This is a genomic window from Vibrio sp. 947, from assembly GCF_033339115.1.
Classification (GTDB): Bacteria; Pseudomonadota; Gammaproteobacteria; order Enterobacterales; family Vibrionaceae; genus Vibrio; species Vibrio alginolyticus.
The window spans coordinates 456,341-571,683 of the sequence record NZ_JAWOTX010000001.1 but is presented as its reverse complement, the minus strand read 5'-3'; the positions used below and the strand labels follow the sequence as shown (position 1 = coordinate 571,683).

The 115,343-nt window shown below is 45.1% G+C and carries 107 protein-coding genes (2 of these 107 running past the window's edge); 54 read left to right on the top strand and 53 right to left on the bottom strand.

Annotated features, from left to right (window positions below):
- Both R7Q39_RS02510 and R7Q39_RS02505 read right to left on the bottom strand, forming a co-directional pair.
- Positions 1–282 carry the beginning of a lytic polysaccharide monooxygenase gene (locus R7Q39_RS02510; protein ID WP_047102501.1) on the bottom strand. Its footprint begins 897 nt before the window's first position, so the window shows 282 of its 1,179 coding nt (coding positions 1–282); its start codon is at positions 280–282; its stop codon lies beyond the left edge, outside the window.
- 214 nt (positions 283–496) lie between these two features.
- Complete coding sequence (locus R7Q39_RS02505; RefSeq protein WP_005482841.1) at positions 497–937, bottom strand: Lrp/AsnC family transcriptional regulator; 441 nt, start codon at positions 935–937, stop codon at positions 497–499.
- Between the two features lie 114 nt (positions 938–1,051).
- Here R7Q39_RS02505 and R7Q39_RS02500 point away from each other — a divergent pair, with 114 nt between their 5' ends.
- Together R7Q39_RS02500 and R7Q39_RS02495 are read left to right on the top strand one after the other, a co-directional pair.
- Complete coding sequence (locus R7Q39_RS02500) at positions 1,052–1,636, top strand: LysE family translocator (protein WP_318075732.1); 585 nt, start codon at positions 1,052–1,054, stop codon at positions 1,634–1,636.
- Between the two features lie 179 nt (positions 1,637–1,815).
- A complete protein-coding gene (locus tag R7Q39_RS02495) occupies positions 1,816–2,589 on the top strand; it encodes a siderophore-interacting protein (RefSeq protein ID WP_033907208.1) in 774 nt (257 codons plus the stop codon).
- A 99-nt stretch (positions 2,590–2,688) separates the two neighbouring features.
- Here R7Q39_RS02495 and R7Q39_RS02490 read toward each other — a convergent pair whose 3' ends face one another.
- Together R7Q39_RS02490 and R7Q39_RS02485 are read right to left on the bottom strand one after the other, a co-directional pair.
- Entirely contained in the window at positions 2,689–3,561 is an 873-nt protein-coding gene (locus R7Q39_RS02490) for a LysR family transcriptional regulator (protein ID WP_017633836.1), read from the bottom strand.
- A gap of 80 nt (positions 3,562–3,641) precedes the next feature.
- Positions 3,642–4,448, bottom strand: coding sequence for an arylamine N-acetyltransferase family protein (locus R7Q39_RS02485; protein WP_054576499.1), 807 nt, complete (start codon positions 4,446–4,448; stop codon positions 3,642–3,644).
- A gap of 293 nt (positions 4,449–4,741) precedes the next feature.
- On the opposite strand from R7Q39_RS02485, the gene R7Q39_RS02480 reads away from it, so the two are divergent.
- The 5 genes from R7Q39_RS02480 to R7Q39_RS02460 all read left to right on the top strand — a co-directional run bounded on the left by R7Q39_RS02480 (position 4,742) and on the right by R7Q39_RS02460 (position 9,209).
- Positions 4,742–5,890 (top strand): S-(hydroxymethyl)glutathione dehydrogenase/class III alcohol dehydrogenase, encoded by a 1,149-nt coding sequence (locus tag R7Q39_RS02480; protein ID WP_017633834.1) that lies wholly within the window; start codon positions 4,742–4,744, stop codon positions 5,888–5,890.
- 62 nt (positions 5,891–5,952) lie between these two features.
- Entirely contained in the window at positions 5,953–6,792 is an 840-nt protein-coding gene (fghA, locus tag R7Q39_RS02475; RefSeq protein WP_005374382.1) for an S-formylglutathione hydrolase, read from the top strand.
- Between the two features lie 444 nt (positions 6,793–7,236).
- Entirely contained in the window at positions 7,237–7,692 is a 456-nt protein-coding gene (locus R7Q39_RS02470; RefSeq protein ID WP_318075740.1) for an oxidoreductase, read from the top strand.
- Between the two features lie 5 nt (positions 7,693–7,697).
- On the top strand, positions 7,698–8,795 hold the full coding sequence (locus R7Q39_RS02465) for a GGDEF domain-containing protein (protein WP_005383270.1): 1,098 nt from the start codon (positions 7,698–7,700) through the stop codon (positions 8,793–8,795).
- 24 nt (positions 8,796–8,819) lie between these two features.
- Complete coding sequence (locus R7Q39_RS02460) at positions 8,820–9,209, top strand: hypothetical protein (protein WP_318075731.1); 390 nt, start codon at positions 8,820–8,822, stop codon at positions 9,207–9,209.
- Positions 9,210–9,316: 107 nt separating this feature from the next.
- Here R7Q39_RS02460 and R7Q39_RS02455 read toward each other — a convergent pair whose 3' ends face one another.
- Complete coding sequence (locus R7Q39_RS02455) at positions 9,317–10,120, bottom strand: HAD family hydrolase (RefSeq protein ID WP_318075730.1); 804 nt, start codon at positions 10,118–10,120, stop codon at positions 9,317–9,319.
- A 95-nt stretch (positions 10,121–10,215) separates the two neighbouring features.
- Entirely contained in the window at positions 10,216–11,103 is an 888-nt protein-coding gene (locus R7Q39_RS02450; protein ID WP_025553238.1) for a LysR family transcriptional regulator, read from the bottom strand.
- A 126-nt stretch (positions 11,104–11,229) separates the two neighbouring features.
- Between R7Q39_RS02450 and R7Q39_RS02445 the strand changes: the two genes are divergently transcribed.
- The 3 genes from R7Q39_RS02445 (at position 11,230) to R7Q39_RS02435 (ending at position 14,507) form a co-directional block, all read left to right on the top strand.
- Complete coding sequence (locus R7Q39_RS02445; protein WP_025545336.1) at positions 11,230–12,096, top strand: MBL fold metallo-hydrolase; 867 nt, start codon at positions 11,230–11,232, stop codon at positions 12,094–12,096.
- A complete protein-coding gene (locus tag R7Q39_RS02440; RefSeq protein ID WP_229602079.1) occupies positions 12,090–12,710 on the top strand; it encodes a DsbA family protein in 621 nt (206 codons plus the stop codon). Before R7Q39_RS02445 ends, R7Q39_RS02440 begins: the two co-directional genes overlap by 7 nt.
- Positions 12,711–12,827: 117 nt before the next feature.
- Positions 12,828–14,507, top strand: a complete 1,680-nt coding sequence (locus R7Q39_RS02435; protein ID WP_025628835.1) for an RluA family pseudouridine synthase — start codon at positions 12,828–12,830, stop codon at positions 14,505–14,507.
- Positions 14,508–14,604: 97 nt separating this feature from the next.
- On the opposite strand, the gene R7Q39_RS02430 is transcribed toward R7Q39_RS02435, so the two are convergent.
- Positions 14,605–15,945, bottom strand: coding sequence for an MATE family efflux transporter (locus R7Q39_RS02430; protein ID WP_258487762.1), 1,341 nt, complete (start codon positions 15,943–15,945; stop codon positions 14,605–14,607).
- 507 nt (positions 15,946–16,452) lie between these two features.
- Between R7Q39_RS02430 and R7Q39_RS02425 the strand changes: the two genes are divergently transcribed.
- The gene (locus R7Q39_RS02425) at positions 16,453–17,601 is read left to right on the top strand and encodes a GGDEF domain-containing protein (RefSeq protein WP_025768745.1); all 1,149 of its coding nucleotides are present in this window, start codon (positions 16,453–16,455) and stop codon (positions 17,599–17,601) included.
- Positions 17,602–17,604: 3 nt separating this feature from the next.
- Here the strand turns inward: R7Q39_RS02425 and R7Q39_RS02420 are convergent, their stop codons facing one another.
- Both R7Q39_RS02420 and R7Q39_RS02415 read right to left on the bottom strand, forming a co-directional pair.
- Positions 17,605–17,886 (bottom strand): hypothetical protein, encoded by a 282-nt coding sequence (locus tag R7Q39_RS02420; RefSeq protein ID WP_005374405.1) that lies wholly within the window; start codon positions 17,884–17,886, stop codon positions 17,605–17,607.
- 132 nt (positions 17,887–18,018) lie between these two features.
- On the bottom strand, positions 18,019–18,303 hold the full coding sequence (locus tag R7Q39_RS02415; protein ID WP_005383244.1) for a pyrimidine/purine nucleoside phosphorylase: 285 nt from the start codon (positions 18,301–18,303) through the stop codon (positions 18,019–18,021).
- 328 nt (positions 18,304–18,631) lie between these two features.
- Between R7Q39_RS02415 and R7Q39_RS02410 the strand changes: the two genes are divergently transcribed.
- Both R7Q39_RS02410 and R7Q39_RS02405 read left to right on the top strand, forming a co-directional pair.
- Positions 18,632–19,135 carry a DUF2850 domain-containing protein gene (locus R7Q39_RS02410; protein WP_213886365.1) on the top strand — a complete coding sequence of 168 codons (504 nt, stop codon included), beginning with the start codon at positions 18,632–18,634 and terminating at the stop codon, positions 19,133–19,135.
- A gap of 369 nt (positions 19,136–19,504) precedes the next feature.
- A complete protein-coding gene (locus R7Q39_RS02405) occupies positions 19,505–22,051 on the top strand; it encodes a glycosyl hydrolase family 18 protein (RefSeq protein WP_318075729.1) in 2,547 nt (848 codons plus the stop codon).
- 168 nt (positions 22,052–22,219) lie between these two features.
- Here R7Q39_RS02405 and R7Q39_RS02400 read toward each other — a convergent pair whose 3' ends face one another.
- The gene (locus R7Q39_RS02400; protein ID WP_017633823.1) at positions 22,220–23,077 is read right to left on the bottom strand and encodes an alpha/beta hydrolase; all 858 of its coding nucleotides are present in this window, start codon (positions 23,075–23,077) and stop codon (positions 22,220–22,222) included.
- A gap of 128 nt (positions 23,078–23,205) precedes the next feature.
- Entirely contained in the window at positions 23,206–23,796 is a 591-nt protein-coding gene (locus R7Q39_RS02395) for a TetR/AcrR family transcriptional regulator (protein ID WP_047102492.1), read from the bottom strand.
- 250 nt (positions 23,797–24,046) lie between these two features.
- On the opposite strand from R7Q39_RS02395, the gene R7Q39_RS02390 reads away from it, so the two are divergent.
- Positions 24,047–25,072: an acyltransferase gene (locus tag R7Q39_RS02390; RefSeq protein ID WP_053303987.1), complete on the top strand. Its 1,026-nt coding sequence runs from the start codon at positions 24,047–24,049 to the stop codon at positions 25,070–25,072.
- Positions 25,073–25,492: 420 nt separating this feature from the next.
- A complete protein-coding gene (nhaD, locus tag R7Q39_RS02385) occupies positions 25,493–26,923 on the top strand; it encodes a sodium:proton antiporter NhaD (protein ID WP_053303986.1) in 1,431 nt (476 codons plus the stop codon).
- 37 nt (positions 26,924–26,960) lie between these two features.
- Here the strand turns inward: nhaD and R7Q39_RS02380 are convergent, their stop codons facing one another.
- On the bottom strand, positions 26,961–27,356 hold the full coding sequence (locus tag R7Q39_RS02380) for a GFA family protein (RefSeq protein WP_017821038.1): 396 nt from the start codon (positions 27,354–27,356) through the stop codon (positions 26,961–26,963).
- A 201-nt stretch (positions 27,357–27,557) separates the two neighbouring features.
- Between R7Q39_RS02380 and R7Q39_RS02375 the strand changes: the two genes are divergently transcribed.
- Positions 27,558–28,166 carry a YitT family protein gene (locus tag R7Q39_RS02375; protein ID WP_005374427.1) on the top strand — a complete coding sequence of 203 codons (609 nt, stop codon included), beginning with the start codon at positions 27,558–27,560 and terminating at the stop codon, positions 28,164–28,166.
- Between the two features lie 72 nt (positions 28,167–28,238).
- Here R7Q39_RS02375 and R7Q39_RS02370 read toward each other — a convergent pair whose 3' ends face one another.
- The 3 genes from R7Q39_RS02370 to R7Q39_RS02360 all read right to left on the bottom strand — a co-directional run bounded on the left by R7Q39_RS02370 (position 28,239) and on the right by R7Q39_RS02360 (position 31,004).
- On the bottom strand, positions 28,239–29,057 hold the full coding sequence (locus tag R7Q39_RS02370; RefSeq protein ID WP_064369533.1) for a hypothetical protein: 819 nt from the start codon (positions 29,055–29,057) through the stop codon (positions 28,239–28,241).
- Positions 29,058–29,157: 100 nt separating this feature from the next.
- Positions 29,158–29,640 carry a methylated-DNA--[protein]-cysteine S-methyltransferase gene (locus R7Q39_RS02365; protein WP_005374431.1) on the bottom strand — a complete coding sequence of 161 codons (483 nt, stop codon included), beginning with the start codon at positions 29,638–29,640 and terminating at the stop codon, positions 29,158–29,160.
- Complete coding sequence (locus R7Q39_RS02360; RefSeq protein WP_318075728.1) at positions 29,637–31,004, bottom strand: AlkA N-terminal domain-containing protein; 1,368 nt, start codon at positions 31,002–31,004, stop codon at positions 29,637–29,639. The genes R7Q39_RS02365 and R7Q39_RS02360 overlap by 4 nt, the downstream gene beginning before the upstream one ends.
- Before the next feature lie 194 nt (positions 31,005–31,198).
- Between R7Q39_RS02360 and R7Q39_RS02355 the strand changes: the two genes are divergently transcribed.
- The 3 genes from R7Q39_RS02355 (at position 31,199) to R7Q39_RS02345 (ending at position 32,877) form a co-directional block, all read left to right on the top strand.
- Positions 31,199–31,402, top strand: a complete 204-nt coding sequence (locus R7Q39_RS02355) for a hypothetical protein (RefSeq protein WP_017633816.1) — start codon at positions 31,199–31,201, stop codon at positions 31,400–31,402.
- A 326-nt stretch (positions 31,403–31,728) separates the two neighbouring features.
- Positions 31,729–32,172: a DoxX family protein gene (locus R7Q39_RS02350; RefSeq protein WP_318075727.1), complete on the top strand. Its 444-nt coding sequence runs from the start codon at positions 31,729–31,731 to the stop codon at positions 32,170–32,172.
- Between the two features lie 9 nt (positions 32,173–32,181).
- On the top strand, positions 32,182–32,877 hold the full coding sequence (locus R7Q39_RS02345; protein ID WP_017821043.1) for a pirin family protein: 696 nt from the start codon (positions 32,182–32,184) through the stop codon (positions 32,875–32,877).
- Between the two features lie 81 nt (positions 32,878–32,958).
- Here R7Q39_RS02345 and R7Q39_RS02340 read toward each other — a convergent pair whose 3' ends face one another.
- Positions 32,959–33,852, bottom strand: coding sequence for a LysR family transcriptional regulator (locus R7Q39_RS02340; RefSeq protein WP_005374436.1), 894 nt, complete (start codon positions 33,850–33,852; stop codon positions 32,959–32,961).
- A gap of 149 nt (positions 33,853–34,001) precedes the next feature.
- On the opposite strand from R7Q39_RS02340, the gene R7Q39_RS02335 reads away from it, so the two are divergent.
- Complete coding sequence (locus R7Q39_RS02335; RefSeq protein WP_005374439.1) at positions 34,002–34,355, top strand: DUF413 domain-containing protein; 354 nt, start codon at positions 34,002–34,004, stop codon at positions 34,353–34,355.
- Positions 34,356–34,506: 151 nt separating this feature from the next.
- On the opposite strand, the gene R7Q39_RS02330 is transcribed toward R7Q39_RS02335, so the two are convergent.
- Entirely contained in the window at positions 34,507–34,758 is a 252-nt protein-coding gene (locus R7Q39_RS02330) for a DUF3081 domain-containing protein (protein ID WP_005374440.1), read from the bottom strand.
- Between the two features lie 374 nt (positions 34,759–35,132).
- On the opposite strand from R7Q39_RS02330, the gene nagB reads away from it, so the two are divergent.
- The gene (gene nagB / locus R7Q39_RS02325; protein WP_005374441.1) at positions 35,133–35,933 is read left to right on the top strand and encodes a glucosamine-6-phosphate deaminase; all 801 of its coding nucleotides are present in this window, start codon (positions 35,133–35,135) and stop codon (positions 35,931–35,933) included.
- A 90-nt stretch (positions 35,934–36,023) separates the two neighbouring features.
- Here the strand turns inward: nagB and R7Q39_RS02320 are convergent, their stop codons facing one another.
- Both R7Q39_RS02320 and gltS (R7Q39_RS02315) read right to left on the bottom strand, forming a co-directional pair.
- Entirely contained in the window at positions 36,024–36,890 is an 867-nt protein-coding gene (locus tag R7Q39_RS02320; RefSeq protein WP_318075726.1) for a glycerol kinase, read from the bottom strand.
- A 154-nt stretch (positions 36,891–37,044) separates the two neighbouring features.
- On the bottom strand, positions 37,045–38,271 hold the full coding sequence (gene gltS / locus R7Q39_RS02315; RefSeq protein WP_005374443.1) for a sodium/glutamate symporter: 1,227 nt from the start codon (positions 38,269–38,271) through the stop codon (positions 37,045–37,047).
- A 413-nt stretch (positions 38,272–38,684) separates the two neighbouring features.
- Here gltS (R7Q39_RS02315) and R7Q39_RS02310 point away from each other — a divergent pair, with 413 nt between their 5' ends.
- From R7Q39_RS02310 to R7Q39_RS02300, 3 genes are read left to right on the top strand one after another with little or no spacing between them, the layout of a single operon-like run.
- The gene (locus tag R7Q39_RS02310; RefSeq protein ID WP_005383223.1) at positions 38,685–39,056 is read left to right on the top strand and encodes a GntR family transcriptional regulator; all 372 of its coding nucleotides are present in this window, start codon (positions 38,685–38,687) and stop codon (positions 39,054–39,056) included.
- Positions 39,053–39,910 (top strand): ABC transporter ATP-binding protein, encoded by an 858-nt coding sequence (locus R7Q39_RS02305; protein ID WP_318075725.1) that lies wholly within the window; start codon positions 39,053–39,055, stop codon positions 39,908–39,910. The genes R7Q39_RS02310 and R7Q39_RS02305 overlap by 4 nt, the downstream gene beginning before the upstream one ends.
- Positions 39,910–40,740: a hypothetical protein gene (locus R7Q39_RS02300; protein WP_318075724.1), complete on the top strand. Its 831-nt coding sequence runs from the start codon at positions 39,910–39,912 to the stop codon at positions 40,738–40,740. Before R7Q39_RS02305 ends, R7Q39_RS02300 begins: the two co-directional genes overlap by 1 nt.
- 101 nt (positions 40,741–40,841) lie before the next feature.
- Here the strand turns inward: R7Q39_RS02300 and gltS (R7Q39_RS02295) are convergent, their stop codons facing one another.
- Positions 40,842–42,077, bottom strand: a complete 1,236-nt coding sequence (gltS, locus tag R7Q39_RS02295) for a sodium/glutamate symporter (protein WP_005374448.1) — start codon at positions 42,075–42,077, stop codon at positions 40,842–40,844.
- Between the two features lie 862 nt (positions 42,078–42,939).
- Between gltS (R7Q39_RS02295) and R7Q39_RS02290 the strand changes: the two genes are divergently transcribed.
- From R7Q39_RS02290 to R7Q39_RS02275, 4 genes are all read left to right on the top strand, one after another.
- The gene (locus R7Q39_RS02290) at positions 42,940–43,734 is read left to right on the top strand and encodes a DUF4344 domain-containing metallopeptidase (protein ID WP_318075723.1); all 795 of its coding nucleotides are present in this window, start codon (positions 42,940–42,942) and stop codon (positions 43,732–43,734) included.
- A 24-nt stretch (positions 43,735–43,758) separates the two neighbouring features.
- The gene (locus R7Q39_RS02285; RefSeq protein WP_031780806.1) at positions 43,759–44,145 is read left to right on the top strand and encodes a thiol-disulfide oxidoreductase DCC family protein; all 387 of its coding nucleotides are present in this window, start codon (positions 43,759–43,761) and stop codon (positions 44,143–44,145) included.
- A 175-nt stretch (positions 44,146–44,320) separates the two neighbouring features.
- Positions 44,321–45,982, top strand: a complete 1,662-nt coding sequence (locus tag R7Q39_RS02280; RefSeq protein WP_318075722.1) for a methyl-accepting chemotaxis protein — start codon at positions 44,321–44,323, stop codon at positions 45,980–45,982.
- A 121-nt stretch (positions 45,983–46,103) separates the two neighbouring features.
- Complete coding sequence (locus R7Q39_RS02275; protein ID WP_262645762.1) at positions 46,104–46,598, top strand: peptidylprolyl isomerase; 495 nt, start codon at positions 46,104–46,106, stop codon at positions 46,596–46,598.
- A 139-nt stretch (positions 46,599–46,737) separates the two neighbouring features.
- On the opposite strand, the gene R7Q39_RS02270 is transcribed toward R7Q39_RS02275, so the two are convergent.
- The 7 genes from R7Q39_RS02270 to R7Q39_RS02240 are packed head-to-tail and all read right to left on the bottom strand — an operon-like array spanning position 46,738 to position 53,370.
- On the bottom strand, positions 46,738–47,529 hold the full coding sequence (locus tag R7Q39_RS02270; protein ID WP_262645763.1) for a LytR/AlgR family response regulator transcription factor: 792 nt from the start codon (positions 47,527–47,529) through the stop codon (positions 46,738–46,740).
- 15 nt (positions 47,530–47,544) lie between these two features.
- Positions 47,545–48,567, bottom strand: coding sequence for a sensor histidine kinase (locus R7Q39_RS02265; RefSeq protein ID WP_262645764.1), 1,023 nt, complete (start codon positions 48,565–48,567; stop codon positions 47,545–47,547).
- Complete coding sequence (locus R7Q39_RS02260) at positions 48,568–49,914, bottom strand: hypothetical protein (protein WP_262645765.1); 1,347 nt, start codon at positions 49,912–49,914, stop codon at positions 48,568–48,570.
- A gap of 45 nt (positions 49,915–49,959) precedes the next feature.
- The gene (locus tag R7Q39_RS02255) at positions 49,960–50,745 is read right to left on the bottom strand and encodes an outer membrane lipoprotein-sorting protein (protein WP_318075721.1); all 786 of its coding nucleotides are present in this window, start codon (positions 50,743–50,745) and stop codon (positions 49,960–49,962) included.
- Positions 50,738–52,006 carry an ABC transporter permease gene (locus tag R7Q39_RS02250; protein WP_054575277.1) on the bottom strand — a complete coding sequence of 423 codons (1,269 nt, stop codon included), beginning with the start codon at positions 52,004–52,006 and terminating at the stop codon, positions 50,738–50,740. The genes R7Q39_RS02255 and R7Q39_RS02250 overlap by 8 nt, the downstream gene beginning before the upstream one ends.
- Positions 51,994–52,692: an ABC transporter ATP-binding protein gene (locus tag R7Q39_RS02245; RefSeq protein ID WP_318075720.1), complete on the bottom strand. Its 699-nt coding sequence runs from the start codon at positions 52,690–52,692 to the stop codon at positions 51,994–51,996. Before R7Q39_RS02245 ends, R7Q39_RS02250 begins: the two co-directional genes overlap by 13 nt.
- Positions 52,693–52,701: 9 nt before the next feature.
- Positions 52,702–53,370, bottom strand: coding sequence for a hypothetical protein (locus R7Q39_RS02240; RefSeq protein ID WP_115386885.1), 669 nt, complete (start codon positions 53,368–53,370; stop codon positions 52,702–52,704).
- A gap of 393 nt (positions 53,371–53,763) precedes the next feature.
- On the opposite strand from R7Q39_RS02240, the gene rodA reads away from it, so the two are divergent.
- Positions 53,764–54,846, top strand: coding sequence for a rod shape-determining protein RodA (rodA, locus tag R7Q39_RS02235; protein ID WP_318075719.1), 1,083 nt, complete (start codon positions 53,764–53,766; stop codon positions 54,844–54,846).
- Positions 54,847–54,918: 72 nt separating this feature from the next.
- On the opposite strand, the gene R7Q39_RS02230 is transcribed toward rodA, so the two are convergent.
- The 3 genes from R7Q39_RS02230 to R7Q39_RS02220 form a co-directional block, all read right to left on the bottom strand.
- A complete protein-coding gene (locus tag R7Q39_RS02230; RefSeq protein WP_005374482.1) occupies positions 54,919–55,635 on the bottom strand; it encodes a YebC/PmpR family DNA-binding transcriptional regulator in 717 nt (238 codons plus the stop codon).
- Between the two features lie 135 nt (positions 55,636–55,770).
- Entirely contained in the window at positions 55,771–55,980 is a 210-nt protein-coding gene (locus R7Q39_RS02225) for a DUF3283 family protein (RefSeq protein ID WP_005374484.1), read from the bottom strand.
- A 100-nt stretch (positions 55,981–56,080) separates the two neighbouring features.
- Positions 56,081–57,979 carry an ATP-binding protein gene (locus R7Q39_RS02220; RefSeq protein ID WP_053303972.1) on the bottom strand — a complete coding sequence of 633 codons (1,899 nt, stop codon included), beginning with the start codon at positions 57,977–57,979 and terminating at the stop codon, positions 56,081–56,083.
- Between the two features lie 68 nt (positions 57,980–58,047).
- Between R7Q39_RS02220 and R7Q39_RS02215 the strand changes: the two genes are divergently transcribed.
- Positions 58,048–58,803, top strand: a complete 756-nt coding sequence (locus R7Q39_RS02215; protein WP_005383196.1) for a substrate-binding periplasmic protein — start codon at positions 58,048–58,050, stop codon at positions 58,801–58,803.
- Positions 58,804–58,871: 68 nt separating this feature from the next.
- Here the strand turns inward: R7Q39_RS02215 and ribA are convergent, their stop codons facing one another.
- Both ribA and R7Q39_RS02205 read right to left on the bottom strand, forming a co-directional pair.
- A complete protein-coding gene (gene ribA, locus R7Q39_RS02210; RefSeq protein WP_256901206.1) occupies positions 58,872–59,933 on the bottom strand; it encodes a GTP cyclohydrolase II in 1,062 nt (353 codons plus the stop codon).
- Positions 59,934–60,171: 238 nt separating this feature from the next.
- Positions 60,172–60,369, bottom strand: a complete 198-nt coding sequence (locus tag R7Q39_RS02205; protein WP_005374493.1) for a PA3496 family putative envelope integrity protein — start codon at positions 60,367–60,369, stop codon at positions 60,172–60,174.
- Between the two features lie 361 nt (positions 60,370–60,730).
- Here R7Q39_RS02205 and R7Q39_RS02200 point away from each other — a divergent pair, with 361 nt between their 5' ends.
- The 3 genes from R7Q39_RS02200 to R7Q39_RS02190 are packed head-to-tail and all read left to right on the top strand — an operon-like array spanning position 60,731 to position 62,981.
- Positions 60,731–61,579, top strand: coding sequence for an ABC transporter ATP-binding protein (locus tag R7Q39_RS02200; RefSeq protein WP_054729748.1), 849 nt, complete (start codon positions 60,731–60,733; stop codon positions 61,577–61,579).
- 2 nt (positions 61,580–61,581) lie between these two features.
- Positions 61,582–62,514: an ATP-binding cassette domain-containing protein gene (locus R7Q39_RS02195; RefSeq protein ID WP_256901205.1), complete on the top strand. Its 933-nt coding sequence runs from the start codon at positions 61,582–61,584 to the stop codon at positions 62,512–62,514.
- Entirely contained in the window at positions 62,514–62,981 is a 468-nt protein-coding gene (locus R7Q39_RS02190; protein ID WP_256901204.1) for a transcriptional regulator, read from the top strand. Before R7Q39_RS02195 ends, R7Q39_RS02190 begins: the two co-directional genes overlap by 1 nt.
- A 289-nt stretch (positions 62,982–63,270) precedes the next feature.
- On the opposite strand, the gene R7Q39_RS02185 is transcribed toward R7Q39_RS02190, so the two are convergent.
- Positions 63,271–65,241: a replication initiator protein RctB domain-containing protein gene (locus R7Q39_RS02185; RefSeq protein ID WP_017635223.1), complete on the bottom strand. Its 1,971-nt coding sequence runs from the start codon at positions 65,239–65,241 to the stop codon at positions 63,271–63,273.
- 1,238 nt (positions 65,242–66,479) lie between these two features.
- On the opposite strand from R7Q39_RS02185, the gene R7Q39_RS02180 reads away from it, so the two are divergent.
- From R7Q39_RS02180 to R7Q39_RS02165, 4 genes are all read left to right on the top strand, one after another.
- Positions 66,480–67,697: an AAA family ATPase gene (locus R7Q39_RS02180; RefSeq protein ID WP_005374503.1), complete on the top strand. Its 1,218-nt coding sequence runs from the start codon at positions 66,480–66,482 to the stop codon at positions 67,695–67,697.
- 7 nt (positions 67,698–67,704) lie between these two features.
- Positions 67,705–68,679: a ParB/RepB/Spo0J family partition protein gene (locus tag R7Q39_RS02175; protein WP_158159432.1), complete on the top strand. Its 975-nt coding sequence runs from the start codon at positions 67,705–67,707 to the stop codon at positions 68,677–68,679.
- Positions 68,680–68,784: 105 nt separating this feature from the next.
- The gene (locus tag R7Q39_RS02170) at positions 68,785–70,812 is read left to right on the top strand and encodes a tRNA(Met) cytidine acetyltransferase TmcA (protein ID WP_167415795.1); all 2,028 of its coding nucleotides are present in this window, start codon (positions 68,785–68,787) and stop codon (positions 70,810–70,812) included.
- Positions 70,813–71,030: 218 nt separating this feature from the next.
- Positions 71,031–72,710, top strand: coding sequence for a FapA family protein (locus R7Q39_RS02165; RefSeq protein ID WP_318075718.1), 1,680 nt, complete (start codon positions 71,031–71,033; stop codon positions 72,708–72,710).
- A gap of 55 nt (positions 72,711–72,765) precedes the next feature.
- On the opposite strand, the gene catC is transcribed toward R7Q39_RS02165, so the two are convergent.
- Entirely contained in the window at positions 72,766–73,425 is a 660-nt protein-coding gene (catC, locus tag R7Q39_RS02160) for a type C chloramphenicol O-acetyltransferase (protein ID WP_054575282.1), read from the bottom strand.
- Between the two features lie 88 nt (positions 73,426–73,513).
- On the opposite strand from catC, the gene R7Q39_RS02155 reads away from it, so the two are divergent.
- Together R7Q39_RS02155 and R7Q39_RS02150 are read left to right on the top strand one after the other, a co-directional pair.
- Positions 73,514–74,425 (top strand): LysR family transcriptional regulator, encoded by a 912-nt coding sequence (locus R7Q39_RS02155; protein ID WP_017635661.1) that lies wholly within the window; start codon positions 73,514–73,516, stop codon positions 74,423–74,425.
- A gap of 37 nt (positions 74,426–74,462) precedes the next feature.
- Positions 74,463–75,128: a peptidase E gene (locus R7Q39_RS02150; protein WP_318075717.1), complete on the top strand. Its 666-nt coding sequence runs from the start codon at positions 74,463–74,465 to the stop codon at positions 75,126–75,128.
- 89 nt (positions 75,129–75,217) lie between these two features.
- Here R7Q39_RS02150 and R7Q39_RS02145 read toward each other — a convergent pair whose 3' ends face one another.
- The 3 genes from R7Q39_RS02145 to murQ all read right to left on the bottom strand — a co-directional run bounded on the left by R7Q39_RS02145 (position 75,218) and on the right by murQ (position 78,807).
- Positions 75,218–76,273, bottom strand: a complete 1,056-nt coding sequence (locus tag R7Q39_RS02145; protein WP_015313726.1) for a porin — start codon at positions 76,271–76,273, stop codon at positions 75,218–75,220.
- A gap of 148 nt (positions 76,274–76,421) precedes the next feature.
- Positions 76,422–77,876, bottom strand: coding sequence for a PTS N-acetylmuramic acid transporter subunit IIBC (murP, locus tag R7Q39_RS02140; protein WP_318075716.1), 1,455 nt, complete (start codon positions 77,874–77,876; stop codon positions 76,422–76,424).
- A gap of 28 nt (positions 77,877–77,904) precedes the next feature.
- On the bottom strand, positions 77,905–78,807 hold the full coding sequence (gene murQ, locus R7Q39_RS02135) for an N-acetylmuramic acid 6-phosphate etherase (RefSeq protein WP_154204098.1): 903 nt from the start codon (positions 78,805–78,807) through the stop codon (positions 77,905–77,907).
- A 242-nt stretch (positions 78,808–79,049) separates the two neighbouring features.
- Here murQ and R7Q39_RS02130 point away from each other — a divergent pair, with 242 nt between their 5' ends.
- Positions 79,050–79,901 (top strand): MurR/RpiR family transcriptional regulator, encoded by an 852-nt coding sequence (locus tag R7Q39_RS02130; RefSeq protein ID WP_033907250.1) that lies wholly within the window; start codon positions 79,050–79,052, stop codon positions 79,899–79,901.
- A 19-nt stretch (positions 79,902–79,920) separates the two neighbouring features.
- Here R7Q39_RS02130 and mpaA read toward each other — a convergent pair whose 3' ends face one another.
- Positions 79,921–80,631, bottom strand: coding sequence for a murein tripeptide amidase MpaA (gene mpaA, locus R7Q39_RS02125; RefSeq protein ID WP_318075715.1), 711 nt, complete (start codon positions 80,629–80,631; stop codon positions 79,921–79,923).
- Between the two features lie 141 nt (positions 80,632–80,772).
- On the opposite strand from mpaA, the gene R7Q39_RS02120 reads away from it, so the two are divergent.
- Positions 80,773–82,398: an ABC transporter substrate-binding protein gene (locus tag R7Q39_RS02120; protein ID WP_318075714.1), complete on the top strand. Its 1,626-nt coding sequence runs from the start codon at positions 80,773–80,775 to the stop codon at positions 82,396–82,398.
- 63 nt (positions 82,399–82,461) lie between these two features.
- Here the strand turns inward: R7Q39_RS02120 and R7Q39_RS02115 are convergent, their stop codons facing one another.
- A complete protein-coding gene (locus R7Q39_RS02115; protein WP_186585568.1) occupies positions 82,462–83,046 on the bottom strand; it encodes a flavodoxin family protein in 585 nt (194 codons plus the stop codon).
- A gap of 231 nt (positions 83,047–83,277) precedes the next feature.
- On the opposite strand from R7Q39_RS02115, the gene R7Q39_RS02110 reads away from it, so the two are divergent.
- Positions 83,278–83,616, top strand: a complete 339-nt coding sequence (locus tag R7Q39_RS02110; RefSeq protein ID WP_025500824.1) for a hypothetical protein — start codon at positions 83,278–83,280, stop codon at positions 83,614–83,616.
- 300 nt (positions 83,617–83,916) lie between these two features.
- Here R7Q39_RS02110 and R7Q39_RS02105 read toward each other — a convergent pair whose 3' ends face one another.
- The 7 genes from R7Q39_RS02105 to R7Q39_RS02075 all read right to left on the bottom strand — a co-directional run bounded on the left by R7Q39_RS02105 (position 83,917) and on the right by R7Q39_RS02075 (position 94,506).
- Positions 83,917–84,510, bottom strand: a complete 594-nt coding sequence (locus R7Q39_RS02105; protein WP_017820061.1) for a mechanosensitive ion channel family protein — start codon at positions 84,508–84,510, stop codon at positions 83,917–83,919.
- 493 nt (positions 84,511–85,003) lie between these two features.
- Positions 85,004–87,118 (bottom strand): type I secretion system permease/ATPase, encoded by a 2,115-nt coding sequence (locus R7Q39_RS02100; RefSeq protein WP_005374556.1) that lies wholly within the window; start codon positions 87,116–87,118, stop codon positions 85,004–85,006.
- Positions 87,119–87,133: 15 nt separating this feature from the next.
- Positions 87,134–89,047, bottom strand: coding sequence for an EAL domain-containing protein (locus R7Q39_RS02095; protein WP_005374560.1), 1,914 nt, complete (start codon positions 89,045–89,047; stop codon positions 87,134–87,136).
- A 5-nt stretch (positions 89,048–89,052) separates the two neighbouring features.
- Positions 89,053–89,736 carry a transglutaminase-like cysteine peptidase gene (locus R7Q39_RS02090; RefSeq protein WP_005374561.1) on the bottom strand — a complete coding sequence of 228 codons (684 nt, stop codon included), beginning with the start codon at positions 89,734–89,736 and terminating at the stop codon, positions 89,053–89,055.
- Between the two features lie 114 nt (positions 89,737–89,850).
- Positions 89,851–91,242, bottom strand: a complete 1,392-nt coding sequence (locus R7Q39_RS02085) for an HlyD family type I secretion periplasmic adaptor subunit (protein WP_005374562.1) — start codon at positions 91,240–91,242, stop codon at positions 89,851–89,853.
- Positions 91,243–91,415: 173 nt separating this feature from the next.
- The gene (locus tag R7Q39_RS02080; RefSeq protein WP_318075713.1) at positions 91,416–92,639 is read right to left on the bottom strand and encodes a sigma-54-dependent transcriptional regulator; all 1,224 of its coding nucleotides are present in this window, start codon (positions 92,637–92,639) and stop codon (positions 91,416–91,418) included.
- Complete coding sequence (locus R7Q39_RS02075; RefSeq protein WP_318075712.1) at positions 92,632–94,506, bottom strand: ATP-binding protein; 1,875 nt, start codon at positions 94,504–94,506, stop codon at positions 92,632–92,634. The genes R7Q39_RS02080 and R7Q39_RS02075 overlap by 8 nt, the downstream gene beginning before the upstream one ends.
- 115 nt (positions 94,507–94,621) lie before the next feature.
- On the opposite strand from R7Q39_RS02075, the gene pdxH reads away from it, so the two are divergent.
- The gene (gene pdxH / locus R7Q39_RS02070) at positions 94,622–95,257 is read left to right on the top strand and encodes a pyridoxamine 5'-phosphate oxidase (RefSeq protein WP_318075711.1); all 636 of its coding nucleotides are present in this window, start codon (positions 94,622–94,624) and stop codon (positions 95,255–95,257) included.
- A 73-nt stretch (positions 95,258–95,330) separates the two neighbouring features.
- Here the strand turns inward: pdxH and R7Q39_RS02065 are convergent, their stop codons facing one another.
- Complete coding sequence (locus R7Q39_RS02065; protein WP_017820063.1) at positions 95,331–96,050, bottom strand: PAS domain-containing protein; 720 nt, start codon at positions 96,048–96,050, stop codon at positions 95,331–95,333.
- Positions 96,051–97,022: 972 nt separating this feature from the next.
- Between R7Q39_RS02065 and R7Q39_RS02060 the strand changes: the two genes are divergently transcribed.
- The 4 genes from R7Q39_RS02060 to putP all read left to right on the top strand — a co-directional run bounded on the left by R7Q39_RS02060 (position 97,023) and on the right by putP (position 103,722).
- On the top strand, positions 97,023–97,835 hold the full coding sequence (locus tag R7Q39_RS02060) for an AraC family transcriptional regulator (protein ID WP_171342408.1): 813 nt from the start codon (positions 97,023–97,025) through the stop codon (positions 97,833–97,835).
- A gap of 406 nt (positions 97,836–98,241) precedes the next feature.
- A complete protein-coding gene (putA, locus tag R7Q39_RS02055; RefSeq protein WP_138939518.1) occupies positions 98,242–101,373 on the top strand; it encodes a bifunctional proline dehydrogenase/L-glutamate gamma-semialdehyde dehydrogenase PutA in 3,132 nt (1,043 codons plus the stop codon).
- Between the two features lie 11 nt (positions 101,374–101,384).
- Positions 101,385–102,092, top strand: a complete 708-nt coding sequence (locus tag R7Q39_RS02050) for a 1-pyrroline-5-carboxylate dehydrogenase (protein ID WP_005383557.1) — start codon at positions 101,385–101,387, stop codon at positions 102,090–102,092.
- A gap of 136 nt (positions 102,093–102,228) precedes the next feature.
- The gene (gene putP, locus R7Q39_RS02045; RefSeq protein WP_005374582.1) at positions 102,229–103,722 is read left to right on the top strand and encodes a sodium/proline symporter PutP; all 1,494 of its coding nucleotides are present in this window, start codon (positions 102,229–102,231) and stop codon (positions 103,720–103,722) included.
- A 124-nt stretch (positions 103,723–103,846) separates the two neighbouring features.
- Here putP and R7Q39_RS02040 read toward each other — a convergent pair whose 3' ends face one another.
- Positions 103,847–104,380, bottom strand: coding sequence for a GNAT family N-acetyltransferase (locus tag R7Q39_RS02040; RefSeq protein WP_042522265.1), 534 nt, complete (start codon positions 104,378–104,380; stop codon positions 103,847–103,849).
- A 148-nt stretch (positions 104,381–104,528) separates the two neighbouring features.
- On the opposite strand from R7Q39_RS02040, the gene R7Q39_RS02035 reads away from it, so the two are divergent.
- Positions 104,529–104,768 (top strand): RNA recognition motif domain-containing protein, encoded by a 240-nt coding sequence (locus R7Q39_RS02035; RefSeq protein WP_005374587.1) that lies wholly within the window; start codon positions 104,529–104,531, stop codon positions 104,766–104,768.
- Positions 104,769–104,859: 91 nt separating this feature from the next.
- On the opposite strand, the gene R7Q39_RS02030 is transcribed toward R7Q39_RS02035, so the two are convergent.
- Together R7Q39_RS02030 and R7Q39_RS02025 are read right to left on the bottom strand one after the other, a co-directional pair.
- Positions 104,860–105,294, bottom strand: a complete 435-nt coding sequence (locus R7Q39_RS02030) for a hypothetical protein (RefSeq protein WP_017820067.1) — start codon at positions 105,292–105,294, stop codon at positions 104,860–104,862.
- 18 nt (positions 105,295–105,312) lie between these two features.
- Positions 105,313–105,846, bottom strand: a complete 534-nt coding sequence (locus tag R7Q39_RS02025; protein ID WP_318075710.1) for a GNAT family N-acetyltransferase — start codon at positions 105,844–105,846, stop codon at positions 105,313–105,315.
- Positions 105,847–106,204: 358 nt separating this feature from the next.
- Here R7Q39_RS02025 and R7Q39_RS02020 point away from each other — a divergent pair, with 358 nt between their 5' ends.
- Together R7Q39_RS02020 and R7Q39_RS02015 are read left to right on the top strand one after the other, a co-directional pair.
- On the top strand, positions 106,205–106,453 hold the full coding sequence (locus tag R7Q39_RS02020) for a hypothetical protein (RefSeq protein ID WP_005374593.1): 249 nt from the start codon (positions 106,205–106,207) through the stop codon (positions 106,451–106,453).
- Positions 106,454–106,745: 292 nt separating this feature from the next.
- Positions 106,746–107,222, top strand: a complete 477-nt coding sequence (locus R7Q39_RS02015; RefSeq protein WP_005374595.1) for an Lrp/AsnC family transcriptional regulator — start codon at positions 106,746–106,748, stop codon at positions 107,220–107,222.
- Between the two features lie 103 nt (positions 107,223–107,325).
- On the opposite strand, the gene R7Q39_RS02010 is transcribed toward R7Q39_RS02015, so the two are convergent.
- The gene (locus R7Q39_RS02010) at positions 107,326–108,033 is read right to left on the bottom strand and encodes a DUF445 domain-containing protein (protein ID WP_005374596.1); all 708 of its coding nucleotides are present in this window, start codon (positions 108,031–108,033) and stop codon (positions 107,326–107,328) included.
- A gap of 591 nt (positions 108,034–108,624) precedes the next feature.
- Positions 108,625–110,475 carry an ABC transporter ATP-binding protein gene (locus R7Q39_RS02005; protein WP_054578587.1) on the bottom strand — a complete coding sequence of 617 codons (1,851 nt, stop codon included), beginning with the start codon at positions 110,473–110,475 and terminating at the stop codon, positions 108,625–108,627.
- Between the two features lie 404 nt (positions 110,476–110,879).
- On the opposite strand from R7Q39_RS02005, the gene R7Q39_RS02000 reads away from it, so the two are divergent.
- Together R7Q39_RS02000 and R7Q39_RS01995 are read left to right on the top strand one after the other, a co-directional pair.
- The gene (locus tag R7Q39_RS02000) at positions 110,880–111,881 is read left to right on the top strand and encodes an arginine deiminase-related protein (protein ID WP_047102453.1); all 1,002 of its coding nucleotides are present in this window, start codon (positions 110,880–110,882) and stop codon (positions 111,879–111,881) included.
- A 265-nt stretch (positions 111,882–112,146) separates the two neighbouring features.
- Positions 112,147–113,385 carry a DEAD/DEAH box helicase gene (locus R7Q39_RS01995; protein ID WP_065275552.1) on the top strand — a complete coding sequence of 413 codons (1,239 nt, stop codon included), beginning with the start codon at positions 112,147–112,149 and terminating at the stop codon, positions 113,383–113,385.
- A gap of 65 nt (positions 113,386–113,450) precedes the next feature.
- On the opposite strand, the gene R7Q39_RS01990 is transcribed toward R7Q39_RS01995, so the two are convergent.
- Positions 113,451–114,143 (bottom strand): MOSC domain-containing protein, encoded by a 693-nt coding sequence (locus R7Q39_RS01990; protein ID WP_053307998.1) that lies wholly within the window; start codon positions 114,141–114,143, stop codon positions 113,451–113,453.
- 111 nt (positions 114,144–114,254) lie between these two features.
- Between R7Q39_RS01990 and R7Q39_RS01985 the strand changes: the two genes are divergently transcribed.
- Positions 114,255–115,070 carry an AraC family transcriptional regulator gene (locus R7Q39_RS01985; protein WP_258487796.1) on the top strand — a complete coding sequence of 272 codons (816 nt, stop codon included), beginning with the start codon at positions 114,255–114,257 and terminating at the stop codon, positions 115,068–115,070.
- Positions 115,071–115,158: 88 nt separating this feature from the next.
- Positions 115,159–115,343, top strand: partial view of a zinc-dependent alcohol dehydrogenase family protein gene (locus R7Q39_RS01980; RefSeq protein ID WP_318075709.1) — the start only. Its footprint extends 808 nt past the window's final position; 185 of the gene's 993 nt are visible here — the first part of the coding sequence; it begins with the start codon at positions 115,159–115,161; its stop codon lies off the right edge, out of view.

Sequence of the window (115,343 nt, the reverse complement as noted above, 5' to 3'; positions counted from 1 at the left end):
CTCACCGTCGCGAACCACGGCTTTCACATGCTCCATATCTCGGTAATTTGGTACGTTTGCTGCAATTTCGCTACGCTGCACAAACGGATACGCGCCAGATTCATCAAAAGCCGCTTTACACGCTTGGTTAGGGATCTCGTTGGTCCAAAAGCCACCGTCTAAATAACACGTATTTTGACGAGCACTTGGAAACTCTACCCAGCCGTGGGCGTTGACGTTAAATGAGCTCAATGCGGCAACAGCGCTTAAGCTCAAAAGAGGAAGTGTTACATGTGATTTCATCGTTCATCCTTAATTTTGCTGACTCGCCGCTCTGAAACACAAGCGGTTTAAGCAAAACTAGCAGGATGGGATTATTTAGAAGGTGAGAATAAATATGGAAATTGTAAGAGTGCCATCTGCTTTCCAGCATTTGTTGTGAACCATTCTCATACTCGACTGACTCTTTCGAGTCACTTCAAATTCATGTGCCACAAAAACTGTCACCCTCGTTTGGCTATCGCTCGTCTTTTGGTGTGTCCATCACCACCATCGTTGTGATCGACTTGACGTGTTCGCACTCACCCAACACATCAGCGTGAAACGCTTTATAAGCGGCGAGATCTTGCGTTTCCACACGCAGCAAGTACTCGTTCGCACCAGTGATGTTGTGACATTCCACCACCTCGTTTACAAAACGCACATGCTCTTCGAAACCCAACTGCGCCTGCTTAGAGTGCGAGGCCAAACCAATCGACACATAAGCGACAAAACCCACGCCAAGTTGCTGATTATCCAGTACCGCTCGGTAGCCTTTGATCACGCCTTTACGCTCTAAATCTTGCACTCGGCGTAAGGTTGCAGACGGAGATAAACCAACGCGTTCCGACAGCTCCACATTGGAGATTCTTCCGTCTCGTTTGAGCACTTGCAATATTCTTTCGTCAAATCTATCCATGATGATGTTTCATTGCTTATTTAGTTTCTAATCATCAAATAAAAGCACAATATTGACCTCAGTTCTACTTATAGTTGTTCTCAACTTATCGAGAACTGATTCAAGGAACAATCTATGGAATATCATCAACTGGGCGCTTTGGCGTTGTTCGCTTTTGTCTCCACTTTTACGCCGGGTCCCAATAACATTATGTTGATGACCTCAGGGGCAAATGTCGGCTTTAAACACACTATCCCACACATGTTGGGCATTACCTTCGGCTTTGGTGCCATGCTAATTTTGGTGGGTATTGGCTTGATGAGCCTGTTCCATGCCTACCCGCTAACCCACTCGATTTTAAAAGTATTGAGCTTGAGTTATTTGCTGTACTTGACGTACAAAATCGCCACCAGCGACAAAACAGAAGCAAAACACGATTTTCGCCCGATGTCTTTTTTAGGGGCTGTTGCATTCCAATGGGTGAACCCAAAAGGTTGGTCGATGGCGTTGACGGCCATTACGGTATACACCAGTGGCGGTTCTTGGCTCGAACTGACTTTTATCGCCGGTATCTTCTGTTTAGCTAACTTGCCATCGGTGACATTTTGGACGGCGGCAGGTATGCAATTGCAGCGTTGGTTGACCACCGATAAACGCGTTAAGGGGTTCAACTACAGTATGGCTGCGCTGTTGCTTTTGTCTACGATTCCAATGATATAAGTCCATTTATGGTTAAAAAACGACTCACTTTACGTGGTTAGAGAAAGGATAGAGGTAATATTTTTCTTGAGGCTTTGGCGTTAATTCACAGTGTAAATTTGTTTAAAGACGCTACCCTCTTGTTAGGGAACTTGATAATCTTTAAATGAGAAAGAGAATAATTATCGAGTAAAGTAACAATGAAAAAGAAGCCTCAACCTAAAACGCTTGTTGTCACAGACACAGAAACCATCACTCCAAACATGCAGCGCATTACCTTGCAAGGTGAGGCGCTGAGCCACTTTCCTCGTGACTGCGAAGGCAGTTACATCAAATTACTGTTTAACGATATGGGCGGCGCGGATCTGAGCATCCTGTCAGAAGACGACCGACCAATCATGCGCACCTACACTATTCGACGCTTTCATCCAGAAACCAGTTCAATCGAAGTGGATTTCGTCCGACACGTAACGCAAGATCTGCAATGCGGATTTGCAGCGCGTTGGGCAATGGCCGCGCAAAAAGGCGACACGATCAGCATTGTTGGGCCAGGTAGCATCTCCAACTTAAATACTGAGGCGGATTGGTTCTTCATGGCTGCCGATATGACAGCACTTCCAGCACTTTCTGCGAAAATTCGTACGCTGCCAGAAGAGGCCAAAGGCTACGCTGTGATCAGCGTGATGTCTCCAGCCGACATTCAACCCCTAAACACGCCAGCCGATATGGAGTTGATTTGGCTAACCGAACAGCAAACCTTGGCTGATAGCGTTCGCGAACTCGAGTGGTTAGATGGTAACGCTTCGGTATGGTGTGCGTGTGAGTTCGATTCAATGCGTGCGCTGCGCCAATATTTCCGCAACGAAAAAGAAGTCGATCGCGAGAATATCTACATCAGCAGCTATTGGAAGCAAGGCGTGTCTGAAGATGGGCACAAAGTGATTAAACGTGAAGACGCGGAATCCAACCAATAGTGATTCATGTCTTTTCGATTCCAGCTCTCATCCTAATAAAAACGCCCGGCATCACCGGGCGTTTTAGCAACTTCAGTTGTATTAAAGTTCATGAAAACTCTAATCCGCTAGTTCCTGCGCTAAAAAGTCGATCAACAACCTCACTTTGGGCGATAAATTTCGGCTTTGTGGATACAGTGCCCAAATGCCTTCACGGTCGTCTCGGTAATCGGTCAGCACCTCGACTAGCTCACCGTTATCTAGAGCTTCTTGAACGTAATAGTCCGGCAACTGCACTAAACCCAAACCACGTTTGGCGGCGCCCATTAGCGCAAAACCACTATTGCATTTAATTCTCCCCGATACGCGCAAAGACTTATCGCGTTTATTTTCCTTAAAATGCCAATAATCGACCGAACCAACTAGGCACTGATGTCGAGCCAGTTCGGATAATGTGTGAGGCTCGCCAAATCGCTCCAAATACATAGGGCTAGCACACACGTAATTTTGACGCGACGAAAGACGCTTTGCGATCATGCTGGAATCTTGCAGGCGGCCAAGACGAATCGCCACGTCTACCCCTTGCTCTATCAAATCCAGTTTTTGATTGGTCAGAACTAAATCGAGATCCACACGCGGGTACTTCTCCAAAAACTGATGCAAGAGCGGTGCGAGGTTCATTTCCCCATAGGTCACAGGCGCTGTCACACGCAGCAAACCTCGCGGTTCGGTTTGCATTTGCGTTACAGCAAGCTCAGCTAGTTCTAGCCCTTCGACCAAGTGTTTGCACTGCTGATAATAAAGCTGTCCAGCTTCAGACAGAGAAACTTTTCGCGTCGTGCGATGCAGTAACTTAACCGCAAGACGCTCTTCAAGTGCCGATACGCGGCGACTGATTTGTGCCACTGACGTTTTCAGTTTAGCCGCGGCAGCTGTAAAGCTGTTAGTTTCCGCTACGGCAACAAACTCGCTGACTCCTTCCCAATTCGCCATGCTGTATTCCTGTCGACCTCTTCTAGACAAATAGTGATTACATTGTTCTCGTCGCGCTACGCTTTGAAAACTGGAAAACTTTACGCGTCAGGTAACGGACGAAGATCGTCGTATTGCGCATCAAGCTCAATGCCAAAATATTCTTTCAACGCATCCAGGTAGGTTTGACCTGGCTCTAGCTCTATTTCTGTTAGCGCTTCATGATTGGTGCATCTGAGTGTGTAGTTAAGCAGCGTCACCAACCCACTTTCTGTCGCTCTAGCAGCGACTCTTGCGCTAGTAAAACGTGAATTAGGCGAAGTCGAGGTAAAGAAGTTGCTACATGCAATGTCACCAGCAAACACAAACTCTAGGTCAAAGCTGTATAGATTGTTCCACGTGTCCGTTCCATCGGTTGAAAGCACTTGGAGGAAATAACCAAACTGAGCATCTTTGACAAAACGGAAGGTTTGTAAATCCGTCTGAATCACTTGGTCAAGGATAAATGGCAATGGCGCTCGAGGGGTATTGGAGCCAAAACCCACATCGACAATCCATGTTTGTTCCTCTAACGTCACTAACGTGATTTGATGACTACGACCTGTTGGTGTACCAGACACATGTACACGCCCTAGCAAACTTCGCGCTTCAAACCCAAGAGTGTTGAGCACATCAAGCATTAAACCATTTAATTCAAAGCAGTAACCACCGCGAGAGTGGTACACGGTTTTTTGAATAATATCTTCAATCTCAACAGAGACGCCTCGCTGCAATGCGATGTCAAAATTCTCAAACGGCAGGCAACGATGCTGCGCCACGTGAATTCTGTGCAATGACTCCAAATCGGCGGGCAATTCACTAGGCAAGCCTAGCTTGGTTAAATAGGCACTCAGATCCGTCTTATTCATAATCACTCTTACTTAGCTGATGGTTTGACAGTTTTCTACTTTAGCCCCTCTATCTAACTTCAGGTCAATCACCTTTTCCATTTCCCTTCCGCTTTAAGGAGGCATCGCACTCTTTTTACACGCTCACCTTATCATTATTACGCATATGTAAAAATCATTTTCAAAATGGACGGATTATCATTTTTACTGAAACACCTAAAATGAGCACCAACAAAACGACGAAGCGCGGTAAGCAAACCTTAACTACGCTTATTACGTCACTCCATATACTGAAAATATAAAGGAAACATCCAATGTCGCTTGAAATCAAACCTGGTCAAACTCACATAAAATCAAAAGCAATGGTCGCTTGGGCTGCAGGTGAGCCGCTTAAAATGGAAGAAGTTGATGTACAACTTCCAAAAGCCGGCGAAGTGCTAGTACGCATCGTAGCAACTGGTGTTTGTCACACTGACGCATTCACACTATCAGGTGACGATCCAGAAGGTATCTTCCCTTCAATCCTTGGTCACGAAGGTGGCGGTATCGTTGAAATGGTTGGCGAAGGCGTAACAAGCGTTGAAGTTGGCGACCACGTTATCCCACTTTACACTGCTGAATGTGGTGAGTGTAAGTTCTGTAAATCTGGCAAAACGAACCTATGTCAGGCCGTTCGTGAAACGCAAGGTAAAGGCCTAATGCCAGATGGCACAAGCCGATTCTCTATCAACGGCGAAACTATCTTCCACTACATGGGTTGTTCTACTTTCTCTGAGTACACGGTTCTTCCAGAAATCTCACTAGCGAAAGTAAACAAAGAAGCACCACTTGAAGAAGTTTGTCTTCTAGGTTGTGGCGTAACCACTGGTATGGGTGCGGTATTAAACACAGCTAAAGTTGAAAAAGGCGACACAGTGGCAATCTTTGGTCTCGGCGGTATCGGTCTTTCTGCAATCATCGGTGCTCGCATGGCTGGTGCCAGCCGCATCATCGGTGTAGACATCAACGAAAGCAAATTCGACCTAGCGAAACAACTTGGTGCAACTGACGTAATCAACCCACAAAAATTCGACAAGCCAATTCAAGAAGTGATTGTTGAAATGACAGACGGTGGTGTTGACTACTCATTCGAATGTATCGGTAACGTAAACGTGATGCGCCAAGCACTTGAGTGCTGTCACAAAGGTTGGGGTGAGTCAGTCATCATTGGTGTTGCTGGTGCAGGTCAAGAGATCTCAACTCGTCCATTCCAACTGGTAACTGGTCGTGTATGGCGTGGCAGCGCTTTCGGTGGCGTTAAAGGTCGCTCTGAGCTTCCAGAAATCGTAAACCGTTACATGGCTGGTGAATTCGGCTTACAGGAGTTCATTACCCACACAATGGGATTAGCAGACGTCAACAAAGCGTTTGATCTGATGCATGAAGGTAAGAGCATCCGAACAGTTATCCATATGGATCAATAATGCTGCCTCAGGCTCTCCTTTTGGGGAGCCTGAATTCCTTCTGCTAATTAGAGAGTTTATTCATGACCATTGAAAATGTAAGCCAAGCCAAAGTGTTTGGCGGTTGGCACAAGCAATATACACACGAATCCAATGCCCTAAACTGCACCATGCGCTTCGCGATATTCTTGCCACCTAACGCCACGAAATCAAATCCCGTACCCGCGCTATACTGGCTCTCTGGTTTAACGTGTACCGATGAGAACTTTATGCAGAAAGCGGGCGCATTTCGTATGGCGGCCGAGCTTGGCATTGCGATCATTGCACCAGACACAAGTCCGAGAGGCGAAGGTATCGCTGACGACGAAAGCTATGACCTAGGAAAAGGAGCTGGCTTTTACCTTAATGCGACGCAAGCACCTTGGTCACTGCATTACTGTATGTACGACTATGTGACTGAGGAGTTGCCTGCGATCATCGAAAGTAACTTCCCAGTCTCTGACGTGAAGTCAATTTCCGGTCACAGTATGGGCGGCCACGGAGCGCTCACCATTGGTCTGAAAAATTCAGAACAGTACCGTTCTATTTCAGCGTTCAGTCCAATCAGTAACCCAATGCAATGCCCTTGGGGACAAAAAGCCTTTACTGCTTACTTAGGCAAGGAGCTTGAAAGCTGGAAGCAATACGATGCAAGTGAACTTCTAAAACAACAACAATCACCATTACCAATTTTGGTTGATCAAGGTGATGCTGATGGCTTCTTAAATGAGCAGCTTAGACCGGAAGCGCTGATTGCTGCGGCAAAAATACACGATTCAAACCTAACCTTGAGAATGCAACCAGGCTATGACCATAGCTATTACTTCATCTCAAGCTTTATTGAAGAGCACCTCAACTTCCATGCAAAATATTTGTTTGCATAGTTAATTTAAGTAAGCTCATGAAATAAAAAATAAAGTCACCAAAACTAGGTGACTTTATTTTCTTTACGTACTAACAAATACATATCTGAATATCGATGATTTAAATATGTAAAATAATGTAACTTAAGAACAAATTCGACGTCCATTTCTCGCCTTATTAAATTCTCATTTCCGACACAGTATCTTTATTAAAAATGAAACAAAGTTGCACTAAAAACCAGTTAAATACCGCGAAATCATTACGAAACTCTACCATCATCCCAATACTCTGAGCTTTTAATTAAGAAGCAACTTAATAACCTTGACGTGACGTAAACCGACAGTTATTTTTGAAACATAACGTATTATAAAATCTCATCCGGTTGGCTCTATAATTATAAATAAATTACCGCTAGCACCTTTGTCCTAGCTAAGAAAAAAGAATAAAACTCAAAAGGGCATATGATGAAAAAGATAGTCGCGCTAGGTCTGTTTTTTGTTGCGCCATTCTTGTCTGCAAATACGATCGTATTTAGTAGTAGCCAGCAGCCTAGTGTCATACTGGAACTGGAAGAGATCCAAGCTTTACCTACCACTAGCTACACGATGACATTGCCTTGGCTTTCTGCTTCGTCAGAGTTTTTAGGCGTTAAACTCAGCACGCTTCTTACACACGTCTACGGAAAGGTACCAGAGCAGGTTGATATCAGCAGCTTAAACGACTATCACTCGACATTGTCCCGACAAGATATTCTTCGATATCAACCAATACTGGCTTATCAACAAGATCAGAATTACATAAAAGTCAGGAATAAAGGCCCTTTCTGGGTGATATATCCACTCAATCTCTATCCAGAGCTAAACTACAATAAATATCATGCGCAAATGGTATGGCAAGTAAATGAAATAAAAGAAAAATAATAAGAATGAAGTTATCAGAACCCTATTCTAAGAAACAAAGAATATTGCAATATTCTACCACCAGCAAAATGCTGCTGGTGGTGTTTGCCGTTTCTTTGCTTCTCGCGAATGTCGTGCTTTTACAGCAAACACGTTCACTCTCACAAAATTTTAATAACGAACAAAAACAAGCGACTTGGTTTTTATTCCAACTCTCCAAAGAACTATCAGAACTTGTCGGCGAGGCCAGACGGTTAGATGAAAACGTATTGAATATTGATGGTGCAGAGCTTCAATACGAGTTAGCGTGGAGCCGCTTTGACTTATTGACCAGTAGCACGAAAGCCAATAAGTTCTTTTCTCGGAACAACATGCACCTTTACTTCATTAACCTTTTTGAAGAGTTCAAAGAGCTAGAAAAACAACTAGTAGAAGCTAGAACAGGTGATAGCCAAGCTGCTGCTGCATTTTATCGTTCAACTCAAACACTATATTTAGGCTTAATAGACTTCGTTAATCAAAACTTCCGTCTAAGCAGTAAAGCTTATGAAGCACAAAAAGGTCAAACCCAGCGCTTAATGCAAGCACAATATATGTTGTTTGCGACGTTCGTTTTGTCGATTATCTCTCTAACTTATTTCTTTTATCGTGAATCCCATTTCCATAGAAAATTGGCGCTAAGCGACCCTTTGACGAACCTAGGGAACCGCAATGCACTATTCATAACCCTAAACAAATTTACTCAAGAAAAAAGGCCCTTTTCTCTCTGGATTCTAGATTTAAATGGTTTTAAAGAAGTCAACGACACACACGGACACCAAGTTGGCGACACTGTACTGCGGGAAATCGCTAGGCGGCTTAATTCTATGGCACTCAATGATTTTACTGTTTATCGCATGGGAGGAGATGAGTTCGCGGTTATCCTTGAAGGTGAACATCTCAATGAAGAGAACGTACGTGAGCAGATAAATACCGTCTTTGATGCACAAATATTAAACTCCGATAAAGTCTCAACACTTTCAACAAGCATGGGCTTAGCGCAATACCCTAAAGACAGTGACAATGTTGACTTTCTTATCAGCATAGCGGATAAGCGCATGTACAAAATGAAATTTCAACGTTAAACGGTATATATGATGAGAAAGTTCATGCAAGTACTGTTTCTACTGGCAGTCATTGCGGCAGGTGTGTTGGCTTGGGTATTTATCCCATCGCACGAAACCATCGGGCAAAAAACGCTTGAGCAGGCACTCAACGACGACTACAGCCTCGTTGGACATCGAATCTACTCAACCGATCCGGATGCTGGTAACCGATTCGGGTACTTCGTATTGGCAACGGGCCAGAGCATTGAAGAGCAAGAGCCGTTTTTGGTCACTTCGGATCAGTTTATTCGCATGGAACAAACGGGTGATAACACCTTGTCTGTGACCGTCAATGGCCGTATCTACCAATACCACAACGACTTGTGGGTACCAAAATCGGATGGAAAGTTGCAGCACTTTTTAGTCAGCGCAACTGCCAACTACGTGCGCTAAAAAACGGGAACACTACTACCCCTCCCACCACACACAAAAAAAACAAAGCCCCGCATGCACTGCGGGGCTTTTTACGTTAAGAAGAAAGTAACATCGAAAGGAGGGCGTTACTTCGCTAACACTTTCTCTTTAATCACTTTGAGTACCCCAGCCTCTTGGTTGCTTGGCGCAGAATAACGAGCGATTTTCTTAATCTCTTCATGCGCGTTGGCAACCGCGTACGAATGCTCACTGACTTGCAGCATTTCGAGGTCGTTGAGGTAATCACCAAACGTCATGGTTTCTGCCGGAGTAAAATTCATCGTCTCTTGAAGGTGCTTAATGGCCGCGCCTTTAGACGCCTCGGCATTCATCACATCCAGCCAAATTTTTGCGCTCACTACAACTTTATGCGTTGCGCCAAACTTCGCGTTCATGGTCGGGAACAGGAGCTCTTCCGAACCGTCAAAGTGACAAATCGCTACCTTGATGAACTCATCTTCGACCTCAAGCAAATCCGCCACCGTTTCACAGCGATGGTAGTACTTTTGAAACTCTTCCAGTGATTGCTGATCATGCGTTTCGATGTACGCCGAGCGCTTGCCACACAATACGATGTTCGCTCCGTCAATTTCACGAGCCGCTTTCACAATCTCCGCCACTTCCGCTTTAGGAATTGTGCAACTGTAGAGCTCTTTGTCTTGGTACATCACCAAGGTGCCATTTTCGGCCACACACAACACTCGATCTTTGATTGGCGCGAACGTGTCTCGCAGACTGTAATACTGACGACCAGACGCAGCGGAGAACAAAATGCCTTGCTCTTCCAGTTGCAAAAACAGGTCGAAAAACTCTGGATCCAAACGACCGTATTGGTCAAGCAAAGTGCCATCCATATCGGAAGCAATAAATTTGATGCGAACTTGTGACATTAACTAAAACTCTAAATGACGCTGCGAAAAATATATCCATGTAAGGTACAGGATCTTGTATGAATCTCAAGTCGGGATGACGACGCCTTTCGCAATTACCAAGGGTGCAGTTTAAAGTAATCTTCACTGTGATCGATGAAGGCTCTCACCGCAGGAGACAAGTGTTTGCGCGATGAATACAGCGCGTAAATGTTGAGATCATTTGGCTTCCAATCCGGCAACACCGACTCAAGCTGACCCGATTGCAGATAGATATTGCTCAAATAGGTTGGCAACATCGAAATACCCATGCCTTGCAAAGCGCCATGCAATAACGCCGTGGCCTCATTGCTGGTTAGGCGACACTCAATTCCCACCGATTCGAACTGGTCGCCCTGAGACAAATGCCACACGTGACGCTCAAAGTTTTTGTACCCCAAACAGTCGTGTGAAGATAAATCTCGGGGATGCGTGATCGCGTGGTGAGTTTGCAAGTATTGCGGCGATGCCACCAACACCGATTCACACACCGCAATCGGCTTACCAATCAAAGAAGGATCGGGATCTGACGCAATTCGGATTGCCAGATCGATACGTTGCTCGGTTAGATCACTCACTGAATCTTGCAGATCTATGTCGATATGCACTTTGGGGTGCTTTTGCATAAAACTGTTTACTGCTGGGATCAACTGTGAGAATCCAAATGAAGTGCTAGACGCGAGACGGATTTTTCCGGACAGTTCACCATCAACGGCAATATTCGACGTCAACGTATCGGCCTGTTTTAACCAGCGCTCAATCTGAGGCAAGCTGCGTTCCCCTGCGGTGGTGAGCGACACCTTGCGCGTGGTGCGGTGCAACAAACGAGTTTGCAGCCAGTTCTCCATCGCCTCTACATAACGAGTCACCATTGGCCGAGACATGTCTAACCGCTCTGCGGTCGCGGTAAAACTGCCAGAATACACCACATCCACAAATACTTTTGCTGCCGTTACTCTGTCCATACATTTGCTCGAAATAAGAAATAGTGATGCACATTATTGTGTATTTTTCCGAGCGTATCAATTTCCTAATATAGCTCCCGTTCCCAAGCCATCGTCGCTTGGCCCCAAATTCTTTAGGAGCTTATTATGAAAAAATTCACTTTGATTGCTGCATCCGTTTTAATGGCAAGCCCTGTCCTAGCGGCAAACCACTCTCCCCTTACCCTTGAGGTTTACAACGCCGACGGTAACAGCTTCCACGTTAACTCAACCTTGGTATACGGTGAGACTGACGCCATGGTCATCGACACTGGCTTCACCAAAGCTGACGCGATGCGCATTGCCGCTAAAGTGTTGGACTCAGGCAAAACGCTTAAAACCATTTTTATCAGCCAAGCGGACCCAGACTACTACTTTGGCGCAGAGGCCTTACACCAACAGTTCCCTGATGCGCAGATCATCGCAACGCCTGCGGTTCAAAAAATTATTAAAGAGAAATTGGCTGGAAAGCTGGCGTACTGGGGACCAAAGCTGGGCGCAAACGCACCGGTAAAACCAGTGATCCCTGTCGCGTACGATAAAGCATCATTAGAGCTAGAAGGTCATAAGATTGAAATTCGTGGTAACCATGGCACATCAGCACACCGCCCTTACCTATGGATTCCAGATAACAAAGCGATTCTAGGTAACGTAGCCGTGTACTCAAACGTACATTTGTGGATGGCCGATGCCGCTGACCAAACCGCTATCAATGCTTGGGAGCAACAGCTTAGCGAGATGCTTGCGCTTAAACCTCAAGTGGTCATCCCTGGTCACATGAAAGCAGGCACAAAGCTGAACGCAGACACCATTCACTACTCGCAACAATATTTGCAGGATTTTCAGCAAGCGAAAAAACACAGCAATAACAGCGTTCAACTCATTGACACCATGTCAGCGAAATACCCAGAAGCTCAATTGCCAATCGCGCTAGAAATCGGTGCGAAAGTGCATACTGGTGAAATGTCATGGTAACCGTGCATTACTTCTTCGATCCCATGTGTGGTTGGTGCTACGGGGCATCACCACTCATCGAAGCCTTGATGGACACCTCTCAATTTAAGGTAGAGCTTCATCCCGGCGGTATGATTGAGAAACGCGCGATTGAATCTGAATTTCGTCAGCACATCATCAACAGTGACGCTCGTATCACAACCGAAACCGGAGCAACGTTTGGTGAAGCATATCTGCAACGCGTGAAAAGCGAAGATGCGTTTGTTCTTGATTCTTATCTACCAACACAAGCGATCTTGAGTGCGGAGAAAATGGGGCTGAATCCATGGCACATGCTAAAGGCCATCCAATCCGCGCATTATCAGCTCGGGTTAAAAGTGAATGAAGCATCGACGCTCAAAGCCATTGCAGAATCGCTAGGTTTAGCCAGCGATACGTGGGAGCAAAACATGACGTTAAGCGAAGCCGAGCTAAACAAGAGAATTCGCTCTAGCCGACAGTTGATGCGCCAGTTACACGTTGGTGGTTATCCAACCCTGATTGCAGAAGTAAATGGCGAGTACTTGACCTTGCCGCACTCGACCTACTACGACAAACCGGCACAGTGGAAGCTTGCATTACAAAAACTGCAATAAGCTCTTCCCCACTCGCTCTTGTTCTTAATCCAAGAGCGAGTGCCAACACCGACATGGCAATCCTGACTCAAACAGGTACAATCCTCGCTCGATTTTTTACTCGCGCGGATACCCACCATGCACTCGCCTGAACATTGTTTTACTCGTTTTACTGCTGATACTTCTGACTATGAATTACCAACGCAGTTTACGTTTCCGTTCTACTACACGCCGCATCCTCTTTGCGTTATGGCCGCAAAGCAATTGCAGCAGCACTTATTAGCGCAAACCGACTTCGAACACGATTTTGGTTTGGTTAATGAAGAAACGGGGCGAGGCAAAATGTTTGGCGTATTGCTGGTAGAAAGCCCTCAAGGCGAGCTCGGCTTTTTAAGTGCGTTTTCTGGCAAAATTGCCGACCAAAACTTGATTCCAGGATTTGTCCCTCCTGTGTACGACATGCTGACCGATGAAGGCTTCTTCCGCGCAGAGACAGATGCCATCAACGCCGCCAATGCGGAGTACAAAACCTGTGCCGCGAATCCGGAATTGGCGGAGCTTAAAGCGCAAATCCAAGCCGACCGAGCCGCTTATCAGCAAGAAGAGCAAACACAGCGCCAAGTGATGATTGACGGCCGCGCCGCACGCAAGCGACAGCGCCAACAGGGCGAGCAAACGCTCAATGCCGATGATCTCAAAATCTTGTTGAATGAGTTGGGTAAGCAAAGTGTCGCCGAGAAAAACGTTCTCAAATACTTAAAGCAAGCGTGGGATGAAAAGCTTGCAATCAAAGAAGCGCGATTGGCCGAGTTAGAGCAGCAACTTGCTCACCTGAAAGAGCAGCGCAAGACACTCTCCAACGCTTTACAGCACAAACTGCATAAACAATACCGCTTCCTAAACAGCCATGGCGAAGCACGCGACTTGGTGGACATTTTTACGGACACCACAAACCCAATACCACCAGCAGGTGCAGGGGAATGTGCTGCGCCAAAACTGCTCCAATACGCGTTTAAACACGAATTCAAACCGCTGGCGTTGGCAGAATTTTGGTGGGGTGTTTCGCCAAAGTCTGAAGTTCGCCAACACAAAAAATTCTACCCATCGTGCAACAGCAAATGTCAGCCGATTTTGGGCCATATGATGCAAGGGCTGGATGTCGAACCTAACCCATTGGCGGAGAATTGGGCAGAAGACAAAGAGCTAGAGATAATCTACCAAGACGACGCTATGGTCGTCGTCAACAAGCCCTCGGGCTTACTTTCAGTGCCGGGTAAAACCATCAAAGACTCTGCTTATACTCGCCTACAAGCGATGTTCCCTGATGTGGAAGGGCCGTTTGTGATTCATCGCCTCGACATGGCGACCTCTGGCATTTTGGTGTTTGCCTTAACCAAGCGCGCGAACAAAAGTCTGCAAAAACAGTTTATGGCTCGCGGCGTACAAAAACGTTATATGGCACTGCTCGAAGGCGTATTAAACGAGCCTGAAGGGGAAATTTCACTGCCAATGCGTGGTGACCCCGACGACCGCCCACGTCAACTGGTGTGTTTTGAACACGGGAAACATGCAGAAACCTACTGGCAACTGATTGAAGTCAAAGATGGACGCAGCAAGGTATACATGTATCCGAAAACAGGGAGAACTCACCAACTACGTGTACACAGTGCTCATCACATGGGGTTAAACATGCCGATGGTTGGTGATGGTTTATACGGCGAAAAAGCGAATCGCTTGCACCTGCATGCTGAGATGCTAGAGCTGGATCATCCATACAGCAAAGAGCGCATGGTGTTCAAAGCTGAGTGCGAATTCTAACGTCTTCCCGATTTTAAATAACAAAAAGGCACTGACTAACAGTGCCTTTTTTGTTTTCTAACAACAGAATAAGCGTGATGCGCAATACCGAAAACCGTTAGCTCACCTTAAACTTGGTCCACACCTGAGAGCGCCAACGTCTTGCCATGATGATACCACGTACCCATTCATCGAGTGCGATTGCCATCCAAGCCCCTAAAACGCCATAACCCAAGTGGATGCCAAAGATGTAAGAGAAAAGCACGCCTAATCCCCACATACTCAAAATCCCCATTTGCACTGGGAACTTGATGTCACCCGCGCCTTTGAGCCCCGCGATAAAAATCAGGTTAAACACACGTCCAGCTTCGAGCAAAATTGAGCCCATGACTAACGAACTTGCCAATGCGAGTATTTCCGGTTGATCGGTAAACACGCTTAGAATCTCTTCTCTAAACAGGTAAATCAGTGTGGTTGCCGCCGTTGATGCCACAAACCCCACTAAGAAGTAGATTTGTACGCGTTTTAAAATGCTACTCACCCAACCTTTACCGATGTAGTAACCGGTCTGAATTTGCGCTGCCTGACCAATTGCCAGCGCGAAAGCAAACGAGAAACGGGCAATGTTTTGCGCATAAGTGAAAGCCGCTAACGATGCCGTCCCCATTTGCACCACAAAATACACAATGCAGATTTGCGCCACGTTGTAAGACAGCACTTCACCCGCGTTCATGCCGCCGATTTTTAAGATCTTTTTGTAAATCTCTACGGGCACTTGTTTCATGGTCGACATTGGTAGTTCAATGCTACTGCGAGCGAGAATAAACCATAACATTAACGTACCGATGACTTGGCTGACGACGGTTGCTATTGCTACACCTTGCACACCATACACAGGTAAACCGAATGGCTGGTAAAGCGCAATATAGTTACCAATGATGTTGAACACACCCGAGATCAAATTCACCACCATTGGGGAACGTGAATAACCATGACTACGCAGAATAGTTGTAAAAACAACGCCAATCGTAACGTTAAACGTCATCGCACCGCTTATCAGCAGATATTCATGAGCGTACTGCTCGACTTGCGCTTCCAAGCCGTAATACGGGAGTAGATATATCGCACCAAGCACGGCAATCACACTCAATAGCACACCGACGAGCACAGACAACGCAATACTCGCTACACCAACGCTCACTGACTCTTGCTCGCGCCCAGCGCCATTGTATTGGGCAATCAAAATCCCCGTACCGCTACTGACAAAGGTCGAAACGATGATTAAAAAGAAGGTAATCTGCGTGATCACACCAACAGCGGATACGGCTTTGTCTGAGTAGCCACTCAGCATGAACACGTCACTGGTTCCTAAAGCCGTCCGTAGCAAAATTTCGACAAGAATTGGCCAAGCTAATGCCACGATGGACATTCGTTGGTTGATGTTTTGGCTTTTAGGCATGCTTGTAACCTTTCCTACAACTAAAAACTGCCTCACAATTTTTGTGAAGCAGTTTAAAAATAGTGACTCGAACGAAGCTCGATATGAGGTTGTGATTTAGCGCGGATTCTAGTCGCATATTGGTCATAACGACAACAATATTTCGCCCTATTTCGGAAAAATATTTCTAATGCCTTTTCGAAACGACATATGCCTTAACGATAAGTAGAGCAGAGATTGGTGAACAATACTCTCAATCAACGATCACCGAACAGAATCAGGATAATCAATAGTAATATGTCTCACTAGATACATTACTTTGAGTTATCAATCCAACCATATAGAGCCATGAAGAAGCGTCATGAAAACCTGCATGCGCCACCATTCCTCTTTGAACACTCGCACCAAATCACACTGATGGCTTTGCACTAAAAATGACTGATATCACATTTGGAAACTTTGTTGTTCTATTTATCGCGAAAATACCGCCTAGAATAAGCGTACACGTTAATTAAGCAAGGATACGTAATGTCGACATTGGCTGGGGCGCGCTTAGAAGAAATGGCGGACATCCGCTCAACAAGAAAAAAGAAGATTGTCTTTTTATGCTCCAGTATCGCCGCTGCCTGTTTAACTTATGGTTCCATTGCTCAATCACTTGAGAATAACTGGGGTTTAAGCTTTTTCCATGCTTTGTGTGCCTTGGCATGCTTAGCAATCAGTTATGTAATAAAAGTCCAGCGGCACCATCAATACGCCGACTTATGGCTAAGTGCTGTCTTAATGTTCGAAGGGTTATTGTTACTTCTGTATAACGACGCTCCGTCAGGCAAGATGCTATGGCTATATCCTATTGTCGCCACTCTGGTATTAATTAATGAGTTTAAGGTCGGTCTGCTGTTCAGTGGCACCTACATTTTACTGATCTTTTTTGGGGTCGCTTTTTTAGATCGACTGCCAACAGCCACAGAAATCATAGAGCGGAGATTGATGCTGACCCTGATAGCGACCGCGTTTGTGTGTCACACGTTCTCGTATTACTACACGAAAGTCCTCAATTACATTCAAACACTGTATCGTGAGGGGATTGAGGAGTTAGCATATTTTGACCAGCTCACTGGGCTTGCCAATCGCTGGAGCTTTGAAACTTGGGCGCGCGCAAAGCTCGATGAAATCAAGCACTCATCTGATGACAGCATCACCGCATTGGTTTTTCTCGATATCGATAACTTCAAGCACATCAACGACACCTACGGGCACGATATTGGTGACCAAGTACTTCAAGCCTTCGCAACTCGATTAAAAAATAACATTCGCAACAAAGACAGAAAAACAGATAAACACGACTACTCCATCGCTCGATTTGCGGGCGACGAGTTTGTAATCATGCTTTACGATGTAAAAAGTAAAGATGACCTAGACAGCATCCTAAAACGGATCGTAAATCTGTTTCCGACAGGTTACCGAAGCTACGATATGATTAACGAGTTAACGATGAGTGTAGGTGCTGCTATCTATAAGCAAGATGCAAAGGATTTGTCTGAATTGACTCGATGTGCAGATAAAGCAATGTACGCAGCTAAACATACTGGTAAAAACCAGTACGCCTTTTATGAGCACTGCAATACGGAAGAACAGTCAACATCTGATGCACCAGCTGTACCAGAAGCTTGCTAATGACTAAGCGAACACATGCATCACCCAAAGCCCCACAACGAGGAATACGATTAACCACACTACTTGCAACGTTCTGTTCGGCTTGTCTTGCTGACGAGTGGGGTGATCTTTAAACGCACGGCCCTTCATTTTGCCCATTAAGCTCTTTCCTAGAGCACGTCGATAAAATTCACGTCTCTTGTGAGCGGCATTGGCAACTTCGGTAAAGCGCTGTCTTTGCTCATTGGTGAGATCTTTGTCCTCGTAACGAGGAGGGAGATCAGAATGCTTGCGTTGTACTGCCATCACTTCCTCCCTGGTCGATGGGTACATTTTTATTAAGTATATACCCAAATAACCAAAAAGATGCGTTATAAGTGAAGCACATAGACGAAAAAACCACCCGAAGGTGGTTTTATGACGAGCAACAAATGAACGCTAGAAGTACTCACATAAATACGCAGTCGCTTCTTTCACTTGAAGCTCAAATGAAGAATTACCTTCCACTTCAAAAAACTCACCACTTTGATAAGTCGTCCAATCGCTCTCGCCAACACGCTTGACCACAAGCGCACCTTTTACAACCGTCATACGCTCTGGTGCTTGAGTACCAAACGTGTACTCACCAGGAAGCATCACACCAACGCTAACATCCTGATCTTTCTGGTTAAAGCCTAGTGATTTTACACTACCAGCAAAATAGCTATTTTCCTTAATATTCATTATTGGTTTCCTTATCAAAAGTCCGCTCTTTTTTACCTTGTTTCTTTCCGTTACTCAAGCTTTGAAAGCCATTAAACTCAACGTAATAACGCACATCCTTTGCTACTGAGCGAGAACCTCTTTTCGCGAGGATTAATCAGGCGACCTAAACCGAGCAAGAAAAACTGCAAAGTAATGAATGTGAGCAAACAACAAAACCATCAATAAGATGTGTATCTGAATGTAAAAGTGGACATTAGATCATAGTTTCGTCGTCTCAATGGCGGGATTGTTTGTTTTTAAAAAGGAAGGTTTCCACCATGTTAAAAAAGTGGAGAAAATTAGATCTATGACGGACTCGACTCGCCGAAGGCGAAAAGCACGACAAGAACCAAAACTTTCATTTTTGGCTCGCCACCAATCCAAAATCCTCAAGAGTACATTTGTCTGCTTCGGGATGGGTCTGTTGACGTTTTTTGGCTATCAAATCCACCTCTCCTATCAAGAGCACATTGATCCGGAAAAGGTGTACGGCGAATGGATTGAGATTGGCGCGCCACCCTACCAAACAGAACGTCTCGTTTTCACTGAAGATGGGGTATACCGAAACCATCGACTTATTACGACGGAATTTGAATTCGATGGCAAGGTCATCACGTTGAATACCGGATTAGGAAAGACCGCGTATCAGATCTCGGGCTCTCATCTTTCACCTCAAATACGCCGTATTGAGCCTCTTATTCCAGATCAGCGATTCATTCGTAAAGGATTTGAGCATACCGTTCAGGGCTCAGAAACCGGCGCAGCCTCTAAACGTCGCGCCGCGTTGAGTGAGCACTTCAGCCGTGACTAATACGTCTTCACGGCTATTTTTCCTTTCAATTCTCTTTCTATATCAATGAAACAAAACCTTAATAAACAACAAAATAAGGCCTTCATCGCATTTAACTAACTCGTTACTGAGTAAACAATAATTTTAGTTTCTGCTGAGATTTTATAAATTATTGACTCAGTCTGACACTTTCTGTGTAACAGAGTGCGAGTTTTAGTTAAGTTCTCTCAAGTGCCTCGAAAACCGTCTTAATTTTTTTTGACGAAAAAAAACTCTCTGAAATGCTGAGTGTGATGCTTTTGCACGTGGAGTAAATCCAATCATCTTATCTGGTGCAAGAGCAGCCTATGTTCTAGGTAGAACATGAATCCAAGGATTGAGAGAGAAGTTATGATTCGATTTAACCTATGTGCAGCTGGAGTTGCTTTAGCGCTATCAGGCGCTGCAGTTGCGGCTCCAACCGCACCAAGTATCGATATGTACGGTTCCAACAACCTTCAGTTTTCTAAAATTGAACTCGCGATGGAAACCACGTCAGGCTACTACGACATGGTGAAATACCATGAGCAAGCGAAGATTACTGTTAAATTTAACCAGTGGAGTGGCACACCTGGTGACACTTACAACGTCTATTTTGATGGTGTAAAAGTAGCAAGCGGCCCTATCACTGGTAGCCAAACGACAGCTTCGTTTGAATACGGCCAAGGTGGCTTATACCAAATGGAAATCGAAGCATGTGATGCGACAGGTTGTGCGAAAAGCGCACCAGCTGAAATCACAATTGCAGATACCGATGGTTCTCACCTGAAGCCACTAACGATGAATGTTGATCCAAACAACAAAACCTACAATACCGATCCAAGCGTCGTGATGGGTACGTATTTTGTTGAATGGGGCATCTATGGCCGTGACTACACAGTCGATAATATGCCGGTCGACAACTTGACTCACATCCTTTACGGTTTTATCCCAATTTGTGGCCCAAATGAGTCTGTGAAGTCTGTTGGCGGCAACAGTTTCAACGCGCTACAAACTGCTTGTACAGGTGTGCCTGATTATGAAGTCGTTATCCATGACCCTTGGGCTGCTTATCAGAAGAGCTTCCCACAAGCTGGTCATGAATATAGCACGCCTATCAAGGGTAACTACGCAATGCTAATGGCATTGAAACAACGTAACCCTGATCTAAAAATCATCCCATCGATCGGTGGTTGGACACTGTCTGACCCATTCTTCGATTTCGTGGACAAGAAAAACCGTGACACATTCGTCGCATCAGTTAAGAAGTTCCTGAAAACTTGGAAATTCTACGACGGTGTTGATATCGACTGGGAATTCCCTGGCGGCGGCGGTGCAGCAGCCGATAAGGGCGACCCTGTAAACGATGGCCCAGCATACATCGCACTGATGCGTGAACTACGCGTAATGCTTGATGAATTAGAAGCTGAGACAGGCCGTACTTACGAGCTAACGTCCGCTATCGGTGTCGGTTACGACAAGATTGAAGACGTAGACTACGCAGATGCAGTTCAGTACATGGATTACATCTTCGCAATGACTTACGACTTCTACGGCGGTTGGAATAACGTTCCTGGTCACCAGACTGCGCTTTACTGTGGTTCATTCATGCGTCCTGGTCAGTGTGACGGTAGTGGCGTTGATGAGAACGGCGAACCGTACAAAGGTCCTGCTTACACAGCAGATAACGGCATTCAACTTCTTCTTGCTCAAGGCGTTCCTGCGAACAAGCTAGTACTTGGTACAGCAATGTACGGTCGTGGCTGGGAAGGCGTAACTCCAGATACGCTAACCGATCCAAACGACCCAATGACAGGTACTGCTACAGGTAAACTGAAGGGCAGCACAGCGCAAGGTGTTTGGGAAGATGGCGTAATTGACTACAAAGGCATTAAGTCATTCATGCTAGGTGCAAACAACACTGGTATTAACGGCTTCGAGTACGGCTACGATGCACAAGCAGAAGCACCATGGGTATGGAACCGTACTACGGGCGAGTTGATCACATTTGATGACCACCGTTCAGTGCTAGCAAAAGGTAGCTACGCGAAGTCTCTTGGTCTTGCTGGTCTATTCTCTTGGGAAATTGACGCGGATAACGGTGACATTCTAAACGCGATGCACGAAGGTATGGCTGGTGGTGTGGTTCCTCAACCAAACCGTAAGCCAACCGCAGCCGCTGGCGCAGATCAATCGGTAACAGGTCCTGCAAATGTGGTTCTAGATGGCAGCCTGTCAAACGACTCTGACGGCACCATCGCAAGCTACGCTTGGGAACAAGTATCTGGCACAGCAGTGGTACTAACAGGTGCAAACTCAGCGAAAGCAAGCTTTGATGCAGCAGAAGTTACTGTTGAAGAGCAATTAACTTTCAAGCTGACGGTGTCTGATAACGAAGGTGCAACGGCATCTGACCTCGTTGTAGTAACAGTGAAACCAGCAGGTGTTGTTGACCCAGTGAACAACGCACCAGTAGCGCAAGTTGTTGCTCCAGCAACAGCAAACGCTGGTGACGTTGTGGTTGTAGATGCATCTGCGTCTAGCGATGCAGACAACGATACCCTGACATTCAACTGGACTCTACCTCAAGGTCTGAATGCAACGGTTGAAGGCTCTAAAGTCACGTTCACTGCTGCGGAATACCCGCAAGACACAAGCTTAAGCTTCACTGTAAGTGTGAGCGACGGTAAAGCGTCTTCATCGGCAAGCGCGACAGTGGTTGTTGCACAGCACACAACCGATCCGAACCCTGGTAATTGTGACAACGCATGGGATGCGAGCGCAGTGTACACAGGTGGTAACCAAGTGACTCACGCAGGTAAAACGTGGGAAGCGAAATGGTGGACTCAGGGTGACGATCCTAGCCAATCTGGCGAATGGGGCGTTTGGAAAGAAGTTGGCGTAGCTAACTGTAACTAATTTCAGCCTTGCAGACGTTCTGCTAAATAAACAAAGGACAGCTTCGGCTGTCCTTTTTGGATTTAACCTCTTAACGAGGAGAGCAACACCAGAGACGAAAAAATCTGAGGTGTTACTTTCAAATCGAATTAGCGCAAAACGGAGCGAGTCAATCAGTAAAAGTAAGGGTTACCAAGCACTATCGAGCAAACGGTCAAAACTACTGAAGACTTGCTCACACTTCATCACTCGACCATGCCCCTGACCTTGTGTTGTCACTAACTCAACGTTTTTAATCTCTTCAGCCGCTTTTGCCGAGACACTGTATTTGGTGAACTTGTCTTGCTCATCATGAATAATAATGGTGTGAGACGGACGCTCAGACAAACGCTTCATCGGATCAATGGACTGTAACGGATAACCAAATTGGTCTTCAACTTCTGAAACCACAGCATTAAAAAGCTTCATCGAGTAACCGGAACGTGCAATGCTACCGAATAAGTTCTCTACGTAATTTAATACCGGAGCAATAAGCAGCAAAGGCTTGTTTTCTAACTTACTGTGCCTACACTCAAGAGCAGAAGCGGTGCCCATGCTGTGCCCAACTAGACCAACAATATCCTCGACCGTATCCAACACATCTTCTAATCCTCTGACAAACCCCGGAATGTGCCCATACTGCCCCTCACTCTCACCATGTGCCGGATGATCGTACGCCAAAGCAGTAAACCCTTTCGACGCAATATGTTCCATCAGTGGATAAAACTGACTTGCCGTTCCAGACCAACCATGAGTTAGCACCCAAATAGGTCCAGAGCCCAAAGTATAGGTTTTGATGATGCCTGCATGCCCTTTAATTTCACCTTTGATAAGCCCTTGAGGTTCAATATTTTTAGGTTGCGTACGAGCAGGTGTCAGAAGAAGCTTACGTGCGGTCTTCTTTGCATGCGACGGGGCCAGTGTATGGTGTAACCGAGTACTAATGTTCACCAAACTGCGCTTAATACTGAAACGTTGCGATGTATTAAAGTAAATTTTTTCACTCATAATCATGTCCTTAACTATCAGCTTTGCACAAAATCGAACGGTCGTGCTTTTTATACTGATAAGAAAGAGCGAACTCAGCCGCTCTTTGTGATTTTATGTCTACGAATCTGGGAAGCGAATAACCGATATTAGCCTTTCCAGCGAGAAAATAAGTTGTCGATCCCTTGCCAAAACAGACGCAAGCTTTCTTGCTCACCTTTAATTGAGTAAAAAACATGCGCACTCAAATAGAGACCGTACAAATCAAACGTTGCTTGGCGTGTATCTAAGTCTGCTGCAAATTCTTGCTTCTCTTTGCCTTTCGTTATTTGGATTTCCAAATAGCTCAGCCAAGTGTCTATGGATTTACGCAGTCCGGCCTGAAGCGGGCAATCTTTATCTGCCGTATCATTCCAAGCGTCAAGAAACATACAACTTCCTTGGAATGCGTGATTCCAAGTCATCCAAGAGTCGAGCAACCCTCGAATTTTACGCTCGATATTGCCATCCCCGAGTTCTCGAGCAGGCTCAATAACCCGATCAGCGAACACTTTATTGGCGTGATCAAGCACCGATAGCTGTAAATTCAACTTCGAATTAAAGTGGGCAAACAGACCACTTTTCGACATACCGCATTGCTTGGCTAACTCTCCAATCGTAAGACTTTCTAATCCGTCTTCGCTGGCGATCTCAAAAGCCCGCTGCAGAATAAACTCTTTTGTCACTTTTCCTTTTTGCATAGTCTTATTTTTAGCACGATCGTTCTTTTTTGCAATCTCGAGTTAACTGGTCTAACCATTATTCAGTGCTATTTTCGACTCACGAATCAGGTATTGATTGCGTTAATAGGTTAATAATTAAGAAGTTTGAAGTAAGTCTTAATTTTCAAAACAGCTTCAATGTAAGCGCAAGTCTGTTGACTTTTTCACGTATTACTTCAGTAACAACCTGCTATTTTCACCTAAGTTTTTTATTTAGGTAAACAATGTAATGGCAAAGAAACAAAAAATAGCCAGCTTAGAGTTTGCACGTATCATTGCGATGCTTGCGATTGTGGGTTTGCATTGCCAGATGGCACTGACGTACTGGCAGTGGGATGGGATACCATGGGTTGGCTATATGCTCAACCAACTGGCTCGTTTTGCTGTTCCGTTGTTCTTTCTCATCTCGGGTTATCTAATCCAGCCGAAGTTGAGTCACTCACCTATTGATACTCTTAAGAACTACGCCAAACCGTTAATGAAGGTTTGGCTCATTTGGAGCATGATCAGTTTACTGATGCCATTCCAATGGCAGACGGTCGCTGAGGCTGGGTATCTCGCCGAAAGGCAAGGTTATTGGGGGTACTTAATGTCAACCCCGATCAATTCACTCATCGAAGGCGGACTCGTTCATCTGTGGTTTATTCCGGCTCTGGTCATTGCCGTAGCGTTAATTGCCTTTCTCGTGCATATCAATATGGCGCAACTGATACTGCCAACCGCAGTATTGCTATACATATACGGGGTCTTTGCTGGCAGTTACGCGACCATTACCGACCTGCCAGCGCCTTTCTTTACTCGTAACGGGCCTTTTTTCAGCACGTTGCTAGTTGCTCTAGGTTATTTCGCACGAGAAGCGCAGTGGCGGTGGTCGAGAAACAATACGGTTCGATGCATTATTCTTGGCATGGCACTGCATTTTGGTGAAGCTTACTGGCTGATGCAACATGACATTGCTTTCAACTCGCACGACTTCCTATTCGGTACCGTTATCTGGACTGTAGGTGTCTTTATGTGGCTTTTGGCTCACCCTCATTTTGGCGACATGCCTTGGGTCTTCAAACTATCTCCTAGCGTGTTAGGAATATATGTTAGCCATCTGCTTATCATAATTGTCATGATGAATGTCGCTGGATTTATCGGGCTGCAACACCTCGCGAAAGATGTGTTTATTTATCCTGCAACGATTGTTGCAACCATACTGCTTGTGAAAGCAATTGACACTTCACCGTTGAAAAAATGGCTCCTACGCTAAATGCATTCAGCTCTAGATATAGCTAGCTTTAACTCAAAAGGGTTAGAGCTAGCCAGTTTAAAATGAGATTTCTCTCTCACTGACCAATTTTTGACTTTCTAATCCTTCAGAATTTGCTTTCACTCACAAAAAACATTGTTCATTTCCTTTAAATTGGCTCGACTATTACAACATTGCTCATTAAACGGAGGCTGTATGTGGGCAGGTCAAGGACTCGTTCCTTTTTTAGAGATTAGTCACTGGTTAACTTACGGTTTATATGCCGCTGCGGTTTTATTCGGCGCAGCAAGCATTGCGTCACTCAGAAAATAGTGGCGCACACTATCATTTCCTAACTCCTACTGTTAATTCGAGCTCTCTCACAACTAACTCATTCATTTGTGGCTAATATTTCTCCAACCAGACAAAGGAGAAATGTCTATGCCAATCTATCCAATTGTGGCTTTCTGCTGTTTGTTGTTCTCTAGCGCCACCTTTGCTGCATCAACCAATGAACTGAACCTCGTTAATTCTGGTGTCGGTTACGCGGCTCTGATTATCTTTTCGATCGCTTACATACTGGTTATGTTGGAAGAGTATCTGAAAATGAGAAAATCCAAGCCAGTGCTGCTCGCTGCAGGGTTAATTTGGATTCTGATTGGCTACACCTTTGCTCAGCACAACCAGCCTGAAATCGCCAAATCCGCACTAGAACATAACTTGTTGGAATATGCCGAGTTGCTGCTGTTTTTGCTCGTGGCGATGACCTACATCAACGCAATGGAAGAACGCAAACTCTTCGATGCCTTACAGGCGTGGATGGTTGGTAAAGGTTTTGGATTCAAAAAGTTGTTCTGGCTGACGGGGTTTCTCGCTTTTGTCATTTCACCGATTGCCGATAACTTAACTACGGCCCTTTTGATGTGCGCTGTAGTGATGAAAGTCTCTGGTGATAATCCTAAGTTCGTCAATCTTGCTTGTATCAACATTGTTATCGCAGCCAATGCTGGCGGTGCATTCAGCCCATTTGGTGATATTACAACCCTGATGGTGTGGCAGGCCGGTCATGTCAGCTTTGCTGAGTTCACTCCGTTGTTTGTACCGTCATTGGTGAACTACTTGGTTCCCGCATTTTTGATGTCACTGTTTGTTCCAAACACAAAACCGAATACGATTCACCAACACGTTGAGCTAAAACGCGGGGCAAGGCGTATTGTCGCGTTGTTCATTTTGACGATTGCCACCGCAGTCTCTTTCCATGCTGTGCTGCACTTCCCACCCGTTATGGGCATGATGATGGGCTTGGCGTACTTACAGTTTTTCGGATATTTTTTGCGCCAAACTCTCAAACACTCACTCGCAAAAAAAGCAGCTATGGCAATTGCCAATGGCGATGATCAGGCATTGAAGCGCTTAGGCTCAGTGGTTCCGTTTGATGTGTTTCATCGTGTGTCTCGAGCTGAATGGGACACCTTGTTGTTCTTCTACGGTGTTGTAATGTGTGTTGGCGGTTTAAGTTTACTTGGCTACCTCGAACTGGTTTCAAACGTCATGTACACGCAATGGAACCCAGTCTGGGCAAACGTAATGGTTGGTGTCCTATCTGCAATCGTCGATAACATTCCGGTTATGTTTGCTGTACTGACCATGGAACCAAGCATGTCAATGGGCAACTGGCTACTGGTCACATTAACCGCAGGTGTCGGTGGCAGTTTGCTTTCCATTGGCTCCGCGGCAGGCGTCGCTTTAATGGGAGCCGCGCGTGGACAATACACCTTCTTTGGCCACCTAAAGTGGGCTCCCGTCATCGCCTTGGGTTATGCCGCCAGTATTGCGGTACACTTGTGGATGAATAGCGGTTTATTTACTTAAAAGCACCGACAATCAGGTGCTTAACTTGCAATACAACCTAGCGGTCGGATGGATGGTTAACGCCATCCATCACCTCAATCGCTCCCAACTCATATGGGTTGACACCCTCTAAGCAGCCGACATTATAGCCATACTCACTCGGGTCAGAACGACGCTGATGGTGCGTATAAATACCGCACTCGCCACAGAAAAAGTGCTTCGCAGTGTGTGTATTAAATTGATACTGCTTCAAGACGTCTTCGCCTTGCACAATACGAATACCGTTCAAAGGTACAGATGCGACAATCGCGCCACGACGTCGACACATAGAACAGTCACACCGTCTCGGTTTCTCAATACCATTGGGTAACGCCAGTTCCAACTCAACTTTTCCACAGTGACAACTCAGTCGATGTAATGTGTTGATTTGGGTGTTGCCAACTTTCTTAATCATAACTTTTCCTTGTTGTTTTTCTATCTGTGTACATTATGTTAAACAGGTTAATATCATCATAATCTCGTCCAAAAACTCGACATCCATCACTTTTCGCGACATTTTATTGGCCGATTTGTTAGTTGCTATTTTGGCGACTGTCTATCGCGTCCGTGAGACGTGTTGTCTCCGGCGCGGTCTTTAAACCAAGGAAATTAATTTATGGACAAAGATCATAGCCTAAGAGAGAACCTCTTGGCTCTGACGCTCGGCAGTGCGTTAGTGTCACTTGGGGTGATATTTTTTAGCAAAGTAGGATTGCTCACTGGCGGTACGGCTGGCTTGGCGATCTTCCTAACCAAAGTGAGTGACTTCAGTTTTGGTCAGATATTTTTCGCTCTTAACCTCCCTTTTTATATTTTATCTGTGATGCGCATGGGTTGGCGCTTCACTATCAATACCTTTATTGCGGTTTCGATTGTCTCTTTTGCGGTCGATCATCTGCATCATGTGATTGAGATTTCACGAATCGAACCTTTCTATGCGGCACTTTTGGGTGGTGGGCTGATTGGAATCGGTATGTTGGTAATTTTCCGTCACAAAATGAGTTTGGGTGGCTTTAACATTCTAGCGTTGTACCTTCAGGAACGTTTTGGAGTTCGAGCGGGTAAAGTTCAAATGGCGTTAGATTGTGCCATCGTGGTGATGTCACTGTTCATTGTAGATGTGCACCTTATCGCTCTATCTGTTCTAGGTGCCATCGCAACGAACTTGATTTTGGCGATGAACCATAAACCAGGACGATACCAAGCAAAAGCGCAAGCAGCATAATCATCGCTGCATAGTCAACAACCCTAAAGCCCCCAGCCAGTCGCTCGGGGCTTTTTTCATTCAACGCTAAGATCACGTCAACGAGCTCGTTTTGCAGTGCTGCTGCATCTCTTCATCCAATTTAGCTTTATATTTCTGGCTAAGATGGAAGTGTACTTGCATCAACAAGTCATGTGCGTGGAACAGCTCAAACGCGTCGCTACCATTTTGCTGACAAATAGCCTCACAGCGCTCAGCATGCACTTTGGCTTCTTGCGGTTTATCCGCTTTAAGCAAGCTCATCGCTAAGCGATACTCTGCGCGCTCTTCTTGCATCCACCCCCCTGCCACTTTCCAATAGTCTAGCGCGAGTGTCGCTGCTTCTAACATCTTCGATTTTTCCATGCACGTGCGCTCAGCCAGCGCTTCGTACTGACATGCTAAGTTGTTCGCAGTGATCGCGATAGCGCGCGCTAATGGCCCTTCTGCATCGTTCGGCGTCATTCCTAACGCTGCCTTCACCAACCATTGACTCGCCAGTTCAAGCTGAACAAGTGCAGAAAGTTCATTCGAAATCAAAGCGTAAACTCGGCGTTGTTCTTGCTCTTCCAATAATTCCATATTGTCAGTGCCATCTACGAAATAGCGCGCAACGGCAATACTGCGTTGAAATGCCAAACTCTCGGCAACCTTGCGTTCATCAAAGTGCTCTAAACAAGTAAGAAACTGTTCTGGGCACTGGAGATGCCCAATAGCGGTATGCAGCATCAATGCGAATATTCGCTCGATTTGGGTAACGTCTTCCACCTCGCTCAGAGCCGTTTCTAGCTTAGCATAAACTTGTTCGGGATTTTCCTCGTGATGCTGCCAACACTCACTCATGAAGGCATCAAAATCCGTTTTGAAAGGCATGTCCTTATTGTCCTTCTTCTATTCGTATAACGATTATGAAACTCTACACTATCGTTACCCCTGTGTAGCACGCTTAATCCCAATACGAGAATCGCCTCACTTAAAGCGGTGTACCTTGCTCCAGCGCGAGCAAACGTTGCTTGCGCTCCACTCCACCTGCATACCCAGTCAGTTTTCCGCTTTTGCCAATAACGCGATGACAAGGTACCACGATAGAAATCGGATTCTTCCCGTTTGCTAACCCAACAGCACGCACAGCTTTAGGGTTACCTATCGCATTCGCGAGATCTTGATAGCTCCACGTTTCCCCATATGGAATGGTCGTTAGTGCCTGCCAAACTTGATTTTGAAAATCAGTGCCTGTCGCTGCAAGGGGCAAGTCGAATTCGTTGCGCAGACCAGCAAAGTATTCATCCAGTTGGGTGACAGCTTGGCGCAAGACCGGATGCTGCTCGTCTCGCACCCCCAGCTCACTCGGCTTAGTGGTGCATGTTTCAAACCAAATGCCAAGTAAGCCCTCAGCGTTCGATTGGATAGTCACCGTTCCCAGTGGACTCGGCATTTCGGTATAAAATGTTTTCATGATTGATTCCATAAGTGAAACGTCGCGTAGCTTCCCCAAGGGGCCGCAGTGTGCGTATTCAGTGATGGGTAACGCTGCATCGCCTTTTTCACCACTAAGTCTTTATCTAGAAAGCAATCGGGTTGAGATTGCCCTCGCAGTTGAGCATAACTGACGGTCCAAGGTCCAATGCCTTTCAAAGCTAGCCACTGCTGGGGGGCAGCTTCTGAGTTGTCCTGCATAAACTGGGCGAAGCGCACTAGCGTCTCTATACGGCTTTGCGGCATGCGCAAAAAGCTCACGTCGGCGTTCGCAATATCACTGGGAGTCGGGAAAAAACGTTTTTCTGACTCTCCACTAAGTGTGGCCACCAATAAGTTAAGTTGACCAATCGCAGCTTTAACCGACACCTGCTGGCCTAAAATCGCTCTAACCCCTGCTTCCCATGCATTCCATACACCAGGAATACGAATACCTTTACTCGACACGAGCCCAGGCGCGACATACTCCAAATGCTGCTCAACAGTACAAATATCAGCGTCAAGATCGAACATACGACGAATGTCAGACACCAAGTTTTGCAGCTTCGTTACGTCTTCAATTTCAAACGCCAGTTCTAAGTATCCTTCACCTTTTGTCGCTTTAAACCAGGCTTTGCTGTTATCCAAAAAAACGTTGCGCTGATAACTCTCATCACTCACTAGCTCAACCCCCTCAACCGCTCGCAAACGATAGAAGTCCAACATGTGCGACCAATTCAACTCACCTCGATAAGGTAAGGCAATTCGATTGCAACCCGCACCATCAAACTCTTTACGGCGTACTTGAGAAGGCGTTAGTTTGAGAAACTTTTGAAAAGCATCGTTAAAGCGGCGCGTACTGTTAAAACCTGATGCAAACCCCACGTCGGTGACCGACATAGAGCTGGAGTGAAGCAACTGTTTGGCGAACATTAGTTGCTGATATTGCGCATACTGCTTGGGTGACATACCTAGATACTGCTCAAACAACATACGTAAGTAACGGTCAGAAATCCCAACACGCTCAGCCAACTCAGACACCGAATGGTGATGCAACTCCCCTCTATCAATTAACGAAATCGCTCGTTGAAAGGTCGTCTCGACACCTTTCCATGCCCAAGATCCAGGCGCGCTGTCAGGTCGACAGCGTAAACACGGACGGTACCCTGCTTGAAGGGCTTGCGTCTTATCAGCGAAATACTCAACATTTTCTTCTTTAGGCAAATTTGCCGGGCAAATCGGACGACAAAAGATTCCCGTTGTTTTTACCGCCACATAAAATCGCCCATCAAAACGACTGTCTCGCGCGACTCGCGCCTTGTGACACTGCTCGAAGGTCAGTGAGGTATAGGGGTGAATAAACATAGTGCTTTCCTTGCTCATGCCTTTTGTCATTTATTGTTCATAGGCATCGTTCAATATAGTGTTATTGTAGCTTGCTTAAGCGCCCACAATTAGCCACTTTCGGAACTCAATATTGAGATTTATTGGCATTAGCGCTTTTGTACACTAAAGTTAGATCCAGAACATCACAACAACGTCGGCTAAAGGGAATTGGCATGGACTTACATACTTGCGTAATTGTATTAAGAAACCAAAAGGTTATTACCAGTAAATCCGTAGATCATTCTATTGGAATTATCGAAAGAGACTCAGATAACGAGATCTCAGAAATTCAGATTAATGCGACGGATGGACGTAATATTCGAACTTATCACTACAACAATGTAGAGGAGTCATTAGAGAGCTTAATGAACCTCTGACGGTTTTCTTTAACACACCTTTCTCCCTTGTTAAAAGCGAAAGCAATAGAGCACAGTACATGTGCTCTTTTTTTTGTTTAACAGCAAAAATGTTTATCGAAAATAATGACAGACCTTGATTTAAAACAGACAATAATCGGCAAATAAACACCCGAATATAAAAATCAAGACATTGATTTAAATAAATAAAAACCAATCATTCAATTTTTTAGAACGAGTTTATCAAAATCCTCCCGTTATTTTTATGCTCGCCTCTACCTAAACTGTTCTCAACAGCACGGGAGCACACGCTTCCCACTCATTGAAAAGAGTCAGAGGACAGAATCATGAAAGCACTATTACAGAAAATTACCACATCAAACGCAGGTTACAGCGCACAATCACTTCGCGTTCCAATCGGCATTATCTTTATGGCGCACGGCGCACAAAAACTATTTGGCTGGTTTGGTGGCTACGGCCTAGAAGGCACAGGTCAGTGGATGGCATCTATCGGTTTAGGTCCTGGCGTACTCATGGCGTTACTTGCGGGCAGCGCAGAGTTCTTTGGCGGCTTGTTCATTTTACTTGGTCTGCTAACTCGACCAGCAGCGGTTGCTTTGGCGTTCACGATGGTGGTAGCGATATTCTCTGTCCACTTTGAGAATGGCCTGTTCATGGCAAACAACGGTTACGAGTTTGGCTTGGCATTACTGGCAGCGAGCGTTTCTCTGGCGTTCTCTGGCGCAGGTAAAGCAGCGTTAGATAACTTTTTAAACAAAAAGCTCTCTTAAGGAGGCCTTATGATTACGGTAAGACATGCAGCAGACCGAGGTCGAGCAAACTTTGGCTGGCTTGATAGCAAACATACGTTTTCTTTTGGTAGCTACTACGATCCTCAACATATGGGCTTTTCTGAGCTGAGAGTCATTAATGACGATGTAGTCAAGCCTGGCGCGGGTTTTGATACACATGGCCACCGTGATATGGAGATCATCAGCTATGTGTTGGAAGGTGTTATCGCACACAAAGACAGTGAAGGTAACGTCAAAACACTACCTGCAGGTGAATTCCAACTCATGTCGGCAGGGAAAGGGATTTACCACAGTGAGTACAATGCATCGAACCAAGATACGCTGCGGTTTCTACAGATTTGGATTCAACCGAACACATTTGGAACCAAACCAGGTTATCAGCAAAAAGATTTTGGTCGCAATCCTGGGTTAACGACTATCGCAACTCCAACTGGAGAAAACGGCACGCTACTTATTAAGCAAGATGCGACTTTGCATCAGTTAATTCTTGAACCAAGTAGCGAACTAAACTTTGAGATTGAGTCGGGCCGAAATCTATTCATCCATCAAGTGACTGGGAGCCTTAGTGTCGACAATACCACTTTGACGGCTGGCGACGGCGCGAAGGTTGAACACCAGAGTAAGGTTGTTTTGCGCAATACATCAAACGAAAGCACAACAGCCCTGTTGTTTGACTTACCATAACTATCGATTCATCGAGATAAAAACAAAGCCGCCTTGATTTCTCAAGGCGGCTTTTTCGTTTTTCTGACTTTTCATTCAACGCTATTCGTCGGAAGTGCCAGAACCAATTTGCTGAAAACTGTAAGCGGTCAGTGGATCGATCTCTTTGACAATTTCTTCCACTTGCTTAATCGCGTCTACAGACGAGCTAGCTTTACGATAGCTCAAATAGATAGGGCGACACCAATCTTCTACTCCAGACACCTTGTGAAGCTGCCCATTAGCGATAAATGGCTCCACGAGAGAGATTGGTAAGTACGCGGCTCCACCCTTCTCTAAAATAAAGTCCAATGCGATACGCGCTGTTGAAGTGCGTAAATATGGAGCCGGAATCTTAGGGTGACGCTCAGAATGCTCTGAGGAGAAACGCGTCCCCCAGTCAACGTACACATATTTGTTTTCGAAAACGGTGTCTAAAGAATCTTTCTCAGTTGATACCAGAACGAGAACAACATCTGCCACTTTTTTACAGTTAAGCTCATCAGCTTTGATCTGATCGAACGCAAATGCCATATCTAACGTGCGCTCTAGCAAGCTACGACTGAGCATCTCACGTCCCATCACTTCTGCCATGAAGCCATAACCACCAAACGAATCTGTGACGACACTTAAACAATTCTGTAAATAAGCGTCCCAAATGTTTGGCGTGCCACCTAACGTTAGTTGCAGCGCTTTGCCATCTTCAAGCGATAATTCTAGCTTCGCTTGTTGCAATGTAGTGACCATTACCTCGGCATAGCTGATTAAGCGCTCACCTGCAGAGGTCAACTTTATGTTATTTCGATCACGAATAAACAATTGCGTATCGAAGTAACTTTCCAATTGTTTGATACGTGCGCTCACAGCGGCTTGGGTAATATAAAGGTTCTCAGCAGCACGTCCGAAGTGACGAACTCTTGCCAGCTCTAAAAATGTTCGAAAGACTTTTACATCCATAAACCATCTCCTGGTTAATATAAAACCAGATTAACAACTAATTAAAATCATGACGACAAAAAAGTTTTGTTTTTCTTTTGTTAGATTTAAGCCTAATTTTCGCCGTAAGTTCACTACATTCATCAATAACGGTTACAGAGGCTGTTGACATGTCTGACACTGAATTCCGTCATGGCAAAAAACGTTTTTACGATAACGTAAAATTCCCACGCGGCTTTGCAAAGTCTGGCGATTTTACTCTTTCAGAAGAAGAAATCCTAACAATTTATGGGGATACAATGCTTGGCTTAGAGTCAGGCGAATTAACACCTGAAAACAGCGAAGAGAAACACTTCATCAAGGTGTTAGAAAACCCGGGCAAAGCAAAAACAAAACTTGAGCGTACATGGCTAAAGTACACCCAACTTGCTCGTGGTCGCAAGCGCTTCCATACGCTAAATGGTCGTAACAAGCCTGACGCCACAGAAGAATACATTGAAGAGAGTTTGGTTGAAGACGATTAATAACCAATAACCTACCTAGTTCTCGCCTTTTTCTAGCAGTAGGCGAAAGCTCGTTTGACTTTACTGAGCGAGCAAGACAAGCTCATTTCTTCTCCTAAAGCCCAAGGGGGCATTCTCCCAAGGGCTTTTTTAATATTTGGGTGATGACCGTTTACTTGGCGAGCGTCGCAATCTTTTTCAGAAAGCTCTCTTTCAAATGCTCTTGGTCATATTCCAAGTGATAGGTGTTGTGGAAGCCAATTTTTAGCTCAACACCATTTCCTCTCAAGAAAACGTTGTACCCATCGTAGTCAGAAAACGCTTCTACACCTTCATACATTTTACCAAATTCGGTTGGTGTACCGTTGTTCATCACACATTCGTAAGCCTGTAGTACTTTGCTCGGATCTAACTCATTTTTCATACCGAATTCCTCACTGGTTTACACATTTCAATTATGGTTAAAGAATGAGCGCCATGCCATATCTAACCCATAATATTTGAAGTTCGTGTGCGATTTCGCACTCTGTAGGTTGTTAAAAAACAAGGTTAAGTGCGAAGGCAGAACTTAATTTAGATCATAAATTTTATCTATTGATTCGTCAGTTTCATAATGCAATTTCTTTGTAAAAAATCGTCTTATAAAAGCATTTAGATATAAAAATCGTCGACAAAACCAACATTGGTTAAAGAAAAAGCAAAATTTTGACCTAAAACAATAGCAGTTCGCCACCACTTATTTTATAATGCGAATTAATATTTCAGTACATCGTCAATTCCAATAACTAGGGGCACAAAATGAGACTTATCCCGTTAACTCGAGCAGCACAAGTAGGTAAGTGGGCAGCTGCGCATATCGCTAAGCGTATCAACGACTTTAAACCTACCGCTGAGCGTCCATTCGTTCTGGGTCTACCAACTGGTGGCACTCCTCTAGCAACCTACAAAGCCCTAATCGAGCTTTACCAAGCCGGCGAAGTCAGCTTCAAAAACGTCGTGACTTTTAACATGGATGAGTACATTGGCATCCCTGCGGATCACCCAGAATCTTACCGCTCGTTCATGTACAACAACTTCTTTAATCACATTGATATTCAAGAAGAAAATATCAACCTACTGAACGGTAACACAGACGATCACGACGCAGAATGTAAGCGTTACGAAGACAAAATTAAGTCTTACGGCAAGATCAACCTGTTCATGGGCGGCGTGGGTAACGACGGTCACATCGCGTTCAACGAGCCAGCGTCATCTCTTTCTTCTCGTACTCGCATCAAGACCCTCACTGAAGACACTCGCATTGCGAACTCTCGCTTCTTTGACGGCGATATCAACCAAGTGCCTAAATACGCGCTGACTATCGGTGTTGGTACGCTTCTAGACTCAGAAGAAGTGATGATCTTGGTCACTGGCCATAACAAAGCTCAGGCACTTGAAGCAGCCGTGGAAGGTTGTGTAAACCACCTATGGACAGTTTCTGCTCTTCAACTTCACCCTAAAGCGGTGATCGTATGCGACGAACCAGCTCAACAAGAACTGAAAGTGAAGACAGTGAAGTACTTCTCTGAGCTAGAAGCAGAAAACATCAAAGGCTTTTAACCCATAGGATGGCAGCCTAGAAACACACTAAAAATACAAAACCCGTGTTGAACACGGGTTTTTTCTTATCTGAACAGCGGGCTTAAGTCGTCAATAAGCTTTAATACCAAACTGACGAAGACGCTTAGGAAGCACTTCATCCAACTTGTCTAGTTCACTCGGTTCGACTTCGATAAGATTGAAATGATGCTGCTCATAAACAGTACGAATGGTCTCACGGTCGGCCTGAGCCATCTCCCCATCGTCACTTCCCCAAAATTGCAAATAGACTTTGCCACCTGGCAAGTAAAAATCGCTAGTGACATCTTGGTCAATCGGCAACTGACGCTCATAAGCGTGCACAACACCAGCCAAGTACAGCCAGTTGTCGATGAGCAACTCCCCCTTAGAGCGCACGTAATGCCCATCTAATGTTCGGTGCTTGGCTTCAAATTTTTGGCGAAAGCTTGAGTACGATTTATCCGTAGAATGTGACTCCGCGTCTTGCCCTAAAAACTCAATGACAGACTGCTTAAGACGCTTGTTACGCAGCACCACATCGTGCCATACGACAAAGGTATTTTGTGTTTCTTTATCGGTTCTTTGCTGCCCACCAGCGCGCACACCAGCTTCTGTGACACTCCATCCCTCTTCGGATTTGGTCAACCAACCCAGTTCACTCAAAAGCTGGTTCATGCGCTTCGCATTCAATTTCAGCTTTTCACCCAGTTGTGTCGCGCTCAATGTTTTCCCTGAGCTGGGAGTCATCTCAATATGTAAGTTGGTCGGCCAGACGATGAACTGGCCAAATTTAGGGTGATCCACATACTCACCGCCAAACTTTGCCCCTTCTTCGGTCAAAATCCACTTTTCATCTTGGCGAACGATGTAGCCTGCACGTTTGAGATCGGCAAACAGCAGCTTAGCTTCTACCTTGCGCATTTTCGCTAATGCCGACGTCGATATTTTTTCAGACATGTGGGTACCTCATGCTGCTGCAAAATTGAACACTATGTCGTCATAGTAACGCATTGATTTCACGGCTTGAAGTCAGGCAAACAAGATTTCGTGTTACAAATAGCAAAGCCAGCGTATAGGTGCTGGCTTTGTTATTTCGGTAAAAAAGCGAATGTTATCGAATAAAAGCGATGCATCCTTGCAAAATCACTAAATTCACAATGTCGATGAAGAATGCACCGACAATTGGAACCACCATAAATGCTTGTGGTGATGGACCATATCGACTCACGATGGAGCCCATATTCATGACCGCAGTCGGTGTAGCACCTAACCCAAAACCGCAGTGTCCGCTAGCGATCACCGCCGCATCGTAGTTGCCTCCCATCATGCGGAATGTTACGTAGTAAGTGAACATCGCCAACACTGCCGACTGAATAGCAAGAATAATAAGGAATGGGATCGCAAGATCGAAAATATTCCACAATTTCAAACTCATCAAGGCCATGGCAAGAAATAGAGATAGTGCAACCGTGCCAAGAATATCAACGGTTTCTAAATCAACCTTGCGCGCCTTCGTCACTTCCATGATATTAGTGATAACAACACCAATAAACAGCGCATACACAAAATCGGGAATCATTAACCACTTGATGTCAAAACTGCTTACCCAACTCTCCAGATACTTCGCGCCTGTCACGCAAAGTAGAATGATGGATAAGCTTTCAACGACTCTTTTCGCTGTGACGCGATCTTCCTCATGTTCGTTGTACGTCACCAGTTCAGGGAAACTCTGATGACTTTGATTGGTGCGTCCGTATTCCGATTCCAAGTTGTGTTTGTTTAGTAGCTTTTGTGCAACAGGGCTGCCAATAATCCCGCCCATCACCAAGCCAAATGTAGCAGAAGCCATTGCCACCTCTAGAACATTATGCAAACCATACATTTCTTGAAAAGTTTGCGACCACGCAGCTCCAGTTCCATGTCCGCCAGAAAGCGTAATGGATCCGGCGATCAACCCCATGAGTGGATCTAACCCCAACGCTGTTGCTAAGGACACGCCGACCGCATTTTGGATAAGAATGTAGACCGATGCCACAACTAGGAAGATGAAAACCTTCGCACCGCCTTTAATCAGTTGGGTGTAATTTGCCGCTAAGCCAACGGTTGCAAAAAACATCAGCATAAAGACGTTTTGCAGTGGTAAATCAAAGGAGACATCCACACCATTTAAGTGCATCGTCGTGATTACGCAAGCGACCACTAGACCACCAACAATTGGCTCTGGAATATTAAATTTTTTTAAGGTTGGTAACTTGGTATTGATGAACTGCCCTAAAAACAACACGCAAATTGCGACGAGGAACGACTCCTGTGGGCCGATAGATATTACCTGATTCATGAGACCTCTTTACTCTACTCTTTCTCATTCATTGAGCACGAGCTCAACGTGAGATAGGTGCCTAAGCCAGTCAGATTGCCTCTCGAAACTTTTGTTTTCTAGGCCTCTTTGACCATCAATTCTCATCAAGTAAGAAATAGGCAGACCTAAAATTATGCTAATTATCATTCAGTGAGAATATTCATTTAGAACAGGCGATAAGTGTATTGATGGGACGAGAAAAACAACACTTCTCAACTTATGAGAAGCAATTAATTTCCATATAAAACAAAACCTCAAAACAACGACCACATAGGTGGATATTTAGAGCGAATGAGACAGGCGGATACACTAGGTTTTAAATTATTACTTTCTCTCTAATGCACTAGGTGTTATACATATATATAACACCATCTCAACCAAGAGATTCACTCATGACTAATTGGCATGATCGCCAACCGATATTTCGACAGTTGGCAGACCAGATCACGCAGCAAATACTGCAAGGTGTCTGGCAAGAAGGCGATGCTCTGCCCTCCGTCCGTAGCATCTCTGCAGATATGAAAATTAACCACCTCACCGTTATGAAAGGCTATCAATTGCTTGTTGATGACGGGCTAGTGGAGAAAAAACGCGGTCAAGGTATGTTTGTCGCTTCAGGAGCAAAGCTCAAATTACTCGCAGACGAGAAGGCACGTTTTCTTCAGCAACAAATTCCGCAGATAGCCGACACAATACAGCGTCTGGATATGTCACTCGACGAATTCATTCTACAACTAAAACCACACTTGAAAGGTGACCAATGAGCGCATTAGTCAGTGTAAACAACGTCTCCAAGCAATATCAGCAACAAGGAGAAGCACTGCATGAAGTGAGTTTCGACCTACATGCAGGACAAGTACTTGGCTTACTCGGCCATAATGGCGCAGGTAAATCAACGCTTATTAATGCCCTACTCGGTGCACATGAATATCAGGGCACTATTCGTATCAACGGATTTGAACCCATTATGCAACGCGACAAGATAATGCAGAGCTTATCCTACATCTCGGATGTCAACGTTCTGCCAGATTGGATGACCGTTGCTCAACTGCTTAACTATACCGAGGGCGTGCACCCAGGGTTCAATCGCGCCCAAGCAGATACGCTACTTCGTCAAACGGACATAAAACCTCGTGCGCGCATCAAATCTTTATCCAAAGGGATGAAGGTGCAATTGCACCTCGCGATTGTAATCGCGACTAACACCCAAATCCTCATATTGGATGAACCGACACTCGGGTTAGATCTCGTTTATCGTGATACGTTTTATCGTCACTTGTTGGAATGGTTTCACGACGGCGAACGCGTGTTGATCATCGCCAGTCATGAAGTATCAGAGATTGAGCACTTGCTGACAGATGTTCTGATTCTCAAGCATGGTCGCCCCGTTCTACAAACCTCGATGGACAGTATTAGTGAAGACTACTTCATCCTTGAGGCCAGCGACGAATACCGCACACAAATTGAAGCGATGAACCCACTCTCGTCACAAAAAGGCCTCGGTTCAACGAAATGGTTACTCAAAGCCCAGTATGCCCAACAAGCAGAAACAATGGGCTCCATCCATGGGGTGAAGTTAGCGGATCTATTTTTAGCATTGCAGAAGGAGGCAGCGTAATGCGTTCAGTTGTCGCGATGTTGCAAAAAGAGTGGTTAGAAAACCCTCTTGTTTTACGTATTCCACTGTTTGTGTTGGCGTGTGGAGTTATTCTCTTTGTGAGTTTAATGAGTAACGACACTCTACAACACAATATGTTTTTCCAAATGAGCTTTGGTGGCGATGTCAGTGACATTCACAAAGAGCTTGGTGATGACGTCAATATGTTGATTTCCGGAGGAGCAGGGCTGCTGTCTATCTTGTTAGCCGTTCAGTACTTCCCAAAAACGCTACGCAAAGAACGGGCGGAAGGCAGCATTATGTTTTGGCGCAGTATGCCTGTCAGTGACATAAAAACCCATTTAGTGAAGCTAGGATTTGGCTTATTGGTGATTCCGCTCGTCTGCTCGGTGCTCGTACTCGCTGCAAATTTAATGTTGTGGTTGCTGAACATCTCTACTGATCACCAATTGGCTTTATTGTACCGCCAAGCCTCGTTAGGTTACGTGCTGCTGCATTGGGGAGAGTTTTTAATCAGAATGTTGTTCTCCGGTATTCTGCTGTTACCGCTGGCATTAACTGCGATGGCTATTTCACAAAAAGTGAACTCACCACTGGTCATTTTGTTTATCGCCATTTATGCGCTGCGTTGGATGCCTATCGCACTTTTTGGTTTCTACGGGCTAGATCAGTTTTTCTCCGAAGTGCTTTACCTTCCGCTGCACGCCATTATTACACCAAACCCATTCAATGCCATTCCTCAAGCGGGTTGGTTAAACGTTGGCATTTACGCCTTCATTGGTATTCTTGGTTGGACAGCTAGCCTCAAGTTCAGCCGAACTATCCAATAATGCTTCGTTCAATAAACGACCAAACCAAGTCATAAAAAAAACGGTCACAACTGGTGTTGTGACCGTTTTTATTTCGCCTCTAGGAGCTCATCCACTTAACTTTAACCAAGGAATGAAATGTAGCCTTGCAAGATAATTAAGTTGACGATGTCGATAAAGAAAGCGCCCACAATTGGCACCACCATAAATGCTTGTGGCGACGGGCCAAATCGGTTAACGATTGACCCCATGTTCATTACGGCTGTTGGGGTTGCACCCAAGCCAAAACCGCAGTGCCCCCCTGCAATAACCGCAGCATCGTAGTTGCTTCCCATCACTTTGAACGTAACATAGTACGTAAAGATTGCTAAGACGACAGACTGCACAGCTAAAATAACCAAGAATGGAATCGCTAGATCAAAGATATTCCATAACTTCAAGCTCATCAGAGCCATCGCTAAGAACAGAGATAGCGATACCGTACCTAACATATCGACCGTTTCGGCATCTAACTTACGAATCTTGGTCACTTCCAAGAAATTCGTAATGATCACACCAATAAATAGCGCATATACGAAGTCTGGAATCATCAGCCATGAGATTTCATACGTGCTTACCCATTGCTCGACATACTTGGCCCCAGTAACACAGATCAGTAGGAAGAAGAGTTTCTCCACCACTTTTTTCGCCGTTACTTTATCTTCTTCGTATTCATTGTAAGTCACCAACTCCGGGAACTTCTCGTGAGTTTTGGCATCTCGACCACCACGACCATACTCAGACTCTATGCTGTTCTTTTCCACCAGACGCTGCGCTACAGGGCTACCAATGATACCGCCGATGATCAAACCAAAAGTCGCTGATGCCATTGCAATTTCTAAGACGTTATCCAATCCATACACGTCTTGAAAGGTTTGTGACCACGCAGCACCTGTACCATGACCACCTGACAGAGTAATCGAGCCAGCAATTAACCCCATCAAAGGATCTAAACCGAGCGCCGCCGCAAGTGAAACGCCAACGCCGTTTTGTATGATGATGTAAAACGATGCGACAGCTAAGAAGATAAAAACCTTCGCACCTCCTTTCATCAACTGAGTGTAATTTGCGGCCAAACCAACTGTCGCAAAAAACATTAACATAAACGTATTTTGTAATGGCAAGTCGAACTCTAAGTCGATGCCGTTGAAATGAAGAGCAGTAATCATGCAGGCCACAATAAGACCACCTACAATCGGCTCAGGTATGTTGAATTTCTTTAAAATCGGTAGCTTAGCATTAATAAAATGCCCCAGGAAAAGCACACTGATTGCGACCAAGAAGGACTCCAGTGCACCTACAGATATTAAATGATTCATATCGCCTCTTATTATTGTTCTCTTCATTCTCCCTAATGAATGAGTGTTAGTTTAACCTTCGTTCAATAGCAAATTTTCTCGCTTTATTGTTTCGAAAATACTCAAAAAGTTGGTGTAGATGCGCCTTAGGCTAGTTTAAGGGGCGCTCCTTAAGCGATGTGTCAGTTTTTACGCTGTTAGCAAGCCCTTAAATGTGAAAGGAGCTGATACAGCTCCTTCAAATGGCCCCTCGCAATACCTGTGCGTTATCGCTTGGGGTGTCGTGTTGTGAGTAAATTCTGGGTGACACTTTCTGAACCACTTCGGGCTCCCTTACTTAAACAGAATGTGTCAATTACTATCAAACAAAGTTCCTTCCCGTTGTAACCGCTAAACGCCGAGAGCGCGTTCAAAACAATTGGGTTTGCCTGTTCCTGTCGTAGCTTTTCAACTCTGGCTCATGGTGTATAAACGAGCCGAATCCAAGGAAACTCTCAGGCTGCAACAAACGTTTTCGTTACAACGGAGCAGGATTATAACATATCGCTGATAATTTTCTTCAATTCAGTGACATTCACCAACCCCATGGTTAAACCTTGCAATGATTAACTGCCTATTATCATTTTCACAGATAAAGATCGAAGCACAGTTACTCAGTAAGCTTCTTAGAAAACGATGCATAGCGAATAACTTCACCGCCGTTCTTATCCAAGAGGTCTTGATAAACGCCCTAGAGAACCAAGCCGCCGAAATATGCGATGTTCTCATGATTGCTTTTCGAGACCGACGTCCCGACTTTGGCTAATGAGTACAACCCCAACTATGCATCAGACAAAAACATGTATAATTTTTTATACAAGTTATTCAATAACAAGAGTCCCACATGAACATTCATTCGCTTTGCCCTGCGCTATTACTCAGCATAGCCTCATCAGCTACAGCATCTGAAAACATTCGTATTCAATATTCTCCCGTAGATACAACTCATGAAAAAATAGCCCAACAATCTATTCAAAGCAGCGATGTAAACACCATCTTTGCTGAGCTATCTCAGGCCTACTTTCCATTTGATAAAGCTCTCACGCTGGTTTACGGCGGAGAAGATGGTCCAATGTATGATCCTGATACACACACAATATACGTTCCTTACACTTTTTATTTGGAGTCGCTCAATTACTTCTCCAATAATCAGTATGAAGAACGCTTCGGAAAATCCCCAAAAACAGGGGCGCTAGATACGTTATTGCACACTTTACTTCATGAAGCTGGGCATGCTTACATCGAAGATCAAAGCATCCCTGTTCTCGGAAAAGAAGAAGATGCGGTCGATAATTTTGCCACCATTTTAATGATTGACTTCCTAGAAGATGGCGCAGATATGGCCATTAGCGCCGCCGACATGTTCGCATTCGAATCCGACGACAGACCGGACTACTACGATTTTGGCGAGTACATTGACGAACACAGCTTTGATTTGCAGCGTTACTTTTCAACGTTATGTTTGGTGTACGGTAGTGATCCTGAGCAATACAAAGCCTTACTCGATGAAGTAGAAAAAGACTACCTGCGTGATCGCAAAGAGTTCTGCCAATTCAATTACGGCAACATTCGCGACAATTGGCTGCATTACTTGCAAAACAATGAACCAAAAGAAAATTCGCCACGTAAAAGCGATTAGAAAATCTCAAACAAGAAAACCGCAATGACAAAACTCACCATATTTTATGACGGAACCTGCCCGCTTTGTGCCAAAGAGATGAAGGCGCTAAAACAACGCGATGCCAAGCAGCAAATCAAAACCGTCGATATCTATAGTGATGCATTCGCAGATTATCCTCAGATCGATCCTGAACAAGCCAACACCATTTTGCACGCCCTCAACGAAAAGGGGGAACTTCTGCTGGGGTTGGACGTGACTCATCGTGCGTGGCAATTAGTTGGTCGCGGTTGGCTCTACGCTCCACTACGTTGGCGACTCGTTAAACCTGTTGCTGACTGGCTTTACCTCAAATTCGCAAAGAATAGGTATCGCGTCTCATATTGGTTAACAGGGACTTCTCGTTGCAATAGTGGGTCGTGTTCACGTTAATTGTGATCCTGCTTAAAAATGCTACGACCTTAGTCTAAATTTATAAACTTCCAGTACTTCTGATTGATTAACTCGGTTAATCTCTAAGCATTACAACAATAAGTATTAATAATTTTATCAGGCAAGCTTATTCAGCTTGTCACTTGTAACGCTGCGCCGAGAGAAGGACGTCTCTATGAATCTGACGATCAGAAAACGACTATATATCCTTTCAATAATTCCAATTCTAACTATGGCAATAGGCATGATGTGGTTCACCTACGCACAAACCACAGCCTACAACGAGCACGAGATTGAGCAAACTCGAAGTCGAATGATGGAGATGAAAAAAGCCGAACTCAAAAGTTACGTACAAATGGCGCGTTCCGCTGTCGAGCCGCTACTCGCACAAAATGCCCCACTGGAAGAGGCTCTGCCTATCTTGAAACAACTAGAGTTTGGTCAATCCGGCTACATCTTTGGTTATGATTCAAAAGGCGTTCGCGTCGTGGTGGGTAAAAACACCAAAGGCATCGGGGAAAACTTCTATAACTTGCAGGACAAGAAAGGCAATTACCTGATTCAGGATTTGCTAAAAAATGCCAAAACTGGTGAGTTCACGACTTATTACTTCCCGAAACTCGGTCAGAGTGAAGCACTACCGAAACTCAGCTACTCAGTCTTTATTCCTGAATGGGATTTAATGTTGGGTACAGGCTTCTACACTGATGATATCGACGCCATTGTGGCAAACATGGAAGAAGCTGCGCATCAGGCCCTCAACACCACACTGACGGCTATTGCTCTGTTCTGTGTTTCGATTGCAGCGATCGTCGCGGTCTTCGCGGTGTTTGTTAACCGCAGTATCATGAAGCCTATTGAGCAGTTTGATGCCTCAATCCACTCTTTCGCGCAAGGCGATGCCGACTTAACCGCGCGCATGGAAGAATCAAGCGTGCCGGAGTTCACCCAACTTAGCCGTAACTTCAATATCTTCGTTGAAAGCCTGCAAGGCATCATTAAGAGCGTTAGCCACGTAGGACAAGAAGTGGTTTCAGAGACCAACGAGATGTCACAGCGTGCATCGCAAGTGGATGAATTAGCTTCTGGTCAACGTGAAGAGACCGAACAAGTCGCAGCGGCAATGACCGAGATGACAGCAACGGCGCACGAGATTTCAAACAACGCTAACCAAGCAGCGCAATCAGCCAGAGACGCCGATGAAAACTCACAACAAGCAAAACACATTGTTGATTCAGCAGCGAACTCTGTCGAAGCGCTCGCGCTAGAAGTGTCAGAAGCCAGCACGGTGATTTCTCGTTTAGAGAGCGACGTAAAAAACATTTCTTCTTCGCTAGAGGTTATTCAAGACATCGCCGAGCAAACCAACCTATTGGCACTGAACGCAGCCATTGAAGCAGCCCGTGCTGGTGAACAAGGTCGCGGCTTCGCAGTCGTTGCCGATGAAGTCCGTAAACTGGCAAGTCGCACTCAAGACAGCACAGGCGAAATTCACCAAATGATCGAGCAGTTGAAGTCTGGCTCGGATGCGGCAGTGAAAGCCATGGGTTCAAGCCAAGCGCGTGGTGAAGCAACGGTAGAAGAAGCACGAGCAGCCTCTGCCGCACTGCAAGAAATCCAAGCCGCAATTGCTAACATCATGGACATGAACACGCTTATCGCAACGGCAACTGAAGAGCAAAGCCAAGTTGGCCAAGAGATTTCACAACGTATCGAAGTCATCTCTCAACAAAGCAGCCAATCGGCACACCTTGCCAACCAAAACCGAGCAGGCAGTGGCAACCTTAACCACAAAGCTAACGAGCTGTACGACTTGGTCGGCCGCTTTACGGTTTAAGCTTTCCTCACCAATTCACCATGGAAACAGCGACGCCAAAACGTCGCTGTTTTTATTTCTGCTATCCTCATACGACTTAGCTATAATGCCGCCAACTTAGCACCCTCAAGGGCAAAACCAGATGATTATTATGACCACCAATTTCGGTGATATCGAGATTGAACTGAACCTAGAACGAGCGCCAGTTAGCTCGAAGAACTTCAAGAAATACTGTGAAGATGGCTTCTACAACGGCACCATTTTCCACCGCGTTATCGACGGCTTTATGATCCAAGGAGGCGGTCACACCGAAGACATGGCAGAAAAGCCAACGCGCGCACCGATCGCGAACGAAGCAAACCGTGGTCTAAAGAACCTTGTTGGCACTATCGCAATGGCGCGTACCGATGCACCGCACTCTGCAACGGCACAGTTCTTCATTAACTTGGAAGACAATGATTTCCTAGACCACACCGCAACGACCAACCTAGGCTGGGGCTACGCCGTGTTTGGTAAAGTGACCGCGGGTATGGATGTCGTAAACCGCATCGCGAAAGTGAAAACGACCTCTAAACTTGGTTACGATGATGTGCCATGCGATCCAATCATTATCGAGAAAGTGACGATCAGCGAATAAGTCCATTCATCTCTTCGGAGAAATCGTCGCTATAAAACGAAGAAAGCGCCTAACGTCTTATGACCTAGGCGCTTTTGTTTTTGTTGCTGAAACAAATGAGCAGCGAGTTTACAGTGTAAAGAGTGAGCAGTTCTAGCGATTACATCCCTTTGAACAAACTTTGAGATGCACGGCTCACAGGGAGCTTAGTTTCTCCAACGTGCACAAACATTCTGCCAGCAAAGTCTTTGTTTACTATGCTAATTTTGCACACTTGCACCACGCTTGAACGGTGCACTTGCCAGAACTGTTCTGGGTTAAGCTGCCCTATCAACTCTTTCAACGATGTACGAATCAAATACTCCTGCACTTTGCCTTGTCCTTGTTGGGCATACACAGAAACGTATTTTTCTTCCGCTTTGAGATACAACACATCAGACGTGGCAATCAGATGAATATCTTCCCCTTGCGTCGCTTTGATCCACTGAAGATATTGCGGCGTTTGTGGCGCGGATAATTGCTGCAACTGCTCTAATAGGCTGCTCATCTGCACATTACTGCTTTGTTGTTCTCGCTTAGCAAGGCGTGCTTTCACTCTTTCACACGTCGTCAGGAGGCGCTCATCCGAGATAGGCTTGAGCAAATAATCGGCGGCATTTTGTTCAAAGGCTTTGATGGCGTAATCATCGTACGCGGTGACAAACACAATCAAAGGTGGATTGGCGAGTTGATTGAGTTTTTGCGCTAATGTCATGCCATCCAAAACTGGCATACGAATATCGAGAAACGCAATATCAGGTTGACTTAGCTCAATGGCTTGCAACGCTTGTTCACCATCGGCGACTTTGGCTATTACCTCTAGCTCTGGCCACACTTCAGCTAGGCTTTTATCAAGATGACGCCTCAATAGCAGTTCATCATCAGCAATAATGGCAGTAAACCCTGTATTCATTCCTTTCTTCCTTGATTACGATTCCATTGGCCAACTCAGGCGAACACAAACGCCACCCTGAGCAGACTCACTGATAGAAACCTCTCCTTGCCCTGCGAACAAAGCTTCAACTCGCTGCTTGAGATTACTTAGACCCACGCCAGAGCCCATGTGACCACTAACGTGATTCAAGCCAACACCAGTGTCTCTGACTTCAATCCTCAAGTTCTGCTGTTCGCGTTTGATGAGCAAACGGACTTCGCCACCTTCTCGCTTCGGTTCAATACCATGGATGATGGCGTTTTCGATTAAGGGTTGAAGCATCATCGGCGGTAATTCGGTTCTGCCTAATCCCTCTTCCACCTCAATCTTGTAACTGAGTCGATCACCCAAACGAGTTTGTTGAATACCTAAGTAAGCCTCAATTAACGCCGTTTCATTGTCTATGGTAGTGTGCTCTTCACGTGAGCTTTTGAGCGTTGCACGCAGCAGCGCGGTTAACTGTTCTAGCATCAGCTTAGCTTTATCAACATCTTGCGACATGAGCGCACTGATATTTGCCAAAGTATTGAATAGGAAATGCGGTTCAATCTGGCTTTGCATCTGCTTAAGCTGACTTAGCAACAGCGCACGATCTTGCTCTGCTTTCTCGCGTTTGATGGCTTCCAACTCTCGTTGAGCAACCGCCTCTTTCTCACGCGAGTAAAAATAGAAATAACACATACCGCTAAACAGTAATCCCATTAAGCCAACAGGGATCATATCGGAGATACCAAAATACTCTCCGAGCCAAAATTGCGCATTAATCACCCCAAACAATAAACAGGCAACAAGCGAACACACCACTTCTATCATACGTGGGATGGTTGGAAATAAACGGTCAATCAACCATGAGAAGAAGATAGCCGAATAGCCAAATCCAAAGCTAACCGCCACATGAATGTAGAATGGACCGCCCCAAACCGAGAGCGTCATTGCTGCGATAAAGAGACAAAATGCCGTGGTCACTAATAAGCTACGCGGCCATCCACTTTTCACCACTGATTTTGCTGAACACATTTAGAATTTCCCTTTGATATTAAATACAATCATATGCTTATCATTGATTTGTGCGTAAGCAGATTGGTCGTCTCCGGTTAAAAAGCGTGCGGCAACTTCCACTTCTACACTTTGATCGCCAGTATCAATCCATTGGTAGTTAAGCCACTGCGTGACAATCACACCGCCATCTTGTGGCGACAGCATCACATCCAACGTGGGGGTTACATCACTTAGCCAGCCCATATCCGCTTCGCCGTTCCATGCAGCCCACGCTTCCACATCCCAACTCCAGTGCAGCATTACGTTATGCTGAACGATATTGGCATGCTGAAACCCTTGGGCGTAGCTTGTCGCAAGTAGAGCGCAGCTAGCCAACAGAGAGTTGTTAGGTTCAGGGATCTGAGAAAGTAATTCTCCACGCTCTATTGCTTGTTGCCATTCGTTTTTCGACCATGCTCGGCTGTCGTACCAATATTCAGCAATCACGTTGTGTCCGGCTTGGTTTGCCCAGTTCAATCCAATTAAGGCTTGGAATGCACTGCCCTGCTCCTCAACCGAAACGGGTCGGTAAAGATCACCCTGCTGAAACTGATAGCCGACACTTTGCTTTTGCCACAGCATGGAACCGTGCATGGCGATGGATTCATCCCACACAGCAATGGCACTGGCTCCGAGTAAACCTCGGCGCACATCATCGTAATAACCAATAAGTTGATACTCGGTGTCACCCACCAGCGCATAACGACGAATACCAACACCTTGTTGCTCTGCGGCTTGATCAAGTGCACTTTGGTCTTGTTGCCCCCAGCTTGAATCCGTTGCAATCACCGTCCACTCGCCTGCCATATCGTAGTGTGAAAGTGAAAACACACCCGCACCTTCTTCTGCTACTAAGCCAACAGGATTTTGTCGATAAGGCTTAAACAGATCCAAAGGTCGGTAGCCATAACCCACTCCCCAATCCACGCGCAACTTACCCAAACTCACATCAAGAGTGGTGTCACCGACTTGCCACTCTCCTAGCCAAGCAAGCTCTCGAATCAACAGTTGGTTATCAGCTTCACTCCACCAGTCACTCTCTCCTTGTTGGTTGAGGTACAACCCTTGGCTGTACAGAGCAAACAAGCCGCTGAAGTTCTGATAATTCACCTGCACATCCAACAGTGCATTAAGTGAATCACGAGAACTGCCCTGCGCCTGCATAAACGCGCTATCACGCTGCTTGGCCCTTTCGTAACTGACAGCCCAATCCCACTCAAAACTCAGCTCATCATTGGCAAAAGCAGGGACTGCTGCGCCCACACACAATGAGGCTGCAATCAACAAACTGGTGCTTTTGTTAAGGTTAGGCTGGTGCGGTTTCATGTGACTTCCTTGCTCGTTTTCATGCTTCTATTTGCAAAGCTCAGACTAAAGCTGAGTCGTGTTGGCTTTCGGCAAATAGCTTGGGTTGTAAAACTTGTTATCCAGTTGCCAAGGCACGATTTCTTGATACTCGATAACGGTCTTTTTGCTCGGCTGAATGCTATCAAGCAAGGTCATCTCACTGACGTAGTCTTCGCCGTTGTCGGTTACACGTCCATATTGCGCTTGCTTGGCGAGTTTGCCAGAGCGCAAGTAGAGATCGGCTTTGATTGGAAACGCATCTTGCTCAGACAACCACAAGTCGATCTTCTGATAGCTCGCCCCTTTGGTTTTCGCGGTTAACGCAAGGTGATAAGCCGCGACACTCTCTCCGTTCACCGAAACGGTTTCTGTCGCTTTCCATTCACCTTGATAATCTTGGCTCCACGTCAGCGTTGAGATGTCGCCGATAGACGCTTCACCAAGCAGCTTTTGCATTGGCGTAATACGAATCGGGCGGCGGCTCTTTGGCATTTGCAGCCAGTAGTTATCGCCCATCATCAACATCTTTTGCCCTGCTTCAACCGCCGATTTGAATACCACCAGCGATTCACGATTTGGACGCGTGTACACGTGGTAAAGGCGAGTTTTATCTAACTCTTGGTCTTGATATAAGCGCACCAGAGACACCACTTTGGAGGAATCATCTTGCAAGCGGTAGCTGTCGGCTTTTTCAATCAATTGCGCAACTTGCTGTGCATCTAGTGCTGTTTCATTCGCACTGACATTCATGCTTGCAACGCCATTTACCGTTAGCAATGCAATTGGTAATAGTGATTTGAAATTAAACATAAATCAGTGCCTCCGTAATTGGCTTGTTCACCCCTTTGCGTGCCGAGAAAAACGCCGCAACCAAACAAATCATCAATACTGCGAGTCCAGCTATAGCCACCAGCTCCCAAGAGAAGTAAATCGTTAATGGGTAACCTTCTGTTCGTCCTGGCGGTGGCGGCATTTGCACATCCACGACCATCAGTAAGACGGTGACTAGCGCCGTAAACAAAGCACCGATTAAGCTGCCAATCACGGCAAGTAACCCTGCTTCGCGCAAGAACCCAGCAATAATTTCGCGAGGGTAGCTACCAAGTGCTGACAAGGTGCCAATTTCACGTGTGCGTTCCGTTACCGACATGGTCATGGTGTTGAACAGCGCGACAAAGACTACCAGCGCCATCACTGCACCCATGATGCCGAAGATACGGTCGTACAAATCTTTCACTTTGAGATAGAAGAACGCACGCTCTTGCCAAGGCGTAATCTCAATATCTTGATCACCAAAGTTCTGCTTTTGCTTACTCAGAACCGAAGCCACTTGTTGCTCGACTTGGCTCGTTAAACTGGTATCGAACAGGAAGACCGATAACGCACTGACTTTGTCTGAACCGAGCAGCGATTGCGCGCTGTTGATGTGTACGTAAAGTTGGCGTTTATCAAGCTCTGGTACGCCGGTTGAGTAGATGCCACGAACTTTGAAGTCATACGCGTTCAATGCACCATCGGTTGTGGTCGCCAGTAAGGTAATCCAATCGCCAACGTGCACGCTTAGGTTGTTCGCTAAATCAACGCCGAGCATCACTTCTGGCTCTGTAGGGTCATAACGCGATGCATGAATGTTGGACAGCGTCTGCCCTTCACGCACATCCAAAAACGGCCCTTTCATATCGAATTCGCGCTCGTTCACGCCAATGCCGATAAAGATCGATGACTTGTTGCCGTTGGAAATCAAACCACTGAATTCAACTCGTGGCTGCACGCCTCGCACTTCATTCAACCCAATCAATTGCTTGGTAATGTCGTCGGCATGAGTTAAACCGTTACTCAGTGGCATCTCTTCTTCTTTGGCGAAGTAACCCGGCGTGGTTAACGTCAGATGCCCCGTGTCACGCGCTGTCGACTCTTTCAAACTGTCGTAGGTGTACAGACCAAAACCACCCGCACTGGTTAAGGCAAACACGGCAATGGCGATGATCAGCATCGACAACAAACTGCGGCGGCGATTGCGTTGCAGGTTCAACCAAGCAAGGCGAACGGAAACTGGAATTAGCTTGCCCATGAAACCTCCTCCACACTTGCGTGCGTTTGGGTAATTTTGCCATCCACCAATTCAATGGTGCGATCGCAACGGGATGCCATGCGAGGGTCGTGAGTGGCGACGATAAAAGTGATGCCAAGCTCGTGTCCGAGCCCTTTCATAATGTCGATGACCTTGTTGGCAGTTTGGCTATCAAGACTTGCGGTTGGCTCATCAGCGATCACCAATGCAGGTTTGTGCACTAAGGCGCGCGCAATTGCCACACGCTGCTGCTGACCGCCCGACAAGTTATCGGGCATGTGATGAATAAACTCACCCAACCCAACGTGTTCTAGCATTTGTGTGGCGAGCTCGGTTTGTTCTGCTTTTGAAAAGCCGTTGAGATGCAGCGGATAAGCCACGTTCTCTAGCGCCGTCATCACGGGGACAAGATTGAATTTTTGGAACACAAAACCAAGCTTTTCTCGGCGCATTTTCGCCGCATGCATTTGTCCGGTTGGGTATGGGCTGCCTGCAAATGTCACCTGACCTTGGTATTGAGTATCCAGCATGCCAAGCACGTTAAGTAAGGTGCTTTTGCCTGAGCCAGACGGCCCGCACAGAGCCACCATTTCGCCGGAAAACACTTCACCAGAAACGTCTCGCAATGCACGTACGGTTTGGCTGCCAAGGGCGTAATCGCGACTGAGTTGATTAAAAACGATCATGACGCCTCCCTAATACTTGGCTAACAAAGCTTTCGCGGTTTGCGTTTCTAGATTGCTGTCGCCCAATTGCTCCATTTGCGCTAACCATATTTTGGCTTGTTGAACATCTTTAGCGCGCAGTGCCGCTTCAATGGCATAACGGTAAATCCAAGACGTTGCGGCGAAAGGTTGTTGGCTAAAACTCGGTTCATCGAGCAGAGAAAGGTACAGCTCGTAGCCACGCTCAAAGTGATTGAACATGTCTGGCAGAGAGGTAAACGTAGTAGCTGCCATGGCGGTAGCTAGCTGGTATTCCGGCAAGCCTTGTAAGCGTTGTTGCTCTTGCAGTGGTACTGGCTGGTTCGCCATTAAATCCAAGCCTTTTTGGATTGTGGCAAGACCGCGCTCGGTGAACTTCATCTTGTTCCAAGGCATAAACGCCTCACGACCTTGCAACGTCTCAGCACTGCCCAAGTAAACCAAGGTCACCGGCGTTGCGCCCTGCTCTTCGAGTTGTTTGGATAGTTCGCCATAAACAGTATCAACTAAGCCAGAGTCACCCTGCGCCGCTTGGTTGAATTGACTGAGTGTGCGCTCGCTTGGGTTAGCCAGAGCCAGATTGCTGCTAAGTGCAAATGCGGCGATAAACGTACTTGCCAGTTTAAGAGCTTTGATTGAGCGAGATTGAGAAACCATCATGTACTGTCCTTAGTTGAACGTGATTTGATGGTTTCAGATTAAGGGAGAAGGTCGCACGCTGCTTTTGCATGCGACCAATGGCAGTTATGCAGAGTGAATGGTATTGAGAGAGGATGAATGACATTCACTTAAACAGAAAATACAATTCCGCTCATTCGTAACTCTACATTTTTACGGCAGTCACAATAAAAACACTGGCTTAAAATCTGAGGCTAGTGTATTTATCCATCCCACAGCTACCCATAACAGACAGTGTCGCACTCTCCTTTCTTACACACCTTTGCATGGTGTCTGTTGTTTCGAAATCGAGATTCTTAGCATCGGAATAGTTTGAACTCTTCGAGTTTTAGTTGTTTTCGCACTCAAAATAGGTGCGTTATTAGGTCGTTGAAAATGAATAAGCGTTATTTCCCAAGAGTTGATTTTCCACTGCTAATGGCGATCATTCCGATCATGCTGTTAAGTTCGCTCACTCTCTGGAGTGCCAGTAGCTTTAATGAGGCGATGCTCTTCAAACATTTGGCGCGCTGCGGACTGACATTAGTTTGTATCTTGGTCATGTCCTCGATTCCAGCGTCCAGCTATCAGCGCTCAGCTCCATATCTCTACATTATTGCGGTTGCTCTGCTACTTGCTGTCGCTTTATTTGGTGATAGCACCAATGGCTCTCAACGTTGGCTCGATATCGGCTTCTTCCGCTTTCAACCGTCTGAGCTAATCAAACTTTCCATTCCAATCATGATCGCCTGGATGCTGCATATTGAAGGAGGTCGACCAGACAGTCGGAAAATTGCATTTTGCTTACTTATTACAATGATTCCTGCCGGGTTAATCGCGCTACAACCGGATTTAGACGGTGCAGTTTTTACCATCATTTATGCATTGTTCGTTTTGTTTTTGGCTGGCATGAGCTGGAAAATAATCTGCGGGTTTATTGCGAGCATTTTAACGTTAGCACCTATTTTATGGTTCTTCGTTATGGAAACCTATCAAAAGAGTCGTGTAACACAGTTCTTGCACCCTGAGTCCGATCCACTGGGTTCGGGCTACCAAATCATCCAATCTTTGATTGCGATTGGCTCAGGCGGTATGAAAGGCAAAGGTTGGATGAATGCAACGCAGGGAACACTTGGCTTTATTCCAGAAAGTCATACGGACTTTATTTTTTCGACCTATGCGGAAGAATGGGGCTTTGTTGGCAGTTTAGTCTTACTCGCATTGTACTTGTTTATTACTGCACGCGTTATGTTGCTTGCATGTCAGTCTGACCACTTTTTTAGTCGGCTGGTAAGTGGCGCATTAGCGATGAGCTTTTTTCTGTATGCTTTTATCAATACGGGCATGGTGAGTGGCTTGTTGCCAGTAATGGGTAGCCCACTTCCCTTCTTTAGCTATGGCGGCACGGCGATGCTAACTCAAGGTATCTGTTTTGGTGTAATCATGTCGCTGTGTTATTCCAAATATCGTAACGTATAGCTCTGCTTGAGAAAAAGCGATCAAAAAAGGCTTCCCCGAGGAAGCCTTTTTACAACGATATGAGCGAATTAATTACAGCTCTGCGTTGTGGTAAACCTGCTGAACATCATCACAGTCATCTAGAAGATCTAGGAATTTCTGGAACTTCTCAGCATCTTCACCCGATACAGGCGTATGAGTTTGCGGAACGAATGTGATTTCTTCAACATCGATCGTTAGATCTGGGAATGCACCGTTAAGCGCAGTTTTTGTTTTGAAGAATTCTGTGTGAGGTGCGAATACAGTGATAACACCGTCTTCTAGCTCAACGTCAGTAACGTCTACATCTTCCATCATTAGCGTTTCTAGGATGATTTCATCATCGTCGCCTTTGAACTGGAATACCGCTTGGTGATCGAACATGTGAGAAACCGAGCCCTCAACACCAATTTTCGCACCGACTTTCACAAAGCATTGGCGTACATCTTGGAAAGTACGGTTGCCGTTGTCTGTTAGACAGTCAACGATAACGCTAGTACCGCCAGGGCCGAAGCCTTCGTAACGTGCTGGAGTGTAGTCTTCACCACCGCCACCGTTCGCTTTGTCGATCGCTTTATCGATAACGTGCGCAGGAACTTGGTCTTTTTTCGCTTTTGCGATCAGGTGTTTCAAAGACAAGTTCATGTCTGGATCACCACCACCGTTTTTCGCGCACATGTAAATTTCTTTACCGTATTTGGAATAAACTTTAATTTTCGCGCCTGCAGTTTTCGCCATAGAGGCTTTGCGCACTTCAAAACTTCTTCCCATCGGGATGTCTCTCTAAATTCAAATTTAATGCGAAGGATTTTAGCAAAAAGCGAAACCTTTTCAATTTCGCTTAGCAAAGGAATAGGGAGGTTACCTCATTCGTCGCATTGGATTGAACCATTGCCACGGTTCGCGTTAAGCGACACCCATTACTCGTTTGTACTTTTCGACCGATTGCTGGAAAAACGCCTTTTCATCAGCATCGTTAATCTTGGACAACTGTTCTTCTATTGCTTCAGGACCAGATTTGGCCTCTCTGAGCTTCCAAACCAAAAACGACGCCTGCTTATCCAGTTCGATTTTGTTTTTTTCGTCAGGCGGCAATAGGGATAGATTAAACGACATTCACAGCCTCAAGGTACTTTAAATACTAGCCGGGCACTATATCACACAGAGTTACAATTACAGAATAGAAACGCACTTAACTTGATCGATTTCAAGTTAACTATTTAGGCACAGCGCTGATTTTCAGTGCTTTTGGTAAATGCTGTTCGAATATTTGTTGTAATCGAGTCTTGGTAACGGGTTTAGCCACGAACTCGTTCATCCCAACATCGAAGCAATGTTGCTGATCCTCTTTAATGACATTGGCACTTAGCGCAATAATTGGAACGTGTTTCCCCCACTCTCCCATTTTTCGAATTCGCTCCGTAGCAATAAACCCATCCATCACAGGCATTTGGCAGTCCATAAAAATCAAATCGAAAGGCTGCTGATCACACAGCTGCAATGCTTCTTCGCCATGGTTGGCGACACTCACTCGCACACCCAGTTTTTCTAACATGATGCGAACTACCTTCTGATTGACGATGGTATCTTCAACAACCAATACCCAAGGTTTATCATTATCTTGAGGGCTGATTTCGTTGTCTTCCGCTTTCGGGAAATCTAATACATTAAGTTGGTCGGTATAGGTCGATTGCGCATTTATTACAGCAACAGGAATCGAAAATTCAAAACAGCTTCCCAGCCCAAGCTCACTTGTTAGTTGTATTTCCCCTCCCATCAAGTTAACCAACTGTGCAGCTATCGCCAAACCAAGCCCTGTCCCACCATACTTTCTGGTGGTACTACCATCAGCTTGTTGGAAGCGTTCGAAGATTGCTTGTTGGTGCTCTTTCGCAATACCAATACCAGAATCCACAACTCGAAACCGGATATGAGCGGTCTCTCCATCAAGTCGAGACAACGCTACAAGAAGCTTCACATGGCCGCGCTCGGTAAATTTAATCGCGTTGCTCAACAAATTGTTCAGAACTTGTTTCAATCGTGTGGCATCACCTTGCACTTCGATTGGCAAGTGAGGATCAATATCGCTGAGCAGCTGTAAGTTTTTCTGCTTGGCTTTGACACTATGTAAACTGATGACATCGTCAAGTAGCTCGCGAAGATCATAGCTCGTGTATTCCAGCTCTACTTTGCCAGCTTCAACTTTAGAGAAGTCCAAAATGTCGTCGATGATCGTCATTAGTGAGTGAGAAGAACTGTCAATGATCTCTACAAACTCTTTTTGCTGGGGATCGAGGTCGGTGTCATTGAGCAACGACGACACACCAATAATGCCATTCATCGGTGTGCGGATCTCATGACTCATAGTGGCAAGAAACTCACTTTTCTTACGATTAGCGACTTCTGCCCTATCGCGTTCAGCCTCTAACTCAGTCTGGTGCTCTTTCACTTTCTCAACACTTCGGTTGTATTTCTCTGCCAAAACACTCACTTCATCAAAGCACCATCGTTTAGGGAGAGTCACTTTACTCGGCACTGTACCGCCACGAAAATCGCTCACCGCACCAGACAGCAATTGTAACGGATTGACCAACAAGCGAAACGCCACCCAAAGAACACCAATGATGAGGACAAGAATTTTGATCGCTTCTGTCGTAAGTAGAAAAAAGAACTGCTGCCAAAGATCTTCATATATCGCGCTAAGATCCGATTGAACCGTTAATATCGCGAGATCATACGTTTTATCGCCGACCCGATACTGCATCGGCCAGCTTCTCTCGACAACATCCTCAGAAAGCGCCGAACCTAATTCAATGATAACTTCGTCTTCACTAGCAATACGTAAGTAGTCCACCGAGGGCATACGCATTGCACCTTGAGCTTGTGTCAACAACAGCTCCCTATCCTCTACCCACAAACTCGCAGAAAAGCTCGATAAATAGCTAGACTCAACCTGCTTTAATTCAACATCTAAATGGGCTAAATCTTCGTGAAAAACTCGATATAAGCTCACTGTAGAAATGATGACCGTAAAGATTAAACTCAACGTTAATACCGCCAACATAAGTTGGTTGCCGATACTAAAACGACGTTGAGATCGCTCTTTTTCATCCATATGAAACCGCTCCGATAAACTTGCGCTACTCTAAATATAGCTACGCACAAATAATAATCGAGGATACGATGAAAAGACTTCTACTTAGATTGGCTTTTAGCTTAATTGTTGTAAGTTCTCATGTGACCGCAAATCAAGTGAACTATTACGTCATTGCTGAACAAGCTCGACCATTTCAAATTGAACAACAGGGACAAATGCACTCCGGAATTGTGACCGATATCGTCAGCGCTATCTTCGCGGAGTCGGATTACCAAGTGAATTATCATACTTATCCATTTAAACGTATGATTTCCATATTGGAAGAAGGCGCTGAGCCAAACTGGTTAACTTATGGCAGCCCGAACTGGGGCAAGGTGCAATCGGAAAATTTATCTGAGGAGCCCATTTACACTGTAAAACATGTACTGGTGTCGAGTAGCGAGAAGCCTTTAGAATTCAAAAATATGGATACGATGCATGGTCGTTCTATTGTATTACTGCTGGGGTTTGATTATCCAAATTTAACACCGTTCTTTGAAAATGGCAGTGTCAATGAAATGCGTGTGAAAGACTACAACGCCGCATACCGAGTGATAAGCCGAACCCCTGGAGATACAGCTTTTGTCGAGATGGAATCCCGAGTCCTTTACAACTTAAAGCGACTCAATTTGCCGTTAGAGAATTTTCAGATACAGCCTTTCAGCTCGGTTATTCCTGACTACTCAATCTACCTGGCTTTTTCACCTCAAATGCAACCAGAAACTCAAAATTACATCAATACACGACTCGTTGAATTAAAAACCTCAGGGGAAATTGATGAAATCATTCAAAAGTATCAATGAATCAACTCATTAACAAAAACGCCAACGATGATACGTTGGCGTTTTTGTTTCTGGGAAATCTGTAGCACTTACTTAGTGTGGTTAACAAACTTAGGATCAAACATGTGCCCCAATTTACTCGCCTTGGTTTGCAGGTAATATTGATTACTTGGGTTATTCCCTTCTTGTAATGGCACTCGTTCAATGACGTTAATATCAACCGCTTTTAAGGCGGCGAGCTTGCGTGGGTTATTCGTCATTAGACGCACAGCGTCAATCCCCAAATGCTCTAGCATTCCTTTACAGAACGCGTAATCACGCATATCAGCGGCAAAACCTAAACGCTCATTTGCTTCCACGGTATCTGCGCCATCATCTTGTAAGTGATAGGCACGAATTTTATTAATCAAGCCGATTCCACGCCCTTCTTGACGTAAATAAAGCAGCACGCCACATCCCTCTTTGACGATGTTTTGTAGCGCTCTATTAAGCTGAAAACCACAGTCACAACGCGTGCTAAATAGAGCATCTCCGGTAAGACACTCCGAATGCAACCGAATAAGTGGTGCTGCACTTTTTGTTGGCTCGCCATAGACCAGAGCAAGATGCTCTTTATTTGTCGCGGCTTCAATAAAGCCGTACATCATAAATGTGCCCCACTGGGTGGGCAATTTGGCTTTATCGATAAACTTCACGAGATTGTAAGGCTCAACATGTCTCAGCTCTGCTCGAACATTCATCAGAATCTCTCCTAGATGATTTTCTCCTTTACCATCTCCCCCGTCTCCCCAAAAGGCATCTTTATGAGAATGCTCTGTTAGGCAAGCGTTACCCGTTCTCATTAATTGCTGCGCTAATGGTGGATTTTGTAGAAACTTTTCCCTAACGATGAAAGCCATAACAGCCAACTTTATATCGTCCCAATCGCTTCTGACAAAGTGTTCGTATTTGCGGCTTAAAGCAAACGCTTCGTCAGGGGTGCTTGCGTGCTGAATTTTACTTTGCAACTGAGCATCGAGAAACTTTTGTGCTTGGTAATAATGTTCGCTGGTGGGCCAAGTTTGGGAGGAGATATTGACTGGGGCATGGCAAAAATTTGAGAGAAAACCGTGGGGCTCATCGGGCTCATAAAAAAGGATTTGATCAACCATACTTGCGCTCCTTGCTTTGTGGTTGCGATAATCAACAAAAAGCATATCGCTACTGATATATCTAGTAACACAAGGTCAGATTGTCAAACTTCTTCGGGACGGGACGTGAGTGTGAAACTCGTGCTTTTGAGGCGCAAGACAGATAAATGGAGAGTTTGAATAAGAGAGTAATAGAGTGAAAAAATAAAAAGGGCAGTCCGTCGACTACCCTATGGGTTGCTAAACCAACCTGAGGCGATCAGTGTATCAAGCCAAGCTCCCTTGCTTCTTCAATGGTCAACCCACTTTCACGGATCTCACGTAACGCTTCAATGCGTCTTCTGGCTTCTGCTGATTTCACTGTTTTCTCTGGCTTCACAACGGTTTCCTCATCAGGTAATTCCCATTTGTGAGCGATGTTGGTCATCTCGTCATGGTCGATAGAATTAATGGACATATTTCCTCCGAACACACCATGTTTTCGATGCGTAATCTATAGCAAAACCGGAACAAGGTGGTAAGAAAAACTGTAGGGAAATGTGACCCCTCCCGCCCTTTCGTTAACTCCTTAATAGATTCATCATTTAAGTTTTGCCAAGGGACAAATTTACGATTAAATTTGAGTAATTCCCCCTACGAAAAGTGTGCTGATCTAGCTCTCAATTCTGCTCTTCTTTAGTTTTATCAACGACGCATTACACCACTTCCTGTTTAACCTAACTTTCGAGTCACTTCACTGATTCATAGCTTGATACTTTCTAAAAACCGCCACACCTGATAATGATAATAATTATCTTTTAGATTAATAAGGTGTTTATATGGATGGTATTAACTTAAGTCATGCATACCACAATGACCCGGTCATCCAGATCCGAGATTTGTGCGTCGATTACATCACTGATAATGGTGATTTTAATGCGGTAAAGTCCGTCAGCTTTGATATCGGCAAAGGCGAAGTATTTGGTCTTGCCGGTGAATCTGGATGTGGTAAAAGCACAATCGCATTCTCAATAAATCGTCTTCATAAACCGCCAGCGTTCATTTCTGGCGGTAAAATATGGTTTGATGGTAAGGATATCCTTAGTATCTCAGACTCTGAACTGACCGCTCTAAGGTGGAGTGAAATCGCCATGGTGTTCCAGAGCGCGATGAACTCACTCAACCCTGTCTTAACGATACAAGAGCAATTTGCAGATGTGTTACGACACCATCAAGGCCTCACTAACGCTCAAGCAAAAGATAGAGCAGAAAAGTTGTTGGACTTGGTCAATATTCCTCGAGAACGCTTAGCAGAATATCCTCATCAATTTTCAGGAGGAATGCGTCAGCGGTTGGTGATAGCCATTGCTTTGTCTCTAAATCCAAAACTGATCATTATGGATGAACCCACAACAGCATTAGATGTAGTGGTACAGAGAGAAATTTTACAGCAAATTTATCAGCTTAGAGATGAGTTCGGTTTTTCAGTCCTCTTTATCACTCATGACCTGGCACTCATGAGCCAACTATGTGATCGAATTGCAATCATGCGTCACGGAGAAATCGTCGAAGTCAATCGAGCATACGATATACGCAATCAGCCTCAACACCCCTACACGCAAAAGCTATGGGCTTCTTTCCCAAACATCCATGACGTCCACAAACAACCAGAGTTACAAGGAGCGTAACCATGAGCCAGCCTATCATCCAAATGAAAAATGTGATTAAAGAATTCAAAGTGGGCGGTGGTTTAGCGAAAGAGGAAACCTTTCGTGCGCTTCAAGGAGTGACTTTTGATCTGTACGCAGGAAAAACCTTGGCTTTGGTTGGAGAGTCAGGCTGCGGTAAGAGTACTTGCGCTCGTTTAATAACCAAAGTCTATCCTGCAACGGAAGGCGAGATCCTTTTCGATGGCACTGACATAAATGAGATCACGTCACGATCGGCTCTACAAGAATATCGCAGTAAAGTACAAATGGTGTTTCAAGATCCGTTTGGCTCTCTCAATCCAACTCATACCATTCGCCATCACCTAACGCGTCCTTTAAAAATTCATAAACAAGTCAAAAACGAGCGCGACATCCCAGCCCGCTTGGAAGAGCTTCTAAAGCTGGTGGAACTACCTGAAGAGACATTGAATAAGTTCCCTCACGAACTCAGTGGTGGGCAACGTCAGCGAGTAAACTTAGCAAGGGCTTTAGCGGTAGGTTCGCAAATCATTCTTGCGGATGAGCCTACGTCTATGCTGGATGTTTCTATTCGCTTGGGAGTGTTGAATTTAATGCAACGAATGAAGCAAGAACTGGGAATTGGTTTTTTATACATCACTCATGATCTGGCGACTGCGCACTACATCGCGGAAGAAACCGCAGTAATGTACAAAGGGCAAATCGTTGAATGGGGCGACACTCATTCAATACTTAAGAATCCGCAGCATCCTTATACTAAGCTGTTGATTTCTGCCGTTCCTGATCCTGACTTACCTTTTGGTAACTTAGTGAAAAATGAGCCAAACTATTCGATAGATGCCGATGAAATTCGTCAACGTAGCAGCATAATTGTCGACGAATTTGATCAAATAGGGCCAAATCACTATGTAAAACAATGGACTGAGGCAGCGTAATGGATTTGAGTACTTGGCAAGATCAAATCACCATGTGGTACGAACAGCGGAAACATGATCAAGTAGAAAAATTGGAAACGATCTTATATCAGGTGCCTGATGACGTGTTTGGCCCCGAATTGAGCGATCTTCAAAGTAAAGCGATTACTTGCTGGTTGGATGGATGTTTACGCGTGTTTCAATATGCAAGCTACCAAGACCCTCAGAAAGCATATCAAACCTTGCTTTATACGAGTGCAAAGCTTGAACAAGCAGCATGCCAAGTCTCGACTGATATTCTGATCAAAGATTGGTGTTTGAGACGACTTCAGCATCTCACCGTTGTGGCGTTAGAGTTTTGTAATCAGCAGTGTGATCAAAACAAGTGGCAGGAACAAGCCCATAGCTTAATCGAATCACATGTTGCGTTGATGCGTTCATTACATTGGAATGAACCCAAGAAGCATGATCAAGGTTTACCTCATTAGTCCGGAAAAATGATCAAGGCTTAATTAGCGGAATTTTAGGCAAAAAAAAGCGAGTTTCCTGAGGAGAAACTCGCGAAGTCTATTCAGAATGAATGTAACAATATGAGCCAATCTATTAATCATCAGAAAGGACAAAAGGTTGTCTATTCGGGATAAATAGTAGTATTAGGCTTGGCTTCTAATGTCAGTAGTTTGTAAGAGTTAAGTCTGTTTTTTATCATCGAAAGACATTGTTACATTTCAAACCGATACATCACACCTATAGCTTGATACACATCAAGCGACACTTTTAAATCGCCATTTCATCCAAGGCACGAAATACCATTTCATCCATGTGACCATCGAAGATTTGACGACAAACTTTCCGACGCACCGCTAACCCCGCAATCAAGCGCTCGATGGTAAGATGCTTAACATCGTTCTGGGTGTTAAACAGCTCGACGGTTTTACTTAATGTCTCATAAGGAATCGGCTCATCCCCTACCCTTAGCCAATCGAGCTTCTCTATGTAATCTGAGCACTCTTCTTTGATTGAGGCATACGAGTGCCCTGTCATCGCAGACAAAGCCGTTATACTGCGTTCTAGAGCCTCTGGTGAGGTATATTTAGATAGAGTAATGGTGATCTCATCAGCATTGATCTCTACCAAATGTTTTCTTTGCTTCACGCGTCGCCCTAAATTTCCTCTTGGAGACGGTGCTTTGCGTTGAATGGGCTCAAATTCGCCGTCTATGATGCCTGAGAGCTCCTCAAGCTGTTGTCGGGTTACCATCTCATTACGAAGTGGATTTGGCAGCGTAGGCGCCATGTTACGCTTTCCTGCGTTGGTCGTTCGCGCTCGCGAGTAACGTAAGACCTCTTCGACATCACATTTGATGTCGATCTGGTAGTCCATCACTTTGTCATTTTCGATCATGGTTTCGATCGTCAGGTGATAACCCCACAAATTAACGACGAATAGATCATCATTCCCTTTTCCATCAGACAACCGCTTTAGTTCTCGGATCAGATCCATGGAGAAACGTCGCCATTCAATGTTACGTGCAAGTTTCTGGTTTAACTCACTCAGTAGCATGCAATCCGTGTGACGACGAACCATGCGACTACGGAAGAAAGAGTACAGTTGAAACACCAAAGTATGTTGTTTCAAGATCTCTGGTGGGAACAAGAAGAAATAATCGCGTGTTAGTAGTTCTTCGTAGAACGACGGTTCCCACACCAAGATGTATAAGTTGGGTTTAATACGAATTTCGCCATCACTGCCCTCAACGGGCGCTTCTTCTGAAGCCGTGATGGTACGGGCTAAGAAGCGGAAGCGGTCACTCTTAAAGCCTTCGGGCATGTTTTCACTTAGCCAACGTCCAGTAAGTTCATGGAGCTGAAAATCAGTGAATTCAATGCGATCAATGCTATCGCGAATGGAATCACGAGCTGGGCCACTGTCTTTTTTGCCTCTGAGCGACAAAATATCAGTGATGTATAGCGGCGTTTTGTTTGGTACGTGAGCCGCATCAAGCTGATACTGATCTTTGTGATGATCATGGTACTGAACTGTTAACGTGAAGAGAGCGAACAGGGTCATGAGATCATCCACAGTCATGATATTTTTGGATGATCGCGTCTCAATAACGGCTTTTGTGCCAGAGATCGACACCATGGATTTCTGATAACTTTTTCGAGTTCTTGGTGGCGCAAGTGCTTGGTCAATTATCCCAGCCCAATTTGTTGGAGATACAACAAATTGATCGGCTTCATCTTTCATCGTGGGAGGTGTGTTTAACCCGTGCTCATTCAACAAACGTTTGTTTACTTGAGTCTGAGCCAATGCTTTCGAACGTTTTTGTTTCTCGTTCTGGCGAACTTTGTCGGTAACAAGACTTGTTGCTCCCAACACAGATATAAGCTGATTGGGATTCACAAATTTATGTAGCATCGTTTTACCAGCAAGTCCCTCTTCAAAACGCACTGGAGTTTGAGTAAATAAACCAATATTTACTGCCGCGCGCAAACGTTGTTGCAGAGCTGCACGTGTGAGTTGCCCATCTGTTGCTTCCACAATCTCTGTGGTTGAAACCAAACCATCCTTGCTGCTGAAGCCTCGTAATGAGATCAGATTAAGCAACTCTAAGATGCTTTTGGTCACCCCTTTGAAATGTTGGTACTGCTCTACCCAATCCGCAGAGGATTCATGTACCTCAAAAAGATGGCCATCTTTGTGGCTTCTCGGTGCTTTAATCAGAATTTTTTCATCAGCCGTCATTTTAGATCCAGATCACACTAGCCGTAGTTGTGCTATGGTTCCGAAGAATAAAGAAAAACAGATCATAAATAAAGAAAAAAGATTGTTTTTTAAATAACTGATCTTTTTGATTAATCTGATCTTAATTGATTATATGATCTAATGATCTGGCTTGAAATTTCTCGCTAAGCTTTTGTTCTATAAGACTATTATTTCCATGTGTTTCGGAACTATGATCATAAGAAGTCTGAAAGTATGATCAACAATAACCTGAAAGCATGATCATATTTATTCGTAAGCATGATCATTAAGGTTATGAAAAGATGATCAAAAGAGTCTTGAAACGATGATCATGATGTTTTTACAGGTTATCCACAGATGCAGTATTTAATAATGATCTTCACGATGATTATATTGTGCATTGGTGATGTTATTTATACTCGGATCGATGATCAAGAGCCAATATATCTATCGTTCTGGCGCCCATATTGATGAGATATCACTCATCTGATTAAAATACATTCAAGTCGCTCATATTTAGAAGTAAATCCTAGTCTCTGCTTATTTACAGGAAGCATGATCATGAGAGCGTGATTTATCATAGCAACTTGAGCAATTTCATTGTTCCGGCTTCTATAACGTCAATTTCTGCTCAATCCCCCATTCTGTCTGCACTCAACCGTAAATTAGAGAAGAAAACTCATGCTTCCGAGAGATTCTAAGGCTTGATCATATTTCCGATTAATGGATCTTATTTTATTTGCTTGTTTACACCGTACTCTGCTCAATTTTTCCATGATCATGCTTTCGGATTTGCTTATTAACACGGAAGCATGATCATAAGCATACCTTGATCATACTTCCATAGATGTTTCGCTGGAACTGCCCTATTTTGCTCGGAGACATGATCAAGGTGTTCAGATCTTTATTGTTCCGATATTACTTACTATTTATCGTTTAAATTAGGTTGGTCTAACATAACCCGTAATTTAGCTTAATATTATAATCGTTCCGGTAGAAAATTGATTTACATTGTAAATGAGTGACGCTGTAACACTTTTTATTTTTAAGTTTAGGTGTCCACTTATGAGAAGATTATTTGATTAAAAATAGTTATCTTTTTGACCATAAATCATAAAAGCGTCGATTTGGGTGTTTTTTTATGTGATGGTAATTCAAAATGTTCGTGCACCTTTTTGTTGTTTTTGGTCTTTACTGCTGTACAATTGCAATTATAAATCCTTCCAACGGAATTTGGCATGAAAAGAGAAAAAACGATTGAAAACCTTCTTGAGTTAGCGGAGCTGACTCAGCAGGTTCAAGCTGACCGTATTGAAATTGTTTTAGAAGAGAGAAGCGATAACTACTTCCCACCAATGTCGAAAGCGATGATGGAAACCCGTTCTGGTCTAACTCGCCGTAAGCTCGACGACGCGATTGGTAAAATGGAAGCCGCTGGGCATCAATTTACTAAAAACAACGCGAATCATTATTCAATTACGTTAGAAGAAGCACACATGCTCATGGATGCGGCTGAAGTGCCTAAATTTCATGAGCGTAAAAAGAATTCAGGTAACAAACCTTGGATTATTAATGTGCAGAACCAAAAGGGCGGTACAGGTAAATCAATGACCGCGGTTCATTTAGCGGCATGTTTAGCGCTAAATTTGGATAAACGATACCGTATTTGTTTAATCGACTTAGACCCACAAGGCTCGCTACGTTTATTCCTCAACCCGCAAATCAGCATGGCAGAGCATGATAATATCTATTCTGCGGTAGACATTATGTTGGGTAACGTGCCTGATGGTGTGGAAATTGACAGTGAATTTTTACGTAAAAACGTATTGCTGCCAACGCAATATCCGAACTTAAAGTCGATTTCAGCGTTTCCAGAAGACGCGATGTTTAATGCGGAAGCATGGCAAACGCTATCTGAAGACCCATCACTCGATATCGTCCGTCTGCTGAAAGAGCAACTGATTGATAAAATTGCTGATGACTTCGATATCATTATGATTGATACCGGTCCACACGTTGACCCATTAGTATGGAATGCGATGTATGCATCAAATGCCTTGCTAATTCCTTGTGCGGCTAAGCGTCTGGACTGGGCTTCAACAGTAAACTTCTTCCAGCATTTGCCTACGGTATATGAAATGTTCCCGGAGGACTGGAATGGTCTTGAGTTTGTTCGCTTGATGCCAACCATGTTTGAGGACGACAATAAGAAGCAAGTTTCTGTTTTAACTGAAATGAACTATCTTCTAGGTGACCAAGTTATGATGGCTACTATTCCTCGTAGCCGTGCGTTTGAAACCTGTGCCGATACCTACAGCACAGTATTTGATCTGACAGTAAGCGATTTTGAAGGCGGTAAGAAGACACTAGCTACCGCGCAAGACGCTGTTCATAAAAGCGCACTGGAATTAGAGCGTGTGCTGCACTCTAATTGGCCGTCATTGAATCAGGGGTAATAAGTAAATGGCTTTGAAAACGTCTGAATTAAACGCGAAATTATTTGGCAAAACGAATAAGCGTCGTGTTGTGACTCCGCAAGAGGCGCAAACTGCGGCAAAAGAGAAAGCTCAAACGATTGAACTAGCAGTTGCAGGTGAAAATATTGTTCAGTTTGAACTTGTGCGTATTCCTGCAAATAAAGTTGCGACAGAAACAACAGTATTTGTTGATAACGCTCGTGAGCAATCGTTCTTAAACGAACATGCTTTATCTGATGTTTTAGTCACACTCAAAGAGCGTGGCCAACAATATCCAGCAGTGGGTCGTAGAACTGAAGATGGCAAGATTGAAGTTTTAGATGGTAGCCGTCGTCGCATGTCTTGTATCCTCGCTGAACAAGACTTTTTGGTTTATGTTGCTGACAACATTAATACTGACCATGCTAAGTTTTTGTCTGATGTGGCAAATGCTCACAAGCCGCTCTCTTTATATGAAAAAGGGAAAGAGATGCAGGCTAAGCTTGATAGTGGTGAAGCTGAGGATCAGAAAGCATTGGCAAAAATGTTCCAGTGCAGTGAAGCGTTGGTAAGTGGCGCTTTAAAAGCCGCAGCATTACCGTTAGAACTGCTTCAAGCGTATCCGAATGTTGGCGATCTCGGTCGCCCAACAATCGTGAAACTGCACAAACAGTTTTCAACGCTAACGCCAGAGCAGCAGCAAGAGCTGTTAGATAAATGTCGCTCTAGCGAAGGGTTTTTATGGCAGCGAAGCACTGCTCAAGGCGTTGCTCGTCTGACAAAAGAAGTCACGGAAAGCATCGAAAATTGGATTACTGAACTTGCACCAGCAAAACCTGGTAAGAAGACGGAAAAAGTCGACTTAGTTAAAGGTCGAGCAAGCTATAGCCGAAAAGGTAGCAGCCTGGCGTTGAACTTGAAGAAAGTTGAGGACAGCTTAATGGAAGAGATTCTTGCGTTTGTACAAACCAAACTGCAATAACAAATGATGATTGAATCAACCGCCTCCGGGCGGTTTTTTTATATCTGAGAAGCGTCAAATTAAAGATGTGATACCATTGCGTCAGTTCAACGTTGGATAGACAAAATGCAGACACAATCTGATTTCCTTTCATCACTTCAACATCAAGCTCACCAATCTTTCCAAAGGATTGGTGTTGTCATTCAAGGGGAGGCTTCTTGGCAAAATGCGTTGATGTCAGAGTTCCATAAAACGCAGCGCCATCAACGTTGGTTTTCTGTTGGTGATTTTGGTTTGAAAAACGTATCCAGTGTTTCGTCTAAACAAGGGCACATGTTGCTAGGCAGAGAGTGTGACGTTCTATTGTTTGATGCTCGAAATGGCTTTGACGCCAATAGTTTTACCGCCGCGCTTGGCTCATTGGTTGGCGGCGGTTTTCTTATTGTCATTACTGAGCTGCGACAAAATGCGAATTTTGCTCAGCAATGGATGCACAAACAATGGGAGAAGCTCGTTGTTATTGAGCAAGACAAACCATTGCCAACGGCTCCAGACATCAAGCAAGCAGAAAAAGAAAGCCACTACACGGAACAAGAACATGCCATTTCTCTAATTGAAAAGGTGGTGACAGGACATCGAAAGCGACCATTAATTTTGACCGCTGATCGTGGACGTGGAAAAACAAGTGCCCTCGGAATTGCGTGTGCGAACTTATTACAGCAGAAGCCGCTTAGAATCTTAATTACGGCACCATCTATAAAAGCCGTTGAGCCTGTTTACCAACATGCTTTACGTTTACTCCCTAGCGCACAGCGTATTAAGAAGGACAGATTAGAATCAGGGCAGGGAGCCATTCAATTTATTGCTCCAGATGAACTATTATTGAGTCGACCTGAATGTGATTTGTTACTTGTCGATGAAGCGGCTGCAATTCCAGTTCCTATGCTCAAAAGCATTACCGAACATTATCATCGACTCGTTTTTTCTACGACTATTCACGGTTATGAAGGTTGTGGCCGGGGCTTTACGATTAAATTTGTTGATTGGCTTCAGAAACAGCGTTCGGGAATGAAAACATGGCACATGACACAGCCCATCCGCTGGAGCATGAATGATGCGCTTGAATCATGGCTCTATGACGCGTTTTTGTTGGATGCGGAGTTAACGCACCATCAACTTAAACAGGTCGACTCAATTTCCCTTTCTAAAGCCGATAAGAAAAATTTGATATCGCAGCCTAGTTTGCTGCGTGAGTGCTTCGCTCTTTTGGTGAATGCTCATTATCAGACCTCGCCGAATGATTTGATTCACCTTTTGCAAGACGACAACAGTCAGCTCTATTTTGCTAAGCAAGATAATGCGGTTGTGGGGGTAATATTAGCGGTCGAAGAGGGTGGGCTTGACGCTGAATTGGTTGAAGAAATTCAGCTTGGTAAGCGTCGTCCTAAAGGACACTTAGCCCCAGTTACGATTGCAAACCACCTAGGATTTCCGAATGTCGCGAATCTATCGACGCTGCGAGTCATGAGAATTGCTGTTCATCCGGAATTGCAAGGAAGAGGCATCGGTCAAAAAATGCTGCAGCAACTTGATCAAATGGCGGCTAAACACATTGCTTACTTATCCACGAGTTTCGGTGCGACGGAAGAGTTGGTCCATTTCTGGCTACAATCGAACTTCCGTGCAATTCGTTTAGGGTCAATGCGCGATGCTGCTAGCGGTTGTTATTCAGTCTTGATGGTCAAACCTTGTGATTCCCAACAGACGGCTTGGGTCGATGAATCTCAGGCGCTATTTGAAGAAATGTTGTCTAACAATGTGGCTGACGTCTATCCAAAATTAGAAGCCTCTATTTTTCGAGCTCTATTACCGCAACCTTTGGGAATGAGTCCACTTCATCCCGCTAAGTTATTACTAATTGAATGCTATGCTGATGGTGGTAACAGTTATGAGTCCGTGTCTGCTTGGCTTCAGCAGTGGTTACTTAACTTAGGTTTGAACTCCGCTTCCGACTTGATGATCAGTAAGCTTTTTCTTAACCGTAGTTGGACTGAATGTGCTCAGCAATTTGGTTTACCTGGAAGAAGGCAAGTTGAGCAGCAGTTAAGGGACGAAGTAAGACACATTTGGAACGATTTACACTGTAAACACTAAAGGGAAATTTACACTGTAAATCCAGCTCCTTTTTATTTCGGCGTGTATTTTGATTGAGCTTTAGGTTAAATCGAAATGCTCTCTTAATATCTGTTTAACCGTTATTGATGGATTACTTTCTTTAGTGACGTGAGCCCTATAATAAGAAATGCGAGGTTTGTTCAGAAAACGGATTTGGGTAGACTGAAAGTGTTGATGGGAAGCAAAGTGGTAAGGGTATGTGGAAGCTGTGTCTTGAGTTATCTGAAGATAAGACCAAGGTGATAGCCCGTCTTCCGGGAGAAGTGGACCTCGGTGGTGAGCTAAATCAAAATGAATTAAACGAGCAGCTCGTCGCAATGAACGCTGAAAAGATGTTTGTTGTTGAGGGGGAAGTCGTGAGATTCATTAACTGCGCCAAAGAACGTAAAGCCGAGGCCTACGAAGGCATCGTCATTGCGGAAAAACGCAACGCGCAAGTTGAGGTTGAATTATCGAATAATGACATGCTCGCCAGTATGAACGTTGTCGGCGCGTACGGAGGCCGAGGTTTACGTGGCCCCGAGATTGTTCAAGCCCTTGCTCAAGCGCGAGTTTCGAAAGGCATCAACAAACTGGCTTTGAAGAAAGTGTTGGTTGTCAGCACTCAGCTCAAACCCGGCGAAACTTTTTCTCAACCTGTAGCGGTTGGTAAGCAACCTATCAAAGGCAAAGACGCTCTTTTTACTCCTCTTGTTAAAGACATCACCAAACGCATCCTCAAACCCAAAGACGGCCAATCTGCTAGCGACAAAATTGATTTACGTAACCTCGGTGAAACTATCGCGGTTGACGTAGGCGATGAGGTGATGCGCCGCACGCCTGCGACCAAAGGTACGCCTGGTTTTACTGTTCAAGGGCGAGTGATTCCTCCACAAGCCGGAAAAGACAGCCCAATGAAGCCAGGCAAGGGCACCGAGATAAGCAAGCAAGACCCAAACCTATTGATTGCATCGGTATCCGGTACGCCTCTGATTAAAGACAAAACCATCGAAGTTGATAACGCACTCTTCCTCAATAGCGTTGGCGTGAATACAGGCCACGTGAAATTCAAAGGGAATGTGATTATCGGTGGCAACATTGAATCTGGCATGATTGTTAAAGCGACGGGTTCTATTACTGTAGGCGGCTTCATTGAATCGGCTGACGTACAAGCGCAAGACGACATCCAAGTTGGTAAAGGGATCATTGGCCACACCGTGAGTGATGGCCAGCCAAAGAGTTGTCACGTCAAAGCCAAAGGTTCGATTCGTGCCAGCTACGCCCAATATTGTGATTTGCAAGCCGGAGAAAATATTGAGTTGGCGGTGCACAGCATGAATAACGATATTGTTTGTGGGCGCAATCTGACGGTGCTAGATGCGAACGGTAGGAACGGCACGCTCAGCGGCGGAGATGCCAAAGTCGGTGGCAAAGTGGTGTGCTTACAATTGGGCGTAGAAGGCGACACCGCCACTAAGGTAGAAGCGTTCGCACGCTATTCTGCATTTAAGGAGCGATTAGCAGAGCTCAAAGATCAATACAAACACGCTCAAGAAGGAACGATGGATGTGATTCGTAAAGAGCTCGAATTTAAAAAACGTCCTAAAGCCGAACGTACCGACGAAGAACAAGCTCAGATTGACGTGATGAAAACACAAAACAACGAGCAGCTTGAAGCGATAAAGCAAAAGCTAGAACAAACGGAACATGACTTTGAAGTCGCGTTAGAAGAAAATATTGTCGAAGCCAAAGAGCGTGTATTCACTCGCGTGACGGTGCAGTTTGGCGACGAACAAGTAACGACAAAGCGCACTCATGGCGGTTGTTCGTTCCGTTTCAATCAATACGAAATTAAAGTCTCGGCGAACTTGGAAGAAGAGGACGTCGCTGCGGTTTAAGCTTTCTTACTCACTGAGCCCACACGTCGCAACAAGATGTGTGGGCTTTTTTTATCTACAAATCGACAATGTGCTCTTGATAGTAGTCCGCAAGCGCACCCACTTGGCTGCTACACATTACTTTCATTGCTTGTTTAATGTGTTCTATTGGCCAGTTCCACCATTGGATATTGAGTAGAGTTTCAATCTCTTTATCGCTGAATCGTTGACGTACGACTTGGTTGTTTCCAACCACCACAGAATAAGGTTGCACGTCTTTCGTCACTACGGCGCGTGCTCCGACGACGGCTCCATCGCCGATGTTTACTCCGGGCATGATCATCGCCTCACTGCCAATCCAAACATCATTTCCCACCACTGTGTTTCCGGCACGCTCGAAACCGTCTTGTACGCCTTCTCCAAATTCTTCAGGAGAGAAGGGGAAGGTCGAAATCCAGTCAATGCGATGACCTTGGTTTCCTGCCATCATGAAGGTGGCTCCAGAAGCGATGGAACAAAACTTGCCAATGATTAATTTGTCGATGCTATCGGGTTCTCTACTTTGCCATTCTTGAAGTGTGACGGGGTCACCCAACAAGTAGCGTACCGCTTGCTCTTCGAAGCTTTTTTGATGATAGAAGCCCGAGTAATAGCTGTAATCGCCAACGATGATATTGGTATTAGTGATGTGATCTTTAATGACTTGACCTTTTAACCACGTGTCGAAAACACTCATAACTCATCCTTTCAAATTTAGGTTGTACAGAGTTTAGAGGCTTTCTATTATTTCCAGTAGTTTGATTTTAGAGATTCAGAATTACTGTATGGAAATAAAATGGCTCAGCTACGTACCACTTTACGTCGCTTTGTGCGAGGAGCGAAGTATTGCTGGTGCAGCAAAGCGCCTGAATTGTTCGAATGCGCATGTAAGTCGGCAACTTAAACAGCTTGAAGACATATTGTCGGTGCAGCTTATTCAGCGAACTACGCGCCAGTTTAATTTGACCTACGATGGTTTGCGGTTTTATCAGCAGGTAAAGCAACTGCTCGAAGGCGCTGAGCAGATCAATGAGCAAGTCATGGCAAACGAGATCGTATCGGGAAAATTGAGAATAGCGGCGTCTGCTTCTTTCGGAGCCGCGTTACTCAGCCAAACATTGATCGAGTTTCGATTGCAACATCCACAAGTGAGCGTCGAAGTGATCTTCACAGAGACACCTCTCGACTTGATTGAGGCTGGGTTTGATATCGCATTCTACTTTACCGATACTCCTCCAGAGGGATACGTCGGCCATCAGCTACGCACTTTACACTGTAAACCGATCGCTCATCGCTCGTATTTAGCTGATAAACCAAATGTAAGTACGCCAGAGGAGCTTGGTGACTTAGAGCACATCCTTTATAAAAGTCGCGACTTGGTGTTAGATAAGTGGACGTTTACGCATAAGCAAACTCAACAGCAGTGCAGCATTGAGTTAGAAAGTACGCTGAGTTTTAATCTTGTCCAGTCCATGTTGGATGCTACTTTGGCTGGCTGTGGTGTAGCCATGTTAGATGAATTTGCACTGGCTAAACTCGACCCTGCACAAAAAGAAAAACTCGTGAGTTTGCTGCCAGAATGGCAAACGGATGCGATTTTGCCGCTTTATCTGCTTTACCCAAAACGTGAGCACTTACCAAGAAGAACGCGAGCGTTCATTGATCACTTTAGGAACATATATTCTGTCGGCGAATAGCGACAACAAACTTAGCAACAATTGAGGAAACAAAGGAATGCGAAAACACTGTATTGCGATTGGCGGTGGGGGCTGGATGATGGGAGAGAATCCGAGCCCGCTCGATCAATACATTTTGTCTTTGTCTGGTAAGGAGAATCTAAACATTTGTTTTCTACCGACAGCCACGGGAGACGCCGATGAAGTGATTGAACGTTTTTACGATGCGAAGCTTAGTGAAAACGTGACCCATTTTCCGCTGTTTAAGTTTGAAGCTGGTTGGAAAGAAACGCTATTTGAACAAGACATCATTTACGTCGGTGGCGGTAATACGCGTTCGATGTTGGCCATTTGGCGCGAATGGGGTATCGATAGAATACTCAAGCAGTGTTATGAACAAGGCATCATCATTTGTGGCATGAGCGCAGGTGCAATTTGTTGGTTTGAGTTTGCGGTGACAGACAGTGATCCCGAAGCATACCAAGTTATGCTTTGTCTTGGATTTATTGACGGTTTGGCTGCGGCGCATTTTTCTCATGTAGGTGAGAAGTTCGAGGTTTTCCAAGCCTTTGCTCGTTCTCAACCGAGCATCACTTGTTATGGCATTCACGATTATGCGGCATTGCACTTTGTCGATGGAAAATTGTTAGCTACTGTCACCAGCTTTCCTGATGCCGGTGTGTTGGTTAAAACAGGTAACGAAGAAAACATATTGCGAGGGTGAGCCTCTTCAAATCAGCATTAAAGGCAATAACTACTGACCGGACACAGAAGAAGCTCATGGATTCAGCTAACTTACATTAAGTATCGTGCTTACAGCTCGTAACGCAGACCTAAGTGGTAGTAGCTTTCGTCTGCGTGCGCACCGCCAAACGAGACTTCTTGTCCATTGCTGTAGCCACGCGAACCGTTACGATCAACGTAGTTTGTGTAGATAGAAGAACGAGGCGTCAGTTTGTATTGCACTTCTAGCGTTGTATCTTTCAGCTCTAGCTCGTCACCCTCACTGTTTTCTAAAGAACGATAACCAGCACGCAGTGCCCATTTGTCATTTACACTGTAAACCGCCGTCAATTCCATCACTTTGTCGGTACTGGTTTGCGAGTAATAGCCCTCTAGTTCATCTTCCGAGTACAACGCACCCAACATCAAATCTCCTAGGTAGTAACGTGTACCTGCGCCCCAGAATGTGTAATCGGTGTCGTTGCTTTCACGCGCATCACCTTTATTTTTCTGCATCGCCACCACTGGTGCCAAGGTACCCAAATTCCCCATGTCTAGCGTATAACGCAGTGCAGCGTTGTAACCGTAGTCGAGCTCAGAAGTGTTGTTTCCTAAAATGTACGCGACAGAAAAGTCGAAATTACCTAGGCTGTTTTGATATTGCAGCGTGCCATCTTGACGGAAAACTTGCGTCGCGGTTTTGTCGACTTTATTCGCTTGGCGCGCCATAGAAACATCGGAAGAGGCGAACACATCACCAATGTCGGTAAACATAATCAACCCAGATGCCACGCGACCACCAGTAATGCGACCATAATCTTTCGCATCAATACCCGCCCATACATAACGTGCGGTCAGAGACGGTTTGTCGTTTACTTGGTTTGCGTATTCAGCGGCACCCACTTGGTATTGCGCTTGGCCGATGATCGACGCGTACTCGTTGATGGTTTGTGAACCGTTTAAACCAATACGGCCATCAAACTCGCCATTTGCATCGCCGTGCTCATCATTTTTACTGGTGACATTGAAACCAAGACGAGAGTAAATATTTAAAACTGACCCATCTTCCGCTTGATACAGCTGCGCTGCCATTGCGTTTGATGCCATCAATGTTGGGAGAAGTAGAGTCAAAATGTGCTTTTTCATGATTAACGACCTTTCATTTCTATTGTTTTAGGTACGACAAAGCCCCTTCCGAGTAACGGAATAAGAAAAATTGTCGTGAAGTAGAGAGAGGGTGCGCCCTTGTTTGCCAAGGGCGCGAGCTAGTCCATTCCTATAGGGGAAGAATGATTTAGCTTAAATCGACGTCTTTGCAGCCAAAGAAGTAAGTCGCGAGGAAGCCCACGATGTAAGAGATAAGCAGGCCAGCAACAAACACCATCATGCCCGGGAAGATGCCATTTTCAGATGTCATGAGAGGAATCGCCACGATACCGGATGGGCCAAACACCGTATTAAGACCAACTGGTAAGCCAAGGTAAGAAACTAAACCGATAAAGAAGCCGCCCGCAGCACCACCAATACAAGCGGTAACGAATGGTTTTACACGTGGTAATGTCACGCCGTAAATCAATGGTTCGCCAATGCCTAGAAGACCCGGAATAATAGCGCCTTTAACTTGAGTGCGCAGTAGAGCGTCTTTTTTGGCTTTGAAATACAGCGCCATTGACGCGCCAACCTGACCGCCACCTGCCATCGCCAGGATAGGGAATAGTGAGTTAAAGCCCTGTGCTTCCATCAATGCGAAGTACACTGGAACAAAACCCTGGTGGATGCCAAATACCACAGAAATTAAGAACAAACCTGCCAAGATTGCAGCGCCTAATGGGTTATCGTTCAAGTTGAGGAACAACCAAGACATCCCTTTAAACAGCTCGCCGCCGATTGGCATGATGATCAAGAAGGTTACCGCACCCATGATCAACAGAGTGATAACGGACGTTAAGATCATGTCCAGATCATCTGGCATGTATTGACGAACCTTACGCTCGACTTGTGCACCGATGATCGCTGCTAAAAGTACGCCGATAATGTTGCCGCGCGGATCAATCGCAAAGCCGAAAAACTCGTTCATGCCAGAGTAAATGCCGGATGTCGCCTCTGGGTTGTAACCCAGCACAAACAAAGAGGCGAGAATGGCACCATTAACACCAGAGCCGCCAAATGCTTGCTGCGCGTTGTAACCAATCAGAATACTTAGGAAAGCAAACAGACCCTTACCAAAGACTTTCATGTAGGCGATCAAATCCAACATAAACTGGCTTGGTGTCTGGTCGAGAACAAACATCTGTTTCAATAACGTCGCAAAACCTAGCAACAAACCAGCGGCAATAAAGCCTGGGATCAACGGCGTAAAGATGGTGGCAAACTTGCTTAAAAAACGCTGAACCGCACTGGTTTGCTTACTCTTCATCTGTTTTTTCTGCTCGGCTGCGACGGCAGAAAGATCTTGTTGCGGCATATCTGCTTCTTCACTGTCACCAGAGGTTAAGCTGTCGATCAATTGATTCATCATCTCAGCCGCTTGTTGAGCTTTGCCGGGACCGAGAATGATCTGAAACTGCTCATCGCTTTCCACCACACCCATTACGCCGGGAATTTGCTTGATAACTGACTGATCAGCCAAACCATTGTTGGCGAGCGATAAACGCAAACGCGTCATACAGTTACCACATTTGCTTACGTTGCTGCTGCCACCCACTGCGGACAGCAACTGCGATACTGTGTTTGAAGTTATTTTTGCCATCGGGTCTATCCTTCAGAACTCGGATTATTTAGTTATTATTTAGTGCTGCGCGAATAAAACCGTTGTGCGCGGCGAGGCGTGATTTGGCTTGTTCGGCATCCAAATCGGCCAAAATCATTAAGATGGCAGTTTTGCAGTGGCGATCGCAGGCATTTAATGCTCGCTCTGATTCTTCTTTTGATGCGCCAGTTGCTTCTACAACAATGTTGGTTTGGCGTTGGATGAGCTTGGCGTTGGTGGCCTCTACATCCACCATTAAGTTGCCAAATACCTTACCGCTACGAATCATTGCACCTGTCGTGAGCATGTTTAACACCAGTTTTTGTGCGGTGCCGGCTTTCATGCGAGAAGAGCCAGTGACAACCTCTGCGCCAACTATCGGCAGAATCGCGATGTCGGCCGCTTTTGCCATGGCACATTCCGGATTACAGGCGATAGATGCGGTCGTAGATCCGATGGATTTAGCGTAGTCCAAACCACCTAGTACATAAGGTGTACGGCCACTCGCTGCAATGCCTACAACCACGTCATGTTTGGTGAGGTGAAGCGCTTTTAAGTCGTCTTGACCCATTTTCGCGTTGTCTTCTGCGTTTTCTACCGCTTTCAAAATCGCTTGGTGTCCACCAGCAATTAAGCCAATCACCATATCTGGATGCGTGCCGTAGGTAGGAGGACACTCGCTCGCATCAAGAATTCCTAAGCGGCCTGATGTGCCAGCTCCCATGTAAACCAAACGGCCACCATTGGCGAACGCTGCAGTAATTGCATCAACCGTCTTTGCAATTTGTGGTAGCACTGCTTTGACCGCGAGCGCGACTTTTTGATCCTCTTCATTAATGACTTGCAGCATCTCGATGGTCGAAAGCGTATCAATCTCTGCACTGGCTGGATTACGGCTTTCTGTCACCAATCGGCTTAAATCAATTTTCATGTTTTACACTCTTCGTAATGTTCAATCTGAGGGCGATTCTATGGAATAAAATATTCTGTTTTGGTGATAAGAATCACACTTGAGGTTATTCTTTGTGCAGGAGAAATTTGGAATAATGAGAGAAAGTATACGTCCATTACATCCGATATAAACTGGCTTGGTTAGAATGATCATGGAGTTAAATCAAACTCCAATTATTTTTGTTTTGGAATAATTTATTTAAATTTTTTGAGGTTTTTGTTGTGTCAGTTATCAATAAGATAGTCGCGAGGCGTACTCAGCTTTCGCAAAGTGGTCGTTTGGTCGGCGATTGGATTGTTGAAAACGCAGAAAAGGCGGCGCTGCTCACTAGCCAAGAACTTGCGGCGCAAGTAAAAGTGAGTCAATCGAGCATTGTGAAATTTACTCAGCGTATCGGCTTTAAAGGTTACAGCGAGTTTAAATTAGCTCTGAATGAAGAGATTGGCCGTAAGCATGCGATGCAGTCGACACCGCTGCACAGTGATATTTTGGCTGACGACCCCATTGCGGTTATTTCACAGAAACTGGTGAAAGCGAAAACCGACGCTATGTTTCAAACCACCAATACGCTGTCTTACGAAGCGTGTCACCAAGCGGTGAAATGGTTGAGTGAAGCGCGTCGAGTGCAAGTGGTCGGGATTGGGGGCTCTGCACTGACCGCCAAGGATTTAAGCTTTAAACTGCTTAAACTTGGTATTACGGCGCTTTCTGAACAAGACAGCCACGTGCAGATTGCTGTTGCCCGCACGCTCTCTCCAGAAGATGTTCAGATCGCAATCTCGTTTTCGGGTGAGCGCAAAGAAATTCTCGTCGCGGCAGAAGCGGCAAAAGAGCAGGGCGCGAAGGTGATTGCGTTATCTGCGCCTGGAAGAAGTCGCTTGCGCGGTATTGCCGATATTACGTTTGATACGATTGCCAATGAAACGGAACATCGCAGCTCATCCATTGCTTCGCGTACCGCGCAAAACGTGATCACCGATTTGCTGTTTATCATCTTGGTTCAGCAAAGAGACGACAGTGCCCGTCAGTTGATCAGCGATATTAGTACCGACATCAAACAGATCCTCACATGATCGCTTGTTTAACAGCGGACTAGAGATCCGGATCGTGCCTCAGCAAAGCAATAAAATCAGAGAGATGTTTTTCAATGGTGAGATCGGCAGAAATCGCGGGTAATTCCAACGTGATGCAAGGTAAATCACGTTCACTACACCAAGTGCCGAATGAGCCGGGTGTTTCGTAGTCGACATCGTCAACGATTGGCAGTTGGAACTGTTCGCCGAGCCATTTGGCAAGGTCGGAATGTTTGGGATCATCCACAAAAGCAAGCGGTTCATGAAACGACACCACAAACTTTGGCTTGCGCAGTTCAATCAAGTTAATTAATGCGCTAACTTCAGGCTCTAGTTGGTTTTTAGTGCCAGTTTTCACCTGTACGTCTCGAACGGGTGTGTGAGAGCTCCATCGATACACTGTGCCATGCTCAGTCCAATTTTGGGTTGGAAACGCGCGATTGAGATCCACTTGGTTTGCATTTGCGCGTGTGCCTAGTTGGTTGCCGTCAGGATTCATTGACAGAATCACATCATGTCGTAAGTTTTCAGCAGGCAAGCTTCTTAGCGCGCAGGACAAACCTGCAATCGAGGCCGTCTCGTCCCCGTGAGTGCCTGCCAAAATCAAACCTCGCGAAGCACTTTCGACTTGAGCCGGAAAATACAGTAATGGCGCACCAAGCACGGATTGACCGTATGATGTTGGCCGAATTAAAAATGCCGCTCTTTCCGTTCTTGGAATTAGACTCACCGTAATCTCCTGATTGATGAAGTAGTATCAATATCTAAGCTAATTACACCTAGCTAAACTGAACCGTTTAAACTCGTCAACGGTTGAAATGTTAATTGTGGCACTTGCTTCACAAGACGCGTTAGGAGAACGAAAAACGATATGGATTTTAAAAAACATTCAACGGCGTTGCTGATTTCCTCTTTATTCACCCCTTTTCTTGCTACATCAGTTGCTGCGGAGACCTTACCTAAAGGCATTCAACTTGCCGCAGAACAGCATGTAGTACGTGCGAATGACGCAGAGGCGGCGACGCTTGACCCAGCGAAAGCCGAAGGTCTGCCAGAAATGCATGTGATTCGTGACTTATTTGAAGGGCTTGTGATTCAAGATCGTGACGGAAACATTATTCCCGGTGTGGCAGAATCATGGGAAACCAACGACAACCAAACCTTTACTTTTCACTTGCGCAAAGACGCGAAATGGTCGAATGGCGAGCCTGTGACAGCGGATGATTTTGTCTATTCACTGCGCCGAGCGGTAGATCCGAAAACCGCTTCTCCAAATGTTTGGTATCTCAAACTCACCAAGATCAAAAACATCACCGATGTAGCAGAGGGCAAAAAGCCTTTGGACGATCTCGGTATCAAGGCAGTGGATAAATACACCCTACGTTTTGAGTTGGACAGTCAAGTGCCGTACTTTGTTGCTATGACTGGGCACACGTCCATGATGCCAGTGCATCAAGCGACAGTGGAAAACCGCGACAAGCCGTGGAGCGAACCAGACCAATTTGTTAGTAACGGTGCATTCACATTGGATAAGTGGGTCGTGAATGAGCGCATTGAACTGGTTAAGAGTCCAAGTTACTGGGACAGCGCAGATACGCATCTAAACAGAGTGACTTACATTCCGTTTGAAAACCAAAACGCGTCGATCAATCGTTATGCGGCAGGAGAGCTGGATATCACGTCAGATGTGCCGACTCATATGGCGCAGAAACTTAAACAAGATTACAAGCAGGCTTACACGGTGGTGCCATTATTGTGCACGTATTACTACGCGTTCAATACCACTCGTCCGCCATTTGATGATGTGCGAGTGCGTCAAGCGGTGTCGTACTCCATCATGCGCGATGTGATTACGAATGGTGTCACGCAAGTGGGCAACCTTCCTGCTTATACTTTTGCGCATCAGTACACCGCAGGGTTTGATGCGACGCCGCCTGAATACAGTAAGTGGAGTCAGCAACAACGTGACGAGAAAGCGCGTCAGTTGTTAAAAGAAGCGGGTTACAGCCAAGACAAGCCGCTCGATTTTAAATTGTTGTACAACACCAGTGAGGCAAACAAATCGATCGCGGTTGCGATAGCGTCGATGCTACAAAAAAATCTCGGTGCAAACGTGGAGTTAGAAAACCAAGAGTGGAAGTCGTACTTAGTGGCGCGTAAACAAGGCAATTTCGATGTGATGCGCGCTTCCTGGTGTGGTGATTACAATGAAGCGTCTACTTTCCTGAGCTTACTTCGCTCAGGTTCTTCGGGTAACTTTGCACGTTACAGCAATGAAGCGTACGACAACGCGATGAACAGTGCATTGGCCGCAACCGATGAGAAAGCGCGCCAAGGTTTCTATGAGCAAGCCGAGCAATTGTTGGCGGCGGATATGCCAATCGCACCGATTTACTACTACATGCAAGCGCGTTTGGTTCGTCCTACGGTTGGCGGTTTTGCCAAGAGCAACGTAGAAGGTCGTATCTACTCGAAAGACCTCTACATCAAGAAGTAGCGCTCAAAACAAGCGATAAATATGAAGCCCCGAAGATGTATCTTACGGGGCTTCTTTTTATTGTTAGCGAGTGGAGAGCTTGTTCACGAGCATAGCGACTCGTTTGCCAAGATACTCTGCTGTTGCAACATCAGAAGCATGCAACTGACCATCTTCACCACCTTGTGCAACAATACCACCTTGTACACCATAACGATTCAGGTTTTGCTCCCCAGAATTGCTGATCTTATCCAATCCGACCCACATCATACCGTGCTGGTAAGCGAAGGTTTGAAGGTATTGCAGTGAGCAAGATTGGTCGCCATTCATTGCCCCACCACTGGTAAAGCCAGCCGCGATTTTGCCCGCCCATTTTTGGTAATACCAAGATTCACTGCTTGCATCTGCAAATGCTTTAAACTGCGCTGCTACACCGCCCATATAGGTCGGTGAGCCAAAGATAATCGCATCACACTCAGCAAGTTCATCCATTAGTTTAGAGTTCACAAAACGTCCCTCAATAATCTCACTGCCTTCAATTCGGTGAGAGAGGATTTCACATTCATCTTGCTGCTTAATGCCTTGTTGTTCAAGGCCTGCGGCAATCGCGCGAGCAAGCTGACCAGTAACGTCGGTTTTAGAGAAATAAATAATCGCAATTTTGGACACAATGGTTCCTTTTTTCATTGTTGATTTTTAATCGTGCGACTAAGGCTAAAACCTCAAGCTAAGTTGAGGTCAAGAAGAGATTTGAGATAGATAAAGTACGAATTGGTATCTAAAGAGCTTTCTTATAGGGTAAGTCGACGGCATAACTACAGTGAATGCAACGACGATGAATATCGTGTATAAAAGCGTTAAAGGAAGATCTTAAAGATGTAGAAAACTCTCTTGGAAACAATGATAAAGGTACCGATACTAGTGATGAGTAATAGGCGGAAAAATAGATTAAAATATGTAAACTCAGACCTGATCCAAGGCGGGAAAAGTACATTTCATCGTTTCTTAAGGCGAGGGATTATTATCATTATGGTAGGAGGCCTTTCTACAGCCTCTTCCACGGTATTTGCACACTTTATAGCGGGTGTGTTTGATGTGGATATGAATGTTCATCCAGAGAGCTTAGAAGAAAAAGTGCATGCACTACTTTTTGTTTCGGTCAGTCTTGTTTTTTACCTCTTTTATGCCCTTATCTCGCTAAATATTAGTGGGTGGCTCATAATGAAGCTAAAAATATAAGCTTAACTAAAACCATGTCCTTGTATTTTAAGGAAGATGGAACTAGTGACGATTTTTTCTTTGCTTGCACCATCTCTATTTTTTGTATTTATTTAAGGTTCGTAAATAAGAAGCTTCCTTTGGTTGAAGTGGCGCTTTTGGTTTCGGCGATGTGTCATGCTTTTATCATGAAAGAATACAGTGGTGACCTTCAGCTTATACGTTTTGTCTCTTCACTGTTTTTCGCCATTAACTTTGGGTTATTTGTGACCACCAAGTGATACTAAAAAGCCGATGTAGATACATCGGCTTTTTAGTGGGTTATTTCTTTCTGCGAGTATAAATCCGAGATTTTGCTTTACTTGGCTCTGGCTTGTTTTTTGCCAGCTTTAGCACTGCTTTTTGCAAAATCTGGTTGTTTGGGTAAGTGATTAAGTTACCGTTGTCGTGCTTAATTAACACGTGAAACATGCTGATTTCTTGAATCTCACCGCAGATGTCTTCATCTTTGTCTACGACTTTAATTCGGTCACCCACTCGGTACGGGAAGACAAAAAAGATCAAAAAGCTGGCAGTGATGTTGCTCAGAATTGACCACTGCGCAATAAACGCCACACCTAATACGGCAAAAATGGACGATAGGAACAAAGACACATCGCCATAGCCAATACCTGTGATAATGGCAAAAATAGAGGCGGTCAAAAATAGCAGCGCGACATTGAAACAGCGCTGAATAAAACTCAAACGAGCCTTTTTTACACCTTTCGTTGTTGCCAAATTTAGGATGGCTCTATTTACAATCCTCTTCAGGATGCGATACGCGATCAGGACAAAAATGCCCATCAATAGTTTGTAACCGAGGGAGCCCGTAGTGAAATACTGGCTCACTTGCTCTAATTGGATCCAATCATTCATTTCTTCATCTCGACGATATCTAGAAAGCGGCTTTTATAGCTGATTTTTTGCTGTAAGTAATCACAATTTTTCTTTACACCATTTGTCTCTGTGTTGAGGTTCCACAGAGTACTATATAAGTTAATCAAAGACTTAGTGAGTATTACGAACTCTTTGGCTTCATTACTTATATTCAATCAAAGCTGACGTGATTTTGAAGAGAGCAATCTTTGAGCTGTATCCCATATCCGACATTCTATGACGCTAGTTCCGTATAAACGAGCTGAATATGACTTTTGTCCTGATAACCTAAGATGTATTAATTGAAATAGCTTTTAGGGCGTTGAAAAATGGAAGAAGATGAAAAGGCGATTATGATTTTATTCGTGATTGTTGGCCTTGTACTCGTTTGGGTCGCGCTTGAAGAACTTAATTATCTCGGACTCCCAATAAAATAAGCCCCGTTAAACACAAGTTAAACGGGGCCTTTGTCTTTTATCAATGTGAATTCAGGCTAGCTAACCGCACGCACTTTGCCTTGTTTCAAATCGTTCAGCACTTGCGCTTTAGGGCCATCTGCGATGATGCTGCCTTTCTCCATCACAATTACGCGATCAACGATGTCGAGCATAGACGTTTTATGCGTAATCAGAATCAGCGTTTCACTAGGTTTCAACTGTGCTAATTGATGCTTAATGTGCATCTCTGAGCGGTTATCCATTGCACTGGTTGGTTCATCCATGAGTAGAACAGGAGGACGACCCAAAAATGCACGAGCGATCGTGACTGCTTGACGTTGACCACCCGAAAGCATTGCACCACCTTCACCAACTTGGCGTTCTAAGCCCGCAGGGTCAGATTGCGTAAACGCAGTAACACCGGCACGATTCGCTGCGTCTAGTACGTCACGGTCATCGGTTAATGGGCGACCTAGCGTAATGTTGTCGCGGATAGAACCAAAGAACAGATTCGAATCTTGCGGCACACAACCAATATTACGGCGAATGTCGACATGATGCAGCTGTGCGATGTCGGTATCATCAATGCGAACATGACCTTCCGTCGGCTGATACAAGCCCATGATGAGACGTTCTAACGTGGTTTTACCCGAACCGATACGGCCTATGATCGCTACTTTTTCGCCTGGGTTAATGGTCAAGCTCAAATCTCGAATCGACGCCACCGGTGAATCTGGGTAGTGGAAGGTCACGCGTTCAAGTTCAATTTTGCCTTGTACTATTGGGCGGTGAATGTAACGTTTACCTTCTTCTTGTTCATCCGGCATTTCCATGACTTGATTGATAATTGTCATAGAAGACTTCGCTTGGTTGTAGCGCGTAGAGAGTAAGGATAACTGAACCAAAGGACCAATCGCGCGGCCGCTAAGCATGGTTGCGGCAATCAAACCACCCATGGTTAAGTCGCCTTCTGCAATTAAGTAAACGCCTAGGATGATCATCCCTACGTTACTACTTTGCTGGACAAAACCTGCCGCGTTTTGAATGCTATCCGTAATTCGGCGGCTTTTTATATTCCAGTTCGCCATGTGCGCAACTGCCTCTTCCCAGCGGTATTGGAATTGGCTTTGCGCACTGAGCATTTTTACGGTTTCTAACCCAGCCAAGCTCTCTATCAAATTGGCATATTTTTGCGATGCTAGGCGTGAACCCTCCTCAATGGAGCGGCGCAGCGGCCCTTGTATCAGTAGCGAGTGAATAATCAAAATGACCACGCCCACCATCGGTACATACACAAGATCGCCAGCCATTAGCCATATAATCACTAAGAACAAAATGGCAAAAGGCAAATCAATGAGAGCACTGACGGTCGCTGAAGTAAAAAACTCTCGAATAGATTCGAATTCTTGTAAATGGCGAGCGAAGGCACCGACCGAAGGCGGCTTTGATTCCATTCTAATCCCCATCACTTTGCTGAACAGTTTGGATGAAATCAGAATGTCAGACTTCTTGCCCGCCACATCAATGAAGTAATTTCTCAGCGACTTGAGAATGAAGTCGAACAGGAACACGACAAAGATGCCGCTTGCTAGTACCCATAGGGTTTCAAACGCAAGATTCGGAACCACTTTGTCGTACACCAAGCGAGTGAATAGCGGAGCGGCAACCGCAAAGAGGTTGATGAGAAGTGATGCGATTAAAACATCACGGTAGATGCGTTTTGACTGCCACAAGGTGGACCAGAACCAGTGGCCTTCGTTGGTTTTGAGCACTTCGGGAGAGCGCTCATCGAAACGGAATTGCTTTTTAACTAAAAAGTACCGACCAGTGTATTGCTCAAGTAGGTCTTCTAATGGAATAGAGATCGGCACCATTCCACTTTCTAGGGTGGTGACTTCGGCCTCGCGTTTCTCCATATTGATGCTGTTGAGAACGCAAGAGTCACCGCCTTTAAGAACTAAGATTGCCGGCAGAATTAGGCTGGAGATGCTCTCCAGCTCTGCGCGGTTTTCCTTGGCAACCAATCCGGCCCTTTCCGCTGCTCTTGGTAGCAAAAATGGGGTCAGTTTACCGTCAGATAGCGGTAGTCCGTTGACTAGCGCTTCTGGCGAGTTAGCTAACCCATAGTAACGGCTAACGTAGATGAGCGAATTCAGTAAAGGGTCTTTCATCGTTGATAAACCTTTTTATTCCTTGTCGACGATGAATCCTTGGAATACCTCAACAAAATGTTCAGTGAGGAAATCCAACTGGATTTGAGTTTCGATACGCGATGCGATAGTCGTAATACCAAGGTTGTGGGCAGTACGAGAGATCGACGTTAGCGTGAATTTCTGTTTTTCGTCGTGCAAGTTGTGTGTGAATAGGTAATCGAGCTTCACATAGTTCGGGCGGAACTCTTGGATGTATTCCAAAGATTGGAAGTTACGTCCGTAGTTATCTACGCCGAACTCAGCACCTGATTGGCGAATGGCATTACATAACAGTGCTGTGTGGTGAGGCTGATCGATAAAGCATTCCTCTGGAATTTCAAAATGTAGCTTAGAGGCCACTTTGGCGTGTTTCTCTAGCATGCTCGTTGTCCAGCGAATAAACGATGGTTGAGACAAGCTGCTTTGCGCGATGTTAATCGCGACTGGGTCATTAAGTTCACCATTTTCTAGCATCTTAATCATTGATTCAATGACATACTGGTCAAAGATGTTGGTGGCGTCTAACTGTTCTAGTGCGAATAGGTATTGATTCGCACGATACGTTTCACCATCTTTTTCGATGCTTGAAAATACTTCGTTGTGGAATACTTTACCCCATGTGTTTTTCGCAGCTTGGAAACGGAATTTAACCCAATCACTATGAATGGCTTCTTCAACCAACGCTTTCCATTGCTGTTTACCCATCAAACTAGAAGGTGTATCACTGCCAATGAAGCCGTATGGCTTGTCTGGTTGCGCTTTGGCTTTCGATAGTGCGTTGTCCACCATCGAGAGGATTTCAGAGCGCGTTTTCTGATCTTTGCTGTGTGCAACCCCTAGTGACGCTTTAGGTTTTGCTAAGCCTGTTGGGTCAGTATTTAGGCCGTTCACACAATTGACGATGCTGTCCGATAAAATGCGTAACTCGCTCTCATCCATATGAGGGAAAAGCAAGCCGAACTCATCACTAGACAAGCGAGCAATAGTGGCACCCGGTACATCAATGGTGTTTTTCAAACGTTGAGACAGTTCTTTAACGTGGGCATCTGCGCGTTGGTAATCTTTGGTCTCGTAAATGTCCCCAATGTATTCAGCATGGAGTAGCGCGATACCCCCTTGCGTTTGCTCTGCAAGCCATTGGTCAATTTGGTTGATGTAGAATGAGCGGTTACCCAATTTAGATATAGGATCGAGGTAAGCTTGAGCACGCAGACGTTGCGCCTCTTTGGCTTGCTCTTTGAATGATAGCTCGATTTGAGCAGACATCATGTTAATGCCATCTACCACCGCGATAAGATCTTTGGTTCTTGGACGAGCAAGCGGTTCACCAAATTGGTTATTCGCGATTTCATGCATTTTATTCACGATGGCCGTTAATGGTTTTAGCGAGCGACGTAGGATGTATGAAATTGCCACTAAACCAGCTAGAAAAATGACACTGAATACAGACAGCAAGCCAATAAAACCTTGCCAGAGCTGCTCGTAAGCTGCGCCTGGGTGGCTAATGATTTCTACTTCGGCGAGCTGCATCCAACCACTGGTCACAACACGCTTATCGTGAATCGCTTTAAATAGATTCATGTCGATAAACCATTGTGGCACCGTACTTGGTTTAACTGGGTAAGTACGCACGATCTGGTAGTCAGAATCTAATGCTGTAAGACGAACAACGGAGTAGGTGCTGCCGTCAAACAGAGCATTAATCACGGACTCAACCGCGACTTTATCTTTGTCCTTTAGGTAAGGAGCCAATGCCAAACCTACGGTGTTAATAGTGTTGTTGACCTCTGAACGTTGCTGTTGCTCCAAGCTGTCTCGAGTCGTGTTGAATTGGATTACGAATACTGATGCCAACAAGAGTATAAAGACCGTAACCATCCCCACCACAAGCTTCTTATATAGGGTCATGTTTCTCACTCGTCATAGTTAATTTTAGGTTTATTTAACTGCAACTTACGTTCGCGCGAGCGTAAGTCATTCCAAAGGCTCAACCGTGATGCTTTCCCTGCCAGCTCTCCAGTGCTAGCAGATGACTTCATCAACCACAGGTTTGTACCATTAAAACTGTATATCGGTAGCAAGTCGCTACGCTTAGAGGCTCGGACAATGTCAGGATTGATATTATCGAGAATGAGCGGCTCAGAACTTGGGGTAGGGTAGTAAGCTAATACCATGTGAAACTGATTCAGTTCGATGGCTTTTACGTATATTAACCGCATCTTTGAATCTGGTATTCCTAGCTCGAGTAAAGAGAAGTACTTAGCAATAGTGAAATCTTCACAGTCTCCTGCGTTACTCCCTAAAAATTCGAGTGGCGTAGCCCAATAATCTGTCTTTCCCCACAGTTTTATGTCGTCAACGAAATACAGCTGATTAAAAAAGTCGTTAACGCCAGCGAGCTGTTCATGAGTCTCTAATTGTTTAAATAAGTCGAGGTTCTTTCGCCATGTATTTACGCGCAATCCCGCACGTTCGCCGTACACCGCTGTGACCGTATTGACCCATCGTTGTTCTTTACTGTTCAGCGCACCAAGTTGGAACGACAAACAACTTAAGCTGATTAATAATGTAACTTTACGCTGCAAATTGGATCGCATATTCGACTCGTATCACAAGTATACTCTTCTAGAGAGTTCGTCAGTGAGAAATAAGTGCTTTTTATTTAATCGCTTATCGCTCAATACTCCCTATCGCGAGTATCTTAATGTGGTTTACTCCTTCAAGGCGTTCGTTTTGGCACTTAAAATCGGTTTAAGTAGATATTCCAAAACGGTTCGCTTCCCTGTGATGATATCGACCGATGCTGTCATTCCTGGAATGATTGGTAAATCTGCATCTTGACCAAAGTTTGTTTTTTCGGTGCGTACACGAACAATGTAGAAGCTGTTGCCTTCTTCATCTTGAGTGGTATCCGCGCTGATATGTTCCAACTCTCCCTCTAAACCGCCGTACTTTGTGAAGTCGTAAGCTGTAAACTTCACGATAGCATGAAGATCTGGGCGTAAAAATGCGATGTCTTTTGGCGCAATTTTCGCCTCTACCAATAGTGTGTCTTCTGTTGGTACGATCTCGACGATATCCATACCAGGTTGGATAACACCACCGACAGTATTGATGTTCAGTGTTTTGATTTTGCCTGTTACTGGCGAATTCACAACCGTTCGGTTTACTCTATCTTCCAAGCCCACCGCTGATTCAACCAAAGCAGATAACTGGTCTTGGGCGCTGTTGAGTTTCTCTTGCTGTTCAGAGCGGAATTTGAGTGCAACATCAATACGGTTGAGCATGGATTCTCGAATCGCTGATTGCAATACGGGAATCTTGAGCTCACTGGACGTCATTTCACGACGGGTATCGTTGACTTGGCGCTGTAATTTGAGCAGTTCAATACGAGGAACAACGCCCTCGTCTGCCAAAGGTTTGGTGATATCGAGTTCTTTTTTCGCGTATTGGTAGCTTTGACGCAAGTTCCTTACTCGTGCTTGGATCTCTACCAAGTCCTGCTGCTTTTGCTGCACTTGTTGGTCAATAACAGAAAGTTGGTTGCGTAAATTATCTAGATCTTCGCGATATTCTGCTTTTTGACGCTGTGTGAGTTGAGGTCGAGTCTCTTCCAAGGTTGGTGGGAAGGTCAGTTTACCGTAATCAAGTAGTACACTTTGACGCCAGTTTTCCGTTTCAAAATCACGATTAACGGCAACACTGTTAATAGAAGCGGATAGTTGCAGCACAGATGCGGTAAGGTTGGCAACTTGTTGCTCACGTTCACGAAAATCCGAGCGAAAGCGGGTGTCGTCGATAAGCAGTAACTGTTGGCCTTTTTCAACCAACTGACCTTCTTTGACCAAGATTTCTTTGACTAAGCCACCTTCTAAGTTTTGGACTACTTGTATCTGTGAGGAGGGAATCACTTTGCCTTGACCAACCGTGACTTTGTCGATTTCAGCCCAAGATGCCCAACCTATTGCTGCAATGAAAAATAGCACCATAACCCAGAGCATAAAACGCGCGCTGTTGGGGGTATTGAGGAGCAATGCTGCAGTTTTGTCATCAACAAAATCCAACTCTTCATCGTTGAGTTTGTTGTAGTTATCTCGGCTCATCACAGTCCCTGCTTATATAATTACGGATTATCTTTTTGATCTTATTATTATTAACCGATCGTGTCAGCATGCTCGGCTAATAAAATATGAGAAGAGGGTTATTCTCTCTTCAAATGAGCTTTCTTACACTTTCTAAATCAAACAAAAGCATAATTAGCGCCGGAGTATAGCTATTACGCCTTGAACTTGGTTTTATCCAACTGATGTTTTTTTAGTTTGTCGTACAAGGTTTTGCGTGATACCTGTAATTCTAGTTGAACCTCTTTGAGTCTGCCGCGATGTCTTTGCAATGCATCGAATAACAAGCAATATTCAAAGTATTCTGTGCGCTGAGTCATACTCTGAATTTCAAGGCTTTTCTCACTGTTCCAATCTTCCATTCTAAAAGTATCTGGCTTGAGGGCACGAAGTTCAGCAAATTGGCGTAGCTGCTTAACGTTTTCTGGCCATTCGAGACTGGTGAGGTGTTTGACCTCTTCTAGGCTGATATGTGGCGGCTGTAACTGATATCGGCTCGCTGTGTGGCGCACAAAGTGCTTGTATAAAGGCCCTATATCTTCCTTTCTTTCATCGAGCGTCGGTAAGTGAATTAGAGTCGCCAGGGATTTTAGAGGTGGCTCGGCTTGGGTGGTCGCGCCAAAAACACGCTCAAGTTTTGGGTGCTTGAATAAGTATTCCCATTGCTCAAATGATACATGCTCTGCGCTATGTAAGTACAAACTGCAGTGGCGTTTTCCTTCACTTAAGCGGTGTATGGCTTTGTCGAGCGCTTCTAATGAAAGCTCATAGAGGTCTTCACCAGAAGCGGCGATTAGCTCACTGTCCGGTGTTGCATGTATGTCGTGGGCAAATTGTGCAGCGAGTCGCCGACCCGTACCATCTTGACCTACAAAAATGAGCGGCTGGCTTGTGGGCGCACTGATCAAGGCGCGACGAATGCTCACCATGGCCTTACTGTGACCAATCATTTTCGGACCAACATGAGTTTGCATGTCGAGCTCTTTCTTAAGCCAGATGTTTTCTTGCAACAAGTTCAGTTTATCGCTGGCATTGTTGAGCGATTTCATGAGCTGTTCCGTTGAAAACGGTTTTTCTAGAAAGTCGTACGCGCCGCTTTTCATCGCATCTACCGCGGTTTTCACATCTCCATGTCCAGTAAGTACGATGAATTGAAAGTGATCGTTTTTGCTTCGCAAAGTTCGCATAAACTCCAAGCCATCCATCACGGGCATATGGATATCGGTAATGATAATCGCAGGCATATTTGAGTCGATTACGCGTAAGGCTTCTACTGCGTTTGGTAAGCAGGTGACGTCTATCCCTTCAATCAGCAGGGCTTGAGACACGGCATCACGAATGTGTGGTTCGTCATCAACAAAGAAAACTGGGTTATTCATGGTCGTTTTCCACTTCTGGGGTACGTTTATTCTGATTGACTATTGGTAGCGTCACGATAAAGGTCATCCCTCCTGCTTGTTGTTCTGTGCTCTGATGTTTATAGGCACAGAGGGAGCCGTGATAGCTCTCTAAAATGCGTTTGGAGATGGTCAAACCTAATCCTAAGCCCTCTGGCTTAGTCGTAAAAAATGGATCAAAGATTTTTGCTAGGGCTTCGTCCGACATGCCAGGCCCGTTATCGGAAACAAGAATGTCGCAACTGTCATCATGACACTGAACAGCAATGGATATTTGCGGATCGATACAGTGGTTTTCCATCGCTTGTGCCGCGTTGTGGAAGAGGTTTATCAGCACTTGTTCTAATTCAACGCTGTGAATGGCCAGCTTCACATCATAGTCGATGGCCGGAACTTTTAGTGTTACTCCTTGCTTAATAAGCTTGTTGCTCAAAATGCTGGTGGCAGTATGTACCGCGTCGTGCAGTACTGAGATTTCATTGTGTGAATCGTGCGTGGCTTTCCGAGTAAAGACTTTTAAGCGGGCAATGACTTCCGAAATGGTGTCATTAAGTGTCAGCATTTTGCCCAAATTGTCGGCGACCATTGGGTATTTTTCCATTGCCAACAAACGCTGCGAGTTTTCGGTATAGGTTCTTAGTGCGGAAAGTGGCTGATTTATCTCATGATTAATACTGGCAGACAGCTCGCCCAACAGTGCCAATTTCGCGGCTTGCGTCAGCTCTTGTTGTGTTTGTTTAAGCTCTTGTTGGCTTTGTTCATATTGGCGGATGGTCTGTTGTAGCTTTTGGTTGGCTTCACTCAGAACTAGTGTCCGTTGCACTACTTTTTCTTCTAGGCTCACATTGAGATGGGCAAGGCGTGCTTTGTTAACTAGGGTTTGGAACCACGCTAACGCAATTAGAGCAATGAGCGCATATAAGATCAGGAAGACGATATCGGCCTGTAAAACGGCGGCAAGAACGCTGTTGTGGTTAATTAAGGCAACGACGCGAAACCCTTTATCCAATAAGTGTGTTGCGTATGCGAGGTAATTCGGTGATAGAAGCAATTGATTGTCATCAAACTCCGTGACACCACTGTGCGCCGTCAACTCACCAAAATATTCGGGCAAGGTATCGCCATATTGACGCGTTTCGGTAAGTTCAATTATTGCACTCGATGACAGTGGGAAAAGTGCACGATAGCGCCAGTCTGGTAAATTGCTCATAAACACGACATTGTGTTTATCTGTAATGAGTACGTCAGTCGTGGTTTGCGAAAGGCGCTGTTCTAATTGCTCCAAGTTCACTTTTACTGTGATCACGCCAACGACTTCCTCATTTACCCACAGCGGAGATGAGAAGAAGTACCCACGTTTATTCGAGCGCACGCCTAATCCAACATATTGAGCGGGCTCACCGCGTCGCGCATTTTTAAAATAGGGGCGATAGCTAAAGCTAGAGCCAACAAACGTATCTTCTTGCTGAAAGTTACTTGAGGCTATGACTAACCCGGTGCGGTCATGAACGTAAATCGTATCAGCCAAACTTTGCTTCAACCAATCTGATAACAGTAGGTTGAGCTCTTGAGAGGGCGTTCCGCGCTCTACTGCTTTGAGTAGTCTTGGGTCGTGACTTAATAGGTTTGGTATCTGTTCAAACTTTGCCAGTTCGTAGTCCACTTCTTGTGACACTTGCGCGGCTTGTCTCTCTAGCTTTTGTTGCCATTGATCATGTTGGTATTGAGTTGCGTAATGATGAGTAAGCGCAAGCCCTGAAATGCCGCCGGCACACAGTAGCAGTAAAAAATGACGTAGGGCTTTGGGGTTGAGTAAGTTCACGATCGGCTCACTGGTTTTTTGTGTCATGGTATCAAATGACGCACTGTGATGCTGTGAGCGGCAACGATAACAAGCACAATGATGTCCTTGTATTTCCTCAGTATCGGGAGCACAATCGACAAAAACGAGTGAAGGAGTAAAGATGGAACTTGCTGATATTCGTCGTGAGTACACCAAAGGTGGGCTGCGTCGTAAAGATTTGAAAGCTGATCCTATTGATCAATTTAATCTGTGGCTAGAGCAAGCAGTTGAAGCGGGTTTAACGGACCCGACTGCGATGACAGTTGCAACGGTTGATGAAAATGGCATGCCGTTTCAACGCATTGTTCTATTGAAAAACGTCGACAAAGATGGTTTTGTGTTTTACACCAACCTAGGCAGTCGCAAGGCCCAGCAGCTAGAGCATAACAGCAATATTAGTTTGCACTTCCCTTGGCATCCGTTAGAGCGCCAAGTTCATATTACTGGTGTGGCTGAAAAGCTTACCGCCGTAGAGAATATGAAATACTTTACTTCTCGTCCTAAAGAGAGCCAGTTGGCCGCAATCGCGAGCAAACAAAGTAGCCGTATTTCTGCCAGAGATGTGTTGGAAGGTAAGTTTTTAGAGCTAAAACAGAAGTTTGCTAAGGGTGAAATACCAGTACCAACCTTTTGGGGTGGCTTTCGCGTAAAACCAAAGAGCATCGAATTTTGGCAAGGTGGCGAACATCGCCTTCACGATCGTTTTCTTTTCTCCCAGCATGATGGAAGTTGGGACATTGATCGTTTAGCGCCATAGGCTTATGGTCCCTCATGAATAAACAAACACCGCCGAATTGGGGCGGTGTTTTTGTAGGTAGAAGCGATGCGAATTATCGCTCTCCATTCAACACAACCGATAATTGATGCTTAAGCAGCGTTTTGGGTACAACAGAGCCGTAGCCTGCTTCCATTGCTTTATCTATTAGTTCGTTCTTGCTGTTCGCTGCAAACTTATTACGTAAGCGTGCGACGTGACCTTCAACGGTTTTTGTTGATATGCCCATGACCTGAGAGATAAATTGAGGCTTTTTGCCATAGAGCAAGAGGAAAAGCGTTTCTTGCTCGCGGCATGTGAGCTTCTCTGGTTTTGGTTGTAAGTCAGAAAAACGAAAGATGGATTGTTGATTTGGGTTGGTACTGATTGCACGACAAACCCAATACCCGACTTCAATCACGGCGGTGTCGGTGAGTTCCCTTCCGTAGAAAATGGTGCCTACGATGTCGCCTTTGTCATCTCGCCACGGTGTTTTAGTAAATATATGTGCTCGCCAGCGGCCATCTGGATAAGGGTGGATATCCAGAATTTTTAGTGACTCGCCAGTTTCGAGAACGTGTTTATCTTGGCGTTGAAATTCTTGCGCGCATTCAGTGGTTGGGCTGGCCATATCAAAATCAGTTTTACCCAAGCACTCCTCGGGCGACGTGTGCCCTAACAGTTCTGCGTATTCCTGGTTTACGTATAGGAATACCGAATCTTTATCTTTGCATCCCCAACAACCTGGTAGCTGTTTAAGGAGGGATTGTTCTATGGTATCGACTGAAATATTCACAAAAGGACTCACTACATACTGCTTTTACCAATACAGAGACGTCCGTGTTACATGGCTCGTATTGATGTTGCCAAGTAGGCAGTTACGTTGCTAGAACACGTTCGTTGATTGGCGCTCAATCCAATTAAATTCGTGGTGTTCGATGTTTTCGTCAGGTAGTCATAGACAACGACGAAATGGAACGAAGAGTTTAATTGGGAAAATGGTCTGTTTCATTACAGATATGTGCGCTCACGGATGTCCGCCAATGTTCGGCTTACAACTCGTATCGTCCTTGATCATGCTTCCTACAACTCAGTTGTAATGTGGTTGACGTTCATATCACTTGTGAGCGAAAGAGCAGCACCTAAGCATATGAGAGGGACAGTGAGACAAACGCTATGATATCAGCTTATGCCATTGTTTTCATTGTTGAGAAGCGAAAAAAAAAGCCAGCCTGAAGACGGGCTGGCAACACAAGATATAATCTTGTCGACGTGTAGAAGAGGTTCTAAATTACCTAGCGAGGGTCTGCTAAGTAAGTTAGAGGTATCAATGAGATACCGAGAGCTTTAGATCGTATGCATCTTAAAGCTCGATAACTAATGTATTGAATCAGAAGCATATTAGTAAGGGGGGAAATCCCTCTATGTTGAGTTTAAGAGTGGGTTTCGATCCGTTTCAGGGACGAGTTATCTAATATGGAGCACGGTGTTTTACAAAATAACAGATTGTTCGGTAATAAGGATCTTTACATTGATTGATTATGTATACGTAAGGTGTTGCCTATCTATCCGTTTTTGTTAATAAAATTGGTTGCTCACTGACCGTAAATTAACCTCGCATGATCATCGTTCCGGAACTATGATCATGTAAATGAACTTGAGCATGCTGATTTGATCTTGTCGATTGAGTTGGGTAAAAGTTGCAACCCAACAAAGAAGGTATATGATGCGAAGACGTAAGCTGACCGTGTAAAGACGACTGTTTAAAATGAGTGATTCAGATAACCAAAAAATCCTTTCATATCAAGAGATTATTCTGCCAAAGCCGGCGGAGCTGATCACACTTCCGTCTTATATGGATTGCCACGATCATTCTTATACGCAGATCGTGATTGGTTTAAAAGGGCAAGCCGAATTTGAAGTGCGCGGGCGAGGTAATCTTGTCGGCCCTGGTCAAGGTTGTGTGGTTACCGCATGCTCTGATCATGCTTTCGGTGGCGTCATCAATCAATCGGATATTTTGGTGCTGAATATGCCCAAACCGACAAATGATGATCCTGAAATGCTTGAAAAAATCAATAACCTGGAGAGAGACCATGTCTACTTCCAGTTAGATAGTCAAATTCAGAAGCTGATACAGATGTTGGTTCAGGAAATGCGAAACCATCCGGATGACCTGCTGTTAAGTCGTGCGTGTAACGACACTGTGATTGCATTAATGCAGCGCCATATCTCGGCATTTGAGACCAGTCGAAAAGAGTCGCGCTTTGATTTGGAGGCGATTGATCGTTACATTGAGCAGCACCTGAGTCATAAGATTAGTGTGGCTCAATTGGCCGGGCGAGTGTTTCTTGGGGAAAGTCAGTTCCATTGCTTGTTTAAAGAGCAGATGGGGATTACACCTCATCAATATGTTCTCGGAAAGCGTATCGACATGGCTCGTGAATTAATCGAGCAAGGGCACCTTTCTTTAGGGCAAATTGCCGAGTTTACTGGCTTCTCAAGCCAGAGTACTTTTACTCATACTTTTACTCGCTTACAGGGAATATCACCTTCCCGTTATAAAAAACAAGTTGGATAACAACGCGTTTTTTTAGGTCAAATAATCATCAATCAGAATAAAGCCATGCACTATGCATGGTTTTTTTATGTTTTATTCATGTGACCTATCTCTCGTTTTTTTAAATTCTCTGTTCTTTGCAGTGGTTGATATGCCACTTGATCCTACATTTTCTCTTAGAACGAGCTCTTCACAAAAATCTTATTGATATTCTTGATATTTTGTTGTGAATGCAATGAAAAAATTAAAATTTACAACACAAAATATTACCTATTTGAATGTGACTATGTGGATGTTTTGTTATAAAAGCGAGTTTTTGGCAAAAATGTCGTAGTTTTTGACAAGTATTCTTATCGGCCTCAAAATACACTGCCAGCCATTGATAATCCTCGAAGCGGTTTTCGAGGAGTGAGATTGAGGAACACACATGTTTACAGCTACGAACGTGTTGACACCGGAATTTATCGGGCAGCCGCTTGATAAGTTGTGGTCACTGATCTCGCCATTATATATGGTGGACGAGTCTCAATGGCTAGAGCAACTATTGCCACTAGCGACGCCGACAGAGGATGAAAAATCGGCGATCACTACCCAAACGACCCACCTTATCGAAGCCATTCGTGCCGATAAGAAGTCAATCCAGATGATTGATGCTTTATTGCTGGAATACAGCTTAGATACTCAAGAAGGTATCTTGCTGATGTGTCTTGCAGAAGCATTAATGCGCATCCCAGATGCCGCGACAGCAGATTCTTTGATTAAAGATAAGTTGAGTGTCGCAGACTGGAAATCTCACCTGAAGAACTCTGACTCTGTGTTTGTTAACGCATCAACATGGGGCCTCATGCTAACAGGTAAAGTGGTTGGTCTTGGTGAGCAAGGCACCCAGAGCCCAGGTCAGGCTGTAAACCGTCTGGTAAATAAATTCTCTGAGCCTGTGATTCGTAAAGCCATGTATCAGGCAATGAAGATCATGGGTCACCAGTTTGTTCGTGGTCGTACGATCGAAGAAGCGCAGAAGAACGGTCGTCCAATGCGCGACAAAGGTTTCACCTACTCGTTTGATATGTTGGGTGAGGCGGCGTTAACTACAGCGGACGCGAACAAGTACTTCAAAGATTACCTAATGGCGATCGAAGCGGTGGGTCGCGAGACTTACGGTAACGACACCAGCCCTGCGCCTTCGATTTCCATCAAGCTTTCTGCATTACACCCGCGCTACGAAGTCGCAAATGAAGAACGTGTAATGACAGAGTTGTATGACTCACTAATGCAGCTATTGAAACGTGCAATTGAAGTCGACGTTGCAATCACAATCGATGCAGAAGAAGCGGATCGCCTTGAGCTTTCCCTGAAGCTATTTGAGAAAGTATACCGTAGCGATCTTGTGAAGGGTTGGGGCAAGTTTGGTTTGGTTATTCAAGCCTACTCAAAACGTGCGCTACCAGTCTTGGTGTGGCTAAATGCACTCGCAAAAGAACAAGGTGACGTTATTCCTCTGCGTTTGGTTAAAGGCGCGTACTGGGACAGCGAAATCAAGTGGTCTCAACAAGCGGGTTATGCAAATTACCCAGTATACACTCGCAAAGAAGCGACGGACGTTGCATACCTAGCTTGTGCTCGTTTCCTACTTAGCGAAGGTGTTCGCGGTAATATCTACCCACAATTTGCAAGCCACAATGCTCACACGGTGACGGCAATTGCTGTCATGGCGGAGCACAAAGAATACGAGTTCCAGCGCCTGCATGGTATGGGTGATTCACTGTATAACCATGTTATGAAAATGTACGGTCAGCCAGTACGTATTTATGCTCCTGTCGGTAGCCATGCTGATCTTCTTCCGTACTTGGTTCGTCGTTTGCTTGAAAATGGTGCGAACAGCTCGTTTGTACACCGTCTAGTTGATGCGCGTTGTCCGATTTATGAGTTGACCCATCACCCTGTGGATGTGTTGACGGGTTTTGACACGATACACAACGACAAAATTCCATTGCCTGCCGATATTTTCCCTGAGCGTAAGAACTCATATGGCGTCAACATTGATATCGACAGTGAGGCGAAGCCATTTGAAGCGCAGGTAGAAAGCTTCATGGACAATCAGTGGGTTGCAGGCCCGATGATCAATGGTGAGCGTTTTGCCGAAAGCATGATCAAGGAAAATGCGGCTGAGATCATCACCGCACCGTACGATCGCCGAATTGAAGTCGGCAAAGTGGCATTTGCAACACTTGATCATGTTTCCGCTGCAATTGATGCGGCGCAAACTGCTTTCTCTGATTGGAAAACCGTTCCTGTTGAGCAAAAAGCGGCTTGTTTAGAAAAGCTTGCTGACTTAATGGAAGAAAATTTGGCTGAGCTGGTGGCGATTTGTCACAAAGAAGCGGGCAAGACGATTCACGATAGTATTGATGAAGTTCGTGAAGCAGTGGATTTCTGTCGTTATTACGCGAAACAAGCGCAAAACCTACAGCCATTTGAGCTAGAAGGCTTTGACGGTGTGAAACGCATTTCTAGCCGTGAAGGTCTTGGTGTGTTTGTGTGTATCAGCCCTTGGAACTTCCCGTTGGCTATCTTCCTTGGTCAGGTAACGGCAGCACTGATTGCAGGTAACACTGTGGTTGCAAAACCTGCTGAGCAAACAAGCTTAATTGCCGCTCGTGCTATTGAATTAATGCTTGATGCGGGTTTCCCTGCTGGTGTGATTCAGTTACTTACTGGTCGCGGCGCTGAGATCGGTCATGCACTGACTTCTCATGATGCTATTGCTGGTGTGGCATTCACTGGCTCAACGGCAACGGCGCAACGCATTAACGTCACGCTCGCGGAGCGCAGCGCGAAACCAGTTCCGTTTATTGCGGAAACAGGTGGCCAAAACGCAATGATTGTGGACAGTACTGCATTGCCAGAGCAGGTGGTGCGTGATGTGATTCGTTCGGCGTTTGCATCTGCTGGTCAGCGTTGTTCTGCCCTTCGTGTTCTATTTGTACAAGAAGATGTAGCAGACCGTATGATCAACCTGATTCAGGGTGCGATGAATGAACTGCATGTTGGTTTACCTTACCTACACAAAACAGATGTTGGTCCGGTTATCGACAGCAATGCAAAACAAAAACTCCTCGCTCACCTTGAGCAAATGAGCAAAACACAGACTAAAGTCGCTCAGCTACAGCTGGATGAATCGTGCCAGCATGGTGACTTTGTCTCACCAAGTGCGTTTGAAATCTCGGGCATCGATGTGCTGAAAGAAGAACAATTTGGTCCAATCTTGCACATTATTCGCTTTAAAGCGTCTGAATTACCGAACGTGGTTGCGCAGATCAACAAAACGGGTTTTGGCTTGACGATGGGTATCCATAGCCGTAACGAAACCACGTACCGTTGGATTGAGAAACATGCACGAGTAGGTAACTGCTACATCAACCGAGACCAAGTTGGCGCTGTGGTTGGTGTACAGCCGTTTGGTGGTCAAGGCTTGTCAGGTACTGGCCCGAAAGCTGGTGGTCCACACTACCTATTCCGATTTACTCAACATCTTCTTGCTCAAGCAGAAAACGCATAAGGAGTCGCATTATGGTTCATCAGATCACCTATTTTAAAGATGCATTCTCTGCGTGGGAGCAGTGGAATCTGACTGATTTTGATTACAAATGCGAGCATGTTCTGGCATTTAAATCTGCACTAGAAGGGCAGCAGTCTACCGTTGCCAAAGTGGTTTCTTACCACTTGCAACAAGCATCAGCTCTTCTTGCAGAAACTCACCAGTTAGTTGGCCCTACAGGGGAAACTAACGAACTGTATGCCGCAGGACGCGGTGTGGCTTTGGTGATTTGTGAAAACAACATCGAGCCTGCTGATAATGCGTTATACAGTGCTTTTGCGATGATCACCTGTGCCTTAATTGCCGGCAACAGTGTGGTCGTTTGCAGTGACAATGCAGAGCTAAACCAATTGGTTAAGCAAGCTGTAGCGTTGGCAAACTTCCCATCTAACTTAGTCCAGGTTGTTGCGTACGATGCGTCTGCCCCGTTGCTTGAGAGCGATGTACGTAGTGTGGGTTATGTTGGGCGTTCACAGGTTGAGCATGCGCTCAATCTTCAACTAGCTAAGCGTGACGGTGCAATCGTCGGCTTAGTTTCTGAAACGGATTTAGAGTCACCGAAATTGGCTCATGATCCTCATCTCTCGTTGCGCTTCATTACTGAGCGCACTCGAACGATAAATATTACCGCGGTGGGTGGTAACGCAACTCTACTCGAGTTGGGGAACGAAACTCACTAACCTGACTTGTAATGCCAATCTGGAGTAACTGGACTGAGAGCCGGTCCAGATTGGTTTTTTATACTCTGATGTATTGCTGAGACGGTAAAATATCAGGGCAGGCAAGGAAGGAAATAATTATAACGAGGACTATCTAATGATAGAAAATAGCTTTGCTATCACGTCCACTTTTGTGGCGTATTTACTGATTATGGTTGCTATTGGCGTTTACGCGTATAAGAGGACTTCCAATTCATCTGACTACTTCCTAGGTGGCCGTAGCCTAGGTCCGTGGCCTGCTGCATTATCTGCAGGTGCTTCAGACATGAGTGGTTGGCTGCTGCTAGGCTTGCCTGGCTATGCGTACGCTGCGGGTATCGAGGCCTTCTGGTTAGCCGGCGGTCTACTTCTTGGTACATGGGCAAACTGGCTCATCAGTGCAAAACGCCTCCGTACCTACAGTATCCAAACTGACGCGCTAACGTTGCCAGAGTTCCTGTCACGTCGCTTCAACGATAAGTCGAAACTGATTCAGACAATCTCTGCGTTTTTCATTCTTCTATTTTTCCTTTTCTACACCAGCTCAGGTTTGGTCGCAGGGGGCAAACTGTTTGAGACGGTATTCGGTCTAGATTATACCTACGCTGTTATCATCGGTACGGTGTGTGTCGTTTCTTACACACTATTCGGTGGTTTCCTAGCGGTATCTTGGACTGACTTAGTGCAAGGTCTGCTAATGGCGGCTGCGCTAATGATTGTTCCTATAGCGGTAATGGACGGTGGTTTAGGTCAGCTAAGTTCTGATCTACATGACATCAACCCAGAACTTGCAACGCTATGGAATGACGCGAAAGGCGAACCATTGTCTGCGATTGCCATTATCTCTCTAGCGGCGTGGGGCCTTGGTTACTTTGGTCAGCCACACATCCTAGCGCGTTTTAAAGCGTCTCGTTCAAACAAAGATCTAACGACTGCACGTCGTATCGCAGTGATTTGGACGGCACTATCTATGGTTGGTGCAATGCTTGTTGGTCTTGTTGGTCTGGTTTGGGTTACGGGTCATCCGGGTACTCAACTAGAGGACGGTGAGAAGATCTTCATGCTATTGGTTAACGCAGTATTCCATCCTGTCGTTGCGGGTATGTTGTTAGCAGCAATCCTAGCGGCGGTAATGAGTACCGCTGACTCACAGCTCCTTGTTTCATCTTCAGCGCTTGCAGAAGACTTCTACAAGCAAGTATTCAAGCCAGAAGCGTCTTCTGAAGAAATCGTAATGATTGGTCGTATCGGTGTTATCGTTATTTCGCTTGTTGCGCTATTCCTAGCGATGACGCCTGATAGCTCAGTACTTGGTCTTGTATCTTACGCTTGGGCTGGTTTTGGTGCGGCATTTGGTCCTGCGGTTGTACTTAGCCTTTACTGGAGCGGTATGAACCGTAACGGCGCGTTAGCAGGTATTCTTGTTGGTGGTATCACTATCGTAGTTTGGAAGCAGCTAACTGGCGGTTGGTTTGATGTGTACGAAATCGTACCGGGCATCATCTTCTCTACGCTTGCCATCATTGTGGTAAGTAAAGCAACGGGCGGTGCTGCGCAAGACGTGTTAGACCAACACCAGTCGTTCGAGAAAAAACTGGTTGAACTAGACTAGTAACTTCCCGTATATGAACACAAAGCCCGCTATTTTAGCGGGCTTTGTTTTATCTGAAACTTAATTAACGTTAGTGGCGGTAGCTTGAGATCAGAGCTTAGCATTGCTCGGTTAGATTGGAGTGTTAGTCGCGACGAATTTTGGCGTAAATAACGGTGTTACTCAGCTCTCCCGATGTAGTCAGACGTTCGTTTCTGAGCTCTCCTTCGAACTCATAACCACAGCGCTCGGCTACAGCCCTGCTCTTTTGGTTGGTGCTATCAGCATGAATTGCGATTCTCTTTGCGCCCAAGTCATCAAACGCATAGCGCTCAACTTCGAGCACAGCCTCGGCAACATAACCATTGCCAACGGCAGCATTATCTAACCAATAACCTATCTCAAAGGACGGTACGTCGGGATCTCGAATCATCAGGCCGACCGCACCCAGTAAGCGATCGCTTTCCTTTTCAATCATGTAGTAACGCAGCTCTTCTTCGAAGTTTTCAAAGTTTGCGATGGCTTTCTCTGTCCCTTCTATCATCGCTTCTAATGTCAGCACATGAGGCACCCACGGCAGATAGACTTCGAGAGTTTTTTGGCTGCGAACGACAGCTTGATGCGCCTCTTCGGCTCGTTCTAAACAAGCAGGGATGAGTTTGAGACGTTTCGTTTCCATGCCGACTCTCCTATGGGTGAAAAATGAACGGAAAATCATTTAAACAGATGTACTTAGAATGATCTAGTCAACGCCGTCATATTATTCACTTGGTTTGCCAGAGAGAAACTGAGAGAATCGAACCGTTATCAAACCAACTAGGTTCATTATGAAACTTTTAGTAAGAAACTTGGCTCGTCACATGACCGAGCAAGATATCCGCAAATTATTCTCAGCGTACGGCAAAGTAGAACTGTGTTCGCTAGTGCTTGATCAAGACACGGGTTTGTCGAAAGGCTTCGGTTTTGTCATCATGCCGGACGAAGCAGAAGCCATTTCTGCTCTTGAAGCACTGAATTTGACGAACGTAGAAAAAAGCAAAATTCGCGTGAAAGTCGCACAAGACTAATACAGAGAAAAGCCAGCGTTATTGCTGGCTTTTTTGTCTTTCTATTTAGAGACCAAATTGGCAACATTCTAGAATGTCTTCTCTTTTCGTTTTAGCGAGATTGATCATCAATTCTCTCTTCAAGTTGTTTCATTAAATCCTTTAACTGTAGAGAATCGAAATTGTCTGAATTCGGCACTTGGTAAGCGTCGTTGACTGTGTAGAGCATCAAACTTTTGCTAGAGAAGAACTCTTTCTGTATTTGGACTTTGACAATGTCATCAAGAGGTAGACGGAAGTAAACCGTTGAGCCCTGGCGGTACTTCAAGGTGTTGGTGCTTGCATCGATATCTAGCGTTTTAGGATTGAACGCGCGGCGCGTGAAGTACGTTGAGAGCAGTTTCAATCCTATTATTGTGAGTGCTACGAGTCCAAACTCGACGATCTTGTCTGCTAGGTAGGAAAAATAGAACAGCGACAACAATACAGTTCCTAGCAAGAAAGGGTTGTTCTTGGGCAGATTTTGTGAAGTTTCATGGATGATCATCCGACATATTCCTCGACTTTATTCAGAAGCGACGAACGTGAGTTGGTAGACACAAACCTTTCGTTCTTTGCCTTGCATGCGCAATGTTTTGTCACCGATGTAAGGGATATTTAGTTTTTGGATCACCGATTTAGAACGCTGATTGTCCACCAAATGCATCACGGTTATTCCGTTTAACTCAAAGTGCATTCGAGCAAATTCGAGTAAGGCTTTGGAGGCCTCGAATGCATAGCCTTTCCCCCAATGTGGCACGCCAACCCAGTAGCCTAATGTACCGTAGCCCTCTTCGATACGCGGTAAACTCACTGCACCAAGTAACTCCCCAGTGTTTCGCAAGGTAATAGCGTACGCCACGCCTTGATGCTGCTGATACATCGGATCGTGCCTATCTATCCATGCTTGCGCCATCGGTCGCTCATAAGGATGAGGGATGTTTGCTGTCATGTCGGCAATTCGCTTATCTCCAGCGAGTAAAGCCACTGGTTGGCAGTCATCGATATTGAATGGCCGGAGGACGAGTCTTTCGGTAGTGAGAATCGGTTGTATCGTCATGCATTTCTTCCTTGATGAGACGGCTATAGCTGCTAGCAACTGGTTTGCGGGGTAAATCGAGATAACAAGGCGTCTCGAAAGCTCGATCTAGCCAGGCGTGTAGTTGTCATGCGCCTTACTAAATAATAAGCCCGAACAATTGCTTATGTGTAATGTGTCGTATTATTACACACATAAGCACGTTTGCTCATATTGATGGTACAAAAGTTGAGGTCTGACCAATGTCTCAGTTTTTTGATACTTTCGTTCAATTTTTTGAAGATAGGGCACAAAAAATTAAAGGAGCTTTTTAATTGTGGAATTATTTTGAACAAAATATGTCAATTGTCAGTAGGACGAAAAAGTAGGGAGAAGAGAAATGCCGGATATATATTGCGCAGCTTGTAGAAAATCAACGCAACATAAAGTGATTATGAAGCGTTGCGAGCCTCAGTCTGTTGACTCGTTAACAGGCAAAATGGTGAGTTTTACACAGCTGATGGCGAAATTTGTATCAGGTGAACATTATTACGAGATGGAGCCTCAATACTACTGCCGTTGTTGTAATCATCGTGCAATTGGAGAGGTTGTTCCACATCCTACACGGCATACATCGGCCGCACTCTAATTCTGAGTGATAGCCATGATTAATGGCTAAATAGGGCAGTGTTGCCCGAACGACATATCTATACAGGCGTGTCATGCGCTTTCAAATTTGCGACTCCGCGGGAGCCGCTAGGTTGCTTTTTCTCTTCATATCACGGTTACTAAGTGAGCGGCAATAATCATAGCTCTTTCCCTCCTTCGTTGTTTTCTGGTTATTCTCTGCTGAATTTCACATGCTGTGCATTTGATGGTTTGCAATTGTTTGAGCAACGATTAATGTGATGCTTTCTAAGTGGTTACAAGGAAGCGGGTTAATGAGTTATCAATTGGACCGGATTGATTTACATATTTTGAGAGTGCTTCATTCGAGAGGCAGAATTCCGGTTGTAGAACTAGCAAAGCTGATTAACTTAACGACTTCCCCATGTTCTGACCGTGTAAAGCGGCTAGAAAAAGAAGGGTATATCAATGGTTACCATGCAGAGTTGAATGCGGAAAAGTTGGGGCTGGATGTGCAAGTATTCATCCATATTCGTTTAGACCAAACCAGTTTTTCTATTTTTGAAAAGTTTGCGAAAGCGGTGGAATTGATGCCTGAAATTGAAGAGTGCTACTCGCTCTCTGGAGATTTCGATACCATGATAAAAGTTCGTGTTAAGAGCATGAAAGCGTATCAGGAGTTTATGTCGAGTAAGTTAGGCACGCTTCCGGGCGTGATTCAAACTCGTAGTGAAGTGGTCATAGAAGAACATAAAACGGGATTTGGTGTTAATCCCGAGCTCCTTGGTTAGGCGAGGCATGTGTTGAGCCTCCTTATTTAACGTGGCTTGGTATATTACTTTTTCTCGATTAAAAAAGGAGCCGAAGCTCCTTTTTTAATAAATCGGTGAGCGATTATGCCCCGATAAAGGTACTGATAACGCCAATTAAACCACCAAAAACACCGCCCCAAACGACTAGCCAGCCAAGGTGTTCTTTGATCATCTTTTGCACCATTTCTTTAACTAATGCCGGTGTTAATTCGCTTAAACGTTGATCGATGATACCTTCAATGTTCTGCTTTATCTCATCCATCATTGCAGGAGATTCGAATTGCTCTTTCAGTGCTTCTTTGATGTTATCGCTCTTGCTCAACTCAATGATGGATTCTTGCATCTTTTCGACGAAAGGTTGGCGCATGGGTTGTAGCGCTTCCGAGCCGCCAAACATCGCTAGCATGCCACCAAACTGAGAGCCTTCAATTACTTCCACTAGGGAATCAAATGCTGGATTTAAATCTACTTTCTCAATTACTGGTTGAAGATCGATGTTCACACCGCCCGCCATTTCTTTATTCAAGAATCGGTCAATGTTCGCTTCAGTAAAAAACTGTTCCATCATCAGGTTTTTGATAGCCAGTTTAAACTCTTCAAATCGCGCGGGGATCACGCCAGAACCGTATAATCCAGGCACTTTCTCAAACAGCATATGGATGGCAAGCCAGTTGGTGATGGCGCCTGAGAACGCAAACAGCCCTGCATACCAAAGATAGTCGTTTTGTAATTGATGACCTCCAGCCATCAAAGCGATAGCGAGGACATTCGTTAGCAAACTTTTGTTCATAGTGACCAGTTATATATGAATATCGGAAAGAATAAGTGGGCCTGATTCTATACCTAAGTCACATTAAGATGCTAGGTTTTGCCGTGATGAGTAGTCTTGTAGCGAAGGGAAAAAAATGAATGCTCGGAAAAACAAAACCCGACAATCATTGTCGGGCCACTGCTTTTTCTTAGAAAAACTAAGATTCTATTTTTAATTTTAGATGCGGTAGATCTTACAACAAAGTTGGCATTTCCATCTTTCTGAGTAGCCAAATAGCTTGTCAGCCCAACTTGGTTTGAGTTGTACGATCTGCATTGAACCACATTTACACATAAGCTAATTACCTTATTGTTAATATAATAACTAAGCCATCTATTGAGTATAGCTGTTTCTCAAAAAGTGAAATGACAAATGAAGACGGCTCAATACTCTGTATTGTGTTCATTGCAATGGATACGCAACGAGGCGGTATATTAGCAGAAAAAGTGTGAGCTTTATCATGGAGAGTGTTTCATATATGAGAAACCACAATGGCTATATGAGCATCTAGCCATGGATTTAAATAAAAAACGGCGCTTAAAGCGCCGTTTTTATTGAGCTTATCACTCGTTAAGAAGCGTGTTGATTGTCTAGTTCTTCAGCGATAAATCCGCCAGTTTGATGCGCCCAAAGCTGGGCGTAAATGCCGTTATTCGCAATGAGTTCTTGATGAGAACCTTGTTCAACGATGCTGCCTTTATCTAGCACGATGAGGCGATCCATTTGTGCGATGGTCGATAATCGGTGAGCGATAGCAATAACCGTTTTCCCTTGCATTAATTCATTCAAGCTTTCCTGAATCGCTGCTTCGACTTCTGAATCCAGAGCCGATGTGGCTTCATCCAGTACCAGCAATGGTGCGTCTTTGAGTAGCACACGAGATATTGCGATACGCTGACGTTGGCCGCCAGACAGTTTTACACCACGTTCACCAACTTGCGCATCGTATCCGGCATTACCAAATGGGTCGGTCAGAGTTTCGATAAACTCATGGGCATGCGCTTGCTTAGTGGCTTTCAGCAAATCTTCTTCTGTCGCATCTGGATTGCCATACAAAATATTGTCTCGAATTGAACGGTGTAGCAGAGAAGTATCTTGGGTCACCATACCGATCTTTGAACGCAAAGAGTCTTGTGTGACTTCTGAGATGTTCTGTCCATCGATCTTAATGCTGCCGTCTTCGACATCGTGGAAACGAAGTAACAAGTTCACCAGAGTTGATTTTCCGGCGCCGGAGCGCCCAACCAAGCCGACTTTCTCTCCTGGTTTGATGTTGAGATCGAGATGGCTAATTACGCCTTTGTTCTCACCGTAATGGAAGCTGACGTTATCAAAGTGAATGCCTCCTTCAGTGACAACCAAGTCTTTTGCACCTGGTTTATCTTTAATATCAATAGGCTTAGAGAGCGTTTTCATTCCATCAACAACGGTTCCCATGTTTTCAAAGAGGGCGCCAACTTCCCACATTATCCACATCGACATACCATTTACGCGCAATGCAAGACTAACAGCAATCGCAATCGCGCCAACGCTAATGGCACTATCCAACCACAGGTAAATCGATAAAGCAGCAACGGAAAATACCAAAATATAGTTTGAGATCTCTACAGCGACGTCGAAGCCGGTCACTAGGCGCATTTGACGATAGACCGTATTCAAAAATCCTTTCATGCCTTGCTCGGCATATTGGGTTTCGCGCTGGCTATGAGAAAACAGTTTGACGGTTTGAATATTGGTATAACTGTCGACGATGCGCCCTGTCATTGTCGAACGTGCATCGGCCTGCGCTGAAGCGACGTCTTTGAGCTTAGGGACAAAATAGATTTGGATAGCGATGTAAGCGAGTAACCAGACGATCATTGGGATCATCAAACGCCAGTCCGCCGTCGCTAACATAATGATCATGCTGGTGAAGTAAACCGTAACGTAAACAAACACATCCATAGCTTTCATTACGGTTTCGCGCACAGCTAATGAGGTTTGCATGACTTTCGTTGCGACTCGACCTGCAAAATCATCTTGATAGAAGTTCAAGCTTTGATTGAGCAAATACCGGTGTGCAAGCCAGCGGATAGACATTGGGTAGTTGCCCAATAACGTTTGATGAACGAGCAACGAGTACAAGATCACCAATATAGGCATGACAACCAGCAATAAGGCTCCGTAGAAAATCAAATCCGATTTGTTGTCTTGTAAGAACGTTTCTGGATTGCTGGTAGACAACCAATCAACCAATTGTCCCATGGCGCCAAACAACATTACCTCAACAACAGCCACAATTGTGGCCATCAAAGACATGATGATCAAAGGCTTTTCATAACCACGAGTGTAATAACGCAGAAAAGCGAACATCCCTGAAGGAGGCTGATCCGGTGTAGATTTGGGGAACGGCTCTGTAAAGCCTTCAAATCGTTTAAACATAACTCATCCTAAAGTTAAAACAGTGCCATTTGGGGTGGCTAAATCCATCGATTCACGCTGCTTTGGACGAAACCGCGTGTATGAGAGTTTTTTGCCTGCTCCTCGATAAAGCAGACCGATTGACGAGAGGGGCGAAAAAATAGTCTAACCGATTGTGTCTTAAATGTAACTAGTTGGTTATGAGTGTGATTGTCTATGGTTCTGATTCTTATGATGAATTCTTATCATGTTCATCGTGGTGCCATAAAAGCTTAAACCTGCAAAGTGACAATAAAATTTAAGGATAAATGAACTTAATGCAGCAAAAATTACTTTTGTGCAATTAAATTAATTGTCAAAACAGCAAAACTGAAGTTAACAATAAATTTACAATCTCCTCATTCTAGTGATAAGGAATGTATTGGATGCTATTACACGAATCAGTGACCCAATTTGCTAATGGGAAAGAAGAAAGCACGCAAAGTGCTCAGCGCCAAACCGCAAACTGCGTAGTGATGGTGCCACCGAAAGAGTTTCGTTTTAATGAAGAAACTGCACAAGATAATGAGTTCCAACATAAAGTGTCACTCAGCCAAGAAGAAGTCTCACGTCGAGTAATGGCCGAGTTCGCGAGTATGGTTGCAACGCTGCGTCAAGAGGGCGTTCAAGTTGTTGAGTTTGATTATCCAACTTCAGATGTTGCGACGCCAGACGCGGTATTTCCAAACAACTGGTTTAGCACTACGCCAGATGGCACGTTGTACACTTTTCCAATGGCCTGTGAAAACCGTCAAAAAGAAGTACGTCCCGATGCGCTTGTGGCAGCACTAGCGCAAGCAGGGCGAGAGGTTCATCGACGCAGCAGTCTAACTGAATATCTTGACGAGAAAGCGTATTTAGAAAGCACGGGTGTGATGGTGTTTGACCACCTAAATAAAAAGGTCTATGCCGCACTCTCACAACGTTGTGATCGTCTGGTTTTAGAAGATTACGCCGATCGTATTGGCTATGAACGAGTGATTTCTTTCCAAACTCGTTTGCCGTCTGGTGCGCCGATTTATCACACCAATGTGATGATGGCGGTTGGCGAACAGTTTTGCGTGATTTGTGACGAAGTGATCCCAGAATTTGAGCGTCGTTTTGTAATGAAGTCACTCGCCAAAGACAAGCAAGTCATCTCAATTTCGCTGGAGCAGATGAACCAGTTCTGCGGTAACATTCTGCAACTGGAAACGATCAACGGCGACAAGGTGATTGCGATGTCGCAATCGGCGTACGATGCATTCTCACCAGCACAAAGAAACCAATTGGCAACGCACGGTAAATTGCTGCCATTCGACGTTTCTACCATAGAATCTATTGGTGGTGGCTCGGTTCGTTGTATGTTGGGTGAAGTGTTCTTACCGAATCGTAAAGCTGTACTTTAATAAACTGCACATTTCTTTTCAGCCGCAGTGAAAGGCTGACGAAGCGTTCTCTTCAAGGGTTTTTAGCCGTTAGCTCTGTGGCAGTACAGACTAACGGCTTTTTTGCGCTTTTTAGTTTTCTGACGATTTGCATAGGCGCCGCTTGGTTTAAGCGCCTAAAATAGGATGGTTCACCTAGCAGATTGTGGTAAAGTCCGCGCCTGCGTTTTACCGCATCTTCATTATTTTTATTGCTTCTTCAACCCAAAGCACAAGGTTTTCGTTAATGCCATTTTCTACTCTCTCATTGAGTTCTGAGCTGATTCACGCACTGCCAAAAGACTTCAAGAAACCGACCGATATTCAAGCGTTGGCCATTCCTGAGCTGTTGGCTGGTCAAGATCTATTGGCTTTGGCAAATACAGGCAGCGGCAAAACCCTTGCTTATGGTTTGCCTTTGTTGGAAAAGCTGGGTGTCAATCCAGAGCAAAAAGCGCTGATTCTTGTGCCAACTCGTGAGCTGGCAATGCAAGTGAGTGAAGCAATTAACCAAGTTGGTCAAGTTCTTGAACTCAACGCAGTGTGTTTGTGTGGCGGCGTTGATAAAGAGCAACAACAGCAGGCGCTAGCGACAAATCCTCATATCCTTGTCGCGACGACAGGTCGTTTGGTTGATCTGGCAAACAACGGTTTAGACTTAAGCAATATCCATTACCTAGTGTTGGATGAGGCCGATCGTCTGTTGAATATGGGCTTTTGGCCTGACGTGCAAAATATTGCGGGGCTGATTTCAAACCAGCGTCAAACCGCAATGTTCTCGGCGACGTTTTCAGATGATTTGAAGGGTAAAGCGAAGCTGCTTATGCAGGCACCAAAGCAAGTTGCAGCGCATCAAGAAAACAGCACGAATCAAGACATCGTTGAAACGTTGTACATGGTCAATAAAGGCAGTAAAACCAAGGCATTGATTGAACTGATTCAAAAAAACGCGTGGACTCAGGCGTTAGTCTTTATTGGTGCGAAAGAGAACGCCGATGGCTTAGCGAAGAAGCTAAACAAAGCGGGCATCTCAACCAATGCGCTGCATGGCAATAAGAGTCAAGATGAGCGAGAAGAAGCATTGGCGCAGTTTAAATCTGGGCAAATTCAGGTGTTGATTGCCACCGATCTACTAGCGCGCGGCATTCACATTGAGCAATTGCCTGTAGTGATCAACTTTGAACTGCCAATGCATGCAGAAACTTATGTTCACCGAGTAGGGCGTACCGCTCGCGCTGGCGAGCAAGGTGTGGCGGTGTCATTGGTTTGTCATGGTGAAATGGACGCACTAAACGCGATTCGTCACCTGACTCAACGTGCATTACCAGTGCAAGATCTGGCAGGTTTTCCAGTAACGGATAAGCCATCAACTGGCGAGAGCAAACGCGCGCCACGCGATAAAAAAGCCAACCGTCGAACTCATGCTAAGAAGAGCATTAAGCAGTTTCAAGGTAAGTCGAAACGCCCAGCCCCGAGTGCGAAGTAAAACAAAAAACACGCTCTTGACGGCATAGTCGGTTCAGAGCGTGGCTTAAATTTTACTTTGGGGTGTTAACCCACAGTTGGGCCAACCAAGCGCATTTCCCAATCTTCAACTTCGCCGGTTTCTAGACGGCGCTCGACTAACTTGCCCCAAGACTCGACTAACGGCAGCTCAGACAGCTTAGTGAGTTCTTTTCTATCTAAACAGCCTGTGAAAACCGCACCCATGATGCGAGCCAGTGGCCATTCTGGATAAGGTCTTTCACACAGAATAATCTCGTCACCTGCACCGATATCGCCTTCTTCCAACACTCGGAAATACCAGCCTGTTCGAAGCGTATCTTGCAGTCTTCTCGCCATATCGTGTTGGTCAAAGCGTACGTTAAGTTTCCAACAAGGCATACGACCTTGCGACACTTCCAGTAGTGTTGAGCCGATGCGAATTTTATCTTTCAAGCAAATCGTGGATTCGGTGACGCCTTCGGAGCTGATGTTTTCGCCAAAGCCGCCGGCGGATTGGAAAATTGGTCTTTTGCCTAATTCTTGTTGCCAGATTGGGTAGTGCTCGCTTGGGTAAATATGAAGCGCTTTTTGAATGCCACCGTGAAAGCGCGGATCACCTTGCTCATCACTGGTAAAACCAAGCTCTGTTGCGTGCTGGCGCTCAGGTAGCACTTGTTTGTTGATTGCGCTTTGCGCTCCATGAGCATAAGGGACGGTTTTCCCTGCTAGCACAGCTTTTACGACGCCGATTTTCTTCATATAACCTCCTTATTATTTGAATGAGAGATAAAGTGTTTACCTTCATTCGCGATGCGGAGCATGATAGCCTAGTAAACGTGTGTCGGAGTAGGGATGAAAAGACAACTAACAATGCTAACTCGCCAAATTGATTCGAAGTCAGGCGTCGTCACCTCCAATGAGATGATGGCCGCGAATCCCCATTCTCCTGTTTTAGTGAAAACCATCGACATGCCAAAAGGTCACATTGATTCGCTGCATCAACACACTTGGCATCAAATCATCTTTCCTATCAAAGGGTTATTGCAAACACAAACGGAGCATTATCAGCATTTGGTTCCGCACACCTCTGCGTTATTTGTTCCTGCGGGTGTTCAACACGAGTCGATTGCTCTAAGCAATACGATATTTGTTGGTATTTACCTCAACCCTGAGTTTGGTGCGACGTACGAGCCACAAGTGAGAACCATTGCTTTAACGTCGTTTTTAAATGAGCTTTTACAAGAGATCCGCAGACTGTGTGAAGGTGAGACAAGCCACGAAGAAATGTTGCATTTGCTGGCGGTGCTGCATGATCAAATTTTGAAGCGCAACGTGCAGACATTTCAGTTATTGCTGCCACAAGACAGACGACTAAAACTGATTTTCGAGCGACTGACTGACGAGCCAGCGTTGAGCTGTTCGCTAAAAGAGTGGGGGGAGAAAATTGGGGCGTCTGAGCGTACTTTATCACGGCTGTTCGCCAAGGAATTCAACACTTCATTTCTACTTTGGCGGCAACAAATCCGGCTAATTTACTCGCTTTCTTTGTTAGATGAATCGTTGCCAATCCAAGCCATTGCAGACCTAGTGGGTTATCAAAATGACTCATCCTACATCAAAGCATTTAAAGCCTATTTTGATATGACGCCACAACAGTTTAGAGTGAACGGCGCATCGCGCAGGTAGAAATACAGAGCTTCGACTTCACTTAATGCTTTTGAGTAGAAGTCGCGAAACTTCCTTTTTGAATTTCAATTACATGGTATGAATAACAATGGCACCAACGATAAATACTCGAGTGAATCAATTCTGTTTTGGTCAACCCAAAACGTCGCTGTCGTTGGAAAAAGAGCCCCTCAAACCGCTTGAACAGGGCAAGGTTCGGGTGAGACTCGAAGCTACAAACATTAACCCAAGTGACTTGCTTTCCATTCATGGTGTTGGGCAATACCGCCGCGT

Excerpts from the sequence above, each read along its gene's own strand:
- R7Q39_RS02435 (WP_025628835.1), top strand. The coding sequence starts at position 12,828 with ATGCACTCGCCTGAACATTGTTTTACTCGTTTTACTGCTGATACTTCT.
- R7Q39_RS02275 (WP_262645762.1), top strand. The coding sequence starts at position 46,104 with ATGATTATTATGACCACCAATTTCGGTGATATCGAGATTGAACTGAAC.
- R7Q39_RS02470 (WP_318075740.1), top strand. The coding sequence starts at position 7,237 with ATGAAAAAGATAGTCGCGCTAGGTCTGTTTTTTGTTGCGCCATTCTTG.
- R7Q39_RS02020 (WP_005374593.1), top strand. The coding sequence starts at position 106,205 with ATGCCGGATATATATTGCGCAGCTTGTAGAAAATCAACGCAACATAAA.
- R7Q39_RS02050 (WP_005383557.1), top strand. The coding sequence starts at position 101,385 with ATGGTTCATCAGATCACCTATTTTAAAGATGCATTCTCTGCGTGGGAG.
- R7Q39_RS02375 (WP_005374427.1), top strand. The coding sequence starts at position 27,558 with ATGGACAAAGATCATAGCCTAAGAGAGAACCTCTTGGCTCTGACGCTC.
- R7Q39_RS02105 (WP_017820061.1), bottom strand. The coding sequence starts at position 84,510 with ATGAATGATTGGATCCAATTAGAGCAAGTGAGCCAGTATTTCACTACG.
- R7Q39_RS02430 (WP_258487762.1), bottom strand. The coding sequence starts at position 15,945 with ATGCCTAAAAGCCAAAACATCAACCAACGAATGTCCATCGTGGCATTA.
- ribA (WP_256901206.1), bottom strand. The coding sequence starts at position 59,933 with ATGGTTGATCAAATCCTTTTTTATGAGCCCGATGAGCCCCACGGTTTT.
- R7Q39_RS02460 (WP_318075731.1), top strand. The coding sequence starts at position 8,820 with ATGCAAGTACTGTTTCTACTGGCAGTCATTGCGGCAGGTGTGTTGGCT.
- R7Q39_RS02200 (WP_054729748.1), top strand. The coding sequence starts at position 60,731 with ATGGATGGTATTAACTTAAGTCATGCATACCACAATGACCCGGTCATC.
- R7Q39_RS02380 (WP_017821038.1), bottom strand. The coding sequence starts at position 27,356 with ATGATTAAGAAAGTTGGCAACACCCAAATCAACACATTACATCGACTG.
- R7Q39_RS02175 (WP_158159432.1), top strand. The coding sequence starts at position 67,705 with ATGGCTTTGAAAACGTCTGAATTAAACGCGAAATTATTTGGCAAAACG.
- R7Q39_RS02410 (WP_213886365.1), top strand. The coding sequence starts at position 18,632 with ATGACGGACTCGACTCGCCGAAGGCGAAAAGCACGACAAGAACCAAAA.
- R7Q39_RS02310 (WP_005383223.1), top strand. The coding sequence starts at position 38,685 with ATGACTAATTGGCATGATCGCCAACCGATATTTCGACAGTTGGCAGAC.
- R7Q39_RS02240 (WP_115386885.1), bottom strand. The coding sequence starts at position 53,370 with ATGATGGTTTCTCAATCTCGCTCAATCAAAGCTCTTAAACTGGCAAGT.
- R7Q39_RS02320 (WP_318075726.1), bottom strand. The coding sequence starts at position 36,890 with ATGTCTGAAAAAATATCGACGTCGGCATTAGCGAAAATGCGCAAGGTA.
- R7Q39_RS02000 (WP_047102453.1), top strand. The coding sequence starts at position 110,880 with ATGCTATTACACGAATCAGTGACCCAATTTGCTAATGGGAAAGAAGAA.
- R7Q39_RS02300 (WP_318075724.1), top strand. The coding sequence starts at position 39,910 with ATGCGTTCAGTTGTCGCGATGTTGCAAAAAGAGTGGTTAGAAAACCCT.
- nagB (WP_005374441.1), top strand. The coding sequence starts at position 35,133 with ATGAGACTTATCCCGTTAACTCGAGCAGCACAAGTAGGTAAGTGGGCA.
- R7Q39_RS02265 (WP_262645764.1), bottom strand. The coding sequence starts at position 48,567 with ATGTGTTCAGCAAAATCAGTGGTGAAAAGTGGATGGCCGCGTAGCTTA.
- R7Q39_RS02090 (WP_005374561.1), bottom strand. The coding sequence starts at position 89,736 with ATGCGATCCAATTTGCAGCGTAAAGTTACATTATTAATCAGCTTAAGT.
- R7Q39_RS02335 (WP_005374439.1), top strand. The coding sequence starts at position 34,002 with ATGTCTGACACTGAATTCCGTCATGGCAAAAAACGTTTTTACGATAAC.
- R7Q39_RS02485 (WP_054576499.1), bottom strand. The coding sequence starts at position 4,448 with ATGAATAAGACGGATCTGAGTGCCTATTTAACCAAGCTAGGCTTGCCT.
- R7Q39_RS02120 (WP_318075714.1), top strand. The coding sequence starts at position 80,773 with ATGGATTTTAAAAAACATTCAACGGCGTTGCTGATTTCCTCTTTATTC.
- gltS (WP_005374448.1), bottom strand. The coding sequence starts at position 42,077 with ATGAATCATTTAATATCTGTAGGTGCACTGGAGTCCTTCTTGGTCGCA.
- R7Q39_RS02110 (WP_025500824.1), top strand. The coding sequence starts at position 83,278 with ATGATAAAGGTACCGATACTAGTGATGAGTAATAGGCGGAAAAATAGA.
- R7Q39_RS02465 (WP_005383270.1), top strand. The coding sequence starts at position 7,698 with ATGAAGTTATCAGAACCCTATTCTAAGAAACAAAGAATATTGCAATAT.
- R7Q39_RS02450 (WP_025553238.1), bottom strand. The coding sequence starts at position 11,103 with ATGGACAGAGTAACGGCAGCAAAAGTATTTGTGGATGTGGTGTATTCT.
- R7Q39_RS02025 (WP_318075710.1), bottom strand. The coding sequence starts at position 105,846 with ATGACGATACAACCGATTCTCACTACCGAAAGACTCGTCCTCCGGCCA.
- R7Q39_RS02400 (WP_017633823.1), bottom strand. The coding sequence starts at position 23,077 with ATGAGTGAAAAAATTTACTTTAATACATCGCAACGTTTCAGTATTAAG.
- R7Q39_RS02290 (WP_318075723.1), top strand. The coding sequence starts at position 42,940 with ATGAACATTCATTCGCTTTGCCCTGCGCTATTACTCAGCATAGCCTCA.
- R7Q39_RS02060 (WP_171342408.1), top strand. The coding sequence starts at position 97,023 with ATGAGTGATTCAGATAACCAAAAAATCCTTTCATATCAAGAGATTATT.
- R7Q39_RS02205 (WP_005374493.1), bottom strand. The coding sequence starts at position 60,369 with ATGTCCATTAATTCTATCGACCATGACGAGATGACCAACATCGCTCAC.
- R7Q39_RS02225 (WP_005374484.1), bottom strand. The coding sequence starts at position 55,980 with ATGTCGTTTAATCTATCCCTATTGCCGCCTGACGAAAAAAACAAAATC.
- R7Q39_RS02260 (WP_262645765.1), bottom strand. The coding sequence starts at position 49,914 with ATGAAACCGCACCAGCCTAACCTTAACAAAAGCACCAGTTTGTTGATT.
- R7Q39_RS02355 (WP_017633816.1), top strand. The coding sequence starts at position 31,199 with ATGGACTTACATACTTGCGTAATTGTATTAAGAAACCAAAAGGTTATT.
- R7Q39_RS02250 (WP_054575277.1), bottom strand. The coding sequence starts at position 52,006 with ATGGGCAAGCTAATTCCAGTTTCCGTTCGCCTTGCTTGGTTGAACCTG.
- R7Q39_RS02215 (WP_005383196.1), top strand. The coding sequence starts at position 58,048 with ATGAAAAGACTTCTACTTAGATTGGCTTTTAGCTTAATTGTTGTAAGT.
- R7Q39_RS02010 (WP_005374596.1), bottom strand. The coding sequence starts at position 108,033 with ATGAACAAAAGTTTGCTAACGAATGTCCTCGCTATCGCTTTGATGGCT.
- R7Q39_RS01990 (WP_053307998.1), bottom strand. The coding sequence starts at position 114,143 with ATGAAGAAAATCGGCGTCGTAAAAGCTGTGCTAGCAGGGAAAACCGTC.
- R7Q39_RS02185 (WP_017635223.1), bottom strand. The coding sequence starts at position 65,241 with ATGACGGCTGATGAAAAAATTCTGATTAAAGCACCGAGAAGCCACAAA.
- R7Q39_RS02365 (WP_005374431.1), bottom strand. The coding sequence starts at position 29,640 with ATGAAAACATTTTATACCGAAATGCCGAGTCCACTGGGAACGGTGACT.
- pdxH (WP_318075711.1), top strand. The coding sequence starts at position 94,622 with ATGGAACTTGCTGATATTCGTCGTGAGTACACCAAAGGTGGGCTGCGT.
- R7Q39_RS02340 (WP_005374436.1), bottom strand. The coding sequence starts at position 33,852 with ATGGATGTAAAAGTCTTTCGAACATTTTTAGAGCTGGCAAGAGTTCGT.
- R7Q39_RS02360 (WP_318075728.1), bottom strand. The coding sequence starts at position 31,004 with ATGTTTATTCACCCCTATACCTCACTGACCTTCGAGCAGTGTCACAAG.
- R7Q39_RS02015 (WP_005374595.1), top strand. The coding sequence starts at position 106,746 with ATGAGTTATCAATTGGACCGGATTGATTTACATATTTTGAGAGTGCTT.
- R7Q39_RS02490 (WP_017633836.1), bottom strand. The coding sequence starts at position 3,561 with ATGGCGAATTGGGAAGGAGTCAGCGAGTTTGTTGCCGTAGCGGAAACT.
- R7Q39_RS01995 (WP_065275552.1), top strand. The coding sequence starts at position 112,147 with ATGCCATTTTCTACTCTCTCATTGAGTTCTGAGCTGATTCACGCACTG.
- R7Q39_RS02270 (WP_262645763.1), bottom strand. The coding sequence starts at position 47,529 with ATGAATACAGGGTTTACTGCCATTATTGCTGATGATGAACTGCTATTG.
- R7Q39_RS02285 (WP_031780806.1), top strand. The coding sequence starts at position 43,759 with ATGACAAAACTCACCATATTTTATGACGGAACCTGCCCGCTTTGTGCC.
- R7Q39_RS02100 (WP_005374556.1), bottom strand. The coding sequence starts at position 87,118 with ATGAAAGACCCTTTACTGAATTCGCTCATCTACGTTAGCCGTTACTAT.
- R7Q39_RS02505 (WP_005482841.1), bottom strand. The coding sequence starts at position 937 with ATGGATAGATTTGACGAAAGAATATTGCAAGTGCTCAAACGAGACGGA.
- R7Q39_RS02030 (WP_017820067.1), bottom strand. The coding sequence starts at position 105,294 with ATGATCATCCATGAAACTTCACAAAATCTGCCCAAGAACAACCCTTTC.
- R7Q39_RS02405 (WP_318075729.1), top strand. The coding sequence starts at position 19,505 with ATGATTCGATTTAACCTATGTGCAGCTGGAGTTGCTTTAGCGCTATCA.
- R7Q39_RS02255 (WP_318075721.1), bottom strand. The coding sequence starts at position 50,745 with ATGTTTAATTTCAAATCACTATTACCAATTGCATTGCTAACGGTAAAT.
- catC (WP_054575282.1), bottom strand. The coding sequence starts at position 73,425 with ATGAGTGTTTTCGACACGTGGTTAAAAGGTCAAGTCATTAAAGATCAC.
- R7Q39_RS02390 (WP_053303987.1), top strand. The coding sequence starts at position 24,047 with ATGGCAAAGAAACAAAAAATAGCCAGCTTAGAGTTTGCACGTATCATT.
- R7Q39_RS01985 (WP_258487796.1), top strand. The coding sequence starts at position 114,255 with ATGCTAACTCGCCAAATTGATTCGAAGTCAGGCGTCGTCACCTCCAAT.
- R7Q39_RS02350 (WP_318075727.1), top strand. The coding sequence starts at position 31,729 with ATGAAAGCACTATTACAGAAAATTACCACATCAAACGCAGGTTACAGC.
- R7Q39_RS02075 (WP_318075712.1), bottom strand. The coding sequence starts at position 94,506 with ATGACACAAAAAACCAGTGAGCCGATCGTGAACTTACTCAACCCCAAA.
- R7Q39_RS02195 (WP_256901205.1), top strand. The coding sequence starts at position 61,582 with ATGAGCCAGCCTATCATCCAAATGAAAAATGTGATTAAAGAATTCAAA.
- gltS (WP_005374443.1), bottom strand. The coding sequence starts at position 38,271 with ATGAATCAGGTAATATCTATCGGCCCACAGGAGTCGTTCCTCGTCGCA.
- R7Q39_RS02150 (WP_318075717.1), top strand. The coding sequence starts at position 74,463 with ATGCGAAAACACTGTATTGCGATTGGCGGTGGGGGCTGGATGATGGGA.
- R7Q39_RS02080 (WP_318075713.1), bottom strand. The coding sequence starts at position 92,639 with ATGAATAACCCAGTTTTCTTTGTTGATGACGAACCACACATTCGTGAT.
- R7Q39_RS02170 (WP_167415795.1), top strand. The coding sequence starts at position 68,785 with ATGCAGACACAATCTGATTTCCTTTCATCACTTCAACATCAAGCTCAC.
- R7Q39_RS02445 (WP_025545336.1), top strand. The coding sequence starts at position 11,230 with ATGAAAAAATTCACTTTGATTGCTGCATCCGTTTTAATGGCAAGCCCT.
- R7Q39_RS02440 (WP_229602079.1), top strand. The coding sequence starts at position 12,090 with ATGGTAACCGTGCATTACTTCTTCGATCCCATGTGTGGTTGGTGCTAC.
- R7Q39_RS02425 (WP_025768745.1), top strand. The coding sequence starts at position 16,453 with ATGTCGACATTGGCTGGGGCGCGCTTAGAAGAAATGGCGGACATCCGC.
- R7Q39_RS02395 (WP_047102492.1), bottom strand. The coding sequence starts at position 23,796 with ATGCAAAAAGGAAAAGTGACAAAAGAGTTTATTCTGCAGCGGGCTTTT.
- R7Q39_RS02370 (WP_064369533.1), bottom strand. The coding sequence starts at position 29,057 with ATGCCTTTCAAAACGGATTTTGATGCCTTCATGAGTGAGTGTTGGCAG.
- R7Q39_RS02415 (WP_005383244.1), bottom strand. The coding sequence starts at position 18,303 with ATGAATATTAAGGAAAATAGCTATTTTGCTGGTAGTGTAAAATCACTA.
- rodA (WP_318075719.1), top strand. The coding sequence starts at position 53,764 with ATGAATAAGCGTTATTTCCCAAGAGTTGATTTTCCACTGCTAATGGCG.
- R7Q39_RS02305 (WP_318075725.1), top strand. The coding sequence starts at position 39,053 with ATGAGCGCATTAGTCAGTGTAAACAACGTCTCCAAGCAATATCAGCAA.
- R7Q39_RS02095 (WP_005374560.1), bottom strand. The coding sequence starts at position 89,047 with ATGACCCTATATAAGAAGCTTGTGGTGGGGATGGTTACGGTCTTTATA.
- R7Q39_RS02145 (WP_015313726.1), bottom strand. The coding sequence starts at position 76,273 with ATGAAAAAGCACATTTTGACTCTACTTCTCCCAACATTGATGGCATCA.
- R7Q39_RS02455 (WP_318075730.1), bottom strand. The coding sequence starts at position 10,120 with ATGTCACAAGTTCGCATCAAATTTATTGCTTCCGATATGGATGGCACT.
- R7Q39_RS02190 (WP_256901204.1), top strand. The coding sequence starts at position 62,514 with ATGGATTTGAGTACTTGGCAAGATCAAATCACCATGTGGTACGAACAG.
- R7Q39_RS02085 (WP_005374562.1), bottom strand. The coding sequence starts at position 91,242 with ATGAGCCGAGATAACTACAACAAACTCAACGATGAAGAGTTGGATTTT.
- R7Q39_RS02180 (WP_005374503.1), top strand. The coding sequence starts at position 66,480 with ATGAAAAGAGAAAAAACGATTGAAAACCTTCTTGAGTTAGCGGAGCTG.
- R7Q39_RS02230 (WP_005374482.1), bottom strand. The coding sequence starts at position 55,635 with ATGGGAAGAAGTTTTGAAGTGCGCAAAGCCTCTATGGCGAAAACTGCA.
- R7Q39_RS02220 (WP_053303972.1), bottom strand. The coding sequence starts at position 57,979 with ATGGATGAAAAAGAGCGATCTCAACGTCGTTTTAGTATCGGCAACCAA.
- R7Q39_RS02480 (WP_017633834.1), top strand. The coding sequence starts at position 4,742 with ATGTCGCTTGAAATCAAACCTGGTCAAACTCACATAAAATCAAAAGCA.
- R7Q39_RS02165 (WP_318075718.1), top strand. The coding sequence starts at position 71,031 with ATGTGGAAGCTGTGTCTTGAGTTATCTGAAGATAAGACCAAGGTGATA.
- R7Q39_RS02155 (WP_017635661.1), top strand. The coding sequence starts at position 73,514 with ATGGAAATAAAATGGCTCAGCTACGTACCACTTTACGTCGCTTTGTGC.
- R7Q39_RS02495 (WP_033907208.1), top strand. The coding sequence starts at position 1,816 with ATGAAAAAGAAGCCTCAACCTAAAACGCTTGTTGTCACAGACACAGAA.
- R7Q39_RS02330 (WP_005374440.1), bottom strand. The coding sequence starts at position 34,758 with ATGAAAAATGAGTTAGATCCGAGCAAAGTACTACAGGCTTACGAATGT.
- murP (WP_318075716.1), bottom strand. The coding sequence starts at position 77,876 with ATGGCAAAAATAACTTCAAACACAGTATCGCAGTTGCTGTCCGCAGTG.
- murQ (WP_154204098.1), bottom strand. The coding sequence starts at position 78,807 with ATGAAAATTGATTTAAGCCGATTGGTGACAGAAAGCCGTAATCCAGCC.
- R7Q39_RS02345 (WP_017821043.1), top strand. The coding sequence starts at position 32,182 with ATGATTACGGTAAGACATGCAGCAGACCGAGGTCGAGCAAACTTTGGC.
- R7Q39_RS02500 (WP_318075732.1), top strand. The coding sequence starts at position 1,052 with ATGGAATATCATCAACTGGGCGCTTTGGCGTTGTTCGCTTTTGTCTCC.
- R7Q39_RS02035 (WP_005374587.1), top strand. The coding sequence starts at position 104,529 with ATGAAACTTTTAGTAAGAAACTTGGCTCGTCACATGACCGAGCAAGAT.
- putP (WP_005374582.1), top strand. The coding sequence starts at position 102,229 with ATGATAGAAAATAGCTTTGCTATCACGTCCACTTTTGTGGCGTATTTA.
- nhaD (WP_053303986.1), top strand. The coding sequence starts at position 25,493 with ATGCCAATCTATCCAATTGTGGCTTTCTGCTGTTTGTTGTTCTCTAGC.
- R7Q39_RS02280 (WP_318075722.1), top strand. The coding sequence starts at position 44,321 with ATGAATCTGACGATCAGAAAACGACTATATATCCTTTCAATAATTCCA.
- R7Q39_RS02005 (WP_054578587.1), bottom strand. The coding sequence starts at position 110,475 with ATGTTTAAACGATTTGAAGGCTTTACAGAGCCGTTCCCCAAATCTACA.
- R7Q39_RS02245 (WP_318075720.1), bottom strand. The coding sequence starts at position 52,692 with ATGATCGTTTTTAATCAACTCAGTCGCGATTACGCCCTTGGCAGCCAA.
- R7Q39_RS02040 (WP_042522265.1), bottom strand. The coding sequence starts at position 104,380 with ATGGAAACGAAACGTCTCAAACTCATCCCTGCTTGTTTAGAACGAGCC.
- R7Q39_RS02420 (WP_005374405.1), bottom strand. The coding sequence starts at position 17,886 with ATGGCAGTACAACGCAAGCATTCTGATCTCCCTCCTCGTTACGAGGAC.
- fghA (WP_005374382.1), top strand. The coding sequence starts at position 5,953 with ATGACCATTGAAAATGTAAGCCAAGCCAAAGTGTTTGGCGGTTGGCAC.
- putA (WP_138939518.1), top strand. The coding sequence starts at position 98,242 with ATGTTTACAGCTACGAACGTGTTGACACCGGAATTTATCGGGCAGCCG.